This is a genomic window from Streptomyces sp. NBC_00727 (genome assembly GCF_045161745.1).
Taxonomy (GTDB): domain Bacteria; phylum Actinomycetota; class Actinomycetes; order Streptomycetales; family Streptomycetaceae; genus Streptomyces.
Genome location: NZ_CP108981.1, coordinates 2,460,788 through 2,576,130, shown reverse-complemented (window position 1 = coordinate 2,576,130; position 115,343 = coordinate 2,460,788). Strand labels below are relative to the sequence as shown.

Below are 115,343 nucleotides of genomic sequence, written 5' to 3'. Positions count from 1 at the left end.
TTGAGGGTAGTGGTGGAGCCGATGAACCAGACTTGTAGTAGGTAAGCGATGGGGTGACGCAGGAAGGTAGTCCAGCCCGGGCGGTGGTTGTCCCGGGGTAAGGGTGTAGGCCGTGTGGTAGGCAAATCCGTCACACATTAAGGCTGAGACCTGATGCCGAGCCGATTGTGGTGAAGTGGATGATCCTATGCTGTCGAGAAAAGCCTCTAGCGAGTTTCATGGCGGCCCGTACCCTAAACCGACTCAGGTGGTCAGGTAGAGAATACCGAGGCGTTCGGGTGAACTATGGTTAAGGAACTCGGCAAAATGCCCCCGTAACTTCGGGAGAAGGGGGGCCATCACTGGTGAGGGAACTTGCTTCCTGAGCTGGGGGTGGCCGCAGAGACCAGCGAGAAGCGACTGTTTACTAAAAACACAGGTCCGTGCGAAGCCGTAAGGCGATGTATACGGACTGACGCCTGCCCGGTGCTGGAACGTTAAGGGGACCGGTTAGCTGCTCTTCGGGGTGGCGAAGCTGAGAACTTAAGCGCCAGTAAACGGCGGTGGTAACTATAACCATCCTAAGGTAGCGAAATTCCTTGTCGGGTAAGTTCCGACCTGCACGAATGGCGTAACGACTTCTCGACTGTCTCAACCATAGGCCCGGTGAAATTGCACTACGAGTAAAGATGCTCGTTTCGCGCAGCAGGACGGAAAGACCCCGGGACCTTTACTATAGTTTGATATTGGTGTTCGGTTCGGCTTGTGTAGGATAGGTGGGAGACTTTGAAGCGGCCACGCCAGTGGTTGTGGAGTCGTCGTTGAAATACCACTCTGGTCGTGCTGGATGTCTAACCTGGGTCCGTGATCCGGATCAGGGACAGTGTCTGATGGGTAGTTTAACTGGGGCGGTTGCCTCCTAAAGAGTAACGGAGGCGCCCAAAGGTTCCCTCAGCCTGGTTGGCAATCAGGTGTTGAGTGTAAGTGCACAAGGGAGCTTGACTGTGAGACCGACGGGTCGAGCAGGGACGAAAGTCGGGACTAGTGATCCGGCAGTGGCTTGTGGAAGCGCTGTCGCTCAACGGATAAAAGGTACCCCGGGGATAACAGGCTGATCTTCCCCAAGAGTCCATATCGACGGGATGGTTTGGCACCTCGATGTCGGCTCGTCGCATCCTGGGGCTGGAGTCGGTCCCAAGGGTTGGGCTGTTCGCCCATTAAAGCGGTACGCGAGCTGGGTTTAGAACGTCGTGAGACAGTTCGGTCCCTATCCGCTGTGCGCGTAGGAATATTGAGAAGGGCTGTCCCTAGTACGAGAGGACCGGGACGGACGAACCTCTGGTGTGCCAGTTGTTCTGCCAAGGGCATGGCTGGTTGGCTACGTTCGGAAAGGATAACCGCTGAAAGCATCTAAGCGGGAAGCCTGCTTCGAGATGAGTATTCCCACCAACTTGATTGGTTAAGGCTCCCAGTAGACGACTGGGTTGATAGGCCAGATGTGGAAGCCCGGTAACGGGTGGAGCTGACTGGTACTAATAGGCCGAGGGCTTGTCCTCAGTTGCTCGCGTCCACTGTGTTAGTTCTGAAATAACGAACAGCCGTGTCAATATCCGGTTGGTTCAATTTCATAGTGTTTCGGTGGTCATTGCGTTAGGGAAACGCCCGGTTACATTCCGAACCCGGAAGCTAAGCCTTTCAGCGCCGATGGTACTGCAGGGGGGACCCTGTGGGAGAGTAGGACGCCGCCGAACTCCTTTTAGGAAGAGCCCCGTGCCCTTGTGGCACGGGGCTTTTTCGCGTTTCCGAAGCCTTTCTGCTGAGTCGGCGCCCAGCAGCTCCGTCCCTACAGACGCCCTGCTGCTTTGAGGGCCAGGTAGGCGTCGGCAAGGACGGGCGCGAGAGTGTCCGGTGGCGCGTCGACGACGACCACGCCGTACCTCCTGAGTTGATCCGCAGTCCGGCGTCGCTGGGCCTCGGCTTCAGCGCCGGCGGCCGCCTCATAAATCGCGTCCACTGTGCCCCGTGCGCCGGCCATGTCCGCGACGTGCGGGTCACTCACCGCCGCCAGCAACACCGTGTGTCGCTGGGTGAGCTGGGTGAGCTGGGGAAGTACGGGGAGCAAGCCCTCCTCGACGGGGGCTGCGTCGAGACTTGCCAGAAGGACGATCAGCGAACGTCGGGGTGCGTGCGCGAGCGCTGCGGCGACGAGTCCTCGTGCGTCGGTCTCCACGAGTTCGGGTTCGAGAGGGGCGAGCGCGTCGACCATGGCGGGCAGGATTTCGCCGGCTGCCCGGCCCTGGACCCGTGCTCTGACGCGACGGCTGTACGCGAGCAGGTCAACGCGGTCACCGGCGCGAGCGGCGAGTGTGGTGAGGAGCAAGGTCGCGTCCATCGCCGCGTCGAGGCGGGGGACATCGCCGACCCGGCCCGCCGATGTACGGCCGGAATCAAGGACGACGAGGACATGCCGGTCGCGTTCGGGGCGCCAAGTCCGCACGGCAACTGAGGACTGGCGGGCGGTCGCCCGCCAGTCGATCGAGCGGACGTCGTCCCCGGGGACGTAGGCGCGCAGACTGTCGAACTCAGTGCCCTCGCCGCGCGTAAGCGCGCTGGTGCGGCCGTCGAGCTCGCGCAGCCTCGCGAGACGCGACGGGAGGTGCTTGCGGCTCGTGAAGGGCGGGAGAACCCGGACCGTCCACGGCACCCGGTGGCTGCCCTGGCGTGCGGCCAGGCCCAGAGGCCCGTACGAACGGACGGTGACTTGCTCTGCCCGGCGGTCACCGCGGCGGGTGGGGCGAAGGACGGTGCTGAGACGCCTTCGTTCGCCGGGCGGGACGGTCAATTCGTGGCGCGATGCGGCGGGTTCCGTTCCAGGCAGCCAACTGCTCGGAGGCCAGGCGTCGCGGAGGTGTGCCCGCAGACGTCTACGAGAAGGATTGACTACGCTGAGTTGCACTTCTGCCCGGTCGCCGAGTCGAACGGTTGTATCACCGGATCGAGTGAACTGGAGCGAACGCACTGGCGCTGCCAGGGCATAGTCGCACAGAATGGCCAGTGAGAGCGGGGCGTTGACCGCGAGCATTCCCGTCCAGCTCGGGGCCATGATGCCTACGGGGAGTGATCCCAGGGCGGCCAGCAAGGCGGTACGTCCGGTGAGGGCCATGGTTCAACGCCTCACCGTGGTACGGGGACATGGGCGAGTACAGCGGAGATGACGGAGTCGGGGGTGACCCCTTCCATCTGTGCCTCGGGGCGTAGATGGATGCGGTGCCGGAGCGTCGGTAGGGCCAGGGCCTTCACATCGTCCGGGGTGACGTAGTCGCGGCCGGTGAGCCAAGCCCAGGCCCGGGCCGTTGACAGCAGGGCGGTGGCTCCACGGGGGGAGACACCGAGAGAGACCGAGGGGGAATCACGCGTGGCACGACAGATATCCACTACGTAGCCGGTTATCTCGGGGTGGACGGCCGTCCCGGCGACCGCGGTACGCGCGGCTTCGAGATCGGCGGGCCCGGCGACCGGGCGGACGCCGGCGGCCTTCAGATCGCGAGGATCGAATCCGTCGGCATGGCGGGTCAGGACATTGATCTCGTCGTCCCGAGTGGGCAGGGGGACAGTCAGCTTCAGCAGGAAACGGTCCAGTTGGGCTTCGGGGAGGGGGTACGTGCCCTCGTACTCGACCGGGTTCTGCGTCGCGGCGACGAGGAAGGGGTCAGGCAGGGGGCGTGGTGTGCCGTCGACGGTGACCGTACGTTCTTCCATCGCCTCCAGGAGAGACGACTGCGTCTTGGGGGGCGTCCGGTTGATCTCGTCGGCGAGGAGGAGGTTGGTGAAGGCAGGGCCCGGCTGGAAGGAGAACTGGGCAGTGCGCGCGTCGTAGACGAGCGAGCCGGTCACATCGCTCGGCATCAGGTCAGGGGTGAACTGAACGCGCTTGGTGTCCAGTTCGAGTGACGCGGCGAGGGCCCGGACCAAGAGGGTCTTGGCCACGCCCGGGACGCCTTCGAGCAGGACATGACCCCGGCAGAGCAGTGCCACCACAAGCCCGGTGACGGCCGGGTCCTGGCCGACCACCGCTTTGGCGATCTCGGAGCGCAGTGCTTCCAGGGAGGCACGGGCCGCGTCGGCGGTGACGGGCTCGGTTGATCCTGCTTTCCCGGTGGGCGCAGGGGGCGGGGCGCTCATGAGGTTCGGACCTCTCTTTCGAGGGAGTCGAGTCGGTCTGCCAGAAGTACGAGGGCGCTGTCCTCGGAGGGGGCCGGGCCGAAGAGCAGGACGTTGAGGTCGCCGTGGGCCGGGCCGGTACGTGCGGACAGGGCGGGGAGGAGGACTGCGGGGAGGTGTGCTTCCCGGGGGGAAACACCGACGAGCGATGCCATCCGGGTGCGGGTGGCATGGCGGAGTGAGGCGGCGGCCCTGTCGCGGGCATTGGCCTTGCGGTTGAGCCGGGCCCGTCCCTCGGTGGACTCGGAGGCACGGATGGCCACAGGCAGCCGTTCGGCGACGAGGGGGCCGAGGCGCCGGGCGCGCCAGACCGCTGCGAGCACTGCGGCGAGGGCGAGTTGCAGGGTGCCCCATAGCCAGCCGGACGGGATCAGGTCGATGAAGCTGCTCTCGCCGTTCGCGGTGTTGTTTTCCGCGCTGCCGTCATCGGCGGGGCCGGTGGCAGAGGGATCAGTGGGCGAGGGGAGGTACCAGATCAGATGAGGGCGGGAGCCGAGGAGTTGAAGCGCAAGGGACGCGTTCCCCTGGCGGTCGAGGTGCTCGTTGTACAGGAAGTCGGCGGAGCCCAGCAGGACGGTGTCGCCCGCTGTGGGCTGCCGCAGGAGGAGCACGGAGGGCAGGCCTGCCGCGGGGTAGCAGGCAATGGCGTCGAGGCCGTTCGCGTCGTATCGGACGCCGCCCGTCTCGACGGAGCCGGCTCTGCGGGCCGCGGGAAGGAGGCAGTCCGGTGGGCGTGCGACCACGGAGGTGGGGGTTTTGGCCTGTACACCAGGGGCCAGCCTGCTCACGGAGGTGGGGTCCGCGCCGAGGAGGACGGTGCGGCCGGCCGTGCCGGCGGTCGCTGTGCGAAGGGTGTTCTGCTGGTGGGGAGTCAGCAGGCCGGGAGTGGCGACGAGAAGCGTCGTGTCGGGGCCGGTCGCGGAGGTGGCGTCCCGGAGCGTGGTGACGACGCGGACCGATATGCCGTTGGCCTTGAGGAGTTCGGCGATGGCCCGGCTGCCGTAGCGGTCCGCCGAGCGGGGGTCGAGGCGGCCGTGCTGGTCCCCGGAACGGGTGGCCGCCAGGGCTATCGCGGCGACGACGAGCAGGAGAACGGCGAGCAACAGCCCGCGGGTGCGGAGCCAGACCTGGTGAGGCGTGACGGAGGTGGAGGTGGAAGGGGCGGAGGGAGCGGTTTCCGCGGTCATCCGTCAGCCCCCTCGCGGTCGCGGGTCAGCTGTGGTCTGGCGGACTCGACGGCCAGGTCGAGGTCGTTCAGCGTCACGTACGACGTCCGGTCGGCGACGCGGCCCCCGTACGTGACGTCGTCGAAGACCCGGGCCGCGGCCCGCAGGCGTGCGGCGTGCGGTGGAAGGGACAGTCCCGCCTCCGCGGCGGCCTCGTCGGCGGTCCGCCCGGGGCGGGGGTCCAGCAGGGCGCGTTCCTCCAGGACGCGGACGATCGCGCGCATCCGTTCCTGGACGGCCTGGTTCCAGCGGCCGGCTGCCGCGTGGGCCTCGGCGGCGGCTCGGTGGTCGGCGGTGCTGCGGGGGCCGTCGGGGAAGAGCGCGTCGGCCGGCCGTGAGCCGGTCTGCGGGGCGCCCAGCCGCCACCGGAGCGCGGCGGCCAGGGCGATGACGATCAGGAGGAGAACGGTCAGGCCGGCCACTCCGCCCGGTGTGGCGCCGGAGGCCGCTGCGAGGACATCACCGAACCAGGTCCACAGGTGGTCCAGTGCGCGTTGCAGGAGGTTCGGATCGTTCTCGTGGTACGCGCCCTTGGACAGCTCGCGTCTCGCTGCGTCCCGGGCCGGGAGGCGGCCGGTGTCCACGGGAGCGTCGCTGCTCGCTCGTATCAGCAGTCTCGCTGCCGCCCCGCCCGCCCCCGGCATGTTGTCAGCTTCTGTCGTCGAAGCCGGGGAGCCCCGCTGCTTTGGCGAGGTCGAGGTCGAGTGCCTCGCGGCGGATGCGCTGGTCCACGTAGAGCAGGGCCATGACGCCGGCGGAGAGGGGGTACGTGATCGTGGCGACGACCACATCGCCGATGGCGGAGACGATCAGGTACGGCCAGCCGAATCCCGAGGTCCCCTCGGTGAGGAAGGAGCTCAGGCTGCCGTCGTCCAGGCCCACCGCGACGATGCCGAACGGGATGCCGACCACCAAGGCCACGATGACTGTCAGCACCCAGGTCAGGGCGAGAATGCCGAACGTCCGCCACCAGGCGCCGCGGACCAGCTTCGCGGAGCGTCGCATGGAGGCGATGATCGACTGCCGCTCCAGCATCAGCGCGGGAGCGGCCAGGACGAAGCGGACCGTCAGCCAGGCGAAGACTGCGACCGCCGCGAGCAGGCCGAGGAAGGCGAGTCCGACCCCGGCGGTGTCGCCGATCAGGAATCCGGGGAGGATACCGGCGGTCATGATCGCTGCGGCCATGACGGCCAGCAGGAGGGTCAGTCCCAGCAGGGGCAGCAGCCTGGGGCGGGCCTCGGCCCAGGCGTCGGACAGGGTGACCGGGCGGCCCAGTACCGAGCGGCTGATCACCACGGTCAGCACCGCTGTGGTGAAGATCGTGGCGAGCATCGAGACGAGCAGAGGCGGGGCGTTGTCGAGCAGGCTGTAGCGGAGGGACTCGCTGAGCTGGCGCAAGGCCTCCGAGCCGGTGGCATTGGCGTCGACCGACGGGGGGTCGGGCAGCAGGTAGCGCCGAATGAGGAGGATGGCTGTCTGGGCGATCACGGAGACCGTGAGCGTGATGCCGAGGACCGTGCGCCAGTGGGCGCGCATGGTGGAAACGGCGCCGTCCAGGATCTCGCCGACGCCGAGCGGCCGGAGCGGGATGACACCGGGCTTCGCCGCGGGCGGCGGGCCGCCCCGGCCCGGTCCCTGGGGCTGGGTGTTCCAGCCCGGGCGGGGAGGTGGTGCGGTGGGGCCGGCTCCGGTGGGGCTGGGCGGGGTCCACTGGCCGGCGGGCGGCTGTTCGGAGGCCCAGGTCCCCGAGGGGGCGGTGTCGTCGGCCGGTGCGGAAGGCCGGGGGACTCCCGTTTCCTTGCCGTCGGAGGGGGCGGATCCGGGCGAGGCCCAGCCCGGAGTGTCGTTCATTCTCGCTCCTTAACGGTCCTGTCCGCGCATCAGGGCGTCAGGTTGGCAGCCATCGTGCCACGCGTTGCGGACGTCCGGGTCTGGCCTTGTATCCCGTTCATGCCTTCATGTCCCGGCGAGTCACCGGGCAGACTGGACGGATGGCTGATCAGGACGCGCAATCGCCGGTGGGCAGCAAGCCCGCCGGGCTATCCGTACTTCGCTGGGACGAACCTCCGGAAGGCCCCGTGCTGGTGCTCCTCGACCAGAGGCGGTTGCCGGCCGAGGAGACGGAGCTGGTCTGCACGGACGTGCCGGCTCTGGTGGACGCGATCAGGACGCTCGCGGTGCGGGGAGCGCCTCTGCTGGGAATCGCCGGTGCCTATGGGGTGGCGCTGGCCGCGGTGCGGGGCTACGACGTGGCGGAGGCCATGGGGCTCCTGGAGCAGGCGCGGCCCACCGCGGTGAACCTCGGGTACGGCGTCCGGCGGGCCGCCGCGGCGTACTGGGCGGCGCTCGACAAGGGGGCCGGTCAGGAGCGGGCGGCGGCGGCCGCGCTGGCGGAGGCCAGGGCGCTGCACCGGGAGGACGCCGAGGCCAGCGGGCGGATGGCCCGGTACGGGATAGCCCTGCTGGACGAGCTGGTCCCGGGCGGGGGGCATCGGCTGCTGACCCACTGCAACACCGGGGCTCTCGTCTCGGGAGGCGAGGGCACCGCCTTCGCCGTGGCGCTCGGTGCGCACCGGGAGGGCAGGCTGCGGCGGCTGTGGGTGGACGAGACCCGCCCGCTGCTGCAGGGCGCCCGGCTCACCGCGTACGAGGCGGCGCGCAACGGTATGCCGTACAGCCTGCTCACGGACAACGCGGCGGGTTCGCTGTTCGCCGCGGGGGAGGTGGATGCCGTGCTGATCGGGGCGGATCGCATCGCCGCGGACGGGTCGGTGGCGAACAAGGTGGGGAGCTATCCGCTGGCGGTGCTCGCCAAGTACCACCACGTACCGTTCATCGTGGTGGCGCCGACGACGACCGTGGATCTGCTCACCGCGGACGGGGCGTCCATCGCCGTAGAGCAGCGTTCCGGGCGGGAAGTGACTGAGCTCACAGTCCCACCGCGCGGGGTGGGGGACGAGGAGACGGGCGGGGTGCTCGTGGCCCCCGTGGGGACCCAGTCGTACAACCCCGCCTTCGATATCACGCCGCCGGAGCTGGTCACGGCGATTGTCACGGAGGAGGGCGTAATCTCGCCGGTCACGGGGGCCGGACTGGCAGAGCTGTGTGCCAGATCATCGCAGGTAACGATTAGCTAATGGGATGATGTCGTTTATGAAGGGACGCGTCCTTGTCGTCGACGACGACACCGCACTGGCCGAGATGCTCGGGATTGTGCTGCGTGGTGAGGGTTTCGAGCCGTCGTTCGTAGCGGACGGCGACAAGGCACTTGCTGCATTTCGAGAGGCGAAGCCGGACCTGGTCCTGCTCGACCTCATGCTGCCCGGCAGGGACGGCATCGAGGTCTGCAGGCTGATCAGGGCCGAGTCGGGTGTGCCGATCGTCATGCTCACTGCCAAGAGCGACACGGTTGACGTAGTGGTGGGCCTGGAGTCCGGGGCCGACGACTACATCGTCAAGCCGTTCAAACCGAAGGAGTTGGTGGCCCGGATCAGGGCACGTCTGCGCAGGTCCGAAGAGCCGGCCCCGGAGCAGTTGACCATCGGGGACCTGGTCATAGACGTCGCGGGGCACTCGGTGAAGCGGGACGGGCAGTCCATCGCCCTGACGCCGCTGGAGTTCGACCTGCTGGTCGCGCTCGCCCGCAAGCCGTGGCAGGTCTTCACCCGTGAGGTCCTGCTGGAGCAGGTGTGGGGTTACCGGCACGCGGCGGACACCCGTCTGGTCAACGTGCATGTGCAGCGGCTCCGCTCCAAGGTCGAGAAGGACCCGGAGCGGCCGGAGATCGTGGTGACCGTCCGTGGTGTCGGTTACAAGGCCGGACCGAGCTGATATGTCCCTGGGTAGCACTGCTCCGCAGCCCGGGGAGCCGGGAGTCCGTGCGGGGCGGGCTGCCGGTTCGGGGCACACGTCGTCCACCGTCGAGCGCTTCCTGCAGGGCGGCCGGTTGTTCCAGGACCGGGCGCCCGGCGGGCCGGTGCCGCGGTTGCTGATGCGGTGGGTGCGGCGTCCGCTGCTGCCCGCCGTACGGCTGTGGCGGCGCAACCTCCAGCTGCGGGTCGTCGCGGGCACGCTGCTGATGTCGCTCGGAGTGGTGCTGCTGCTCGGCCTCGTCGTGATCGGGCAGGTGCGCAACGGCCTGCTGGACGCGAAGGGCAAGGCCGCCCAGACCCAGGCCGCGGGCGGGTTCGCGGCCGCCCAGGAGAAGGCGAACGCGCCGCTCACCCCGGCCCCAGCCGGCCAGGGCGACGACGCCGCGGACGGCACGACCGCCAACAACTCCTGGCGCACCGAGCTCGTCGACCAGCTCGCCAGTGGCGGCAAGAACGCCTTCAACGTGGTGGCGCTCAGTGCCGACGAGGGGGCCCGTGCGCCCCGTGGTTCGGGGAACGTCGAGGCGGCGAGCATTCCGCAGAGCCTGCGGGACGCGGTGAACAAGGGCCCCGGCGCATTCCAGACGTACTCGCTGATCCGGTACGAGAACGGGCAGGAGTCCCAGCCCGGCCTCATCGTCGGCAAGCGCCTCTACGACATCGGCCGCGACCCGTACCAGCTGTACTACGTCTTCCCGCTCACGCAGGAGGAGAAGTCCCTGACGCTGGTCAAGGGCACGCTGGCGACCGCGGGCCTGTTCGTGGTCGTGCTGCTGGGCGCGATCGCCTGGTTCGTGGTGCGCCAGGTCGTCACCCCCGTACGCATGGCTGCGGGCATCGCCGAACGGCTCTCCGCCGGCCGATTGCAGGAACGGATGAAGGTCACCGGCGAGGACGACATCGCCCGGCTCGGTGAGGCCTTCAACAAGATGGCGCAGAACCTCCAGTTGAAGATCCAGCAGCTGGAGGAGCTCTCCCGGATGCAGCGGCGGTTCGTCTCGGACGTCTCGCACGAGCTGCGCACCCCCCTGACGACGGTGCGGATGGCCGCCGACGTCATCCACGAGGCGCGTGTCGACTTCGACCCCGTCACGGCCCGGTCCGCCGAGCTCCTGGGCGACCAGCTCGACCGGTTCGAGTCGCTGCTCTCCGACCTGCTGGAGATCAGCCGCTTCGACGCGGGCGCCGCCGCGCTGGAGGCGGAGCCGATAGACCTGCGGCAGGTCGTACGCCGGGTGATCGGCGGCGCCGAGCCGCTGGCGGAGCGCAAGGGCACCCGGATCCGGGTGGTCGGCGACGAACAGCCGGTGATCGCCGAGGCGGACGCGCGGCGCGTCGAGCGGGTGCTGCGCAACCTCGTCGTCAACGCGGTCGAGCACGGCGAAGGACGCGATGTCGTGGTGCGGATGGGTGCTGCGGGCGGAGCGGTCGCCGTCGCCGTCCGGGACTACGGCGTGGGGCTGAAGCCCGGCGAGGCGACCCGGGTCTTCAACCGCTTCTGGCGGGCTGACCCGGCCCGTGCCCGGACCACCGGCGGGACCGGCCTCGGCCTGTCCATCGCGGTGGAGGACGCGCGGCTGCACGGCGGCTGGCTGCAGGCCTGGGGTGAGCCCGGCGGTGGTTCCCAGTTCCGGCTGACGCTGCCGCGTACGGCGGACGAGCCGCTGCGGGGCTCGCCGATACCGCTGGAGCCCGAGGACTCGCGGCGCAACCGGGAGAGCCGGGAGCGCGCCGCGGACGCTTCCGTCACGGGCAGCGAGCACCGGCTGCTGGCCGTGCCCTCGCAGCACCCCGGTGCGGGCCGCGCCCCGCTGCCGGTACCGGGCCGGGCCCCGGTGGCGGCCAGGACCGCGCCCGCCTCCGTGCACCCGGCGGCCCTGCCGGGCAACGGGGCGCGGGTGGTGCCGCGCCCTGCCGATGAACGCCAGGCCGGGCACAACGACTCTCCGGGGCACGAACAGGGGCGGGAGGACGCGACTCGTGAGGACTGACCGTCGTGAGGGGGGCCTTGGACGGGCGGCGGGGGTGACCGTGCTGATCGTGTGCGGCGCCCTGGTGCTGTCCGCGTGCGGTTCGATGCCGGTCACGGGGGACGTCAAGGCCGTCGACGCCTCGCAGCCCGGGGACTCCCAGGTGCAGGTGTACGCGGTCGCCCCGCGTGACGGCGCGACGCCGAACGAGGTGGTCGACGGTTTCCTGGAGTCGATGACCAGCGACGACTCCGACTTCCGCACGACGCGTAAGTACCTCACCAAGGAGGCGTCGCGCCGGTGGAAGCCGAGTGCGGAGACCACCGTCCTGGCCAAGGCGCCGAACCGCAGCGACCGCCCGGTCCACGACAATGACCGCAGCACCACCGAGGTCACCTACACCCTGACCGGCGAGCAGGTGGCGACGGTCGACGAGCAGAACGCGTACCAGCCGCTCGTTCCGACGGACTTCTCCCGCACGCTCCGCCTGGTGAAGGAGAAGACGCCGGACGGCAGGGAATGGCGCATCGCCTCCGTCTCGGACGGCTTGGTGCTCGGGCAGTCCGACTTCAAGCGGCTGTACCGCTCGGTCAACAAGTTCTACTTCGCGGCCGGCCGGTCCGATGCGCAGGCAACCCTGGTCGCCGACCCCGTCTACCTCCGCAACCGCAGCGATCCGGCGACCGGCATGGACACGGTGACGCAGGCGGTCCGCAGCCTTCTGCGGGGCCCGACCGACTGGCTGCGGCCGGTGGTGACCTCGCGCTTCCCGACGGGAACGGACCTCAAGAAGGGTGTCGCCTCGCTGACGCCCGACGACCGCAACGTCCTGAAGGTCCCGCTCAACAAGAAGGCCGACGGGACCGGGCAGCGTTCCTGCCGGATGATGGCCTCGCAGGTACTTTTCACTCTCAGGGATCTGACCTCCGCGCGGGTCGAACAGGTGCAGTTGCAGCGCTCGGACGGTTCGCCGCTGTGCGTGCTCGACGCGGACCAGGCCGAGGAGTACGCCCCCGACGGTTCCTCGGGCGGCCCCGACAGCCAGTACTTCGTCGACGCCAAGGGCCGGGTGGAGCGCATACCGGGCAGCACCAGGGGGAGCGGTGAGCCGGAGCCGGTCTCCGGTCCGTTCGGCAACGGGGCGCTGAAGGTGAGCGCGGTCGGCGTGGCCCGCGACGAGCAGTCCGCGGCAGCGCTCTCCCAGCACAACGAATCGCTGTACGTGGCGTCCATCGCCACGGACGGCGAGCTGCCCCCACCGGCCCTGAGGAGCAAGGCGGCCGATCCCGAGGACCGGCTGACGGCGCCCAGCTGGGACGGCCGGGGCGACCTCTGGGTGGCCGACCGCGACCCGAAGAACTCCCGGCTCCTGAGACTGCCCCACGGTACGGACAAGCCGCAGGAGGTCACCGTGCCGAGCCTGAACGGCAGCCGTATCGCGGGGCTGCGGCTGTCCTCGGACGGGGTGCGCATAGCGCTGCTGGTGACGACGGACGGTCGTACGACGCTGAAGATCGGCCGGATCGAGCGGCTGGGTACGGGGGACGACGCCCAGGTGTCCGTGGTCGACCTGCGGCAGGCGGCGCCGCAGCTCGCGGACGTGACGGCGATGTCCTGGTCCGGCCGCAGCCGCCTCGTGGTGGTCGGCAAGGAGGAGGGCGGCGTGCAGCAGGTCCGGTACGTGCAGGCGGACGGCTCGACGCCCTCCTCGGGCGTGCTGCCGGGCGTGAACCAGGTGCTCGCCATCGCCGCCGCCGACGACGAGCAGCTGCCGCTGATGGCGGACACCTTCGGGGACGGGATAGTGAAGCTGCTCCCGGGGGACAACTGGCAGACGGTCCTCAAGGAGGGCTCGGCGCTGGTCTATCCCGGCTGACACCGGCGGCCCGGCGGCGGTTTTCCACAGGGGTGGTCCGCCGGCCGCGGGAGGGGCACAGTTGAAGTGTGCGCGGGTGGTGGCGGGAGATCAGCGGGCTCGTTCTGCCCGTGTCCTGCGGCGGGTGCGGCAGGGACCGGACGGAGCTGTGCGAGGCGTGCGGCGCGCAGCTGTACGGCGGCGTGCCGCGCCGGGTGCGGCCCTCGCCGGAGCCGCCCGGACTGCCCGTGGTGCATGCCGCGGCCGGATACGAGGGGGCGGTACGGGCGGTGCTGCTGGCCCACAAGGAGCGCGGCGTCCTCGGTATGGCGCGTCCGCTCGGCAGAGCGCTGGCGGGTGCGGTGAGGGCCGGTGCCGGGCCGGTGCCGGACGGTCGGCCGCTGCTGCTCGTACCCGTGCCTTCCGCGCGTCGGGCGGTGGCCGCGCGCGGGCATGACCCGGCCCGCCGGATCGCGCTGGCGGCGGTCGGCGAGCTGCGGCGTACGGGCGTTCCGGCGACGGTGGCCGCGGTGCTGCGGCAGCGGCGGGCGGTGGCCGACCAGTCGGGACTGACCGCGGCGGAGCGCCGGGCGAACCTGGCCGGTGCGCTGGACGTGGCGGCCGGGGGCGGGCGGTTGCTCACCGCCGGACGGGTGGTGCTGGTGGACGACCTGCTGACCACGGGGGCCACGCTGGCCGAGGCGGCACGCGCGATCGACGCGGTCCGCGGGGGCGCGTGCAGCAGCGCGATGGGGTGTGACGCGGCCGTGATCGCGGCGTCCCCCCTGGCCTTCGACGCAGCGTGTTCCGCCGTCCGCGAAATAAACCGGAACTGGAACTGAACTTTCATCGTTGCAGGTAGTGAGTGGGTAAAGAGACCTGAACGGAGGTACGTGCGAGTAGCGGGTGCCGACAACCGTCTGGGCAGGCTATGTTCGGTTGTGAGGAATGGTGAATGCCGGCCCTCGACGAATGCACCACCAGGTTTCGGGCAGGCGACCCACCAGTACTTGAGAAACCGGAAATCCGGTGGGGTGGAGACCTTGCCGGCTGGGGAGGAGGAGGTGGAAGTCACCGAGTCCGCGGCTCCGGCCATCACCGGAGCCTGGTGCAAAAGGGAGATGCTCCGCCGCTGAGCGGAGTGATCCGGGAACGGAGTTCTGCGTGGACATCGTCGTCAAGGGCCGCAAGACCGAGGTGCCCGAGCGGTTCCGCAAGCACGTGGCCGAGAAGCTGAAGCTGGACAAGATCCAGAAGTTCGACGGCAAGGTGATCAGCCTCGACGTGGAGGTGTCCAAGGAGCCGAACCCTCGTCAGGCGGACCGTTCTGACCGGGTGGAGATCACGCTCCGCTCGCGTGGACCGGTCATCAGGGCGGAAGCGGCCGCAGGCGACCCGTACGCAGCGCTGGACCTGGCCACCGGAAAGCTGGAGGCACGGCTGCGCAAGCAGCACGACAAGCGCTACAGCCGCCGGGGTTCAGGACGCATCCCCGCTGCCGAGGTCGGAGAAATGGTGCCGGACGCGGCATCGTTCAACGGTGACGGCGAGCTGATCGCCGACGAGACGGCACAGCCCGTACCCACCACCAGGGTCGGCTCGCTCGAGGTGCAGGGCGAGGGACCGCTGGTGATGCGTGAGAAGACGCACGTGGCGGCGCCCATGTCGCTGGACCAGGCGCTCTACGAGATGGAGCTGGTCGGACACGACTTCTATCTGTTCGTGGACAACGAGACGAAGGAACCCAGTGTCGTCTACCGGCGGCATGCCTACGACTACGGTGTCATTCACCTGAGGACCGACCCGCTGGCCGCCGATGAGGCGGGCGGCGCGGGCGGCGCGCTCGGCGGCTGACGCCCACCACCCGGTTGTGCCCCTGTGAGCGTCTGTGCGCCCCCAGGGGCACCCGTGTGTCACCGAGAGATCACCGCATTGACGTTCCGGCATGGAATCATGGCGGCCCAAGCCAATCGGTGTTCTGTTGACTGCCGTTGGCGGAGAATGCGTGAACTTCAGGCCGTGGCCTTCAGGGGGAGGAACGATGGCGGACACCTTCGGGCCCGTGCGCGACGCGAGTGATGCCGGCGACGCCGTGCGCGTCCTCGACGCGGACCGGGACGGCGGCTACCGCAAGGAGCCGATCCGCGTCCTGGTGGTCGACGACCACGCCCTCTTCCGCAGGGGCCTGGAGATCGTCCTCGCGCACGAGGAGGACATCGAGGTCGTCGGCGAGGCCGGGGACGGTGCGGAGGCGGTCGACAAGGCGGCCGATCTGCTGCCCGACATCGTGCTGATGGATGTCCGGATGCCCAGGCGAGGGGGCATCGAGGCATGTACGGCCATCAAGGAGGTGGCCCCCAGCGCGAAGATCATCATGCTGACGATCAGCGACGAGGAGGCCGACCTCTACGACGCCATCAAGGCCGGCGCAACGGGCTATCTCCTCAAGGAGATCTCCACCGACGAGGTGTCCACCGCGATTCGCGCGGTCGCCGACGGGCAGTCCCAGATCAGCCCGTCCATGGCGTCCAAACTGCTCACCGAGTTCAAGTCGATGATCCAGCGGACCGACGAACGCAGGCTGGTGCCGGCGCCCCGGCTCACCGACCGTGAACTCGAAGTCCTCAAACTGGTCGCCACCGGCATGAACAATCGCGATATCGCGAAGGAACTGTTCATTTCCGAGAACACCGTGAAGAACCACGTCCGCAACATTCTGGAGAAGCTCCAGCTGCACTCCCGGATGGAAGCGGTCGTCTACGCGATGCGGGAGAAGATCCTCGAGATCCGCTGAACCGGTGGACCGGGGCGACGACCGGCGTAACCCCGCCCGTCAGGTCAGGAGACGGCCGACTTCCGCCGCGAGCGGCCCGCGCAGCTCCGGCGCCTCCACCCGCTCCAGCCGGACCTCCGTGCAGCCGACCCAGGAAGCCGCCTCCACCAGGGCCTGCGCCATCGGCACCACGGCCTTCGCGCCCGCCAGGGACACCTGCCGGGCGATCAGCGTGGTCCCCTCGCGGGCCGGGTCGACCCGGCCCTGAAGCCTTCCGCCGGCGAGCAGCGGCATCGCGAAGTAGCCGTGGATCCGCTTCTGCTTGGGCACGTACGCCTCCAGGCGGTGTGTGAAGCCGAAGATCCGCTCGGTGCGTGCCCGCTCCCAGACCAGCGAGTCGAAGGGCGAGAGCAGCGTGGTGCGGTGCCGTCCGCGCGGTTCGGACGCCAGCGCCGCCGGGTCCGCCCAGGCCGGCTTCGTCCAGCCCTCCACGGTCACCGGCACCAGTCCGGAATCAGCCACCACGGCGTCGAACTGCTCGGCCTTGAGCCGGTGGTAGTCCGCGATGTCCGCCCGCGTGCCCACCCCCAGCGACTGCCCGGCGAGCGCGACCAGCCGGCGCAGGCACTCCGCGTCGTCCAGGCCGTCGTGCAGCACGGCGTCGGGCAGGGCGCGCTCCGCCAGGTCGTAGACCCGCTTCCAGCCGCGCCGCTCCGTGCACACCACCTCGCCGTACATCAGGGCCCGTTCGACGGCGACCTTCGAGGCCGACCAGTCCCACCACTCCCCGCCGTTCTTCGCACCGCCCAGCTCCGTCGCCGTCAGCGGGCCCTCGGCGGTCAGCTGCTTGATCACGGTCTCGTACGCGCCGTCCGGCAGGTCGTGAGACCACTGCGGCCGGGAGCGGTAGGCGCGGCGGCGGAACGCGAAGTGCGGCCACTCCTCGACGGGCAGGACGCACGCCGCGTGCGACCAGTACTCGAAAGCGCGGCCGCCCGACCAGTACGCGTCCTCGACCGGGCGCCGGCCGATCGCGCCCAGGCGCGCGTACGGGATCAGCTCGTGGGAACGGGCCAGCACCGAGATCGTGTCCAGCTGTACGGCGCCGAGGTGCCGCAGCACGCCGGGCACGCCCGCCCGGCGGTCCGGGGCGCCCAGGAAGCCCTGCGCGCGCAGGGCGATCCTGCGGGCCTGGTCGGCGGAGAGTTCGACTGCGGGTGGCTGCACAGACGTCATGCTCCGCACTTTAGGGGGCGGCACTGACACCGCCCGCCGGTACGTAGGCGGCGGTGCCGGGAAGCCCGAGGTCGGAGGGGATCAGCGCGCCCGCCCACGTATCGCGGCGCACGCCCTTGTTGAGCAGGGCCGAGCGCTGCTCGCCCTCCATGCGGAAGCCCGCGCGCAGCGCGACGGCCCGCGACGGGACGTTGCCGACCTCCGCACGCCACTCCAGCCGGTCGCAGCCCAGCGAGGTGAAGGCCCAGCGGGCGGCGCACAGGACGGCCTCGGTCATGAAGCCGCGACCGCGCCGCTCCTTCGCGGTCCAGAAGCCGATCTCGTACGTGCCCGAAAGGGTCCGGCGGTTGACGCCGAGCGCGCCTGCCAGGGCCCCGTCCTCGCGGGTCCGCACGGCGAAGTTGTACATGGAGCCGTCCCGCCAGCCCTCGGGGCACATCCGTTCGGTGAAGAACTCCGCGTCACCGCGTCCGTACGGCGAGGGGACGACCGTCCAGCGCTGGATGTCCGGGTCCTGGCATTCCTCGTACACCGCGTCGGTGTCGTCCGGGGCGAAGGGGCGCAGTAGCAGGCGTTCGGTGGTGAGGGTGATCGGTGCAATCGCTTCCATGAAGGGATTCTGGTGAGGGACCGGCGGGGAAGCGAGCACTTTTCGCGCTCCCCGGCACCTTCGGCGGCCTTCGTCCGTTGACTCGGAAGGGCACCGCGGGGACAACGCGGTGGCAGCCCTCCCGGCGCGGCGGGGTCCTCGCTTACGATGACCGTTGCGGTGGGGCCCACCTGCCGTGCCCGTGCCCGAGTCCATTACGACCCAGTGCCCAGGCCCGACCGGCAAGGAGACCAGCCTCAGTGTCCGTCTTCAACAAGCTCATGCGTGCAGGCGAAGGCAAGATCCTGCGCAAACTGCACCGCATCGCGGACCAGGTCAGCTCCATCGAAGAGGACTTCGTCAACCTCTCCGACGCCGAGCTGCGGGCGCTCACCGACGAGTACAAGGAACGGTACGCGGACGGCGAGAGCCTGGACGACCTGCTTCCCGAGGCGTTCGCGACCGTCCGCGAGGCGGCCAAGCGCGTCCTCGGCCAGCGCCACTACGACGTCCAGATCATGGGCGGCGCCGCGCTGCACCTCGGATACGTCGCCGAGATGAAGACCGGTGAGGGCAAGACCCTCGTCGGCACCCTGCCCGCGTATCTGAACGCCCTGTCCGGTGACGGCGTGCACCTGATCACGGTGAACGACTACCTCGCCTCGCGCGACTCCGAGATGATGGGCCGGGTCCACAAGTTCCTCGGCCTCTCCGTCGGCTGCATCATCGCCAACATGACGCCGGCCCAGCGCCGCGAGCAGTACGGCTTCGACATCACGTACGGCACGAACAACGAGTTCGGCTTCGACTACCTCCGCGACAACATGGCGTGGTCGAAGGAGGAGCTGGTCCAGCGCGGCCACAACTTCGCGATCGTCGACGAGGTCGACTCGATCCTGGTCGACGAGGCCCGTACGCCGCTGATCATCTCCGGCCCGGCCGACCAGGCCACCAAGTGGTACGGGGACTTCGCCAAGCTGGTCACGCGCCTGGCCAAGGGCGAGGCGGGCAACCCGCTCAAGGGCATCGAGGAGACCGGCGACTACGAGGTCGACGAGAAGAAGCGGACCGTGGCGATCCATGAGCCCGGCGTCTCCAAGGTCGAGGACTGGCTCGGCATCGACAACCTGTACGAGTCGGTGAACACCCCCCTCGTCGGGTACCTCAACAACGCCATCAAGGCCAAGGAACTCTTCAAGAAGGACAAGGACTACGTCGTCATCGACGGCGAAGTCATGATCGTCGACGAGCACACCGGCCGTATCCTCGCCGGCCGCCGCTACAACGAGGGCATGCACCAGGCGATCGAGGCGAAGGAAGGGGTGGACATCAAGGACGAGAACCAGACGCTCGCCACGATCACCCTCCAGAACTTCTTCCGCCTCTACGGCAAGCTCTCCGGCATGACCGGTACGGCGATGACCGAGGCCGCCGAGTTCCACCAGATCTACAAGCTGGGCGTCGTGCCGATCCCGACGAACCGGCCGATGCAGCGTGCCGACCAGTCGGACCTGATCTACCGCACCGAGGTCGCGAAGTTCGCCGCGGTCGTCGACGACATCGCCGAGAAGCACGAGAAGGGCCAGCCGATCCTGGTCGGCACGACTTCCGTCGAGAAGTCGGAGTACCTCTCGCAGCAGCTCTCCAAGCGCGGTGTCCAGCACGAGGTGCTCAACGCCAAGCAGCACGACCGGGAGGCGACGATCGTCGCCCAGGCCGGCCGCAAGGGCGCGGTGACCGTCGCGACGAACATGGCCGGGCGAGGCACCGACATCAAGCTCGGCGGCAATCCGGACGACCTCGCCGAGGCGGAGCTGCGCCAGCGCGGTCTCGACCCCGTCGAGCACGTCGAGGAGTGGGCGGCCGCGCTGCCCGCCGCGCTGGAGAAGGCCGAGGAGGCCGTGCGGGCGGAGTTCGAGGAGGTCAAGGACCTGGGCGGGCTGTACGTCCTGGGCACCGAGCGGCACGAGTCGCGCCGTATCGACAATCAGCTGCGCGGTCGTTCCGGCCGTCAGGGCGACCCCGGCGAGTCCCGCTTCTACCTGTCGCTCGGTGACGACCTGATGCGGCTCTTCAAGGCGCAGATGGTCGAACGCGTCATGTCGATGGCCAACGTGCCGGACGACGTGCCGATCGAGAACAAGATGGTCACGCGGGCGATCGCGTCGGCGCAGTCGCAGGTCGAGCAGCAGAACTTCGAGACGCGCAAGAACGTCCTGAAGTACGACGAGGTGCTCAACCGGCAGCGCGAGGTCATCTACGGCGAGCGGCGCCGGGTCCTGGAGGGCGAGGACCTCCAGGAGCAGATCCGCCACTTCATGGACGACACGATCGACGACTACATCCGCCAGGAGACGGCGGAGGGCTTCGCCGAGGAGTGGGACCTCGACCGGCTGTGGGGCGCGTTCAAGCAGCTCTACCCGGTGAAGGTCACGGTCGCCGAGCTGGAGGAGGCCGCGGGGGACCTGGCCGGGGTCACCGCGGAGTTCATCGCCGAGTCGGTCAAGGACGACATCCACGAGCAGTACGACGAGCGGGAGAAGACGCTCGGCTCCGAGATCATGCGTGAGCTGGAGCGGCGCGTGGTGCTGTCCGTCCTGGACCGCAAGTGGCGTGAGCACCTCTACGAGATGGACTACCTCCAGGAGGGCATCGGCCTGCGGGCCATGGCGCAGAAGGACCCGCTGGTCGAGTACCAGCGCGAGGGCTTCGACATGTTCAACGCCATGATGGAGGGCATCAAGGAGGAGTCCGTCGGCTACCTGTTCAACCTGGAGGTCCAGGTCGAGCAGCAGGTCGAGGAGGTGCCGGTGCAGGACGCGGCGACCTCGCTGACCAAGGAGGACGCGGTGCCGGCCGCGCGGCCGGAGATCCGGGCGAAGGGGCTGGACGCACCGCAGCGGCCGGACCGGCTGCACTTCTCCGCTCCCACGGTTGACGGGGAGGGCGGGGTCGTCGAGGGCGACTTCGCGAACGGGGAGGGTTCCGGGGCCGGGGTTGGTGCCGGGGCGGACTCGGATGGGCTTACTCGGGCGGAGCGGCGTAAGGCGCAGAAGTCCGGGGGTGGGCGGCGGCGTAAGAAGTAGCCGTTCGCGGGTTTTGGCCGGCCGGGGCCGGGGCCGGGTGCCGTTGGTGCCTGGGTCCGGCCGGCTGTGTTGTGGGGGTGCGGGTGGGGCGCCTGCGGCGGGCCTTGTCCCCTGCTCTTCCCCAAGCTCTCAACTTCGTTCGAGCAGGGGAGACCCCATTCTTCCCGAAACCGGGGCTCCGCCCCGGACCCCGCGCCTCAAGTGCCGGCGTGGCTGGGGTGGGGTGGGGGGCGTGTGGCCTGGGTCCGCGCCTTGAGCGCCGGCGGGGTTTCGGGGCTTTGCCTCGGCCCGATCCGCCGGCGTCGGAGGGGCTCGGTGGTGCCCTGGTGTCCAGAGGGGCTGCGATGGCCCTGGGTGGGCCTGTGAGTCTGCTGGCGGGCTCCCGGGCCTTCGCCCGCCTCCGCCCGTGCCTCACGGACGTCAGAGGGTGCTGTAAGGGCCCCTGGGCCCCCGCCCCGGGCGGACTCCGGGCCGCCGTGTCTCGGGGCTTCACCGCGTCCGCATCGGGGTGTTGCCCAGTTCCACCGCTGCGCAGCGCCAGCGGAGGTCCGGGCCCTGTTCGAGGCGGAAGGCCATGGCTCGGACTTCCTCGCCTGCGGCGATGCTCGCGCAGGCTTCGACCACGCCGGGGGCCGGCTGGGCGCCTCGGCACATGCGGATGACCGGGCGGGTGCCGCGGGTCCTCAGAGGGGTGGTGGGGGCCAGCTCGGCCAGTTGGTCGTAGGCCTCGCCGATGGTGTGGCCGAGCATCCAGTGGACCGGGCGCTGGCCGCTCAGGACCGCGAGCAGACGTTCCGCGAACCAGTGGTGGGGGCGCAGGCGCCTGGGAGTGCGGTGGCGTTGGGCGGGTACGGCTTCGGGCCTGCGGGCGTCGTGCCGTCCTGCGGGTCGGGTCCTGTTCGTGGTCATCTGTCGCCCCCGTGCTCCAGAGGCCCGGCGTACCGGGCAGTAACTTCCGTTGGGGATCTTCTACGGGGGAGTCGGATTTGTCGCAACTGTCGGGGAGGGGGTGTGGGGCGGGGCGGGATTCACCTGTCCGGGTGGTGGGCGGCCGGGGGAGCGGGGCGGGGGCGGGCCGGGGAGGGTGAGTGGGCGGCGCGACGTGGACGGGGGACGAGCCGTGGGCGTAACCCCAAAGGGGGATGCCGCACGTATCCTGAGGGCGTCCCCGACTACGAAAGCGGCCGAGCCCATGCGCGTGTACGTACCCCTGACCCTCGCCGGTCTCGCAGCCGCGCACCGGGCCGGTGAACTGGGCCCCGGCCCGCTCACCGCCTACGCCGTCACCCCGGCGCTGCGCGAGTGGTACGTCTCCGACGACATCGAGGAGCTGGAGTACGCGGCGCTCAACCGGGCCGCGTCCGCCTCGCTGCGGCTGATCGCCGGGGACCCGCGGGCGGCCCGGCGGCGGGTCGTCGTCGCCGTGGACGTCGCGGACGGTGCCGCGGTCGCCGACCCGGACCACATCCTGGACGCCTCCTCGCTCGGCGAGGTCACGATCGCCTCCGCCGTCCCGCTGGCCAAGGCCGCCGCGGTGCACGTCGACTCCGACGACGCGGACGAGGACGTCACCGCGGCGGCGGCCGCGCTCGGGGCCGCGGACCTGGGGGACGACGACGCGCAGTTCACCGTCGACGGCGCCGAGGACCACGAGCTGCTGTGGTTCGGGGTGCAGGAGATCCCCGGCCTGATCGGGTAGGGGGACCGGTTGTCAGTGGGGGCTAGTACGTTCTTGGGCATGGGGATCGCACCGGGAAACCACCGCACGCATCTGGTCTGGGACTGGAACGGCACGCTGCTCGACGACAACACCGCCGTCGTCGGGGCGACCAACGCCGCGTTCGGCGAGGTCGGCCTGGCCCCGATCACGGTGGAGCAGTACCGGGAGATGTACTGCATCCCGATACCCCGCTTCTACGAGCGGCTGATGGGCCGGCTCCCCACCGACGCCGAGTGGGAGCGGATGGACGGCGTCTTCCACCGCCACTACACCCAGCAACGTGGCGGCTGCGGGCTGACCGCGGGCGCCGCCGAGCTGCTCGCCCAGTGGCAGCTGACGGGGCGGAGCCAGTCGATCATGAGCATGTACCGGCACGAGGAGCTGCTCCCCGTCGTCCGCGGGTTCGGCATCGAGCGGCACTTCGTGCGTGTCGACGGGCGCACCGGCCCCTCCGGCGGCAGCAAGGCGGAGTACATGGCGCGGCATCTCGCGGCCATGGAGGCGATATCCCCGCACCGCACGGTCGTCATAGGTGACGCGGTGGACGATGCCGTGGCCGCCGCCCACGTCGGCGCCAAGGCAGTCCTCTATACGGGCGGCTCGCACAGCCGTGCCAGTCTGGAGAAGGCCGGTGTGCCCGTGGTGGACACCCTGACCGAGGCCATCGGCCTCGCCGAGCAGCTCACCCGGTAGTCGAGGGAGGCTCGGTCCGCCGTCTGCAGGCTGTCCAGAGTGTCAAATTTCGCGGCCTTCTTTTGTACACATCCGGATCGTGACGGTCACCGGTGCGGGCGAGATAGCCTGGACCCCGTGATCAGCGCGATATGCCTCGGGGGCAGCGAAGCCCTCGGCCCGCGCCCGGAGCGCCACCGCGCCCGGGCCGCCTCGGCTGATCCCTCCCGCCCGGACCGGCCGCTGAAGTTGGCCGATACGGTCCCGGCGATCTCTCATCACGGCATAGCGTCGACCCAGACCGGAAACCCCGCGTCGTGGCGTTACGCCGACCTTTTCACCTACGTCACGCAACGGCGCGCGACAGGAGCCAGAGGACATGCAGACCAAGCTGGACGAAGCCAAGGCCGAGCTGCTCGCACGGGCCGCCAAGGTAGCTGACAACAGCCCGGGCGGTGGTGTCGGCGGGCCGGGCGGTGCCCCCCGGGTGCACGTCGCGGCCGCCGGGGCCGACGGCTCGACGGGGGCCGGGCAGGAGCGCTCGCACCAGGACGTCCTGCTCTCCTACCTCCAGCGCTACTACCTGCACACCGCCCCCGAGGACATCGTGAGCCGGGACCCGATCGACGTCTTCGGCGCCGCCTCCTCGCACTACCGGCTGGCCGAGGAGCGCCCCCAGGGCAAGGCGAACGTCCGGGTGCACACCCCGACCGTCGAGGAGAACGGCTGGACGTGCAGTCACTCCGTCGTCGAGGTCGTCACCGATGACATGCCGTTCCTGGTCGACTCCGTCACCAACGAGCTCTCCCGCCAGGGCCGCGGCATCCACGTCGTGATCCACCCGCAGGTCGTCGTCCGCCGCGACGTGACCGGCAGGCTGGTCGAGGTCCTCACCGACGGGACCGGCCGGGACGGCGGCAAGGGGCCCAAGGCCGCCAAGCCGGGTCTGCCGCACGACGCGCTCGTCGAGTCCTGGATCCACGTCGAGATCGACCGCGAGACCGACCGCGCCGACCTCAAGCAGATCCAGAGCGACCTGCTGCGCGTCCTGTCCGACGTACGGGAGACCGTCGAGGACTGGGAGAAGATGCGGGACGCGGCCCTGCGCATCGCCGACGACCTGCCCGGCGAACCGCTCGACGACCTCGCCGACGACGAGGTCAACGAGGCCAGGGAGCTGCTCCGCTGGCTCGCCGCCGACCACTTCACCTTCCTCGGCTACCGCGAGTACGAGCTGCGGGACACCGACTCGCTGGCCGCCGTCCCCGGCACCGGCCTCGGCATCCTGCGCTCCGACCCGCACCACACCGAGGACGAGGCGCACCCGGTCAGCCCCTCCTTCGACCGACTGCCCGCCGACGCCCGTGCCAAGGCCCGCGAGCACAAGCTCCTCGTGCTCACCAAGGCCAACAGCCGGGCCACCGTGCACCGCCCCAGCTACCTCGACTACGTCGGCGTGAAGAAGTTCGACGCCGAGGGCAACGTCATCGGTGAGCGCCGCTTCCTCGGCCTGTTCTCCTCCGCCGCGTACACCGAGTCCGTGCGCCGGGTCCCCGTCATCCGCCGCAAGGTCGCCGAGGTGCTGGAGGGCGCCGGGTTCACGCCCAACAGCCACGACGGCCGCGATCTGCTCCAGATCCTGGAGACCTACCCCCGCGACGAGCTGTTCCAGACGCCCGTCGACCAGCTGCGCCCCGTCGTCACCTCGGTGCTCTACCTCCAGGAGCGCCGCCGGCTGCGGCTCTACCTGCGCCAGGACGAGTACGGCCGCTACTACTCCGCGATCGTCTACCTGCCGCGCGACCGCTACACCACCGGCGTGCGGCTGCGGCTGATCGACATCCTCAAGGAGGAACTGAACGGCACCAGCGTCGACTTCACCGCCTGGAACACCGAGTCGATCCTCTCCCGGCTGCACTTCGTCGTCCGTGTCGCGCCCGGCAGCGAGCTGCCCAGCCTCACCGACGCCGAGGCCGACCGCATCGAGGCCCGCCTCGTCGAGGCCGCCCGCTCCTGGGCCGACGGCTTCCAGGAGGCGCTGAACGCCGAGTGCGGCGAGGAGCGCGCCGCCGAACTGCTGCGCAAGTACGGCCACTCCTTCCCCGAGGGCTACAAGGCCGACCACTCGGCGCGCGCCGCCGTGGCCGACCTCGTCCACCTCGAAGCGCTCAAGCAGGACGAACGGGACTTCTCGCTCAGCCTGTACGAACCGGTCGGCGCAGCCCCCGGTGAGCGCCGCTTCAAGATCTACCGCACCGGCGAGCAGGTCTCCCTGTCCGCCGTGCTGCCCGCCCTCCAGCGGCTCGGCGTCGAGGTCGTCGACGAGCGCCCGTACGAGCTGCGCTGCGCCGACCGTACGCACGCCTGGATCTACGACTTCGGGCTCCGGATGCCGCAGACCACCGCCAGCGGCGGCTACCTGGCCGACGGCGCGCGCGAGCGCTTCCAGGACGCCTTCGCCGCCGTGTGGACCGGCGAGGCGGAGAACGACGGCTTCAACGCGCTGGTGCTGAGCGCCGGGCTCGACTGGCGCCAGGCGATGGTGCTGCGCGCCTACGCGAAGTACCTGCGCCAGGCCGGTTCGACGTTCAGCCAGGACTACATGGAGTCCACCCTCCAGAACAACGTCCACACCACCCGGCTGCTCGTCTCGCTGTTCGAGGCCCGGATGTCGCCGGGCCGCCAGAACGCGGGCACCGAGCTGACCGACGGGCTCCTCGAAGAGCTCGACGGGGCCCTCGACCAGGTCGCCTCGCTGGACGAGGACCGCATCCTGCGCTCCTTCCTCACCGTCATCAAGGCCACCCTGCGCACCAACTTCTTCCAGAGCGCAAGCGAGGGAAGCGGCAAGCGGGGCCAGAGCGCAAGCGAGGGAAGCGGCAAGCGGGGCCAGAGCGCAAGCGAGGGAAGCGGCAACAGTGGCCGGCACGCGGGCGACGGCGAGCCGCACGCGTACGTCTCGATGAAGTTCGACCCGCAGTCCATCCCGGACCTGCCCGCGCCCCGGCCCGCGTTCGAGATCTGGGTCTACTCGCCGCGTGTGGAGGGCGTCCACCTGCGGTTCGGCAAGGTCGCCCGCGGCGGCCTGCGCTGGTCGGACCGGCGCGAGGACTTCCGTACCGAGATCCTCGGCCTGGTCAAGGCGCAGATGGTGAAGAACACCGTCATCGTGCCGGTCGGCGCCAAGGGCGGTTTCGTCGCCAAGCAGCTGCCCGACCCCTCCGTGGACCGGGACGCGTGGATGGCCGAGGGCATCGCCGCGTACCGCACCTTCATCTCGGCGCTGCTCGACATCACGGACAACATGGTGGCCGGCGAGGTCGTGCCGCCCAAGGACGTGGTCCGGCACGACGAGGACGACACGTACCTCGTCGTCGCCGCCGACAAGGGCACCGCGAAGTTCTCCGACATCGCCAACGAGGTCGCCGTCGCGTACGGCTTCTGGCTCGGGGACGCGTTCGCCTCCGGCGGTTCGGCGGGCTACGACCACAAGGGCATGGGCATCACCGCCCGCGGCGCCTGGGAGTCCGTCAAGCGGCACTTCCGCGAGCTGGGACACGACACCCAGACCGAGGACTTCACCGTCGTCGGCGTCGGCGACATGTCCGGCGACGTCTTCGGCAACGGCATGCTGCTCTCCGAGCACATCCGGCTCGTCGCCGCGTTCGACCACCGGCACATCTTCATCGACCCGAACCCGGACGCCGCCACCTCGTACGCCGAGCGGCGCCGCCTGTTCGACCTGCCGCGCAGCTCCTGGGCCGACTACGACAAGGAGCTGATCTCCGCGGGCGGCGGTGTCCACCCCCGCAGCGCCAAGTCGATCCCGGTCAACGCCCACATGCGTGAGGCGCTGGGCATCGAGGCCGGGGTCAGCAAGATGACGCCCGCCGAGCTGATGCAGGCCATTCTCCAGGCCCCCGTCGACCTCGTGTGGAACGGCGGCATCGGCACGTACATCAAGTCCACCGCCGAGTCGAACGCGGACGTCGGCGACAAGGCCAACGACGCGATCCGCGTCAACGGAGCCGACCTGCGCGCCAAGGTCGTCGGCGAGGGCGGCAACCTCGGTGCCACCCAGCTCGGCCGGATCGAGTTCGCCCGGGACGGCGGCCGGATCAACACCGACGCGATCGACAACAGCGCCGGTGTGGACACCTCCGACCACGAGGTGAACATCAAGATCCTGCTCAACGGCCTCGTGCGGGACGGCGACATGACGGTCAAGCAGCGCAACAAGCTGCTCGCCGAGATGACCGACGAGATCGGCCACCTCGTGCTGCGCAACAACTACGCGCAGAACACGGCCCTGGCCAACTCGGTCGCGCAGGCGCCCTCCCTGCTCCACGCCCAGCAGCGCTTCATGCGCCGGCTCGGCCGCGACGGGTACCTCGACCGGGCGCTTGAGTTCCTGCCCGCCGACCGGCAGATCCGCGAGCTGCTGAGCGCCGGCAAGGGGCTCACCCAGCCCGAGCTGGCCGTGCTGCTCGCCTACACGAAGATCACGGCGGCCCAGGAACTGATCGGGACCAGCCTGCCGGACGACCCGCACCTGCAGAAGCTGCTCCACGCCTACTTCCCGGAGCAGCTGCGCACGCGCTACGCCGAGGCCGTCGACGGGCACGCCCTGCGACGCGAGATCATCACCACGGTGCTGGTCAACGACACGGTCAACAGCGGTGGTTCGACCTTCCTGCACCGGCTGCGGGAGGAGACCGGCGCCTCCATCGAGGAGATCGTGCGGGCGCAGTTGGCGGCCCGCGAGATCTTCGGGCTCAGCGAGGTGTGGGACGCGGTGGAGGCCCTCGACAACGAGGTCGCCGCCGATGTGCAGACCCGGATCCGGCTGCACTCGCGCCGGCTCGTCGAGCGGGGCGCGCGCTGGCTGCTGGGCAACCGGCCGCAGCCGCTGGCGATCTCCGAGACGGTCGACTTCTTCCGCGAAGGCGTCGAGCAGGTCTGGGACGCGCTGCCCAAGATGCTGAAGGGTGCCGAGCAGGAGTGGTACCAGGGCATCCTGGACGAGCTGACCGAGGCGGGTGTCCCGGACGAGCTGGCGCAGCGCGTCGCCGGCTTCTCCTCCGTCTTCCCCGCGCTCGACGTCGTGGCGATCGCGGACCGCACGGGCAAGGAGCCGCTGGCCGTCGCCGAGGTGTACTACGACCTCGGGGACCGGCTGGGGATCACGCAGATGATGGACCGGATCATCGAGCTGCCGCGGGCCGACCGGTGGCAGTCCATGGCCCGGGCGTCCATCCGCGAGGACCTGTACGCGGCGCATGCGGCGCTGACGGCCGACGTGCTGAGTGTGGGCAACGGGTCGTCCTCTCCGCAGGAGCGGTTCGGGGCGTGGGAGGAGAAGAACGCGGCGATTCTGGCTCGGTCGCGGTCGACGCTGGAGGAGATCCAGGGGTCGGACGCGTTTGATCTGGCGAATCTGTCTGTGGCTATGCGGACGATGCGGACGTTGTTGCGTACGCACGTTTAGGCTGCGCCGCGGGTGGGGTGGGCGGCTGCGGGTGCGTTTCCGTGGCCGCCCTTGTCCTCAATCGCCGGACGGGCTTGAACTTGCCGTTCGGGCGTCCTCAAGTGCCGGACGGGCTGAAAGGATGCCCTCAATCGCCGGGCGGGCTGAGGGTGGCCGTTCGGGCGTCCTCAAGCGCCGGACGGGCTGAAAGGATGCCCTCAATCGCCGGGCGGGCTGGGGGGTGCCGCGTCGGCGGGGAGGAGGCTCTCCAGTGCCGGGGTGTTGTCACCGCTTCTTCGTGAAGCGTTCGTATTCCGCCATTACCTCTTTTGCCGGGCCGTCCATGCGGAGCCTTCCCGCTTCGAGCCAGAGGGCTCGGTCGCAGGTTTCGGTGATCGACTTGTTGTGGTGGCTGACCAGGAAGACCGTGCCGGCCTGTTGGCGGAGTTCGAGGATGCGGGCCTTGCTGCGTTGCTGGAAGCGGGCGTCGCCCGTGGAGAGGGCCTCGTCGATCAGCAGGACGTCGTGGTTCTTCGCGGCGGCGATCGAGAAGCGGAGGCGGGCGCCCATGCCGGAGGAGTACGTGCGCATGGGCAGGGTGATGAAGTCGCCCTTCTCGTTGATGCCGGAGAAGTCGACGATCTCGTCGTAGCGTTCGCGGATCTCGGCGCGGGTCATGCCCATCGCGAGGCCGCCGAGCACGACGTTGCGCTCGCCGGTCAGGTCGCTCATCAGCGCGGCGTTGACGCCGAGCAGCGAGGGCTGGCCGTGGGTGTGGACGCGGCCCTTCGATGCCGGGAGCAGTCCGGCGATGGCCTTCAGCAGGGTTGATTTCCCCGAGCCGTTGGAGCCGATCAGCCCGATCGCCTCCCCCTTGTACGCGGCGAAGCTGACGCCCTTGACGGCGTGCACCTCGCGCACGCCCGGGGCCTGCCGGCGCGAGGCGATCCGGCTCAGCGCCGAGGTGGCGCTGCCGCGCCCGGTGCGGGCGCCGTTGACCTTGTACGTGATGTGGACGTCGTCGACGACGACCGTGGGGATCCGGGATTCAGCCACGTCCGTAACTCTCCTCGGCCTTCCAGAAGTAGATGAAGCCGCCCGCGCCGCACACCAGCGCCCAGCCCGCGGCGACGGCCCAGACATGCGGGGGCAGCTGGTCGCCGCCGAAGCTGTCGATGAGGGCGAAGCGCATCAGGTCGATGAAGACGGCCGCCGGGTTGACCTCCAGGGCGAGCTTCACCCAGTGCGGGACCCGGTCGCCCCGCAGCATCGTGTCCATGCTCCACATCACGCCCGACGCGTACATCCAGGTGCGCAGTACGAACGGGGTGAGCTGCGCGATGTCCGGGGTGCGCGAGGCGAGGCGGGCCATGGCCATCGAGACACCGGTGTTGAAGACGGCCTGCAGGGCCAGCGCGGGCACCGCGAGCAGCCAGGACGGCTGCGGGTACTGGCCGAAGGCCAGCAGGATGAGGACCAGCGCGCCCAGGGAGAAGAGCAGCTGCTGGAGCTGTTGCAGGGCGAGCGCGATCGGCAGTGAGGCGCGCGGGAAGTGCAGCGCCCGTACGAGGCCGATGTTGCCGCTGACGGCACGGGTGCCGGCGGTGATCGACGAGCTGGTGAAGGTCCAGACGAAGACGCCGGTGACCAGGAACGGGACGAAGTCCGTCACCCCGTGCTTCGTCTTCATCAGGATGCCGAAGATGAAGTAGTAGACCGTCGCGTTGAGCAGCGGGGTCATGATCTGCCAGATCTGGCCGAGCTTCGCCTGGCTGTACTGGGCGGTGAGCTTGGCGGTGGCGAAGGCGGTGATGAAGTGCCGCCGCCCCCACAGCTGCCGCACGTACGCGGACAGGGAGGGGCGCGCCCCGCTCACGGTCAGGCCGTGCCGCGCGGCGAGTGCGGCGAGCTCACCGGATGCGTACACGGGCGGGGAGAGGGGTGGCGGGGTCTCCACCGGGGCCGGGGCTGTTGTCTGGCTCACCACGATCGCTTTCGACGGAAGGCGGGCAGGCGGGGGCACGGCATGCGGGCGGAAGGACGCGCCCGGCGACGGGACGGGACCGTATCGTCGCAACGCCGAGGGTAGGACGTGCCGACGTCGGAACGCAACCGTTTCGTCGTCGCCGACTATGATTCGGACCATGACCACCGACCCCGGAAGCCGCCGCCGAGCCCCGGCGGGAGCCGCCGTCCTGCGCGAGGACGTGACCGACGCCATCCGCAGCGCCGTGTTCGCGGAGCTGGCCGCGGTCGGGTTCGCCCGGATGTCCATCGAGGGCATCGCCCGCCGGGCCGGCGTCGGCAAGACCGCCGTCTACCGGCGCTGGAAGTCCAAGCTGCACCTGGTCCTGGACCTGGTCTCGGCCGTCGCCGCGCAGGGCATGCCCGCCCCCGCCACCGGCTCGCTGTACGGGGACGTGCGCGCGGTGCTCGAACTGGCCGCGTACGCCCTGCGCCACCCGCTGGCCTCCCAGGTCATCCCGGACCTGCTGGTCGAGTCGGCCCGCAATCCGGAGATCTCCGACGCCATCAAGGCCGCCCTGTTCGACCCGCAGCAGGGCGTCGCCGCCGTGGTCGTCCGGGACGCCGTCGCACGCGGCGAGCTGCCGGCCGGCAGTGACCCCGACCGCGCCCTCGACCTCATCGTCGGACCCCTCTACTGGCGGCTCGCGGTGGTCCGGGGCGAGCTGCCCCCGGGGTACCTGGACGACCTCGCGGCCTCGGCCGTGGCGGCGCTCACACAGGGCTCGACCCCCGTCTGATGGGGCCTCGCACAGGTGTGCAGGCGCGTTTTTAGGGGTCACTCTTCAATCGGTTAATGTGGTGGGCGGGCAGCCCACCAGGCCTCCGGAGCGTGCGTGCGGGGCGAGCACGGTGCAGGCGTGGTCACTCGTTCGGGACCGTAACCGGTGACCCGCGACCACCCTCGCGGTTGAGCCCTACGGATAGCCAGGCCCTTGATGAACGGACGTGCTCAACATGCCGCCACGGCTCAGTGTCGTTGTCCCCGTCTACAACGTGGAACTCTTCCTGACGGACTGTCTGAAGTCCCTCGCGGAGCAGACCTTGACCGACCTCGAGGTGGTGATGGTCGACGACGGGTCCACCGACGGCAGTGCCGCACTGGCCGCCGAGTTCGCGGCGGGCGACGACCGCTTCAAGCTGGTCAGGCAGAAGAACGGCGGCCTCGGTCACGCCCGTAACACCGGCTTCCGCAACTGCGACCCGGAGAGCCGCTACCTGGCCTTCTGCGACAGCGACGACATCATCCCGCCGAACGCCTACGAGCTGCTCGTCGAGACGCTGGAGGAGACCGGCTCGGACCTGGCGTCCGGCAACGTGCTGCGACTGCGCGCCGGCGGCAAGCTCGTGCAGTCGCCGATGTTCCGCAAGCCGATGGCCACCACGCGTCAGCGTACCCACGTTTCGCGCGACCTGGACCTCCTCGGCGACCGCATCGCCTGCAACAAGGTCTTCCGCCGCTCCTTCTGGGACAAGCACGAGTTCGCCTTCCCCGTCGGCGCGCTGTACGAGGACATCCCCGTCGTACTGCCCGCCCACTTCCTGGCCGGCTCCGTCGACATCGTCAAGGACCCCGTCTACCACTGGCGCGACCGCCCCGGCTCCATCACCACCAGCCGGGCCGTCGTCCGCGGCATCCACGACCGCGTCGCGCACGTCCAGGGCGTCTCCGACTTCCTGGCGGAGAAGCGCACCGCCGCCGACAAGAACCACTACGAGGCCCACGCGCTCGCCAACGACCTCTGGTACTTCATGGAGGTCCTGCCGGACGGCGACCAGGAGTACCGGGACGCGTTCCTCACGTACACCAACAAGTTCCTCGACCAGGTCGACCCCTCCGTGCTCGACGGGCTGCCGCTGCGCCTGCGCGTGATGTGGTACCTGGTACGCGAACACCGCATGGACGAGCTGCTGGCGCTACTCCTCCAGGACAAGCGCGAGCCCGGCGCCTTCGAGGTCAGCGGCATGCGCCGCCGCCAGGCCCACTACCCCGTCCTCACCCGGCCCGTGCCCGCCCCGGTGCTGCGCGTCGCCGACCGCGACCTGCCGCTCGCCGCCCGGCTGCGCGACGCCGAGTGGCGCGACGGCAAGCTCTTCCTCAAGGGCTACGCGTACGTCCGCAACCTCCCGGTCACCTCCGGGGCCGGCGAGTTCCGCATCGGCTGGCTGCGGGCCGGCCGGCGCAACGTCGTGCCGCTCCGGCTGCGCCGCGTCGAGGAGCCCGAGGCCACCGCCCGCGCCCGCCAGAGCCTGCACGACTACCACCGATCCGGCTTCGAGACCTCCGTGGACGCCTCCAAGCTCCGCATCCGGGCCGACGGCGGGCCCAAGCAGCTCACCTGGAAGTTCGAGGTCGGCATCGCCCGGGGCGGCCTGCTGCGCCGCGCCTTCCCGTCGGTCCGCGAGGCCTCCGTCGCGCCGCCCGTCCACCGCCCCGACGGCGACCACCGCATCGTCCCCGCCTTCGAAGGCGACAAGCTCGTCCTGCACGCCGAGCGCGTCGACGCCCGCTTCGAGACCCACGGCCCCGGCGAGAAGCCCGGCACCGTCAAGATCACCGGCGTGGTCCGCGCCCGCCTCGTCAAGGGCGAGCTGACGCTGTCCCTGACGCACGGCGCCACCCAGGCCACGTACGAGGTCCCCGCCACCGTGGGCACCGGCGCCGGTGCCGGCTGGAGCCGCTTCACCGCCGAGCTGCCGCTCGCCGCGATCGAGGAGACCCGCCCCACCGGCGAGGACGTCCCGAAGAGCGTGGCGTACAGCGTCCACCTCGCCGGCCAGGGCCTGAAGGCGTCGCTCGACGTGCCCGGCTCCGTGCACCCCGGCCGCTGCCCGCTCGCCGACGGGGCGGACGGCGTCCGCCGCGAACTGGCCCTCGTCGCCAGCGTGCGCGGCAACCTGGTGATCAGCGACCGGCCCGTGCAGCCCGCCGTCGAGCTGGCCAGCTGGACCGACGACGGCAGGCTCTTCCTGGAGGGCACCTTCCCCGAGGACCCGGAGCACCCGGTCGAGCTGGTCGTGCAGAACAGCGGCCACCGTGAGGAGCAGGTCTTCCCGGTCGAGTTCACCGGACCCGGGAACGCCCGCCGCTTCCGCGCCGAGCTGCGGCCGGACGCCGTCGAGGGCCCGGGCGGCGCGGTGCCGCTAGGCGAGGGCAACTGGTACTTCTTCTTCCGGGACAGGGGCGCCGCCGACGAGGGCGACGACCGCGCGCTGCGCATCCCCGCCTCCGCGTTCCACACGCTGCCCGCCACCCGCAACCTCGCCGGCCGCGACTACACCCTGGAGCGCCGCTTCGGCGACCAGCTCCTCGTCGTCTCCGGCCCCGTGCTCGGCGCCGCCGAGCGCGGCCCGCGCGCCCAGCGCCTGCTGAGCGAGATGTACGCCGCGCAGCGCTCCGCACCGGTGCGCGCCGCGGCCCTGTACAGCACCTTCGACGGCCGCCAGTACTCCGACTCGCCGCGCGCGGTCTACGAGGAGCTGGTGCGCCGGGGCACCGAGGTGGAGCACCTGTGGGTCGTCCGCGACCAGCAGGCGATCATCCCCGAGGGCGCCACCGCCGTCGAGCACGGCTCGGCCGCCTGGCACGAGGCGCTGGCCCGCAGCCGCTACATCGTCACCAACACGCAGCTGCCCGAGTGGTTCGCGCGCCGCGAGGACCAGACGGTCGTCCAGACCTGGCACGGCACCCCGCTCAAGCGCATCGGCATGGAACTCGCGGGCACGGCCCAGGCGAACGCCGCGTACATCGCGACCCTCGCCGGGCGCGCCGAGCAGTGGAGCTTCCTGGTCTCGCCCAACACGTACTCCACGCCCGTCCTGCGCCGCTCGTTCGGCTTCGAGGGCGAGGTGCTGGAGTGCGGCTACCCGCGCAACGACATCTTCCACGCCCCGGACCGCGCCAAGGTCGCCGCGGCGGTACGGGAGAAGCTCGGCATCCCGGCCGGCAAGCGCGTCGTCCTGTACGCCCCGACGTGGCGCGAGGACCAGCGTCTGGGCGGCGGGCGCTACTCGCTGGGCCTCCAGCTCGACCTGGCCGCCGCCGAACGCGAACTGGGCGACGACACCGTGCTCCTGGTGCGCCGTCACTACATGGTCACCGACCGGCTCCCGGACAGCGGCACCGGCTTCGTCCGCGACGTCTCGCGCTACCCGGACGTCGGCGAACTCATGCTCATCAGCGACGCCCTGGTCACCGACTACTCCTCGCTGATGTTCGACTTCGCCCAGACCGGGCGCCCGATGCTCTTCCACACCTACGACCTGGAGCACTACCGCGACACGCTGCGCGGCTTCAGCTTCGACTTCGAGTCGCGGGCACCCGGTCCCCTGATCCCGGAGTCCGACGACCTGATCGCGGCGCTGCGCGACCCGGAGCGTGCCATCGCCGGACATGCCGAGGCGTACGAGCAGTTCCGGCACGACTTCTGCGACCTCGACGACGGCCGGGCCACCGCCCGCGTGGTCGACCGCATGCTGTAGCCGACGGCGGGGAACCGCTCCGTGCCCGGCCGGTGTCCGCACCGGCCGGGCATCGGCGTTCTACGGGTGGGGCACCGGCCAGGGTTTACGCCACGGTGACGATTCGCTGCGTCGCATAGCGTCGCCGCCTTGCTACGTTCTGCTTTCATGGGTATCCGAATGTGGGGCGAAACGGACGCACGGCGGGCCAGGGCCGCCGTGCTTGTCGCGGCGACCGCGGGTCTGATCACTCGTATGATCATCGCGGCCAACTCGCCCGGTCCCGCCGACGTACGCATCTTCGCGGGGTTCGCCAAGGCCATCACCGGGTATGGCCCGGTCCGCATCTACGCGCACCCGCTTCCCGGTCTGCCCGTCTACAACCACCCGCCGCTGGCCGGGTGGATGCTGCTGGGCCTCGACCGCCTCACCGAACTCGGGTTCTCCTTCGCCACGCTGATCCGCGTCCCCGCGTCGGCCGCCGACTTCGCCTGCGCGCTCCTCGTGTTCGAGATCGTCCGCCGCCGCGCCACCGCGCGCACGGCGATGCTCTGCGGCATCGGCATCGCGGTCAGCCCGGTCCTCATCGCCACCTCCGGCTACCACGGCAACACCGACGCCGTCGCCGTCGCGTTCGCCCTGGCCGCCGCCCACCTCCTGGCCGACCGCAAGGCACCGCTCGCGGCGGGCGTGGCCGCGGCGCTGTCCATCAGCGTCAAGTTCATCCCGGTCGTGGTGATCCCGGCCCTGCTCGTGGCCGCGCTGCGCGGCGGGCGGCCGGCCCTCGCCCGCTTCGCCGCCGGGTTCGCGGGCGTCACCGCGCTCGTGTGGGGTCCGGCCCTGCTGACCGTGCCGCTGGACCTCACGCACAACGTCCTGGAGTACGCGGGCGGCAGCTACCGGCTGTGGGGCCTGGTGCGGTTCGCCGACGTCCTCGGCCTGCCCGAGCCGGCCATCGCCTTCATGCAGGGCGGCGGCCACTTCCTCTTCGTCCTGGCCTGTGTGGCCGCCGGCGCCCGGCTCGCCTGGCTGCGGCCCGCCCAGGCCCCCGGAGTCGTCGCCGCCACGCTGGGGCTGCTGCTGCTCCTGTCCACCGCGTCCGGACTCCAGTACCTGACCTGGGCGGCCGCCGGGATGTTCGTCCTCGGCCCGGTCGAAGGGTTCGCGTACAGCGTGGTCGTCGGCCTGGTCGCCGTGCTCGGCTACAGCGGCCGCTCCGCCGTGCGCTGGAGCGAGCCCGTGCTGTACCTGGGTGCGGCCGGCTGGTTCGTCCTGGCGGCCGGCCTGTTCACCGGTGTACGCCGCATCCTCGCCACGCCCCCGGACGCGCCCCCGCGCGCCGTCCCCGCCGAGCGGGCGCCCGCACCCCGTACCGAATTCCGCTCCTGCTCCACCGTCGACTGATCCCGCAACGCCCCCGTCCCCGACCCCGGCACCGCACCCCGAGCGCAACTGGAGAACGCCCCGTGAAGGAAAGCCCGAGCCCCAGGATCGGCATCCTGGTGGTCGCGTACAACGCGGAGACAACGCTGGAGAAGACCCTCGACCGGATCCCGGAGGACTTCCGGTCGCGGATCGACGAGATCCTCATCCTCGACGACGCGAGCCACGACGCCACCTTCACCGCCGGCTGCCGCTGGTCGCAGGCCGACGGCATGCCGCGCACCGTGGTGATGCGGCACACCAAGAACCTCGGCTACGGCGGCAACCAGAAGGCCGGTTACGCGCTGGCCGCCGAGCACGGGCTCGACATCATCGTGCTGCTGCACGGCGACGGGCAGTACGCCCCCGAACTGCTCCCCGAGATGGTCGCGCCCATCGAACGCGGCGAGTGCGAAGCGGTGTTCGGGTCGCGGATGATGACGACCGGCAGCGCGCTCAAGGGCGGCATGCCGATGTACAAGTGGCTCGGCAACCGCATCCTGACCCGGCTGGAGAACGGCCTGCTCGGCTCGGACCTCACCGAATTCCACTCCGGCTACCGCGCGTACAGCGTCGCGGCCCTCAAGCGGCTGCCGATCGACCGGAACACCGACGCCTTCGACTTCGACACCCAGATCATCGTGCAGCTGCTGAACGCGGGCATGCGGATCAAGGAGATCCCCGTCCCCACGTACTACGGCGACGAGATCTGCTACGTCAACGGCATGAAGTACGCCAGGGACGTGGTCAAGGACGTCCTCGAATACCGGCTGGCGGTCAAGGGGTTCGGGACCTGCCCCTGGATCCCCAAGCCCGTCGAGTACGCCTTCAAGGAGGGCGACGGCTCCTCGCACGCGGTCATCCTGGAGAAGATGCGGACGCTGCCGCCGGGCCGGGTCCTGGACCTCGGCTGTTCCGGCGGGCTGTTCGCCGAACGGCTGGAGGACCTGGGCCACGAGGTGACCGGCGTGGACTACGTCGAGGTGCCCGGCGTCCGCGAGAAGTGCAGCCACTTCCACCTCGCCAACCTGGAGGAGGGACTGCCCGCCGAGGCCGGCACCGGCTTCGACTACGTCGTCGCCGGGGACGTCATCGAGCACCTTTCCCGCCCCGAACGCATCCTCGCCGAAGCGGCCGGGGCGCTGCGGCCCGGCGGCCGGATGCTGCTGTCCGTTCCCAACTTCAGCCACTGGTACTCCCGGCTGCGGGTCGCCGTCGGCGCCTTCGGCTACGACCGCCGGGGCATCCTCGACGAGACGCATCTGCGCTTCTTCACCCGGGCCAGCCTGCGCCGGACGGTGCGCGCCGCCGGTTACGACGTACTGGAACTCTCCTCCACCGGGGCGCCGTTCTGGTCGCTGCTCGGCCGGGGGCCGCTCTCCGCGGCGCTCGGCGGGGCGTCGAAACTGCTGACCCGGGCCCGGCCGACGCTGTTCGGCTATCAACACGTCGCCCTGCTCACCCCGCACGCGGCCGACACGATCATCGCTGGAGAGCACGTCGATGTACAGGACATCCTCAACCGACAGTACGTCCCCGCCGACCGGGTCGGTGTCTGAGGCCCCCCGCCCCGGACCCGCGCCCGCCCGGGCGCCGGAGCCCCCCGCCCCCGCAGTCAGGAGCAAGGCCTTGACCCTCCCCAGCGTGCTGCTGCTCCTGTTCGCCGTGTTCTCGTCGGCGGGCGGCCAGATCATGCTCAAGCACGGGATGAAGGGCGCCGCGGCGGCCGCGGGCCGGGACGGCGGCTCCATCGCGCTGCGCGCCGCGGGCAGCCCGTGGGTCGTGCTCGGGCTGCTGGTCTTCGCGGTCTCCGCGCTCGCCTGGATGACCACGCTGGCCAAGGTGCCGCTGTCCGTCGCGTACCCGTTCAACGCGCTCGGCTACCTGCTGATCGTGCTGGCCGGGGCGACCGTGCTGCACGAGCGGACCTCGCTGTGGACCTGGGGCGGCTCGCTGCTCGTGGTGATCGGCCTGATCACGGTGATGGCCGGCCAGCAGAGCTAGTGCCCCTCCCGGCAAGCTTTGCCCCGTCGCGCCGCCCAGCACGCACGCTCGCCGCGTTGGCCGAAAGCCCTGGTAGCTCCTTCCCCAAGCTCTTGACGAGCAGGGGAGACCCCATCCAAGGACTCTCGGCCGCCTTGCGATCGCACGCACTGGACGACGCTCCTTACGGGGCAAACATTGCCGGTCGCGGCACTAGGAAGCGCTACGCCGAGGGGCCCCGCACCGGAACGTGCCGGTGCGGGGCCCCTCGGCGTCGTACCGCTAGGACTCCTCGCCCAGCAGGACGCGGCGCACCACGCGCTCGGAGGCGCGGCCGTCGTCGTACGGGCAGAACCGCTCCTTGAACGCCTTCAGCAGCGCCTCGTTCTCCGGGCTGTTCCAGCCGCCGTCGGTGAAGACCGCCGCCAGCTCGTCCGTGTCCGTGGCCACGGCGCCCGGCGTCTCGCCCGGCTGCCCGGACAGCAGGTCGAAGACGACACCGCGGACCGTGCGGTACGTGTCCCAGTCCGGGGCGAGGATGACGATCGGGCGGTTCAGGTGGGCGTAGTCGAACATCACCGAGGAGTAGTCGGTGACCAGCGCGTCCGCCGCCAGGCACAGGTCCTCGACGCGCGGGTACGTGGAGACGTCGATGACCGACGCGTTCTCCGGCAGCCCCGACCCGCCGTAGAAGTAGTGGGCGCGCATGAGGACCACGGTGTCCGGGCCGACGGCCGCGCAGAACCGGTCCAGGTCCAGGCGGTTGGTGAAGCCGGCCTCGTAGTCGCGGTGCGTCGGCGCGTAGAGCACCGCGCGCTGACCGGGGCGGATGCCCAGGTCCTCGCGGATCTTGGCGATCTGCTCCTCGGTCGCCGTCGCGAAGACGTCGTTGCGCGGGTAGCCCGTCTCCAGCGGGCGTGCCGCGCTCGGGTAGGCGCGGGACCACACCTCGGTGGAGTGCGGGTTGGCGGAGACGCTCCAGTCCCAGCGGTCCACGCGCTTGAGCAGCCGGTCGAAGTTGAGCCCCTGGGCGGCCGCCGGGTAGTTCTGCTGGTCCATGCCCATGATCTTCAGCGGGGTGCCGTGGTGGGTCATGACATGGATCTGGCCGGGGCGCTTGACCAGGTGGTCCGGGAAGTTGACGTTGTTGAAGAAGTACGTGGCACGGGCCAGGACCGACCAGTAGCGGCGGGTACCGGGCACCACGTAGTCGATGCCCTTGGGCACCGAGTCCACGTTGTTCTTCGACACCACCCAGACGCCGTGGACGTCCGGCGCCAGTTCCTTGGCCTTGCGGTAGATCGCCTCGGGGTTGCAGCTCACGCCGCGGTTCCAGTAGGCGGCGTACACGGCCAGCTTGGGGTCGAGCGGGAGCTTGCGCTGCGCCTTGTAGTAGCGCTTGGTGAACTGCTTCTTCGCCTTCGCCCGGGCCGTGGTGGGCGCGGAACGCAGGCTGCGCCGGGTGGCGAGCGCGGTGTCCAGCGCGCCGAGCGCGGTGTACTTGCCGCCGCCCATCAGCTGCGGGCGCAGGCCCTTGGCGCCGCCGGGGAACTTGAAGCCCTCCGGGCGGTGCGCGCCGTGGAAGGAGGCGACCGCGCTCACGTACTGGCGGCGGCGCTTGGTCACCGTCGGGTACGTGGACAGCAGCTCCTGGACGGCCCGGTCGAAGAGGAGACCGCGGACGTCCTTCAGGGCGGGGCGGGCCTCGACGAAGGCCATCAGGGAGTCGTACGCCTCGACCAGCTCCAGCGGCGTCGAACCCCCCGAGGGCTCGACGTCGTCCACGAGGCCGGGCAGGTAGCGCTGCTGGCGGTGCTCGACGCAGGCCGTGTCCAGCGTGGCCACGGAGGCCGCGACGGCGACGGTCGCCAGCGCGTACATCCGCTCGCCGTGCGGCCCCGGGCCGAAGGTCACGCTCTCGCGCTCCAGGACGGCGCGGCGCACGGCGCGGTTCCAGGAGACCTGGGCGACGTCCAGGAGGTCGGGGCGCTCCGCGAGGGTGAGCGGACCCGCGGGCATGGAGGCCAGCTTCTCCAGCGAGCGCGTCGAGCGGGTCTTGCCGCGGAAGGGGCGCTTGCGGTGGCCGAACAGCAGCACGTCCGGGTCACCGGTGGAGTCCAGCCGGTCCACGACGGCCTGCAGCGCGCCGGGCAGGTGGATGTAGTAGCCCTCCAGGAACAGGACGTAGTCCCCGGACGCCTCCTCGATCCCGGCGTTGCGGCGGCCGTGCGCGCCGGCGCCCGGGTCCAGGTGCACGGCCCGGACGCGGCTGTCGCGCGCGGCGAACTCGTCCAGAACCAGGCCCGAGCCGTCCGGTGCGCCGTCGTCGACCCCGATGACCTCGATGTCCGTGAACGACTGGGAGAGCACCGACTCCAGGCACTCGCGCAGACTGCCTCGGGCGCGACGGACGGGGATGATGACACTCAGCCGGGGCATACAGACTCTTTCTCGGACTGTGCGTACTGGGAAGGCACCCAGCGTACTGGGGCGGGCTCCGCAGGACGGGTCGGGGGGCGGGCAGGCGTACGAGGGTCGAGGGGCGGGCGCGTCGGGCCCCCGAGTGGTCGACCGCGCGGCTGATGAAGGCCCCTCTTATCATACTACCCGGGACAGTAAGTGAACCTTGGGTAATTCGGGGCGGGACGGCGCAATCCGGGCGCCCCCCGAAGCCGGTGAACGGAGGCTTCGCACGAGTGCGGGGCGCCCCGCCCGTAGGCCGGAACGCCCCGCACTGTTACGCGCTGCTACTTGACGGCGCCCGCCATCACGCCGGAGACGAACTGGCGCTGGAAGGCGAAGAACACCGCGAGCGGAATGACCATCGAGACGAAGGCGCCGGGCGCCAGCACGTCGATGTTGTTGCCGAACTGGCGTACCTGCTGCTGGAGCGCCACCGTGATGGGCGGCGATCCGGAGTCCGCGAAGATCAGCGCGACCAGCATGTCGTTCCAGACCCAGAGGAACTGGAAGATGCCGAGCGAGGCGATCGCCGGACCGCCCAGCGGCATCACGACCCGGGTGAAGAGACGGATCTCGCCCGCCCCGTCCAGCCGCGCCGCCTCCAGGAGCTCCCGGGGGATCTCCGCGAAGAAGTTCCGCAGCAGGAAGATCGCGAAGGGCAGCCCGAACGCCGTGTGGAAGAGGATCACGCCGAGCGTCGTCTCGAAGATCCCGATCTCGCCGAACAGCTTCGACACGGGGATCAGCGCGACCTGCACCGGGACCACCAGCAGCCCCACGACCAGCAGGAACCACCAGTCGCGGCCGGGGAAGTCCATCCACGCGAACGCGTATCCCGCGAGCGAGCCGATCACCACCACCAGCACCGTGGACGGCACGGTGATCATCACCGTGCTGAACAGCGAGCCCGTGATCGTGGAATTGTCCAGCAGTCGCGAGTAGTTGTCGAAGGTCAGCTCGGAGGGCGCGGTGAAGATGTTCCACCAGCCGGTCGCCGCGATCCTGTCCGGGCTGCGCAGCGAGGACAGCAGCAGCCCGATGGTCGGCATCAGCCAGAACAGGCCGACCAGGACCAGGACGACGCGCATCACGCCGCCGCCGGCCCGTGCCGCGATCCGTGCGCCCAGCGACCGCCGGGTCTTCACCGCGCCGGCGTCCGAGGCGGTGGTGGCCGAGGGCGTCGTCATCGGCGCCCCTCCTTCCGTATCCGCCTGATGTTGAAGAGCATCACCGGGATCACCAGCAGCAGCAGGAGTACGGCGATGGCGCTGCCGACCCCGAGATCCGCGTCCGTGCCGAACGAGGACCGGTACAGCTGGAGTGCCAGCACGTTCGCGTCGTCCTGGGACGAGCCCGGCGCGATGATGAACACCAGGTCGAAGACCTTCAGTACGTTGATCATCAGCGTGACCAGCACCACCGCGAGGACCGGGGCGAGCATCGGAACGGTGATCCGGCGGAACACCTGCCACTCGTTGGCCCCGTCCACCCGGGCCGCTTCGAGGAGTTCACGCGGCAGACCGGCGAGGCCCGCGGCGATCAGCACCATCGCGAAGCCCGCCCACATCCACACGTAGCTCCCGATGATGCCGGGCGTCACGAGCGTCGGGCCGAGCCAGTCGACGCCGTTGTACGGCTCCTTGAAGTTGCCGGCCGGCAGCCGCAGTTCGGCGCCGTCCGCCGAGGCGGGCAGCGTGAACGTGCCGTCCGCCGCGGCCTTGGCGGTCGCGACCACCTCGCCGTTCCTGACGGCCTCCACCTTCAGGCCCTTGAGCCCGAGTTCCCGGGCGTCGATGACATTGGGTTTGCCGCCGCCGCCCTTGGTGAAGTCCAGCCACGCGGTGCCGGTGACCGCACCGTCCTCGCCGGCCTCCGGGGCCCTCGCCGGTTTCGCGTCGCCCGGCATCTTCGCCGGGAGCACCCCGACCAGGGGGAGCTGGACCGGCTGCCCGGCGTGCACCACGGTCTTCGTCACGAACGCCCCGCCGCCGGCCGCCTTCAGCGGGTGCACGGGCAGCGGATGCGCCTTCGGGAAGCCCGACGACTCGGCGAACGTGTCGTGCACGCCCACCCAGACCGCGTTGGCCACCCCGCGCTCCGGCGCCTGGTCGTACACCAGCCGGAAGATGATGCCCGCGGCGAGCATGGAGATCGCCATCGGCATGAAGACGATCAGCTTGAAGGCCGTGCCCCAGCGGACGCGTTCCGTCAGCACCGCGAAGATCAGCCCGAGCGCGGTGGCGACCGTCGGCGCGAACACCACCCAGATCGCGTTGTTCTTGACCGCCGTACGGATGGTGTCGTCCGAGAACAGCGTCTTGTAGTTGTCGATGCCGGCGAAGCCCGTACCCGCCTGGTCGAGGAACGACCGGTAGACGGAGTACACGATCGGGTACACCACGAGCGCCCCGAGCAGCACCAGCGCGGGCAGTATGAAGAGCGCCGCGATGAGCCTGCGGGTGCCGGTGACGCTCCGTCCGCGTGCGCCGGGGGAGCCGGAGGGGGCGGGCCCGCCCTTCCTGGGGGCGGGTACCGAAGTCCCGCCGGACCGTTTCCTGTCGGCGGGGAGCGCCTCGTCGGCGCCCCCCGCTGCCGCTGTCGTCATGCCGTCAGCTCTTGTAAGCCTTGGCCGCGTCGGACTCCATCTCGGCTTGAGTCCCCGCGATGTCCTTCGGGTTCTTCAGGAAGTCCTGAAGGGTCTTCCACTCGCCCTTGCCGGGCGTCCCGCCGAACGACTGCGGCGCCTGGTCGGACATGTCGAACCGGACGGAGTCACCGGCCGCGATCAGCGCCTTAGCCATCGTCCGCTGCACGTCGTTGGGGTACGCGGACGGGTCCAGGCTCTTGTTCGGCGAGATGAACCCGCCCTGCTCGGCGGCGATCTTCGCGGCGTCCGCGGAGGCCAGCCAGGTCAGCAGCGCCTGGGCGCCCTTGCCGTCCTTCAGCGCCACCGCCGCGTCGCCACCGGTCACCACGGGCGCCTCGGCGCCGACCGCGGGGAACGGGAAGACCTTGGCATCCGTGCCGATCTTCGCCTTAGTCTGTGCGATGTTGACGCCGACGAAGTCGCCCTCGTAGACCATGGCGGCCTTGGGCTGGTCACCGCCGGTGAAGGTCTGCGTGACCGACGCCGGGAACTCGGTCTGCAGCGCGCCGTCGGCGCCGCCCGCGATCAGGGACGGCTTGCCGAACAGCTGGGCCAGCGTGGTCAGCGCGTCCTTGACGGACGGGTCCGTCCACTTGATCTTGTGCTGGGCGAGCTGGTCGTACTTCTCCGGGCCCGCCTGGGAGAGGTACACGTTCTCGAACCAGTCGGTGAGCGTCCAGCCGTCCGCGCCGCCGACCGAGACCGGCGTGACACCCGAGGCGGACACCGTCTCGGCGGTGGCCAGGAAGTCCTTCCAGGTCTTCGGCTCGCTCGCGCCCGCGTTCTCGAACGCCTTGGTGTTGTACCAGATCAGCGACTTGTTGGCGGCCTTGTAGTAGACGCCGTACTGGGTGCCGTCCACCGCGCCGAGGCCCTGCCAGACCTGCGCGTAGTTCTTGCTCAGCTGGGCCTTCGCCTCGTCGCCGACCGGCTTGGCCCACTTCTTCGCCACGGCCTGCTGGACCGCCCCGACCTGCGGGATCATCGCGACGTCCGGCGGCTGCCCGCCCGCGATCTTCGTACCGAGGAAGTTCACGATCGGGTCCTGCGCCGGGACGAACGTCACCTCGGCGCCGGTCCGCTTCTCGAACTCCTTGAGGACCTTGACGAAGTTGGCCTGTTCGGCACCCGTCCAGACCGCGGCGACGGAAAGCTTCTCACCGTCCAGTTTCGGTAAGGCGACGCTCGGCGTCGAGCCCTTGCCCGTCGTGGAGCCGCCTTCGTCCGTCTTCTTGCCTCCGCCGTCACCGTCGTCGCCGCAACCGGTGAGGGCCAGTGCGCCGATGGCGGTGAACACCACGGCCGCTCTGCGAATCCGAAGGGTTGTGCGCATCCCTGCCCCGTCTCTCTGTGCGCGTGCGCAGGGCCGGCACCGGTCCTGAAAGCCGGTGCTCCCGGTCGTGCGGCACGTCGTCGTGTGCGCACAGTCCTATGCCCGGCGTCCGGGCGCCGCAATACCGCCCTCGCCCCCAATTTCTTGATCGTGATGGCCTCGTGACGTCAAGTCAGTGCAGGTATCCGGCCATTGGGGGACGATCGGGCCGCCCGGCTCCGGTGCCGCGCCAGAGAGGCTCAGGGGTGGCTCAGGGGCGGCTCCGGCGCGGCCCGGGGTCCGGCAGGGGGCCCCTCAGACGGATAGGGGTGCGAGGGGCTGTGCGTTGACCGAGCGCGCCGCCCGTTCCAGCGCGCTGGCGAGCAGCGCGAGGTCCGTGGGGCCGTTGCCGAGCTCGCGGACCGGGCGGCGGGTGGGCGGGTCGCCCATCCGCTCCCACTCCAGCGGGACGACCGTCGGCCGCAGCGTCGCCGTGCGCGGGATGCGGCCCGTCACCCGGCCCCCCTGGAACGGCGTCACCCGTCCGTCCGGATGCCCCAGCCGGCCCCGGCCCGGCGCCGGTTCGTCCGGCGAGGGCGGGACCGCGGGCGGATCGAGCACGATGCGCAGCCGCGCGCCGCGGGCCAGCTCCGTGTCCTCCGTGCGGTCCGGGCGGGCGGAGGTCGCGACCAGGTGGATGCCAAGCCGGCCGCCGTCCCGGGCCACCGCCTCCAGCGCCCGCACCACCGAACCGGCGGCGGGCCGGCCCGGGCTCCCGAGCGCCGGGGCCATCAGCGCGTCGAAGTCGTCCACGAGCACGACCAGCCGGGGCAGCGGTGAGGGGCCCGGGTCCACGGGGCGGCCCGCGGCCGGGCGCAGGCGGAGGGTGCCGGTGGAGGACGACTCGATGTCGCCGCGCTGTTCGGGGATCGGCGCGGTCGTGGCCCCGGCCTCGTGGCGGCTGTGCCACTCGGCGAAGTCCAGCTCGCCGAGCAGCTCGGCCCGCCGCTTCACCTCGCCGCCCAGCGCCTGGGCGAACTCCCGCATCCGGACCGGGTCCGAGGCCACCAGGTGCGTGAACGCGTGCGGCAGCTCCGTACACGGGCGCAGGGACTCGCCGCGCTCGCCGCCCGCCCCGTCGACCAGCACGATGCCCAGCCGGTCCGGCCGGGCGGCGGCGGCCAGCGATGCCGCGACGGCCCGCAGCAGCTCGGTCCGCCCGCTGCCACCGGGCCCCTCGATGAGCAGGTGCGGCCCCTCGTCCGCGAGATCCACGCTCACCGGCCCCCGGGGCCCGGCGCCGAGCACGACGACGGGACGTCCGGCGTAGACGGCGGGGCGCGGGACGGTACGCGTGGCGGTCTGCGTACCGGCGCCGGCCTCCGTTCCGCGGGCGCCGGAGGAGCCGGGGTACGGGGTGCGGCCCGAGTCCCCCGTACCGGCGGCCGGGTACGGCGTGCGGCCGGAGCCGTCGGTGGTTGCGCGGGGGTACGGGGTGCGGCCGGAGTGCCCCGTCATGGCGTCCGGATACGGGGTGCGGCCGGAGTCGCCGGCGTCGGGGTACGGCGTGCGGCCCGAGTCGTCCGTGCGGGGATACGGCGTGCGGCCCGAGTCGCCGGTACCGGGATACGGCGTGCGGCCGGAGTCGCCGGCGCCTGGGTGCGGGGTCCGCCCCGAACCGCTCGCGGCGGCGCGGGGGTACGCCGTCCGGCCCGAGCCCGACGCCGTCGCACCCGGGTACGGCGTCCGCCCCGAGCCCGCCGCGTCCGGCGCGTCGGCCGCGGTGCGCTGTGCTCCCACGCGCGGGGGCGCCGCGCCCGGCTGGTCGTCGGCCGTCGAGGCCCAGCGGGCCATCAGGGAGGCCGGTGTGGCGCGGGCCAGGCCCAGTTCGTCCAGGAGGCGGGCGGACGGCGGCAGCGCCACCGGCACCTGGCGGCCCGGCAGCGCGGCCGAGCCCTCCGCCCGCAGGGGGGCCAGCGCCCGGCCGAACCGCTGCGCCCAGTGCGCCGACACCGCGTCCACCGCGGCCACCGTGCCGTGGCCCGCCGCGCGGCCGCCCGCCGTGCGCAGCACCCGCAGGGCCGTCGCCACGTCGCCGCTCAGCATCCCCACGGCCCCGCACTCGCGGAAGGCGATCGACGCGTGGCACGCCGCCTCGTACGTCGCGGCGACGGGCGAGGTGGGCGTCGCGGCCGGGGTCTCGGCCAGGCAGATCAGATGGATGCCCGCCGCCGCACCCGCCGCCGCCAGCCGGGCCGTGTTCTCGCGGAGCACCGCCGCGCCCGGGTCGCCGTCGAGGATCACCACGGTGAACGGACCCTCGTAGAGCTTCGCGGCCTCGGCGACCGCGGCCGGGTCCTGGCTCGCCCAGCCGGGGCCGAGCGGCCCGTCGTCCAGCCGGCGGACCAGCTCGGCCGTCCTGGCGAGAGCCTGGTCACGGTCGTACGCGAGGAGCAGCCGGCAGTCCTGGCCGTGCATCGGGCGCAGATGGGGCAGCCAGCCCAGCCAGGCCCACTCGCGCCGCCGCTCCTCGACGGTGCGCGCCCGGTCCGTGCTGATCAGCACGATTTCCAGATCGGCGGGGGAGTGCAGCGCGGCCAGCTGCGCCACGGCGGACCGGGCGAGTCCGGACAGCCGCTCGCGGGGCCCGGCGAGCCCCAGCGAACCGGCCTCGCGCAGGCTCACGGTCACCGGCACGGCCGGCAGCTCGGCCCGCTCGGTCGTGCCCAGCCGGACCACCAGCGCCTCCGGGTGCGCGGGGTCGCGCTCCCACAACCGGGGGCCCGGGCCGAGCGCGGTCAGCAGGACGGCCGCCGGGTCGGGCCAGGTGCCCTCCGGGGCGGTGGGCAGCGCGGTGAACGTGGCAGGGGCGGGCGGCTCCGGCTGCGCGGGGGCACCCGGGGGCTCGGGCTCGGGCCTGGCGCCCTTGAAGCGGCGGGCCCAGGCGCCTATGCCGCCGCGCCGGGGCGCCTCCTGTTCCGGGAAGCGGCCGGGGTGCCCGGCGGAGGAGCCCGGCCGGGCCGCGGCCTCGGGGCCGGCGGGGGCGGGGAGGTCGTGGTCGTGCCGGTCGGTCGCGGGGGCGGGGGCGGCCGGCGCGGCCGGGACCCTGGCCACCCGCAGATGACCCTCGCCGTCCGGGGTGGTCGCCAGCGCCGGCGTACGCGCGCCGGAGGCGAGCCGGAGCGTCGATTCGCCGAGCCGCAGCAGCGCGCCCGGGGCGAGGCGGACCGGGCGGTCGTGGACCTCGGCCCCGTCCAGCGAGGTGCCGTTGGTGGAGCCCAGGTCGGCCACCGCGACGCGGCCGTCGTCGTAGACGGTCACCTCGCAGTGCAGCCGGGACACATCGGGGTCGTCGAGCGGGACGTCGGCCTCGGCCGAGCGGCCGATCCGGATCGTGCCCCCGTGCAGCAGATGGACACCGCCCGCGTCGGGCCCGGCGATCACCTGGAGGCGGGCCGGGACCGCGTCGTCCATGGTCTCGACCTCGCCCGGCGCCTGGAGCGAGAGCACCGCGCCGTCCACGAGGGGCGGTTCACCGAGCGCGCAGCGCTGCGCGTCGAGCCGCTCCCGGCCCGCGAAGAGCACCACCGCACCGCTGCCGAGGGAGCCGTCGGGACCCGCGACGGCCATCGCCAGGCCGGACGCGACGGTGGCCAGCGCCGTCCCGGCGGGGGCGGTGACCAGCACATCGCAGGCGCGCGCCGGGGTCTGGCCGCTGGGCGGCGCGAGGACGGTCAGCCGGATCTGCATCGCCGTCAGCGGTCCCTTCTGCGCGCGGTGCCGGCCGGAGGGACGCCCTGTGATTCCCCCCACCCGGCACGGACGCGTCGTCCGGTACAGGTTCGTCACGCACCGCGGGGCTCCCGACCCCGCAGTCGTGCTCCAGGCATCCTCGCATCCGCCACCGACAACACGCCCGGCAGTGACCAGTAAGTGATCTTGGAAGGTCTGCTGTGGCCCCAAAAGTGCGGCATGACCGGTTCCCGTACCCGCCCCGGCAACCATCCGCCCGGCGACGGCGTCTTCCCGGGCGGCCCGTGTGCGCGGGAAACCGCGACCGCCGGGCGAGGGAAGCGGAGAGCGCACAGCGAGGAGTCAATGCGGTGCAGAGGGTGTACATCCGGGGATTGCGGACAAACGGGTAACCTTCCCGACCCGGCCGGCCTCTCTCGTACACCCTCTAGAGTGGGCCGGAAACTCCGGGGGTATCCGGGCACCACGACCAGCAGGGAGCGCATGACGTGCGGCCGGTAGGCAGCAAGTACCTGCTCGAGGAGCCGCTGGGACGCGGCGCCACGGGCACCGTCTGGCGCGCCAGCCAGCGCGAGGCGGCGGGCGCCGAGGCGGCCGTGGCCGGCCGGCCCGGCGAGACCGTGGCGATCAAGGTCCTCAAGGAGGAGCTGGCCAACGACGCGGACGTGGTGATGCGGTTCCTGCGGGAACGCTCCGTCCTGTTGCGGCTGACCCACCCCAACATCGTGCGCACCCGCGACCTCGTCGTCGAGGGCGACCTCCTCGCCCTCGTGATGGACCTGATCGACGGTCCCGACCTGCACCGCTACCTGCGCGACAACGGCCCGCTCACCCCGGTCGCCGCCGCCCTGCTCACCGCGCAGATCGCCGACGCGCTCGCCGCCAGCCACGCCGACGGGGTGGTCCACCGCGACCTCAAGCCCGCCAACGTGCTGCTCGCCGACCCCGACGGCGAGATGCGCCCGATGCTCACCGACTTCGGGATCGCGCGCCTCGCCGACTCGCCGGGTCTGACCAGGACCCACGAGTTCGTCGGCACCCCCGCGTACGTCGCACCGGAGTCCGCCGAGGGCCGCCCGCAGACCTCCGCCGTCGACATCTACGGCGCCGGCATCCTGCTGTACGAGCTGGTCACCGGCCGCCCGCCGTTCGCCGGCGGCACCGCGCTCGAAGTCCTGCACCGCCACCTCAGCGAGGAGCCCCGTCGCCCCAGCACCGTCCCCGAGCCCCTGTGGACGGTCATAGAGCGCTGCCTGAGCAAGGACCCCGACCGGCGGCCCAGCGCGGAGAACCTGGCGCGCGGGCTGCGTACCGTCGCCGCCGGCATCGGCGTCCACGCGAACGCCGCGCAGATCGCCGCTGCCGACGGGGTCGCCGCCCTGCTCGCGCCCGACCCGGCGCCCACCGCGGTGCCCGAGGTCCCCGGCGCGGCCGACCCGACCCAGGTGCTGCCGAGCAACGCGGGCTCGTACGACCCGAACGGGGCCACCAGCGTCCTGCCGCACAGCGGGGGCCCCGGCGCCGGACAGGCCGACCCGACCGCCGTCCTGCCGCCCGTGCCGCCGCGCCCCGGCAGCGACCCGCTCCCCGAGGAACCGCACCCCTGGCAGTCCCAGCTCCGGGCCGCCCGCGACCGCAACGAGCAGACGCAGGTGCAGTACCTCGACCCGAGTCAGGACCCCCTGCGCCGCCGCCCGCAGCGCCGCCAGCAGCCCCCGCAGCAGCCGCGCGACGGGCAGCAGTACCAGCAGCCGCAGCAGCAGTACCAGCAGCCGCAGCAGCAGCAGTACCAACGGCAGCAGCAGTACCAGCCGCAACCGCAGCAGCAGTACCAGCCCCAGCCGCAGCAGCAGGCGTACGCGCCGCCCCAGCAGCCGCAGCAGCCCCAGCAGCCGGCGCAGCGCGCGCCCCGCGAGCCGAGGCGGCGCAGCTCCAACCCGATGAAGATCCCGGGGCTCGGCTGTCTCAAGGGCTGCCTGTTCACGCTGGTGCTGCTCTTCGTGGCGAGCTGGCTGATCTGGGAACTCACCCCGCTGAAGGACTGGATCGGTACGGGCCAGAGCTACTGGCACGCGATCACCGACGCCTTCTCCACCGTGAAGGACTGGATGTCGAAGCTCGGCAGCGGCAACTGACCGAGGCGTCCGCCGCGGCCGGCCGGGACCGCCGGCCGGCCGGGCAACTCTGTAGCTATATCGACTTCCGCGGACCAATTCCGAGGCATTTCGCCCACAGAAGCGAAGGTTGGTGCCAACCACGGCACGCGGGCCCCCGATCGCCGCGTAACTTTGTCGACCGGGGGTTGTTGGGGTCCATCGCCAGCCGCTGAGGGAGCAGTCTTGGCACGGAAAATCGGCAGCCGGTACACCGCCCACCAGATACTGGGGCGCGGCAGCGCCGGCACGGTGTGGCTCGGGGACGGCCCCGAGGGCCCCGTGGCCATCAAACTGCTCCGCGAGGACCTGGCGTCCGACCAGGAGCTCGTCGGCCGGTTCGTCCAGGAGCGCACCGCACTGCTCGGGCTCGACCATCCGCACGTCGTCGCCGTCCGCGACCTCGTGGTGGACGGCAACGACCTCGCCCTCGTCATGGACCTGGTCCGGGGCACCGACCTGCGCACCCGGCTCGACCGCGAACGCCGGCTGGCCCCCGAGGCCGCCGTCGCCGTCGTCGCGGACGTCGCCGACGGACTCGCCGCCGCGCACGCCGCCGGGATCGTCCACCGGGACGTCAAGCCCGAGAACATCCTGCTCGACATGGAGGGGCCGCTCGGCCCCGGCAACGCCCACCCCGCGCTGCTCACCGACTTCGGCGTCGCCAAGCTCATCGACACCCCGCGCCGGACCCGCACCACCAAGATCATCGGTACGCCGGACTACCTGGCCCCCGAGATCGTCGAGGGCCTGCCGCCCCGCGCCGCCGTCGACATCTACGCCCTGGCCACGGTCCTCTACGAGCTCCTCGCGGGCTTCACGCCCTTCGGCGGCGGGCACCCCGGCGCCGTCCTGCGCCGCCATGTCACCGAGACCGTGGTCCCGCTCCCCGGCATCCCCGACGAGCTCTGGCAGCTGCTCGTCCAGTGCCTGGCCAAGGCCCCCGCCTCCCGGCTGCGCGCCTCGGAGCTCGCCGCCCGGCTGCGCGAGCAGCTGCCGCACCTGGCCGGCATCCCGCCCCTGGACGTGGACGAGCCGGACGAGGAGCCGGAGCCCCCGCAGGGCTACGACGAGCAGCAGTACACCCCGGCCGGCGACGAGCCCCGCAGGCGCGGCGCGGTCCCGCTGGTGCCCGGCTCGTCCCCGGACTCCAACCGGGACACCCACACGAGCATGCGCGTCCCGGCCCCCGACGAGCTGTCCGGCGGCCCCCGCGGCACCGCCCGCGCCCCGCGCGCACCCGGCCGCCCGCGCCCCGGCTCGGCCCGCAACAAGTCGGCGGCCGTCCGCAAGCGCCGGCTGACGCTGGGGGCCGCGGCCCTCGTGCTGGTCGCCGGGCTCGGCGTGGGCGGCTGGTTCGCGCTCGGCGGCGACGACGCGGACCCCGGGCCCCAGGACACGAAGAACTCGGCCCCGGCACAGCCGTAAGCAGAGGCGATCCGGCGGCCCGAGGAACGTACGCGCCGACAGCCGTTACGCTGGACCCGTGGCAGTCGTCGATATTTCCGAAGAGCTGAAGTCCCTCTCCTCGACCATGGGGTCGATCGAGGCCGTCCTGGACCTGGATGCGCTGAGGGGGGACATCGCCGTGCTCGAGGAGCAGGCGGCCGCCCCGTCCCTGTGGGACGACCCGGAGGCGGCGCAGAAGATCACCAGCAAGCTTTCCCACCTCCAGGCCGAGGTCCGCAAGGCCGAGGCCCTGCGCAGCCGGATCGACGACCTCGAAGTCCTCTTCGAGCTCGCCGAGGCCGAGGGTGACGCCGACGCGCTCGCCGAGGCCGAGGCCGAGCTGGAGTCCGTCCGCAAGGCGCTGGACGAGATGGAGGTCCGCACGCTCCTCTCCGGCGAGTACGACGCCCGTGAGGCGCTGGTCACCATCCGCGCCGAGGCCGGCGGCGTCGACGCGGCGGACTTCGCCGAGCGGCTCCAGCGGATGTACCTGCGCTGGGCCGAGCGGCACAACTACAAGACCGAGGTCTACGAGACCGCGTACGCGGAAGAGGCCGGCATCAAGTCGACCACCTTCGCCGTCGAGGTGCCGTACGCCTACGGCACGCTCTCCGTCGAGCAGGGCACCCACCGCCTGGTGCGCGTCTCCCCGTTCGACAACCAGGGCCGCCGCCAGACCTCCTTCGCGGGTGTCGAGGTGCTGCCCGTGGTCGAGCAGACCGACCACGTCGAGATCGACGAGTCGGACCTGCGCGTCGACGTGTACCGCTCCTCCGGCCCCGGCGGCCAGGGCGTCAACACCACGGACTCCGCGGTGCGCCTGACCCACCTGCCGACCGGCATCGTCGTCTCCTGCCAGAACGAGCGCTCGCAGATCCAGAACAAGGCGTCCGCGATGAACGTCCTCCAGGCGAAGCTGCTCGAGCGCCGCCGCCAGGAGGAGCAGGCCAAGATGAACGCCCTGAAGGGCGACGGCGGCAACTCCTGGGGCAACCAGATGCGCTCCTACGTCCTGCACCCGTACCAGATGGTCAAGGACCTGCGTACGGAGTTCGAGATGGGCAACCCGGAAGCGGTCTTCAACGGCGAGATCGACGGCTTCATCGAGGCCGGCATCCGCTGGCGCAAGCAGAGCGAGAAGTAGTCCGACACACCACATCCACGCGCGACTCGGGTGAACGACTCGCGCGTGGATGTGGTGGATGCGTCACAGTCGCGGCCCTGAATGGCCGTCAAAACCCCCTGGAAGCGGGCACATCGCCCCACAACGGCCTTGACGTTCTCCTCAACCCCGGCAAGGGTGCTGGGGCAGCGTGTGTCTCTGGGGCGGTTGTGAGTGGGGGCGGGCCGTTCGGCCGCGGTACGACGACGCGGGCCGGGGCCCGGAGCGAACTCCGCCGGACGATCACCCCGTGGGCCGCTGCTCCATCGACGAGAACGGCTACTGGGGGTAGCAGTACATGACGAAGAAGACGCGCGTACGCGTCGCGCGGATAGCGGCGGGCGCGGTCATCGCCGCGGGTGCCTCCCTGACTGCGGCCGGGGTCGCACAGGCGGTCGGCGGTGTCCAGGTCGCAGGTGTGGAGATCGGCGCGCAGACCGCCGGCGAGCAGGGTGACGACGACGGCGGCGAGCCGTGCAGCCCGCTGGACCCGCGCTGCGAAGGCGCGGGCGGTACCGAGTCGGGTGGCTCGGGTGACACGGGTGGTTCGGGTGACACGGGTGGTTCGGGTGACACCGGTGGTTCGGGTGACACGGGTGGTTCGGGTGACACGGGTGGTTCGGGTGACACGGGTGGTTCGGGTGACACGGGTGGTTCGGGTGACACGGGTGGTTCGGGTGACACCGGCGGTTCCGGTGACACGGGTGGCTCGGGTGACACCGGCGGTTCCGGTGACACGGGTGGCTCGGGTGACACCGGCGGTTCGGGTGACACGGGTGGTTCCGGTGACACCGGCGGTTCCGGTGACACCGGTGGCTCGGGTGACACGGGTGGTTCCGGTGACACCGGCGGCTCGGGTGACACGGGTGGTTCCGGTGACACCGGCGGCTCGGGTGACACGGGCGGCTCCGGTGACACGGGCGGCTCCGGTGACACGGGCGGCTCGGGCGACACCGGCGGCTCGGGTGACACGGGTGGCTCCGGCGACACGGGCGGCTCGGGCGACACCGGCGGCTCGGGCGACACCGGGAGCGAGTCGGGCGGCGGTGACGACAGCACCCCCGCGGGCCAGTTCGGCGCGTCGAGTGGCGGCAACTCCGGCACCGACACCGACTCGGTCGGCAACCAGCCGGTCGAGCAGGGCAAGGGCAAGGACGAGCTGGCCGAGACCGGTGCGGCCGAGACCACCTTCCTGCTGGTCGGCGCCGCGACGATGATCGCCGGAGGCATCGGCTTCCGCATCCTGCCCCGCCTGGTGGGCAACCGCACGGCCGTCTGAGGCCGCTGCGCAGAGTGACGAGAGGGGCCCGGACCGCGATCGGCGGTCCGGGCCCCTCCCTGTTCCGTTCTCCCGTACGGGCGCTACACGGTCTGGTGGGCCAGCAGGGCCAGGGCACCCAGGAGCACCACCAGCAGGGCGGCCAGCATGGCCGGGCTCAGCCCGGCGAAAGAGCCCTGCTCCTGCTCCCGCATCCGCTCGCGGCTCGCCCGGCACACGGGGCAGCGGCCCTCGGTGACGGGTGCCGCGCAGTTCGCGCACACCAGTCGGTCGTAGGTCATGCGCCTTCCTCCTCCCGCGCGGCGGAGCCGCACAAGCCATCTCTCCGCACAACGCTCACGGAAACGCGACCGTTCCACCTACCACTGTGCCAGCTCGCCGTCCGTTCGGCCCGCCCCCCCCCGGCCACAGCGCGGCCCCTTCCCCGCCGCACCGCCCTTTAACCGGGGCCGTTTCACCGTAAATCACCCATCCCGGTACGCGTGCCTGCACGGCTCAGCCCGGTTCGCGTATGGTCACGCTCACCTACTCCCGGCCGACCGTGGTGCATCCGTGATTCGATTCGACAACGTCTCCAAGACCTACCCGAAGCAGAGCCGTCCCGCTCTCCGGGATGTGTCGCTCGACATCGAGAAGGGCGAGTTCGTCTTCCTGGTGGGCTCCTCAGGCTCCGGCAAGTCCACCTTCATGCGGCTCATCCTGCGCGAGGAGCGCGCCAGCACCGGGGCCGTCCACGTCCTGGGCAAGGACCTCGCGCGCATGTCCAACTGGAAGGTGCCGCACATGCGCCGCCAGCTGGGAACCGTCTTCCAGGACTTCCGTCTGCTGCCCAACAAGACCGTCGCCCAGAACGTGGCGTTCGCCCAGGAAGTGATCGGCAAGCCGCGCGGCGAGATCCGCAAGGCCGTGCCCCAGGTCCTCGACCTCGTCGGACTCGGCGGCAAGGAGGACCGGATGCCGGGCGAGCTCTCCGGTGGTGAGCAGCAGCGCGTGGCGATCGCGCGGGCCTTCGTCAACCGGCCCATGCTGCTGATCGCGGACGAGCCGACCGGCAACCTCGACCCGCAGACCTCCGTCGGCATCATGAAGCTGCTGGACCGGATCAACCGGACCGGCACCACCGTGATCATGGCGACCCACGACCAGAACATCGTCGACCAGATGCGCAAGCGCGTCATCGAGCTCGAGAAGGGCCGTCTCGTACGCGACCAGGCGCGCGGCGTCTACGGCTACCAGCACTGAGCACTGAGCACCCAGCACTGAAAGGACGCCATGCGCGCCCAGTTCGTCCTGTCGGAGATCGGCGTCGGCCTCCGTCGCAACCTCACGATGACCTTCGCCGTCGTCGTCTCCGTCGCCCTCTCGCTCGCCCTGTTCGGCGGCGCGCTGCTCATGCGCGAGCAGGTCAGCACGATGAAGGACTACTGGTACGACAAGGTCAACGTCTCCATCTACCTCTGCGGCAAGGGCGACGCGGAGACGGTGGTCCAGTGCGCCAAGGGTGCGGTCACCAAGCAGCAGAAGGACGAGATCGAGAGCGATCTCGGCAAGATGGACGTCGTGGAGAAGGTGATCTACGAGTCCTCCGACCAGGCGTACAAGCACTACCAGGAGGAGTTCGGCGACTCCCCGATGGCCGGCAACATCACGCCGGACCAGATGCCCGAGTCCTTCCGGGTCAAGCTCAAGGACCCCACCAAGTACAAGGTCGTCGCCACCGCCTTCGCGGGGCGGGACGGGGTCCAGTCGGTCCAGGACCAGAGAAGCATCCTGGACAACCTCTTCGGCCTGATGAACGGCATGAACGTCGCCGCGCTCTTCGTGATGGCGCTGATGCTGATCATCGCGCTGATGCTGATCGTCAACACCGTGCGCGTGTCCGCGTTCTCCCGGCGCCGTGAGACCGGGATCATGCGGCTTGTCGGTGCCTCCGGCTTCTACATCCAGGCGCCGTTCATCATGGAGGCCGCCTTCGCCGGGCTCATCGGCGGTGTGCTCGCCTGCGTCATGCTGCTGGCCGGGCGCTACTTCCTGATCGACGGCGGCCTCGCCCTCAAGGACAAGCTGAACCTGATCGACTTCATCGGCTGGGACGCGGTCCTCACCAAGCTGCCGCTGGTGCTGGCAATCGGCCTGCTGATGCCCGCCGTTGCCGCTCTCTTCGCGCTGCGCAAGTACCTGAAGGTGTGATGTGCGCCCTGTGAGGCGCACACCCAACGTCCCGTACGCCCCCGGGGCGTTGTCCTAGAATCGGCGCCATGTCGGACCCCGGATGTCGCGTCGGTCCCCGCGGTCTGCGCCGCGGGGCGGCCCTGTCGCTGGTCTTCGCCGGCGTCCTCGCCACCGGGGCCGCGACGGGCGCGCTGCCCCACGGGCAGAAGCAGCCACCGGTGCACGCCCGGTCCGTCGCCGCCACCGCCGACGGCGACGAGGTGGCCGAGGCCGCCGCCGACGCGGTGGCGGACGGCAAGTCCGGTACGGAGGCGGCCGAGGAGGTCGTCAGCCGCAGCGGCGACCGCTGGGGCGCCGTGTACGACGAGCGGGAGTACCAGGAGTTCGAGCAGGCCCTCGACGGCACGTACACCGGTGTCGGCCTCGCCGCCCGGCGCTCCGCCGACGGCCAGGTCGCCGTCTCCCGTGTCCAGCCCGGCAGCCCGGCCGACCGCGCGGGCATCCGCTCCGGCGACCTCCTCCGTACCGTGGACGGCCGCCGCGTGGACCGGCTGCCGGTCTCCGACGTGGTGGCCCTGCTCCGCGGCGACCGCACCGGCGCCAAGGCGGGCAGCACGGTCAGCCTCGGCGTACGGCGGGGCGCCACGACCCGGACCGAGACGCTGCGCCGGGCCCGGCTCGCCGTCGAGTCGGTGACCGTGCGGCGGATCGGGGCGGAGCGCTCGGGCCCGTCCGGCGCGGTGCTGATCGAGGTCGGCTCGTTCACCAAGGGCTCCGGGGCCGCCGTGCGCGACGCGGTCGAGGACGCGCCGCCGGGCGCCGGGGTGCTCCTGGACCTGCGCGGCAACGCGGGCGGCCTGGTCACCGAGGCGGTCACCGCGGCCTCGGCCTTCCTGGACGGCGGCCTGGTCGCCACGTACGACGTGCACGGCGAGCAGCACGCCCTGTACGCGCGTTCCGGCGGTGACACCGAGCGCCCCGTCGTCGTCCTCGTCGACGGGGGCACGATGAGCGCGGCCGAGCTGGTGACGGGGGCGCTGCAGGACCGGGGCCGGGCGGTCACGGTCGGCTCGCGGACCTTCGGCAAGGGCTCCGTGCAGATGCCGAGCAAGCTCGCGGGCGGTTCGGTGGCCGAGCTCACCGTGGGCCACTACCGCACACCGGCGGGCCACGGGGTCGACGGCAGGGGCATCACACCGGATCTCGCGGTGAGCTCCCGGGCCGAGGAACGGGCCGAGACGGTATTGAGTGGCCTCGGGGGTGGGTCGTAGTGCGAAAATGGCCGCACTATGGCTAAGGAAAAGGACACCGGGCGCAAGCTCATCGCGCAGAACAAGAAGGCGCGCCACGACTACACCATCCTCGACACCTACGAGTGCGGGCTCGTGCTCATGGGGACCGAGGTCAAATCGCTGCGCATGGGCCGGGCGTCCCTGGTCGACGGCTTCGTCCAGATCGACGGCGGCGAGGCGTGGCTGCACAACATCCACGTCCCGGAGTACGTCCAGGGCACCTGGACCAACCACTCCGCCAAGCGCAAGCGCAAGCTGCTGATGCACCGGGCGGAGATCGACAAGCTGGAGTCGAAGTCCCAGGAGACCGGACACACCATCGTGCCGCTCTCGCTGTACTTCCTGAACGGCCGGGTCAAGGCCGAGATCGCGCTCGCGAAGGGCAAGAAGGAGTACGACAAGCGCCAGACGCTGCGCGAGAAGCAGGACACGCGGGAGACGAACCGCGCCGTCGCGGCGGCCCGCCGCCGCCAGCGGAGCGCCTGAGCCGGACCCGGCACCCGCCGCCGGCCCCTCCGGCGGGAATACGCTGGCATCGTCGGGCGTTGGTCACGTACGATGGCAACGCACCCCACGGAGGGTGTGGCACCACCTTGAAAAAACAACATGGGGATGATCGGTTTCGACAGCGGATGTCGAAGCAGGGGAAGCGAGTCGAGGAAGCGGCAATGATCTCGTAAACCATATGTCGCAACCAATAATCGCCAATTCCAAGCGCGATTCCTCCGCCTTCGCCCTCGCTGCCTAATTAGCAGCTAAGCGAAGACTCTGCGGAGTGTCAGCCCGGGGGTGATCCCGACCCGGATCCTGGCATCATCAAGGGATCTAAACTTCTGAGTCCGGTCACGGGTCTCAGAAGGAAATCAAACAGTGACTGGGCCTGTCGGAGGCTTGTCCGCGTGACCTCCGAGGCCGAGAAAAGCGCAGCGGACTGCACTCGGAGAAGCCCTGGTTCCGCACCGTTGGACGCGGGTTCGATTCCCGCCATCTCCACAATTCCCATGTGAGCGAGGACCCCGCTGCCACCGGCAGCGGGGTCCTCGCTTTTGTGCGTCCGGTGGCCGGTGGCCCGAGAGGAAGGGCGCGGGGGAGTGCGCGCCCGGCGTGCGCGCCCCGGCCGCGCTCCCGGAGCTCACCCGCAGGGGCCAGTAACCGCAGCACCGGCCAGAAACAGATGTATCCCTCATGATGAACAACACCTCCCGACGGGTTCCGGGCGTCCCGGCGTGCGCTACATTCATGGCCCGGGTGCACTGTGGTAGGGGGCGCGCGGACAGGGTGGGGACCCGTCCGGCGACGTACGACGGGGCAGTTGCGCGCACCCGTTCCTGAGTGGGGGAAGTGCGTACAACAGTGGAAACTTGGCGTGAAGGTGCCCATGCGGGGCACACCCACGAGCCGAACGAAGTCACCATCCAACTGGACGGAATCGGACGGCAGCTCTCCGAGCTGCTACCGGAACCAACCACTCCGGACGGCTCCGACGGCCCCGTCTTCGTCGACGAGAGCGGCCGGCGCGGCAAGACGCTGCGACGGTTCGGCTGGGTCCTCGCCGCGGTCTTCGTCTGCTACGCGGTGACCCTGGTCGTCGCCGTGCTGGGCGGCAACTCCAGCGCCCCCTTCCTCCCGCTCTCCGGTCAGGAGCAGCAGGACACGGGCACCGTCGGGAACGACGGCGGTGCGACACCGGCCGGTGAGGCGACCGCCTCCGTACCGGCGGCCGGCACGGGAGCTCCGGGCGACGGCACCGAACCGACGGCTCCGGACGCCGGGCTTCCCACCGGCGGCTCCCCGGGCCCCGCGCAAGAACAAGAAGGCGCCAACTAGATGACTTCCCCTGCCCCCCGGGGCAGGCGCAACTCGCACAGGAAGAAGCAGACCCGCCGGCGCAGACTTCCCATGCGCTACATGCTGCCGCTCCTGTTTCTCGTTGCCCTGCTCGCCATGCTGATGCTGCGTGGCTACGTGCACAGCGAAATCCTCGCCGACCACCGCATCCGGCCCCCCGTCGCCACCGACCGGGTGCCCGAGCAGGTGCTGGAGGGCGGGCCGGTCATCGACGCCCGGTCCACCACCGAGCCCGCGAAGACCCTGCGCATTCCGGACCACCGGATCGTGCTGACCTTCGACGACGGCCCGGACCCGGAGTGGACGCCGAAGGTGCTGGACGAGCTGAAGGAGTACGACGCCCACGGCGTCTTCTTCGTCACCGGCACCATGGCCTCGCGCTACCCGGACCTCGTGGAGCGCATGGTCGAGGAGGGGCACGAGGTCGGGCTGCACACCTTCAACCACCCCGACCTCTCCTACCAGTCCACCAGCCGCATCGACTGGGAGCTGTCCCAGAACCAGCTGGTGCTGGCCGGTGCGGCGGGCATCCGCACCTCACTGTTCCGGCCGCCCTACTCGTCGTTCGCCGACGCCATGGACGACAAGTCGTGGCCGGTCACGCAGTACATCGGCAGCCGCGGCTACCTCACCGTCGTCAACAACACCGACAGCGAGGACTGGAAGCGGCCGGGCGTCAAGGCGATCATCGACCGGGCCACGCCCGAGCACGGCAAGGGCGCGGTCATCCTGATGCACGACTCCGGAGGCGACCGGTCCCAGACCGTCACCGCCCTCGGGAAGTTCCTGCCGAAGATGCAGGAGCGGGGCTACGAGTTCACCAACCTCACCGACGCCCTCGGCGCCGCCAGCGCGCACACCCCGGTCACCGGATTCGACCTGTGGAAGGGCAAGGCGTTCGTCTACGCCGTCGGCGTCTCGGAGCACATCACCGATGTGATGGTCGCCGGCCTCGCAGTCATCGGTGTGCTGGTCTTCGCCCGCTTCGGGCTGATGCTGGTGCTGTCCTTCGTGCACGCCCGCCGGGTCCGGGGGCGCGGCTTCCGCTGGGGCGAACCCGTCACCCGCACGGTGACCGTTCTGGTGCCCGCGTACAACGAGAAGAAGTGCATCGCGAACACGGTGCGTTCGCTGCTGGCAAGTGACTATCCGGTCGAAGTCATCGTGATCGACGACGGCTCCACGGACGGCACCGCGGACATCGTCCAGCGGATGCGGCTGCCCAACGTCCGGGTCGTGCGCCAGCGCAACGCGGGCAAGCCCGCCGCCCTGAACAACGGCATCGCGCACGCCCGCAACGACATCATCGTCATGATGGACGGCGACACGGTCTTCGAACCGTCCACCGTCCGCGAGCTGGTGCAGCCCTTCGGCGACCCGCGCGTCGGGGCCGTCGCCGGCAACGCCAAGGTCGGCAACCGCGATTCGCTCATCGGCGCCTGGCAGCACATCGAGTACGTGATGGGCTTCAACCTCGACCGCCGCATGTACGACGTGCTGCGCTGCATGCCTACCATCCCCGGCGCGGTCGGGGCCTTCCGGCGCGAGGCGCTGGAGCGGGTCGGCGGCATCAGCGAGGACACCCTCGCCGAGGACACCGACGTCACGATGGCCCTGCACCGGGACGGCTGGCGCGTCGTCTACGCGGAGAACGCCCGCGCCTGGACCGAGGCGCCGGAGACCGTGCAGCAGCTCTGGTCGCAGCGCTACCGATGGTCGTACGGCACCATGCAGGCCATCTGGAAGCACCGCCGGGCGGTCATCGAGGGCGGGGCGTCGGGCCGGTTCGGGCGCGTCGGGCTGCCGTTCGTCTCGCTGTTCATGGTCGTCGCCCCGCTGCTCGCCCCGCTCATCGACGTCTTCCTGCTCTACGGGCTCGTGTTCGGGCCCACCGAGAAGACCGTCGGCGCGTGGCTCGGCGTCCTCGCGGTGCAACTCGTGTGTGCCGCGTACGCCTTCCGGCTCGACCGGGAACGCATGACCCACCTGTTCTCGCTGCCCCTCCAGCAGGTCCTGTACCGGCAGCTCATGTACGTGGTGCTGCTCCAGTCCTGGATCACCGCTCTCACCGGCGGCCGGCTGCGCTGGCAGAAGCTGCGCCGCACCGGGGTCGTGGAGGCGCCCGGCTCGATGCCCACCCAGCGCGGGCGCACCCAGGACCGGAGGCCCGTCGCATGACGCACCCACAGCAGTCTTACAGGGAGCCGCACGCGGACGAGCGGACCATGGCGCTGCGCGTGGTGCTGCCCGCCCCCGCCGGGCCCGCCCCGGCCGACGAGCCGGCGCCAGCCCCGGCCAAGGCGGGCCGGGACCGCTATCTCGACCTGCTGCGCGCGATCGCGCTGGTCCGGGTCGTCGTCTTCCACCTCTTCGGCTGGGCCTGGCTGACCGTCGTGTTCCCGTCCATGGGCGTCATGTTCGCCCTGGCCGGATCGCTGATGGCCCGGTCGCTGGCCCGGCCCGCGTGGAGCGTCATCCGCTCCCGGGTACGCAGACTGCTGCCGCCCATGTGGGCGTTCGCCGCTGTCGTCGTCCCCATGGTCTTCCTGCTCGGCTGGAAGCCGGTGCGCGAGGAGGGCGTCTGGTGGTTCCTCAAGCTGGGCTGCTACATCCTGCCGATCGGCACCCCGCCCTTCCCCTGGGAGAACGGCTCCGAGGGCGGCTGGCTGGAAACCTCCTGGGCCGAGCAGGGCATAGGGCCGCTCTGGTACATCCGCGCCTACCTGTGGTTCGTGCTGGCCTCCCCGCTGCTGCTGAAGGCGTTCCGGAAGCTGCCGTGGGCGACCCTGCTCGCCCCGATCGGGCTCACCGCAGTCATCGGCACCGGTCTGGTCACCGTGCCGGGCACGGCCGGTGAGGGCCTGGTCGACTTCGCGGTGTTCGGCTCCTGCTGGATCCTCGGCTTCGCCCACAACGACGGCCTGCTGAAGACCGTCCCGCGCTACCTCGCGGTCTCGCTCGCCGCGATGCTGATGGCCTTCGCGCTGTGGTGGGGCGCCCACCACCTCACCGAGGAGGGCTGGAACCTCGACGAGATCCCGCTCGCCCAGGCCACCTGGTCGCTGGGGTTCTGCATGATCCTGCTCCAGTACGCCCCCTCCTGGCGGGAGCTGCCGGGCCGGCTGGCGGGCTGGGACACCCTGGTCACCCTCGCCAACAACCGGGCGGTGACGATCTATCTGTGGCACAACATGCTGCTGATGGCCACGTTCCCGATCATCGACCTGCTGTGGGACGTGCCCTGGGTCGGCGACCACCTCGGTACGTACATCGACCGGGCGGACAACGCCCTCGCGCTGATCGTCGTCTGGCCGCTGATCGGGCTGATGATCCTCGCCGTCGGCTGGGTCGAGGACCTCGCCGCGAAGCGGCGCCCGAGGCTCTGGCCCAACGGCACCGCCCGCACCAGGGGCTGACCGCGCTGCTCACCGGGCCGGCCCCGGCCCGGTGAGAGCAAGGTTGCCCACAGGTCACCTCGCGGCACGGCACCGAAACGCGCGCTTCCTAGGGTCTGTATTGAGTTGTGGCGCGGCGTCGCGACGCCGCGCCACAACTCAATACAGACCCTAGGTCTCGGGACAACACCCCGACCCACCCGTGGAGGCGCGTGATGGCAGGCCGTTGGATCGAGCACTGGGACCCCGAGGACGAGACCTTCTGGCGGGAGACCGGCGAGCGGACCGCACGCCGCAACCTGTGGTTCTCCGTCCTCTGCGAGCACATCGGCTTCTCCATCTGGACCCTGTGGTCGGTGATGGTGCTCTTCATGGGGCCCGAGTACGGGGTCGACCCGGCCGGGAAGTTCTTCCTGATCTCCACCGCGACCCTCGTCGGGGCCGTCGTGCGGGTGCCGTACACCTTCGCGGTGGCCCGGTTCGGTGGCCGGAACTGGACGGTGTTCAGCGCGCTCACCCTGCTCGTGCCGACCGTCGCCGCCCTCCTGGTGATGGAGCCGGGCACCTCGTACACCACCTTCCTCGCCGTGTCCGCGCTGACCGGCATCGGGGGCGGGAACTTCGCCTCGTCCATGACGAACATCAACGCCTTCTTCCCGCTGCGCAGGAAGGGCTGGGCGCTCGGGCTCAACGCGGGCGGCGGCAACATCGGCGTGCCCGTCGTGCAGCTGGCCGGGCTCCTGGTGATCGGGACGGCCGGGGCCTCGCACCCCCGGATCGTGCTCGCCGCGTACCTCCCGCTGATCCTGCTCGCCGCCGGATGCGCGGCCCTCTTCATGGACAACCTGGCGCCCGTGCGCAACGACACCGGGGCGGCGAAGGAGGCCGTGCGCGACCGGCACACCTGGATCATGGCCGTCCTCTACGTCGGCACCTTCGGCTCCTTCATCGGCTACAGCTTCGCCTTCGGGCTCGTCCTGCAGACCCAGTTCGGCCGCACCCCGCTCCAGGCCGCCTCGCTCACCTTCATCGGCCCGCTGCTCGGCTCGCTGATCCGGCCGGCCGGCGGATGGCTCGCCGACCGGTACGGCGGTGCGCGCATCACCCTCGTCAACTTCGCCGCCATGGCCGCCGCGACCGGTGTCGTCGTGTACGCCTCCCGGAGCGCCTCGCTGAGCGTGTTCCTCGTCGGCTTCACCGCCCTGTTCGTCCTGTCGGGGCTCGGCAACGGATCGACGTACAAGATGATCCCGGGCATCTTCCACACCCAGGCCGTCGCCCGGGGGCTGCGCGGCGAGGAGGCGGCGGCCAGGGGACGGCGGATCTCCGGGGCGGCCATGGGGCTGATCGGCGCGGTCGGGGCGCTCGGCGGGCTCGCGATCAACCTCGCCTTCCGGCAGTCCTTCCAGACGTCGGGCACGGGAACGGCGGCCTTCTGGTCCTTTCTCGCCTTCTACGCCGTGTGCTCCGTGCTCACCTGGGCGGTATACCTTCGTCGTGCCGCGGCCGTCCCGGCGAAGCCGCAGCTCAGCTATGCGGAGGTGTGAGGGGTCCGCGGCACGGGCGGGTGACGTAACGAGCGGGAAATACGGCTGAACCGGGTCTGTCACGCGGCGTTGGCAGGCTCGGTCCTCCGCACCAACGAGCAGCAGCGGGACGAGAGCCGGGTAGACCATATGCACGACGACGCACAGCACGGGCCCCTCGCGGGCTTCACGGTCGGTGTCACCGCCGCGCGCCGGGCGGAGGAGCTGGGCACACTGCTGCGGCGCCGGGGCGCCACCGTGGTGCACGCCCCCGCCCTGCGGATCGTGCCGCTCGCCGACGACGGCGAACTGCTCGCCGCGACCGAGCAGCTGATCGCCGACCCGCCCGACGTGGTCGTCGCCACCACCGCGATCGGCTTCCGCGGCTGGATCGAGGCGGCCGACGGCTGGGGCATCGGCGACCGGCTCCTGGCCACCCTGCGCGGGGTCGAACTCCTGGCGCGCGGCCCCAAGGTGAAGGGAGCCGTTCGCGCCGCCGGTCTTTCCGAGGCATGGTCCCCGGCATCCGAGTCCATGGCCGAGGTGCTGGAACGGCTCCTGGAGGAAGGCGTACGGGGCCGCCGCGTCGCGCTCCAGCTGCACGGCGAACCCCTCCCCGGCTTCGTGGAGTCGCTGCGCGAGGCCGGCGCCGAGGTGGTCGCCGTCCCCGTCTACCGCTGGATGCCGCCGGAGGACATCGCCCCCCTCGACCGGCTCCTCGACCTGACCGCCGCCCGCGCCCTGGACGCGCTCACCTTCACCAGCGCCCCGGCGGCGGCCTCGCTGCTCGGCCGCGCCGAGGAACGCGGGCTGCTCACCGAGATCGTCACGGCGCTGCGCGGTGACGTCGTACCGGCCTGCGTCGGCCCGGTCACCGCCGTGCCGTTGCAGGCGCGCGGGATCGACACCGTACAGCCGGAACGCTTCCGGCTCGGCCCGCTCGTCCAGCTCATCTGCCGCGAACTGCCCGCCCGCGCCCGTACGCTGCCCGTCGCCGGACACCGCGTCGAGATCCGGGGCCACGCCGTCCTGGTCGACGACGAGCTGCGCGCGGTTCCGCCCGCCGGGATGGCCCTGCTGCACAGCCTGGCCCGGCGCCCCGGCTGGGTCGTCTCCCGCGCCGACCTGCTGCGCGCCCTGCCCGGCAGCGGTACGGACGAGCACGCGGTCGAGACGGCCATGGCCCGGCTCCGCACCGCCCTCGGGGCGCCCCGGCTCATCCAGACGGTGGTCAAGCGCGGCTACCGGCTGGCGCTGGACCCGTCGGCGGGCGCGAAGTAGGGGGGCTGCTGAGGGGCCGCCGGGTACGCGCCGGGTCCCGTACGCCGGCGCGCAACGGCGTAGGGGGCGCGCAGCAGCAGTGCGAGGGCGGCGGTGCACAGGACGGCGCGCACCGTGTTCCACACGTTCCAGGCGTCCTCGAACCGGTCCCGCACGGCGGCCGGGTCGGCGAGGTGCGCGGGATCACCGGCGTCCGCGAGCGCGTTGTTCAGGGGCACGTTGACGCCCGAGGTGAGCAGGAACGCCAGGGCGTACGCGACGAGCGCGGCGACTATCCAGCCGCGCGGTCCCGGCGAGCGGCGGTGCTGCCAGGCGGCGACGGCGGTCAGCACCAGGGCACCGAAGAAGCCGGCGAAGAAGACCGGGTTCTCTATGACGTCGTTGATGTTCTGCATGACCTCGACGAAGGTCCGGTCGTCGCTGCGCCCGAGCGCGGGCATCACCGCGCACGAGAAGACGAAGAAGGTGCCGGCCATCAGTCCCGTGGTGACGGCGGCGGCGCCGAGAACGAGACGGTGGGAGGCGGGAGTCGGCCGGTCGGCCCGGTTGGTGGTCATGGATCCAGTGAAGCGGCGCGGCCGGAGCGGCTCCATCGTTCAGGCGCGCATCCGCCTACGCGAGCGTCCAGGGGCGCGACGGGCCGGATAGCGTGCGGGCGTGATCGATGACGTCCACCCGCTCGGCGCGGGGATACGGCTCCGCCCCGCCGTCCTGGCCGACGCGGCCTCCCTCGCCGCCGCGCTGACCCGCAGCCGTACGTACATGAAGCCCTGGGAGCCCGTACGGCCCGACTTCTTCTACACCGAGGAGGGGCAGCGCGCCCGCCTAGCCGGGCTGCTGGCGGACCGGGACGCGGGCCGTTCGATGCCGTGGGTGCTGAGCGATGCCGAGGACCGTGCGGTCGGAGCGTTCACCCTCGACGCCATCGTGCTCGGCGCCTGCCACAGCGCGGTCCTCGGCTACTGGGTGGACGTGGAACTCGCCGGCCGCGGGCTGGCCACGACCGCGGTGCGCGCGATCTGCGAGGTGGCGCGGAACGACCTGCGGCTGCACCGGGTCGAGGCGTGCACGGTCCTGCACAACGTGGCCTCGCAGCGGGTCCTCGCCAAGTGCGGGTTCGAGGAGTTCGGGGTCGCCCCGCGCTATATGCACATCGACGGCGAGTGGCGCGACCACCGCCTCTTCCATCGCATCCTGCACGACGGCCCGATGACCGGCGCCGAGGACTGAGGACCGGGGCCTTTCGTAGGGTTCGCGCGGACCGGGGTCGCGCACCGCCGTCACGCAATCGATACCCCCGCACACGCCGAGGAGGGGTGTGGCAGGTGCGCGCGGGCCCCCCGTCGCATAAGGTTGACGGCTGCCCAGTGCACGTCAGAAGGGGGCCTCGGTGGCCGCGCAGGATGCCGCTGTCGATTCGCTGCGGGACCGGGAAATCGGTGTCGAGCAGAGACATCTCGACCGGGTGTACCACCGCCTTGAGGAGAAGATCCACGAGGCGGAATTTCTCATGGACGACGCCGTGAAACGCGGCCAGGTCGGAACCCCGGGGGCGCTCGCCGAGCGCGACGCCCAGGTGTTCCGCGCCGGAATCCACCTCAACCGGCTGAACAGCGAGTTCGAGGACTTCCTCTTCGGGAGGATCGACCTCCTGCTCGGCAAGGACGGCGAACGCGGCCCGGACGGCGCGTACACCTCCGTCGAGCCCGCCGACGACGTCGTGCGCGAGGACAACACCGCGGACATCGCCGAGACGCTGCACATCGGCCGGATCGGGGTCCTCGACTCCGACTACGCGCCGCTCGTCATCGACTGGCGGGCCCCGGCCGCGGCGCCGTTCTACCGCTCGACGCCCAAGGAGCCGGGCCGGGTCGTCCGCCGCCGCGTCATCCGCTCCAAGGGCCGCCGCGTCCTCGGCGTCGAGGACGACCTGATGCGCCCCGAGCTGACCGCCTCCCTGGACGGCGACGAGCTCCCGGTCGTCGGCGACGGCGCCCTGATGGCCGCGCTCGGACAGGCCCGCAGCCACACCATGCGGGACATCGTCTCGTCCATCCAGGCCGAGCAGGACCTCGTCATCCGGGCGCCCGCCGCCTCCGTCACCGAGGTCTCCGGCGGCCCCGGCACCGGCAAGACCGCGGTCGCCCTGCACCGCGCCGCGTACCTGCTCTACCAGGACCGGCGGCGGTACGCGGGCGGCATCCTCGTCGTCTCGCCGACGCCGCTGCTGGTCGCGTACACCGAGGGCGTGCTGCCCTCGCTCGGCGAGGAGGGCCAGGTCGCGATCCGCGCGGTCGGCTCGCTCTCCGACGACGCGGCGGGGCCCGAGGGCGCCACGGTGTACGACGAGCCTGCGGTCGCCCGGATCAAGGGCTCCTCGCGGATGCTCCCGGTGCTCCGCAAGGCGGCGCGCGGCGCGCTGGAACAGCCCGTGCCCCGGACCGCCTCCGCCGCCGGCGGGCAGCTGGAGTTCGGTGAGGCCGAGGAGGCCCCGCAGCCCGCCGGCACGCCCACCCGGCTCCGCGTGGTCGCCTTCGGCGCCCGGGTGGAGCTCCAGGAGGACGAGCTGCGGCGCATCCGCAACAACGTCCTCAGCGGGACCGCCCCGGTCAACCTGCTGCGCCCGCGCGCCCGCCGGCTGCTGCTCGACGCGCTGTGGAACCGGTCCTCGGGCCGGGGCCGCTACACCGATCCGGAGCTGGCGGCCGAGCTGCGTTCGTCGTTCGACGAGGACGTGTCGACGGAGACCCCCTTCATCGAGTTCCTGGACGCCTGGTGGCCCGAGCTGACCCCGCGCGGGGTGCTCGCCGCGATGGCCGACGAGAAGCGGCTCGCCCGGTGGGCGCGGCGCACGCTCAACCAGGGCGAGGTGCGCCGGCTCGCGCGCTCCCTCAAGCGCCTGGACGCCGCCGGACAGGGGCCGCTCTCCGTGCACGACGTGGCGATCCTGGACGAGCTGCAGACGCTGCTCGGCACCCCGAGCCGCCCCAGGCGCAAGCGCGAGGCGGACCCGCTGGACCAGCTCACCGGCCTGGAGGAGCTGATGCCCCGCCGCGAGGAGACCCAGTGGGAGCGGGCCGAGCGGCTCGCCGCCGAGCGCACCGAGTACGCCCACGTCATCGTCGACGAGGCGCAGGACCTCACGCCCATGCAGTGGCGGATGGTCGGCCGCCGCGGCCGGCACGCCACCTGGACGATCGTCGGGGACCCGGCGCAGTCCTCCTGGTCCGACCCGGACGAGGCGGCCGCCGCCCGCGACGAGGCGCTGGGCAGCCGTCCGCGCCGGAACTTCACGCTGACCGTCAACTACCGCAACCCGGCCGAGATCGCGGAGCTGGCCGCGAAGGTGCTGGCCCTCGCGATGCCCGGCATGGAGTCCCCGGCCGCCGTCCGCTCCACGGGCGTGGTCCCGCGCTTCGAGACCGTACGGGACGGCGACCTGGCCGGGACCGTGCGCGAGGAGGCGCGGCGGCTGCTCGCCGAGGTAGACGGCACGGTCGGCGTCGTCGTGGCGATGAACCGGCGCGAACGGGCCCGCGAGTGGCTCGCGGAGCTGGGGGACCGGGTGGTGGCGCTGGGCAGCCTGGAGGCGAAGGGCCTGGAGTACGACGCCACGGTGGTCGTCTCGCCGGCGGAGATCGCGGACGAGTCCCCGGCCGGGCTGCGGGTGCTGTACGTGGCGCTGACCCGGGCGACCCAGCAGCTCACGGTGGTCTCGGGGGACCGGGACCTGCCGGACGAGGACGGCGTGCCGGACCTGCTCAGGGACTGAGCGGGAGGGGGCGCGGGGGGCCGTTTTCGGTTAATCCGCGCTGCGGGAATCGCTTTTCCAGGTGGTTTGTTAGCCTGGTATCGGCACCGGCTCGATCCAAGCCCCCGGGCCCAACCTTAGTCGCTTCGAGCGACCACTTGCCGCGAGGCGAGCATGGCGGGCCGGTGTCGTGAACTGAAGAAGAGGCCCGCGTCACCCCTGGTGGCGCGGGCCTCTTCGCGTTCCCGGACAGCGGTTGGGGGTTCCGCTGCGCCCCTCCCTCTCGTATGGTGGAAAACAGTTTCCGCGCTGCGACAGTCATTAACGGCTACTCGTCGGTAGGTGCGAATATCGGAAGGCGTGTCCGCTGCCGGGTCTGCTCGGGTTTCGGACGCGCGTAGCAATGAAGCTAGGGCCGACCGTCACGCGGGGGGCGGGTGGAGGAGCGGGACTGGGCGCGTGCAGCTGCAAGGCGGAGGATTGAGCCAACGCGGAGCGTTGGTGATTGACGACAACGCCGCAGATGCGCGTGCCCAGCCCCGTGACGCCGCCCCCCGCGTGACGGTCGGCCCCAAGAAAGCGAAGGACTCGGCCATGGCAACGGCGCCCAGCGTCTCGTACTCGATGACGGTCAGGCTGGAGGTGCCCGCGAGCGGCACCGCGGTCTCCCAGCTCACCACGGCCGTGGAGTCCTCCGGTGGTTCGGTCACCGGCCTCGACGTGACCGCGTCCGGTCACGAGAAGCTGCGGATCGACGTCACGATCGCCGCCTCCTCCACCGCGCACGCCGACGAGATCGTCGAGGGTCTGCGCTCCATCGACGGCGTCGTGCTCGGCAAGGTCTCCGACCGTACGTTCCTCATGCACCTCGGCGGCAAGATCGAGATGGCGTCCAAGCACCCCATCCGCAACCGCGACGACCTCTCGATGATCTACACCCCCGGCGTGGCCCGCGTCTGCATGGCGATCGCCGAGAATCCCGAGGACGCCCGCCGCCTCACCATCAAGCGCAACTCCGTCGCAGTCGTGACGGACGGCTCCGCGGTGCTCGGCCTCGGCAACATCGGCCCGAAGGCCGCGCTGCCCGTCATGGAGGGCAAGGCGGCCCTCTTCAAGCGCTTCGCCGGCATCGACGCCTGGCCGATCTGCCTGGACACCCAGGACACCGACGCCATCGTCGAGATCGTCAAGGCGATCGCGCCGGGCTTCGCCGGGATCAACCTGGAGGACATCTCCGCGCCGCGCTGCTTCGAGATCGAGGCCCGGCTGCGCGAGGCCCTGGACATCCCCGTCTTCCACGACGACCAGCACGGCACGGCCATCGTCGTCCTGGCCTCACTGACCAACGCCCTGCGCGTGGTGGGCAAGGCCATCGGCGACGTGCGGGTCGTCATGTCCGGCGCCGGCGCGGCCGGTACGGCCATCCTGAAGCTCCTCATCGCCGCGGGCGTCAAGCACGCAGTCGTCGCCGACATCCACGGCGTCGTGCACTCCGGCCGCGAGGACCTGCGCTCGGCCGACCCGGACTCGCCGCTGTGCTGGATCGCGGACAACACCAACCCGGAGAACATCACCGGCACCCTCAAGGAGGCCGTGGTCGGCGCCGACGTCTTCATCGGCGTCTCCGCCCCCAACGTGCTGGACGGAAACGACGTGGCGGCCATGGCGGACGGCGCGATCGTGTTCGCGCTCGCGAATCCGGACCCCGAGGTGGACCCGGCGATCGCCCGCCGCACCGCCGCGGTCGTCGCCACCGGCCGCTCGGACTTCCCGAACCAGATCAACAACGTGCTGGTCTTCCCCGGTGTGTTCCGCGGCCTGCTCGACGCCCAGTCGCGGACCGTCAACACGGACATGATGCTCGCCGCCGCCCGCGCCCTGGCCGACGTCGTCGCCGAGGACGAGGTGAACGCGAACTACATCATCCCCTCGGTCTTCAACGACAAGGTCGCCGGTGCGGTCGCCGGAGCCGTCCGGGACGCCGCGCGCGCCGCCGGCGCCGCTGTGACGGGGCCCACGTCCGTCTGACGTACGGCGCGTCGCGGGTCGCGGCGCCCCAAACGCCCCTTTAGGGTGGGCGGGCGACGCGTCCCGCAGAGCCCCGCACCCGCTGCGGACCGCTCTGGGGGAGCCGACGGGACGTCACCACGAAGAGGCAGTGGTGCTTTTCGCACGGCTCCCGGAGGGTGCCGGATTGGCTTTACCGCCGCAGGTGGGGGCAGGATGCTTCCTCAAGGACTACGTCCAGGGGAGACCCCACAGGGCGCGAGGTCTACCGGACCCTCTCAAGGGCAGACCCGGGTACGGGCACTGTCCGAGGGCCCTGGCAGCATCTGCTTCGATCTCACGCCTCACAGGCAAGAAGAACACGGGAGTAACAACATGAACCGCAGTGAGCTGGTGGCCGCCCTGGCCGACCGTGCCGAGGTGACCCGCAAGGACGCCGACGCCGTGCTGGCCGCTCTCGCCGAGACCGTCGGTGAGATCGTCGCCAAGGGCGACGAGAAGGTCACCATTCCCGGTTTCCTGACCTTCGAGCGCACCCACCGTGCCGCTCGCACCGCTCGTAACCCGCAGACCGGCGACCCGATCAACATCCCGGCCGGCTACAGCGTGAAGGTCTCCGCGGGCTCCAAGCTCAAGGAAGCCGCCAAGGGCAAGTAAGACCCCTGGGCACGACGAAGGGCGGTCACCCCGACCAAGGGTGACCGCCCTTCGGCATTCGGCCCGCCAGAAGCCCTCTGCGGGCTCTGTGGCGGGCTCCGGCGGTGTCCCGGGGCCCCGAAGGACCCGGCGCCCCGGGACGACGCCGCTCAGACCAGCGAGCCGCCCGGCAGCTCCACCTTCGCCCCGAGCTTCTCCAGCTTGTCCATGAAGTTCTCGTAGCCCCGGTTGATCAGGTCGATGCCGTGCACCCGGGAGGTGCCCTGGGCCGCGAGGGCGGCGATCAGGTACGAGAAGCCGCCGCGCAGGTCCGGGATGACCAGGTCCGCGCCCTGGAGCTTCGTGGGCCCGGAGACGACCGCGGAGTGCAGGAAGTTGCGCTGGCCGAAGCGGCAGTCCGAGCCGCCCAGGCACTCGCGGTACAGCTGGATGTGCGCGCCCATCTGGTTCAGCGCGGAGGTGAAGCCGAGCCGGGACTCGTACACCGTCTCGTGGACGATGGAGAGGCCCGCGGCCTGCGTCAGCGCCACCACCAGCGGCTGCTGCCAGTCCGTCTGGAAGCCGGGATGCACGTCCGTCTCCAGCGCGATCGCGTTGAGCGCGCCGCCCGGGTGCCAGAAGCGGATGCCCTCGTCGTCGATCTCGAACGCGCCGCCGACCTTGCGGTAGGTGTTCAGGAACGTCATCATCGAGCGCTGCTGGGCGCCCCGGACGTAGATGTTGCCCTCGGTGGCCAGCGCGGCGGACGCCCAGGAGGCGGCCTCCAAGCGGTCCGGGAGGGCGCGGTGGGTGTAGCCGTCGAGGCGGTCGACACCGGTGATCCGGATGGTCCGGTCGGTGTCCATCGAGATGATCGCGCCCATTTTCTGCAGGACGCAGATCAGGTCCTCGATCTCCGGCTCCACGGCCGCGTTGGACAGCTCCGTGACGCCCTCGGCGAGCACCGCGGTCAGCAGCACCTGCTCGGTCGAGCCCACCGACGGGTACGGCAGCCGGATCTTGGTGCCGCGCAGCCGCTGCGGGGCCTCCAGGTACTGTCCGTCCGCCCGCTTCTCGATCGTCGCGCCGAACTGGCGGAGCACGTCGAAGTGGAAGTCGATCGGCCGGCCGCCGATGTCGCAGCCGCCGAGGCCGGGGATGAACGCGTGGCCCAGTCGGTGCAGCAGCGGGCCGCAGAACAGGATCGGGATGCGCGAGGAGCCGGCGTGGGCGTCGATGTCGGCGACGTTGGCGCTCTCGACGTGCGTGGGGTCCAGGACCAGCTCGCCCGGCTCGTCGCCGGGGCGGACCGTCACACCGTGCAGCTGGAGCAGCCCGCGCACGACCCGGACGTCACGGATGTCGGGCACGTTGCGCAGCCGGCTGGGCCCGCTTCCGAGCAGCGCGGCGACCATCGCCTTGGGCACCAGGTTCTTGGCGCCTCGGACGCGGATCTCGCCCTCCAGCGGGGTTCCGCCGTGGACAAGCAGGACATCGTCTGTGCCGGTCATGAATCTCGCGTTCCGGAGTGGTCGGGCAGGGGGCCAAGACGAAAGGGTAATGGGCCCGCACCCCCCTTCCGTAAGGGAACGGGCGGTGTACGAACGTCATGAATCCGCCACAACACGCTCTGCTGCGCGGGACTCGCGGAGGGTCACCGTCCGGATGGCCGGACCGGGTGTGCGCTCCTCATGCACCCGTGCGCCCTGAGCTGCGCTCGGGCACCGAGCGCGACGACCACGTCACTTGGCCCCCGTACCGGGCGAAGATGCGGGATCATTTCTGCCATGACCGAGGTGTCCTCGCTCACAGGGCGGCTGCTCGTGGCCGCGCCCGCCCTGGCGGACCCGAACTTCGACCGCGCGGTCGTGCTGCTCCTCGACCACGACGAGGAGGGCTCCCTCGGCGTGGTCCTCAACCGCCCGACCCCGGTGGGCGTCGTGGACATCCTGGCGACCTGGGCCGGGCTGACCGGTGAGCCGGAGGTCGTCTTCCAGGGCGGCCCCGTCTCGCTGGACTCGGCCCTCGGCGTCGCGGTGATCCCGGGCGGCGAGGGGCCCCTCGGCTGGCGGCGGGTGTACGGGGCGATCGGCCTGGTGGACCTGGAGGCGCCGCCCGAGCTGCTGGCGGCGGCCGTGGGCTCGCTGCGGATCTTCGCGGGGTACGCGGGCTGGGGGCCCGGACAGCTGGAGCGCGAGTTGTCCGAAGGCGCCTGGTACGTCGTGGAATCGGAACCTGGCGATGTGTCCTCGCCGCGCCCGGAGGGTCTGTGGCGTGCGGTCCTGCGCCGGCAGCGCAGCGAACTGGCCATGATCGCCACGTATCCGGACGACCCTTCGCTGAACTGATGTCCCGTCTTTCAGTACGCTTGGCGGTTATGAGCACTCTTGAGCCCGAGCGCGGGGCAGGTACCGGGACCCTCGTGGAGCCGACGCCGCAGGTGTCGAACGGCGACGGCGACCACGAGCGCTACGCCCATTACGTCCAGAAGGACAAGATCATGGCGAGTGCCCTGGAGGGCACCCCCGTGGTCGCACTGTGCGGCAAGGTCTGGGTACCGGGGCGCGACCCCAAGAAGTACCCGGTCTGCCCGATGTGCAAGGAGATCTACGAGTCCATGGGCGCCGGCGGCGGCGACAAGGACAAGGGCGGCAAGGACAAGAAGTAGTGGCGACCGGTACCACCCACAGCTAGGGCTTGATCCGCTGGACAGGCCTGAGGCCCGGGAGACCCCCGGGACACGCGCTCGCGTGCCCGGGGGTTTTTCGCGTGCCGTTGCACGGACTGCTGCGTCGGCTGGCAGAGGCACTGAACCGCTAGGGGCCCGGTGCGCATGGGCGTGGTACCCGGGAGCGGGGGCGGTGGTGGGATCGGGATGTGAGTTCTGGGGTCGAATGGGTGACCTTGTTGGTGGTTGCTCGTTGTGCTGGGTGACAGGGGCGGGCTGGTGTGGGGGAGTGCGGGGTGCGGGAGTTGGCGGCGCCGTTCGTGGTACCCGGGCCGTCCGGTGTAGCGGTGAGGGACCGTCTCAAGCACCTCACTTCCGAGGACGAGCGGGTGTTGCGGGCCGTTGGCGCGTATCAGGGTGGGTTGGCGTCGCGGGATCTGAAGGTGCGGTGTGCGGACGGCCTGGATCACCGTGCGGAAATGTGGGCTGCGCGAAAGCGGGGATTGACAGCAGCGTCTTCGTCGCGGATTGCGGGGGCGATCACGAAGGCGTCGCATGATCAGTGGGCACTGGCCCGGCGGTCCTTGGCCGCACATATCCGCACACTTGAGGCGGGAATCAGAACACTTCGGTACCGGCTGTCGTTGCCGATCGGGGCGAAGGGTACGAAGCGTGCGGCGGGTGGCTATCGGTCGAGGGGTGAGTGGTTCCAGAAGTCCCGCCGTCTGAAGTGCATGGAGGACCGGCTCGCGGCTGCTGTCGCTGACTGGCGGTCGGGGCGGGTCCGGGTCGTGCGCGGTGGGAAGCGCCTGTTGAACACCCGCCATCATCTCGCGGAGGCGGGGCTGACGGAGGAAGGGAGAAGCACGGCCGCAGGAAGCGTTTTCGGCAGCGTGGGGTGCTCAGCACTGGCAGAAGCCACTGACCACCCCGCACCGGAAGATGTCCCGTCACGATGCCGCCGGTATCGCGATCGGGCGACGCGCCCTCGGACACCCGATCCGGCGTCGGACGACACCGCCCCGTGCACACCAGAGTGATGCGCACGGGCATCGGACCGTCCAGGCCGCACCGGGTTCCCCGGGGCGTGAGGGACCCCGCCCCCGCATCTCCGGACCACGGACGCGATCCGCGCCACCGGATGCGGCGAGAACGCGGGCAACCAGGGCATCCAACACCGTTCGGGGTGTCCGCAGCGAACAGGAATGGGTCCAAGACACACTCCTGCTCGGTGACTAGGAACGGTTCCCGGATGAAGTTTTCTTTCCTGAAACGTCGCCCCGGACGCAGCTCTCCCTGCCGAGCCTCACGGCCACGCCATGCGCGTCGCAGACCTCCAATACAGGCGCCAGGAAAGGAAGAAGGAGCATGTCGCGGGTCTGCCTGTTCGGAGAAGACCACCCAGCAGCCAGGCTTGTGTCGTCTCCCAGCCCGGCCTTTTGCAGACGGGTAGTTGGCACCCGACGAGAACGACTGGGGCGGGATCATGGCAGCCTCGACGGTGATGACCGTGCCCGTGCTGGTCTTCTTCGTACTCGTACAGCGACGCCTGGTCTCCGGACTCGGCGGAGCGGTTAAGGACTGACGTCATGGCCATGGAACTGATCCCGGCGCCCCTGCGCGCCGACGACCGGGGGCGCTGCGGATTCCTCCTCGACGCGTCCACCACCATCGCGGCGGCCCCCGGCACCGCGACCACCGAACGCTGGCTGCGCACCACCCTGGGCGCCGCCTTCGGCCTGCCCCTCGCACCCGGCACCGAGGACGCCCCGCGCGCCATCGTGCTGCGCACCGACGACACCCTGCCGCCCGAGGGCTACCGGCTCACCACCCGGCCCGACGAGGGCGTCGTCCTCACCGGCGGCAGCCCCGCCGGGGTGTTCTGGGGCGCCCAGACCCTGCGCCAGCTGCTGGGCCCCGAGGCGTTCCGCCGGGCGCCCGTGGGCGAGGCCGCCGTCCACGGCTTCGGGTTCACCGACATCGAGGACGCACCCCGCTTCGGCTGGCGCGGCCTGATGCTCGACGTGGCACGGCACTTCATGCCCAAGGACGACGTCCTGCGCTACCTCGACCTGCTCGCCGCCCACAAGCTGAACGTCTTCCACTTCCACCTCAGCGACGACCAGGGCTGGCGCGTCGAGATCAAGCGCCACCCCCGCCTCACCGAGGTCGGCGCCTGGCGTCCCCGTACCAAGTACGGACACCGGGCCTCCGAGCTCTGGGACGAGACCCCGCACGGCGGTTACTACACCCAGGACGACATCCGCGAGATCGTCGCCTACGCCGCCGCCCGGCACATCCGGGTCGTCCCCGAGATCGACATCCCCGGCCACTCGCAGGCCGCGATCAGCGCCTACCCGGAGCTCGGCAACACCGACGTCGTCGACACCTCGGCGCTCGGCGTGTGGGACAACTGGGGCGTCACGCCGAACGTCCTGGCCCCCACCGACCACGTCCTGCGGTTCTACGAGGGCGTCTTCGAGGAGCTCCTCGAACTCTTCCCGCCGGAGACCTCGCCGTTCGTCCACATCGGCGGCGACGAGTGCCCCAAGGACCAGTGGAGGCAGTCGCCCACCGCGCAGGCCCGCATCAAGGAACTCGGCCTGGCCGACGAGGACGAGCTGCAGTCCTGGTTCATCCGCCACTTCGACACCTGGCTCACCGGGCGCGGCCGCCGCCTCATCGGCTGGGACGAGATCCTGGAGGGCGGCCTCGCGCCCGGCGCCGCCGTCTCCTCCTGGCGCGGTTACGCGGGCGGCATCGCGGCCGCCGAGGCCGGGCACGACGTCGTCATGTGCCCCGAGCAGCAGGTGTATCTGGACCACCGTCAGCACGGCGGCCCCGACGAGCCGATGCCCATCGGGTACGTCCGCACCCTGGAGGACGTCTACCGCTTCGAGCCCGTCCCGCCGGCGCTGAGCGAGGAGGCCGCCCGGCACGTACTCGGCGCCCAGGCCAACGCCTGGTCCGAGGTCATGCAGAACCGGGCCCGCGTCGACTACCAGGTCTTCCCGCGCCTCGCCGCCTTCGCCGAGGTCGCCTGGTCGGCCCTGCCCGCCCCGGACGAGCGGGACTTCGCCGATTTCGAGCGCCGCATGACCGCGCACTACGCCCGGCTCGACGCACTCGGCGTCGGCTACCGGCCGCCGTCCGGTCCGCTGCCCTGGCAGCAGCGCCCCGGCATCCTCGGACGCCCGATCGAGGGGGCACCCCCGAACGTGTGAGCCCGGCAGCAACCCGCCCTCCCGCCACCACGGTCCCTGCGACCGTGGTGGCGGCGGCGCTTCCGCCGGGCGCCGCCCGTACAACGGAGAAAGCCGTACGGACATACGGAAGACCGGCAAAGGGGGCTCACCGCCGAACCAGCGCGAAAACGGGACCATTACCCTTACCGGGGACGGATGCTCCCTTCGCGGACCTGCGCGTCGGGCCGGTCGGAAGATGTGCCAGAGTTGCCACGTCCGGGCTTCGAGCACGTACCGTACGGCGAAACAGGCGGGAGCGCCGGGACACCGGGAAGGGGCAGCTGGGTTGACCACGCACGCACCGCAGGCGACGCAGTCCGTGACGCTGCCTGCCTCGCTGGACGAGGCGGTGGCGGCACTCGGCGCCATGCCGGCCGCCGTCCCCGTGGCAGGCGGCACGGACCTGATGTCGGCCGTCAACAAGGGGCTCCTGCGCCCCTCCGGTCTGGTCGGACTCGGCCGGATCAGCGAGCTGCGCGGCTGGCACTACCAGGACGGACACGCCCTGCTGGGCGCCGGTCTGACCCACGCCCGCATGGGGCGGCCCGACTTCGCCGCCCTCATCCCCGCGCTCGCCGCCTCCGCCCGCGCCGCGGGCCCCCCGCAGATCCGCAACGCCGGCACGCTCGGCGGCAACATCGCGTCCGCCGCCCCGACCGGTGACGCGCTGCCCGTGCTCGCCGCGCTGGAGGCCGAACTCGTCGTCGCGGGCCCCGGCGGCGCCCGCCGCGAGATCCCCGTCTCCCACCTGCTGGCCGGCCGCGAGATGCTGGAGCCCGCCGAGCTGATCGGCTTCGTCCGCGTCCCGCTGCTGCACGCCCCCCAGGTCTTCCTCAAGGCCACCGGCCGCACCGGGCCCGGCCGCGCCACCGCCTCCGTCGCGATCGTCCTCGACCCGGCCAGGCGCGGGGTGCGCTGCGCGGTCGGCGCCATCGCCCCGATGCCGCTGCGCCCGCTGGAGGCCGAGCGCTGGATCGCCTCGCTGATCGACTGGGACGGGGCGCGCGGTCTCGCCCCCGACGCGCTGGCCGCCTTCGGCGAGTACGTGGCCGCCGCCTGCATCCCGGACCAGGAACCACCCGCCGACGGGGGAGAGGCACCACCGCTGCCCCCCGCCGTACTGCACCTGCGGCGCACCGTCGCCGCGCTCGCCCGACGCGCGCTGGGGAGGGCACTGTCGTGAGCAAGGAGAACCCCGCCGAACAGCACGGCGGCTGGCAGCCGACCCCGCAGGGCGGCGACTATGACGGCGAGGCGACCGCCTTCGTCCACCTGTCGCCGGAGGACCTGGCGGACATTCCGCTGGCCGCGCCCGGCCACGGCTACACGCCGCCGATGATCCTGCCGCTGACCCCGGCCGCCGGCCTCGACCCGGCGGCCACCGGCAACTGGGTCGTCCAGACGCCGGAACAGCAGCGGGAGCAGCAGCCGGAACAGCAGACCGGGCAGCCCGAGCACTCGGTGCCGTCCGCTCCGCCCGCGCCGTCCGTACCGTCCGCTCCGTCCGCGCCGGATGAGGTGCACTGGCCCGACCCGAACCAGCAGTCCGGCTACGGCTACCCGCACCCCGGGACGCAGCCGTACCAGGATCCGTACGCCGGTGACCCGGCCGCCACGGGCCAGTGGTCCACCGACACCACGGCGACCTGGCCGGCCGCGGCCGCCCCGCTCTCGGACGACTCCGGCGAGCTGTACACCGCCCCGCCCGTGACCGACTGGTACGCGGACCGCCCGGCCACGCTTCCCGGCGGGGCGGCCGCGCCGTGGACGGTGACCGAGCCCGCCCCGGAGCCGCCCGCCGAGGCGGACGCGGGCGCGGAGGCGCCGGCGGGCGTCCCCGCCGAGAGCGCTCCCGAGCCGGTACGGCACGACGACGAGCAGCCCGCCCCGGCCGGCGCCGGGTCCGACGCGGAGGCCCCCCGGACGGAGGCGGCCGAGCCCGCGGCGGAGTCGCCCGAGGACGCCGAGCCCGTGGCGGAGTCGCCCGAGGACGCGGAGCCCGTGGCCGAGACGGGCGAGGCGGCGGCCCCCGGTACGGAGGGGCCCGAGGCGTCCGACGCACCCCTCGCCGTCATCCCCGCGGGACCCAGCGAGCACCCCGCCGCCTCCTACGTACTGCACGTCAACGGCGTCGACCGACCCGTCACCGACGCGTGGATCGGCGAGTCCCTGCTCTACGTGCTGCGCGAGCGCCTCGGTCTCGCCGGGGCCAAGGACGGCTGCTCGCAGGGCGAGTGCGGAGCGTGCAACGTCCAGGTGGACGGGCGGCTCGTCGCCTCCTGCCTGGTGCCCGCGGCCACGACCGCCGGCAGCGAGGTCCGTACGGTCGAGGGCCTGGCCGTCGACGGGGAACCGTCCGACGTGCAGCGGGCGCTGGCGGACTGCGGTGCCGTCCAGTGCGGCTTCTGCATCCCCGGCATGGCGATGACCGTCCACGACCTCCTGGAGGGCAACCACCGCCCCAGCGAGCTGGAGACCCGCCGGGCCCTGTGCGGCAACCTCTGCCGCTGCTCCGGCTACCGGGGCGTGCTGGACGCCGTCAACGAGGTCATCGCGGGCCGCGAGGCAGCCGCCGAAGCCGCCGCCGAGACGACCGGTTCCGAGGAGCCGGAGGAGGCCCGCATCCCGCACCAGGCGGCCCCGGGCGCCGGTAGTGTGCAGGCCCACCAGCAGGACGGAGGCATGGCGTGAGCAACGACGCGGCCGGCGCCACCCCCACGACGATCAGCATCCCGTCGCCGGCCGGCCCGGGCGGACCCGAGGCCGAGCAGCCGCGGCTCGGCATCGGCGCCTCGCTCCCGCCGGCCGACGCCCGCGCCAAGACCGAGGGCACCTTCCCGTACGCCGCCGACCTGTGGGCCGAGGGCCTGCTCTGGGCGGCTGTCCTGCGCTCCCCGCACGCGCACGCCCGCATCGTCTCCATCGACACCTCGGCCGCCGCCGAGATGCCAGGGGTGCGCGCGGTCGTCACCCACGAGGACGTCCCCGGCGAGGCCCTGTACGGCCGCAGGGTCGTCGACCGCCCCGTCTTCGCCTCCGACCTGGTCCGCCACCACGGCGAGCCGATCGCCGCCGTCGCCGCCGACCACCCGGACACCGCGCGGCTGGCCGCCGCCGCCATCGCCGTCGAGTACGAGGTCCTGGACCCGGTCACCGACCCGGAGAAGGCGTTCGCCGCCGAGCCGCTCCACCCCGACGGCAACCTCATCCGCCACATCCCGCTGCGCTACGGCGACCCGGAGGCGGCCGGCGAGGTCGTCGTCGATGGCCTGTACCGCATCGGCCGCCAGGACCCGGCCCCGATCGGTGCCGAGGCCGGGCTCGCCGTGCCCCGGCCGGACGGCGGCGTCGAGCTGTACACCGCCTCCACGGACCCGCACACCGACCGCGACCTGGCCGCCGCCTGCTTCGGCCTCGAACCGGAGCGGGTCAAGGTCGTCGTCACCGGTGTGCCCGGCGCGACCGGCGACCGCGAGGACCCCGCCTTCCAGCTGCCGCTGGGCCTGCTCGCCCTGCGCACCGGCTGCCCGGTGAAGCTGGCCGCCACCCGCGAGGAGTCCTTCCTCGGTCACGCCCACCGCCACCCCTCCCTGCTGCGCTACCGCCACCACGCGGACGCGGAGGGCCGTCTGGTCAAGGTGGAGGCCCAGATCCTGCTGGACGCGGGCGCCTACGCGGACGCCTCGTCGGAGTCGCTGGCCGCCGCTGTCGCCTTCGCCTGCGGCCCGTACGTCGTCCCGCACGCCTTCATCGAGGGCTGGGCCGTCCGTACGAACAACCCGCCGTCCGGCCATGTCCGGGGCGAGGGCGCGATGCAGGTCTGCGCCGCCTACGAGGGCCAGATGGACAAGCTGGCCGCGAAGCTCGGCATCGACCCGGCCGAGCTGCGCATGCGCAACGTGCTGGCCACCGGCGACATCCTGCCCACCGGCCAGACGGTGACCTGCCCCGCGCCCGTCGCCGAACTGCTGACCGCCGTACGGGACTTCCCGCTGCCCGCGCTGCCCAAGGACGCCCCCGAGGACGACTGGCTGCTGCCGGGCGGCCCCGAGGGCGCGGGCGAACCGGGCGCGGTGCGCCGGGGCGTCGGCTACGCGCTCGGCATGGTCCACATGCTCGGCGCGGAGGGCGCCGACGAGGTGTCCACGGCCACGGTCCGGGTCCACGACTCGGTCGCCACCGTCATCTGCGCGGCCGTCGAGACGGGCCAGGGCTTCACCACGCTGGCCCGCCAGGTCGTCCAGGAGACCCTGGGCATCGAGGAGGTGCACGTCGCCTCCGTCGACACCGACCAGCCCCCGGCGGGCCCGGCCACCCACGGCCGCCACACCTGGGTCTCCGCCGGCGCCGTCGAACGCGCCGCGAAAATGGTCCGCACCCAGCTCCTCCAGCCCCTGGCGCACAAGTTCGGGATGTCCACGGAGCTGCTCCAGATCACCGACGGCAAGATCACCTCGTACGACGGGGTGCTCTCGACGACCGTGTCGGAGGCGCTGGACGGCAAGGAGCTGTGGGCCACCGCCCAGTGCCGCCCGCACCCCACCGAACCGCTGGACGAGTCCGGGCAGGGCGACGCCTTCGTGGGCATGGCGTTCTGCGCGGTCCGCGCGGTCGTGGACGTCGACATCGAGCTGGGCTCGGTCCGCGTCGTCGAGATGGCCGTCGCCCAGGACGTCGGCCGCGTCCTCAACCCCTCCCAGCTGGCGACCCGTATCGAGGCGGGCGTCACCCAGGGCATCGGCGCCGCCCTCACCGAGAACCTCCGCACCGCCCGCGGCCTGGTCCGCCACCCCGACCTCACCGGTTACGCCCTGCCGACCTCGCTGGACGCGCCGGAGATCCGCATCGTCACGCTGGTCGAGGAGCGCGACGTGGTGGCCCCGTTCGGCGCGAAGCCCGCCTCCGCGGTCCCGGTCGTCACCTCCCCGGCCGCGGTCGCCGCAGCGGTCCGCGCGGCGACGGGCCGCCCGGTCAACCGCCTCCCGATCCGCCCCCAGGCGGCGGTCGCGGCCCCGAAGGGCTGAGCGGGCGGCCCCGTGCAGCCGACGGCCGGTGGCCGGTGGTGCTCTGAGTACGCGTACTCAAGTCACCGTCGGCCACCGGTCGTTACCGTGTGCGGACCTGCGACCGAGGGGGGAAGCATGACCACGCCGATCAACGGCGGCACGCAAGGACTCTGGATCGACCCGCACCAGGTGGGGAAGGCGGCGGCCGCCGCCGACAAGGTCGCCGAGGACATACCCGGCGACATCAAGGGCCTTTTCGAAACGACGGACGCGGCGGTGGCTGGGCTGGCGGGCTTCGAGTCCGCCCACGCGCTGGACGAGTGCCTGGAGGCGTGGACGAAGGCGTTGCGCGCGCTGGCGGGCCTGGTGGGGGGCGCCGCGGACGCGGTACGCGACTCGAACAACAGCTTCGCGGACGAGGACCGGCAGCGACGGAACGCGTTCCTCGGCCCCTACGCGCCGGGCGCCGAGCCGCTGTACTACACGCCGCACACCCCGGACCTCACCACGCCGCCGTCGGCGAACGGGGGGCGCTGAGATGCTGCTCCCGGAACTCCGTGACGCGGAGCCCCTGCTGATGACCGGCGCGGGCGACTCCTGGGCCGCGCTGGCGGACAAGATCACCACGCGGGCCGGCGAGTTCGGCACGTATCTGCACCGTCCCCTCGTGAAGGAACAGGTGTGGGGCGGGCTCACCGCCGAGACCGCCGCCGAACGGCTCGGCCGGATCCGGTGGTACATGGACATCGCCAAGACGGAGCTCGACAGCGTGTGCACCGTGCTGCGGGCCTGCGGCGAGGAGCTGCTGAAGCAGCAGGATCTGCTCAAGACCGCGCTCGCCGACGCGTCGGGGGCCGGCTACAAGGTCGCCGACGACGGCTCGGTCACGGCTCCGACCGTCGACACCGCTCACATGGCACCGGGCGACGTCGGGATGATGCACCGGGACCAGGCCGCCCGCGCACAGGAGTACGCCGACCGGATCGCCGAGGCGTGGCACGGGGCGCAGGCGGCGGACAAGGACTACGCGGCGAAGATCAAGCTCTTCACGGACGCGGCCAACCGGTGTGCCAAGGGCGACTGGTCCCACCTCGCGATCGAGCTGGCGACGGTCGGCAGCATCGAGAACGAAGTGCTGACGCACCTCGGTATGCCGGACGCGAAGGCCCCGGCCGACGCCGTCCAGTCCTGGTGGGCCTCGCTCTCACCGACGCTCCGCGCCGAGCTGATCGAGGACTACCCGCAAGTGCTCGGCAACCGCGACGGCATCCCGGCGGTCGACCGGGACCGGGCCAACCGCTTGTACCTGCCGACCCTGCTGGACAGCCTGGAGACCCGGTACACGGCGGCCTCGGGGGACGAGGCGGCGGCGCTGAAGGACAAGATCGAGGGGGTGAAGGGGATCCAGAAGCAGCTCAGCCTGGACCGTGCGTACCCCCTGTATCTGCTGGGCCTCGGAGACGAGGGCAACGGCCGGGCCATCGTGTCGTTCGGCAACCCGGACACGTCGCAGAACGTGTCCGCGTACGTGCCGGGGCTGAACACGAAGCTGAGCGGCCACTTCGCCTCGGCGGACGTGGAGCGCGCCTGGAACGTGGCGAGGGTCGCGAACGGGAACTACCCGGGTGCCTCGACCGCCTCCCTTGTCTGGCTCGGCTACGATGCGCCCCAGCTGGACGGCTTCACGTGGTCGTCCACCGATGTCATGCGTGCCGACGACGCCAAGGCGGGTGCTTCGGCCTACAACGGCTTCCTGAACGGCATCCACGCCACGCACGAGTCCGGGTCACCGCATGTGACGGCTGTCGGCCACTCGTACGGGTCTCTGACCGTGGGCCAGGCCACCCAGTTGCCCGGCGGCATCCCCGCCGACGACGTGGTCCTTGTGGGCAGTCCGGGCACCGGCGTCGACCACGCCAGGGATCTGGGCGTGGGCGCCGATCACGTCTACGTCGGCGCGGCAAAGAACGATCAGGTCACCCATCTTCCTTCGCAGGAAGATGTGATGTTCTCCGGACCCTTGAACAAGGAGGCCGGATCCGGTTCCAACTGGTTCGGCACCGACCCGGCCGGAAGAGACTTCGGAGGGCACCACTTCAGCGTCGCCGACGGCAGGGACACTGGAATCGTGGGGCTCGTGACCGGAAATATTCCGGCTCATTCCCTCTATTTCAGTGACACGGAGGGAGGCGATTCCTTGTACAACATCGCGAGTGTCGTGACCGGTCATGGCAACGCGATCACGACGACGGAGCCGAGGTGACGTGTACGAGCAGCCCGGTGCGGCTGCTGTTGTGCGTGCTGTTGGTCACGGTGCTCACTGCTTGTGAGGGCGGCGAGGAAAGGGAAGAACCCAAGATGGATATGCAGCAGGCGGGGGAACGTGCGGAGGAAATCCTGGACGGCACGATGGCGGCGATCCAGCCATCAGTGAAGTGGGCTCGCGGCCTCACGGGGGAAACGGCGTGCGATACAGGTTTCAGTGAGCCGACCGGCACGACGAGCATTACCCGGAGCAGGAACGTACTCACCGTGGTTTCCCGGCAGCGGCGCGGAGAGCTGTTCAAAATGATCCGGCGGTACTGGGAGCAGCAGGGCTTCAGGGAATTCGACATCAATTCTGCCGAGGACATGCCGCGTACCCGGGCCAAGTCCCCCGACGGGCTTGTCGTCATCCTCTCCGCCGGAAATATCGGAAACGTTTCCGTCACCGCCGGCTTCGCTTGCGCGAAGGATTCGCCGATGACCTACCCGAAGGGGACACCGAGTCACCCCGGGGGGCCGGTCAAGTCGGAGCGGATTCCCCGCGAACACTCGCCCTACTGGTCCGCCACCGGCTCGTGAGGAGGCCGGTTCGGCTGCTGGGCTGTGTGCTTCTGGCTGTACTGCTCACCGCCTGCCAGGGCGCCAAGGAGCGGGAAGAACCCAAGATGGACATGCAGCAGGCGGGGGAGCGTGCGGAGGGAATCCTGGACGGCACGATGGCGGCGATGCGGCCGCCGGTGGCGTGGTCCTACGGGAACCCTTCGGACACGGCGTGCAGCAGTGGTGTCAACGAGCCGAGCGGCACCACGACCGTCTTCCGTAGCCGGAACATCACCACCGTGGTTTCCGAGCAGCGGCGGGACGAGCTGTTGAAACAGGTCCGGGAGTACTGGGAGCAGCAGGGCGTACAGGACTTCACCGTTCACTCCGGCAAGGGAATGCCGCGTATACGGGCCACGACAGCTGACGGATTCACCGTCATCCTGCAGGTCGGCAGCATCGGCAACGTTTTCGTCGAAGCGGGTATCAGCTGTGTCGAGGACTCCGCGATGACCTACCCGACGGGAACCCCCGGCCTCCCCGGTGGCCCCGACGAGCCGGATCTCAGGCCCCACGAACACTCGCCCCACTGGTCCGCCACCGGCGCACCGCGCTGAGCCGGAACGCCCAACCGCCCGTCCCCCGGCCGGGGGACGGGCGGTGCGTGGAGACCGTGACCGGATTCGAACCGGTGTAACTCGAGTTGCAGTCGAGCCCCTGAGCCTCTCGGGCACACGGTCCTGCGTGGTGTCGCTGAACCGACCGTAGGGCCGGGCGTGCGCGCCGCTCAAGGGTTCCGGCGGGCGTGCAACGCGACTGCCATACGCCGTTCACGTTCGGCGCGGGGACGTAGGACCAACGGCCGAGGGCGGGGGCGACCACGGACAGGGTTCACCAGGCATTTCGCCCCTTACTCTTGGCTCATGACCGCCCTGGAACCGCGCGACGCCGATGTCCCGCGCCTCATCGAAGACGTCGACGCCCCCGCCCCGGCGGGGCCCGTGCTGCCGGAGGGCATCCTCGGGCGGACGTACCGGGCGCTCAGCATCGGCATCGTCTCCGTGGTGTTCCTGATCGCCTTCGAGGCCACCGCCGTGGGGACCGCGATGCCGGTCGCCGCGCGTGAGCTGCACGGCATCCCGCTGTACGCGTTCGCGTTCTCCGCGTACTTCACCACCAGCCTCTTCGCGATGGTGCTGTCCGGGCAGTGGGCCGACCGGCGCGGGCCGCTCGCGCCGCTGGCCGCCGGGATCAGCGCCTTCGGGGCGGGGCTGCTGCTGTCCGGGACCGCGGGCTCCATGTGGATGTTCATCGCGGGCCGGGCCGTGCAGGGACTCGGCGGCGGGCTGGTGATCGTCGCGCTGTACGTGGTGATCAGCCGCGCCTACCCGGAGCACCTGCGGCCGGGAATCCTGGCCGCGTTCGCCGCGAGCTGGGTCATCCCCTCGGTCGTCGGTCCGCTGGCCGCCGGGAGCGTGACCGAGCACCTGGGCTGGCGCTGGGTCTTCATCGGCATCCCGGCCCTGATCGTCTTCCCGCTGGCGCTCGCGCTGCCCGAGATCCGGCGCATGGCGTCCGGCCCGGCGGACCCGGCGGCGCCCGTGGAGGCGTACGACCGCCGCCGCATCGTGCTCGCGCTCGGCATCTCGCTGGGCGCCGGGCTCCTCCAGTACGCCGGGCAGGAGCGGAACTGGCTCTCCCTGCTGCCGGCCGCCGCCGGGGCCGCGCTGCTCGTCCCGGCGGTCCGGGGCCTGCTGCCCCCGGGCACGGCGCGCGCGGGGCGGGGGCTGCCGGCGGTGGTGCTGCTGCGCGGGGTCGCGGCCGGGTCCTTCATCGCCGCCGAATCGTTCGTCCCGCTGATGCTGGTCACCCAGCGCGGCCTGTCCCCGACCCTGGCGGGGCTCTCCCTGGCGGCGGGCGGCGGTACGTGGGCGCTCGGCTCCTACGTACAGTCCCGGTCCCGCCTCGAACCGCACCGCGAGCCGCTGATGGTCGGCGCCATGGTCCTGGTCGCCCTCTCCATCGCGGCGGCCCCGGCCGTGCTGATCACCTCCGTGCCGGTGTGGACCGTGGCGGTCGCCTGGGCGTTCGGCTGCTTCGGGATGGGTGTGGTGATCGCCTCCACCAGCGTGCTGCTCCTGAAGCTGTCCGCCCCCGAGGAGGCCGGCGCCAACTCGGCCGCCCTCCAGATCTCCGACGGCCTCTCCAACGTCCTCCTGCTGGCCGCGGGCGGCGCCGCCTTCGCGGCCCTGGGCGGCGGCACGGTGGACGCCACGGAGACGGCCGCCTCCACCTCCCACCCGGCCGCCTTCGCGGTCGTCTTCTTCCCGATGGCGGCGGTGGCCCTGGCGGGCGCGTGGGTGGCGGGGCGGGTGCGGACACATGCGTAGTACTGCGTAGTACCATGTAGTACCATGGGTTCATGGCTGGTCTGAATCTGCGGTTCACCGATGAAGAGCTGGACGCGTTGCGTGCACGGGCCGAGGCGGAGGGGCGGAGCATGCAGTCGTTCGCCCACGATGCGGTGATCACCGCCATAAACGAGCACTCACGCCTCTTCAACGAGGCGGCGGAGCACGTGCTGAGGGCAAGCGAGGAGCTCAACCGGAGGCTCGCCTGATGCAGTACCTGACCATGCCCGAGCTGCTCAACCTGGCGCATCGGCTCGGCGCGGCAGAGGTGCGCGACTACGGTCTGCTCGACTCCGCGCTGGTCCGCCCGCAGGCGAGCGTGTTCGGTCAGGACGCATACCCCGACGTTTGGCAGAAGGCTGCCGCGTTGATGGAGTCGCTGGCCCGCAATCACGCGCTCGTTGATGGCAACAAGCGCACTGCTTGGTATGCGACCTGGGTCTTCCTGCACATGAACGGGCATCCGCTGGACGTCGACTTCGATGTGGATGAGGCCGAGCGGTTCGTGCTGGACGTCTCCCAGGGATTGCTGGACGTGCCCAAGATCGCGGAGCAGCTGCCCGGTTTCACCAAGTAGAGAGCCTTGTGAAGCGGGTCTCAGAGGCGCCGAACCAGGGTCGGTTCGTAAGGGGTCCCGCCACGCCCACCGGTAGGGTGGCCCGGTTGTCGTATCGCGTGCGGAGCCGGTCCGGCCCGCGCGGACAGCGCCCACGTACCCGAGAGACCTTGAACCGGAGACCGTGACTACTACCGCCTCCCACCACCTCTCACCCGCCTTCCCCGGCCGCGCCCCCTGGGGCACGGCCGGCAAGCTGCGAGCCTGGCAGCAGGGGGCCATGGAGAAGTACATCCAGGAGCAGCCGCGCGACTTCCTCGCCGTCGCCACCCCCGGCGCCGGGAAGACCACCTTCGCGCTGACCCTCGCGTCCTGGCTGCTGCACCACCACGTCGTGCAGCAGGTCACCGTCGTCGCGCCCACCGAGCACCTGAAGAAGCAGTGGGCCGAGGCGGCCGCCCGGATAGGGATCAAGCTCGACCCCGACTACAGCGCCGGTCCGCTGAGCAAGGAGTACCACGGGGTCGCCGTCACCTACGCGGGCGTCGGCGTACGCCCGATGCTGCACCGCAACCGCTGCGAGCAGCGCAAGACCCTCGTCATCCTCGACGAGATCCACCACGCCGGCGACTCCAAGTCCTGGGGCGAGGCCTGCCAGGAGGCGTTCGACCCGGCCACCCGGCGGCTCGCCCTCACCGGTACGCCGTTCCGGTCGGACACCAACCCGATCCCGTTCGTCGTGTACGAGGAGGGCAACGACGGCATCCGCCGCTCCTCCGCCGACTACACCTACGGCTACGGCAACGCCCTGGCCGACGGCGTCGTGCGCCCGGTGATATTCCTCAGCTACAGCGGCAACATGCGCTGGCGCACCAAGGCGGGCGACGAGATCGCGGCCCGGCTCGGCGAGCCGATGACCAAGGACGCCATCGGCCAGGCCTGGCGCACCGCCCTGTCGCCCACCGGCGACTGGATCCCCAACGTCCTCAGCGCCGCCGACAAGCGGCTCACCGAGGTCCGCAAGGGCATCCCGGACGCGGGCGGGCTCGTCATCGCCACGGACCAGGAGTCGGCACGCGCGTACGCCAAGATCCTGAAGAAGGTCACCGGCGAATCGGCCGCCGTCGTCCTGTCCGACGAGAAGGCCGCCTCGAAGAAGATCGACAAGTTCAGTGAGGACGACTCGCGCTGGATGGTCGCGGTCCGCATGGTGTCCGAGGGCGTCGACGTGCCGCGCCTGGCCGTCGGGGTGTACGCCACCACCATCTCGACCCCGCTGTTCTTCGCCCAGGCCGTCGGCCGCTTCGTCCGCTCCCGCAGGCGCGGCGAGACCGCGTCCGTCTTCGTGCCCACCATCCCGATGCTCCTCGACTTCGCCAACGAGATGGAGGTCGAGCGGGACCACGTCCTCGACAAGCCCAAGAAGGGCAGCGACGAGGAGAACCCGTTCGCCGAGGAGGACAAGCTCCTCGCCGACGCCGAGAAGCTGGAGGACGAGGAGACCGAGGAGCAGCTGCCCTTCGAGGCGCTCGAGTCCGACGCCGTCTTCGACCGGGTGCTCTACGACGGCGCCGAGTTCGGCATGCAGGCCCACCCCGGCAGCGAGGAGGAGCAGGACTACCTCGGCATCCCCGGGCTCCTCGAACCCGACCAGGTGCAGCTGCTGCTCCAGAAGCGGCAGACCCGGCAGATCGCGCACAGCAGGCAGAAGCCCGCCTCGGAGGCCGACCTGCTGGAGAAGCCGGCCCAGGACCGGCCGGTCGTCACCCACAAGCAGCTGCTCGGCCTGCGCAAGCAGCTGAACACCATGGTCTCCGCCTACACCCACCAGAGCGGTAAGCCGCACGGCGTCATCCACACCGAGCTGCGCCGGGTCTGCGGCGGGCCGCCGAGCGCGGAGGCCACCGCCGGACAGATCGAGCAGCGGATCAAGAAGGTCCAGGAGTGGGCCACCCGGATGCGGTGACCCGCGTACGGCGCAACAGGCCCCGGCACCCTCCTCGCGAGGGTGCCGGGGCTTCGTCGATCCGGGAATCGGCGAAAAAGTTTTCACGGTGAGTTAACCGTGGTTCACGTACGGACTACGGAGCGTCGCGGACGAGTCGGCCGACATGGACGCGCGTAGATGCGCCGCAAACCGTCCGCGCGCCGCTGACCGGCACTTATGCTCGCCCGGCGCAACCCGGTTTCCGGAGGCGACCGGATTCTGGACGAGGCCTTCCGCTGAGCGGACTCGCTCGCTACTGTCCCAAAAATGTGAACGCCCCGTGGCAATGTGGCCGCGGAGCGCAGCCGGTGCCTTGGCCAGGCCGGCGGCCTCTCCGTGCGTCGCCGCTGGGACCGGTGGCCGCACATCCCGTGGGAACCAGCCGCCGCCGCTCACCCACGGAGGAGAGGGCGTCGTGACCGCGGAGACCTCCCAGACGCTCGACCGAGGACTGCGTGTCCTCAAGCTGCTCGCCGACACCGACCACGGTCTGACGGTCACCGAGTTGTCCAACAAACTCGGCGTCAACCGCACCGTGGTCTACCGTCTGCTCGCCACGCTGGAACAACACACCCTGATCCGCCGCGACCTGGGCGGCCGGGCGAGGGTCGGCCTCGGCGTGCTGCGCCTGGGCCGCCAGGTCCATCCGCTCGTGCGGGAGGCCGCGCTGCCGGCGCTGCGCTCGCTGGCCGAGGACATCGGGGCCACCGCCCACCTCACGCTGGTCGACGGCTCCGACGCGCTGGCGGTCGCGGTCGTCGAACCGACCTGGACCGACTACCACGTGGCCTACCGGGCGGGCTTCCGCCACCCGCTCGACCGGGGCGCCGCAGGCCGGGCGATCCTCGCCGCCCGCCAGAAGCCGGTCGGCGAGACCGCCTTCACCCTCACCCACGGCGAACTCGAAGCGGGTGCGAGCGGCGCGGCGGCGGCCCTGATGGGCGTGACCGGCGTGGAGGGCAGCGTCGGCGTGGTCATGCTCGCGGACTCCGTCCCGGAACGCGTGGGGCCGCGGGTGGTCGATGCGGCCCGGGAGGTGGCGGACGCGCTTCGCTGACGCGGTGCGCGAACCCTGCCCGGGCTGGATTGCCCGGCGGACCCGGTCCGGGGCGCCGGACGTTAGATTGGGCGCGTGTTCACACCGCCCCGCGCCCTCGCCCTCGCCGCTCTCCCCGTCGTCGCCCTCCTCGGCGTAGCCGCCTTCGCACCGTTGCCGTTCACGCTCGCGCAGCCGGGGACGACCGCGAACGTGCTGGGGGACGACCACGGCACCCCCGTGATCAGCATCAAGGGCACCCCCACCCGCTCCACCGAGGGCGAGCTGCGGATGACGACGATCGTGGCGACCGGGCCCAAGGAGGATGTGGGCATCGGTGACGTCGTCGACAGCTGGTTCCGTACGGACCGGGCCGTGCTGCCCCGCGACTCCGTCTACCCGACGGGCGGCTCCGTGAAGGAGATCGAGCAGCACAACCTGGACGACATGGCGGAGTCCCAGGACGCCGCTGTCGACGCCGCGCTGAACTATCTGGGCCGCAAGCCCGGCTCCGTCGACGTCACCCTGCACCTGGCGGACGTGGGCGGTCCCAGCGCCGGCCTGTTCTTCGCGCTCGGGATCGTCGACAAGCTGGACGGGGACGGTTCGGGCGGTGGCCTCACCGGTGGCCGTACCGTCGCGGGCACGGGCACGATCGACGTGAAGGGCGGGGTCGGCGCGGTCGGCGGGGTCTCGCTCAAGACGCAGGCGGCCCGGCGGGACGGGGCGACCGTCTTCCTCGTACCGAAGGCAGAGTGCTCGGAGGCGAAGTCCGAGCTTCCCAAGGGCCTGCACCTGATCCCGGTCACGACGCTGAAGGACGCGGTGAACTCGCTGCGCGCCCTGGACCGGGGCGGCAAGATCCCGAGCTGCTGAGCTCCGGGCTGAGCTCCGGGACGTTACGCCGTCCGAGGGGCGCGGGCCGGGCGGCCGGTGCCGGCCGGGAGCACGCGCAGGCCCATCCCGACGATGGTCCAGCCCAGCCTGTTCCGCAGCGTCCTGCGCAGGGCGGTGCGGCGGGCGAGGCGGAGGTCGCGGACGTGGAGGCGCATCTCGGGGGAGTGGACGCGGTACGGGGCGAGGTAGGTCTCGGGGTTCATGGCGGTCGGTCCCTTCAGTCGGTGCGGCGTGGGAAGACGTGCAGGTGGGTGCGGACGACGGCGGAGCCCTCGGTGCCCTCGGGCACGCGTCCGCGGTAGGTGTCGATCAGCTCGTGGACCTTCTCGGCGAGTTCGCGGGAGAGCTCGGGCGTGAGCCGGATCTTGAAGTCGCTGAGGCTCGAGCCCTCGTACCACTCGCGGGACCACTCGTGCATCGTGCCGAGCCAGGTGCTCAGCTCCTGGGCGTGGATCGTCGCCACCTCGTGGAGGACGACGCCCATGGCGCCGCGTACCTCGGGGTCGGCGTCGTGCATCAGCTCGGAGTCGAAGGCGGTGCCGGCGTGGGACGCCCGCCACCAGCGCTCGCGGCCCTTGCCGAGCGTCGGGTCGTCCTCGACGAAGCCGTACGAGGCGAGTTGCCGCAGGTGGTAGCTGGTGGCACCGCTGGACTCGCCGAGCCGCTCGGCGACGCCGGACGCGGTGGCGGGGCCGTGCTCCCGCAGGGCGTTGAGCAGGCGGATCCGCATCGGGTGGGCGAGGCCGCGCAGGGCGCGGGAGTCGATGCGCAGGAAATCGAGCTCGGCCGCCGTCGCGCTGTGGTCGTCGTTCGGTTCGGTGGGTGCCATGGCTCCACCGTAGAGTTGCAAAGAGACTTTTGCAACGGGTCTTTGCAAAGAACCTTTGTAACCCCTCGGTCCCCTGATCTCACCCCTCCTTGATGAACCCCTCCTCGATCAGCCAGTCCTTCGCCACCTCGTGCGGGTCCTGGCCGTCCACGTCCACCCGGGCGTTCAGGTCCTGGGCGACCTCCGTGTTCAGGCGCTTGCTGAGCGGGTCCAGGAGGCCGGCGATCTCCGGGTACTTCTCCAGCGTCGGGGTGTGGACCACGGGCGCCGCGTTGTAGTTGGGGAAGAAGTGCTTGTCGTCCTCCAGAACCTCCAGGTTCATCGCCTTGATGCGGCCGTCCGTGGTGAAGACCTCGCCGAGCAGGCAGGAGTCGGACTTGGAGACCTGGGTGTAGATGATCCCGGCGTCCATCTTGCGGATGCTGGAGGCCGGCAGGGACATCCCGTACGCCTTCTCCATGCCGGGCAGCCCGTCGTCGCGCGAGGCGAACTCGTTCTCGACGCACACCGTGACCGCCGACGGGTTCTTCTTCGCCAGGGCGGCGACGTCGGACAGCGTCTGCAGGTGGTACTTGGCGTTGTTCCTGCGGCTGATGGCCAGCGCGTACGTGTTGTTGAGGGTGGACGGCCGCAGCCACGTCACCCCGTTCTTCAGGTCGGCGTCGCGCACCGCCTTCCACTGCTCCATCGGGTCGACGATGGGCTTGGCGTGCCCGAGGTACGTGATCCAGCCGGTGCCCGTGTACTCGTACTCGGCGTCCGCGTCGCCCTGGATGACCGCCTCGCGGGCGCTGATCGAGCTCGGCAGGTTCGTCCGGTCGAGGACCTCCGCACCGGCCGCCTTGAAGATCAGCCCGATCATCTGGCCCAGGATGATGTTCTCGCTGAAGTTCTTCGAGGTGACGGTCAGCGACGCGCCGTCCAGCGGCTGCCCCTGCCCGACCGACCCGGGCACCACGTCGTCCACCATCGGGGACCCGCTCTTCAGCCCGCACCCCGCCAGCACCAGGGACAGCGCGGCCCCCGCCGCGAGGGCCCCGCGCACCCTCCGCGTCCTCATCGACCCACCTCCAGGCCGCGCGGGGTGAGCGCCACCTCGGCCAGCGAGGCCAGCCAGTCCACCAGGAGCGCCAGCACCACCGTCAGGACCGAGCCCAGCACCAGGACCGGCATGCGCTGGGTCTGGATGCCCGAGGTGATCAGGTCGCCGAGCCCGCCGCCGCCTCCGAAGGTCGCCAGGGTCGCCGTGCCCACGTTCAGCACGAGCGCGGTCCTGACCCCGGCCAGGATCAGCGGGACGGCGAGGGGGAGTTCGACCCGGGTCAGGGTGCCCATGGCCGACATCCCGATGCCGCGCGCGGCCTCCACCATGCTCGGCTCGATCGCCTTGAGACCGGCGACCGTGTTGGAGAGCACCGGCAGCACCGCGTAGATCACCATGCCGGTGATCGCCGTGGACGGGCCGATGCCGAGCCAGATCACCAGCAGCGCCAGCAGGCCGATCGCCGGGGTCGCCTGCCCGATGTTGGCGATCGCCGTCACCACCGGGGCGGCCTTGGTCAGGCCGCGCCGGGTCAGCGCGATGCCCAGCGGAATGGCGATGATCAGCACCCAGAACGTGGAGATCGCGGTCAGCCTCACGTGCTGCCACCAGCGCACCTCGACCGTGTCGCCGGCCAGCGAGTTCTCCGCGATCGAGTCCAGGTGGACGTTGTTGATCCAGACGTACGTGAGGACCAGCACCACCGCGAGCGTCGCCGGGAGCACCACCAGCTTGCGCCAGGTGATCCGGCGCGGCGGCTTCGCCGGCCGCGGGGTGGGCTGCTGCTCCTCTTCCGCCTCCTCGTCGCGGAAGGCGTGCCCCTTCACGTCGTGCTCGCCCGGCGGCCGCGCGCCGGAGGACCCGGAGGAGGGGGAGTCGGGGGTCATGCGCCCGCACCGCCCTCCAGCTCCTCGGAGGTCTGGTGGACGCGCAGCTCCTCCAGGTCGTGCTGGTGCTCGATGGCGGTCAGCCGGTCCGCCTCCAGGAGCTCGTGCACCGAGTTCATCAGGGTGTGCATGTCGACGACCCCGGTGAACTCCCCGCGCCGCCCGGTCACCGCGACCCGCCCGCCGCTGTCCGTGAGCACCGCCTCCAGCGCGTCGTGCAGCGTCGCGTCCCGGGTCACCGTGTCGTGGACCAGCTGCCCGGCCCGCGCCAGGGAGCCCCGGGCCCGCATCAGGTCGCCGCGCCGCAGCCACTTGTAGGGGCGGCCCCGGCGGTCCAGCATCAGCAGCTCGTTGTGCGAACCGCTGCGCAGCTTGTTGAAGATCTCCTGGAGCGGGTCGTCCACCGTCACGGTCGGGAAGTCCGCGATCTCCACCTCCCGCACCCGGGTCAGGTTGAGCCGCTTCAGCGCCGCGCCCGCGCCGACGAACCCGGAGACGAAGTCGTCCGTCGGGTTGGTGAGGATGGCCTCCGGGGTGTCGAACTGCGCGATGTGCGACCGCTCCCGCAGCACCGCGATCCGGTCGCCCAGCTTGATCGCCTCGTCGAAGTCGTGGGTGACGAAGACGATCGTCTTGTGCAGTTCGTGCTGGAGCCGGATCAGCTCGTCCTGGAGGTGGTCGCGGGTGATCGGGTCGACCGCGCCGAACGGCTCGTCCATCAGCAGCACCGGCGGGTCGGCGGCCAGCGCCCGGGCCACGCCCACGCGCTGCTGCTGGCCGCCGGAGAGGGCGCGCGGATAGCGGCCGTGGAACTCGCGCGGGTCCAGGCCGACCAGGTCGAGCATCTCCTCCACCCGGTCCTTCACCCGAGACTTGGACCAGCCGGTCATCTTCGGTACGAGGGCGATGTTCTCGGCGACCGTCATGTGCGGGAAGAGCCCCGACGACTGGATCGCGTACCCGATCTTCCGGCGCAGCTTCACCGGGTCGATGTCGGTGACGTCCTCGTCGTCGATCCTGATCCGGCCGGACGTCGGCTCGATCAGCCGGTTGATCATCTTCAGCGTGGTGGACTTCCCGCAGCCGGACGGACCCACGAAGATCACCGTCTCGCCGGCCTTGATCTCCATCGAGACGTTCTCCACCGCCGGGTTCGGGTTGCCCGGATAGCGCTTGGACAGGTTCTCCAGCTGGATGGTGGCGCCGGAGGTGGCCATCGGCTCCGGCGCGGTCTCGGTCGCGGTCTCAGACACGGATCCCCCTGGGGATGGTGAGCCGGCCCAGCAGGACGTACGCGGCGTCGAAGAGCAGGGCGAGGACGACGATGCCGAGCGTGCCCGCGAGCACCTGGTTGATCGCGTTGGCGCTGCCCAGTGAGGCGATGCCGCGGAAGATCTCGTTGCCGAGGCCGGGCCCGGAGGCGTACGCGGCGATGGCGGCGATGCCCATCAGCATCTGGGTGGAGACCCGGATGCCGGTGAGGATCGGCGGCCAGGCCAGCGGCAGCTCCACCTTGAACAGCCGCGCGGTCCGCGACATCCCGATGCCCTTGGCGGCGTCGACCAGGGCGGGGTCGACGCCGCGCAGGCCCACGATGGAGTTGCGGACGACGGGCAGCAGCCCGTACAGCGTCAGGGTGATCACCGTGGGGGCGACCCCGAGGCCGACCAGCGGGATCAGCAGACCGATGGCGGCGAGGGACGGGATGGTTAGCACGGTCGCCGTCGAGGTGATCGCGACCGACGAGCCCCAGCCGCTGCGGTAGCTGACGACCCCGATCAGGACACCGAGCACGGTCGCGAGGACCATGCACTGGAAGACCGCGCTGACGTGCTGGAAGGCGTCGGTGAGCAGCTGCTGGTGGCGGTTGGCCACGTACTCCCAGAAGCTCACCCGTCACTCCTCGGCTCAGTCGGTGTCCCGCGCCGCCTGTTCCACGAGCGGGATGACGCGCAGCGGCACGGGGTTCTCCATGACGATCGCCGTGGAGGCCCGGACGATGCCATCAAATCCGACAACCCGGTCGATCACCCGCTGGAGATCCGCGTTGGACCGGGCCACCAGCCGGCACAGCATGTCCCCGTGCCCGGTGGTGGTGTGCAGTTCGAGCACCTCCGGTACGCCGCTCAAGTGCGCCCGTACGTCGGCGCCTTGGCCCTGTTTGATCTCCAGCGTCGCGAACGCGGTGACCGGGTAGCCGAGAGCCGCCGGATCGACGTCCGGGCCGAATCCGCGGATGGCGCCATTCGACTGAAGGCGGTCCAGACGGGCCTGGACCGTCCCGCGTGCCACGCCCAGCCTGCGCGACGCCTCCAGAACGCCGATCCTGGGTTCACGCGCGAGCAGCACGATGAGCCGTCCGTCGAGTCGGTCGATCGCCATGCCGGCCTCCGGGGGCGGTGTGATGGGCATCATGTACAGATAGTCCGGCCATCATGGGCAGCTTCTGTACAGGTTGACCAGTGATTATGGGAACTGTTGCGCACCTTGCGGAGCGGCGGGAACCTCTGGGCATGACAGAGACGATGCACAGCACCCCCGAGACGTCCCGGCAGGCCGACCCCTTCCCCGTCAAGGGGATGGACGCCGTCGTCTTCGCCGTGGGCAACGCCAAGCAGGCCGCGCACTACTACTCGACCGCCTTCGGCATGAAGCTGGTCGCCTACTCGGGCCCGGAGACCGGCAGCCGCGAGACCGCCAGTTACGTGCTCACCAGCGGCTCCGCCCGCTTCGTCCTCACCTCCGTCGTCAAGGCGTCCTCCGACTGGGGCCACTTCCTGGAGGACCACGTCACGGCCCACGGCGACGGCGTCATCGACCTCGCCATCGAGGTCCCGGACGCCCGCGCGGCGTACGCGTACGCCGTCGAGCACGGCGCCACCGGCATCGAGGAGCCCTACGAGACGAAGGACGAGCACGGCACCGTCGTGCGCGCCGCCATCGCCACGTACGGCAAGACCCGCCACACCCTCGTCGAGCGCACCGGCTACTCCGGCCCGTACCTGCCGGGTTACGTCGCCGCCAACCCGATCGTCGAGCCGCCGGCCAAGCGCTTCTTCCAGGCCATCGACCACTGCGTCGGCAACGTCGAGCTCGGCCGGATGAACGAGTGGGTCACGTTCTACAACAAGGTCATGGGCTTCACGAACATGAAGGAGTTCGTGGGCGACGACATCGCGACCGAGTACAGCGCCCTGATGTCGAAGGTCGTCGCGGACGGCACGCTCAAGGTCAAGTTCCCGATCAACGAGCCGGCCGTCGCCAAGAAGAAGTCCCAGATCGACGAGTACCTGGAGTTCTACGGCGCCGCCGGCGTCCAGCACATGGCGCTCGCCACGAACGACATCGTCGCCTCGGTGAAGGCGATGCGCGCCGCCGGTGTGCAGTTCCTCGACACCCCCGACTCGTACTACGACACCCTCGGCGAGTGGGCCGGCGAGACCCGCGTGCCGGTCGAGACCCTGCGCGAGCTGAAGATCCTCGTCGACCGCGACGAGGACGGCTACCTGCTGCAGATCTTCACCAAGCCGGTCCAGGACCGCCCGACCGTCTTCTTCGAGATGATCGAGCGCCACGGCTCGATGGGCTTCGGCAAGGGCAACTTCAAGGCCCTGTTCGAGGCGATCGAGCGCGAGCAGGAGAAGCGCGGCAACCTGTGACGCGTCAGGCGTGAATGAGGGGCGGGCCGGATCTCCGGCCCGCCCCTTTGTCCTCTGCCGCCGTACGTCAGCGCCCGGCCGCCGACGGCGCGGCGGACGGCTGTACGGGGGCCTGCGGGGCGGCCGACGGGGGCGCCGGGACCGCCTGGCGCCCCTGCGGACCCGCCGGCGCGGGCTGCTGCTGAGGCGCCGGAGCCTGCGGTGCCGGGGGTTCCGGGGCCGGGGGCGGCCGCATGTCCGCCGGGCCGCCCGCCGGCGGCTCGCCCAGGTCGTCCAGCGCCTCCCGCGCGAGCGGCGCGTCCAGCGGGGAGAACTTCGGGTTGGTGCGCAGCGCCGCCTCCAACTGGCGCCGCGCCGAGCCGTAGTCGTTCACCGCGCGCTGCACCATGCCCAGGTGGTACGCGTACGAGGCGTTCTGCCCGCCCGAGTCCACCGCCCGCTGCGCGTACTCCACCGCCGCGTCCGAGTCGCCCGACCGGTGCAGCGCCCAGCCCAGCGCGTCGGCCACCGCCGCGCTGCGGTGCCCCCGTTCCCACTCCGCCCGCAGCAGCTCCACCGCCGCGTCCGCGTCCCCGTGCGCGGCCTCGAAACGGCCCAGCGTCAGCGACTCGTCCACCCCGCGCGCCGTGCCCCGCTCCAGCGCCGCGCGGAGCTTCTCGTACTGGCCCACCGAGTCCCCGTCGAGCCCCAGCGACTCGTACAGCTCGCCCAGCTCCAGCAGGTACGCCGGGCGCGGCGACTTCGCCAGGGCGGCCTGGTAGTCCCGCACGGCCTCGTCGGTGCGCCCGAGGGCCGCGAGCGCGCGGGCCCGCCCGGCGAGGGCGGAGTGGTGACCCTTCTCGACGCGCAGCGCCGCCCCGTACTGGGCCACGGCCTCCTTCGGCTCGCCCCGCTCCCAGGCCAGCTCGCCCAGCCTGGTCAGGCAGGCGGCCTTCTCGGCGGGCGTCCTCGCCCGGTTCGCCGCGTCCTGCGCGGTGGCCAGCGCGTCCTCGCGCCAGCCCCGGTCCCGGTACATCTCGGCGGCCCGGCCCAGCGCCGGCACCCCGGCCCGCAGCTCGGTGAACTTCTCCACCGCGGTGATCGCCGACTTCCGGTCGCCGAGGCCGTTGTAGGCGTCGATCAGCTCGGGGTAGACCGTCCACTCCTTCGGCTGCCGCGACCGGACCGTCTCGCCCCACTTCTTCGCCGTCACGAAGTCGTGCCGGGCGTTGGCGAGCGAGGCGAGACCGACCCAGGCCGCCGTGTTGCCCTTCTCGCCCGGCCGCACGTCCAGCGAGCGCTTCAGCGCCTGCTCGGCCCGGGCGTAGTACGCCGGATCGGCGGCCCGCCGCCCCCACTCCACGTACGCCGACCCCAGCACCGCCCAGGCGGGCGCGTCCGAGGGGTGCGTGCCCACCCACTTCTGCCGGTCCCCGATGAGCGCCGTGAGATCGGGGAGCGAGGCGGGGGAGCCGGCGGCCGTCGCGGTCATCGCGCGCGAGACCGGGCCCGGGAGGGGCGGCGCCGCGTCCGTGTCGTCGTCGGGCACGGCGACCACCGCGCCCGTCACCAGGACCGCCCCCGCCACCATGCCGAAGGCGGCCCGGCGCAGGGTCGTGCGCATCGTGGGGGGCGGGGGCTCGGCCAGGGACGCGGGGTCCGGCGGGGGAGCGTCGGGGGCGGGCCAGCCGGTGTCGGAGGAGTTCTCGGGCCCGGGGGCCCCCGGGGGCTGCTGAGGCGTGAGTTCCATGCCGCTCACTGTGCGTCAGTATGAAGATCGCACCGCGTCTTGGGATCGCCACCGCAGACGGGTTCACACCAATGGGCCCGGGTGCCACGCTTGGATCATGGACGATCTCCTCGAACTCCTGCGAGCGGGCCTCCCGGCCGAGGCCCTGATCACCGACCCGGACGTCACGGCCTCCTACGCCCACGACATGGCGAGCTTCTGCGAGGCGGGCACCCCCGCGGTCGTCGCGCTCCCGCGCACCGTCGAGCAGGTCCAGCACGTCATGCGCACCGCCACCGCGCTGCGCGTCCCGGTCGTCCCCCAGGGCGCCCGCACGGGCCTGTCGGGCGCGGCCAACGCCACCGACGGCTGCATCGTGCTCTCCCTGGTGAAGATGGACCGCATCCTGGAGATCAGCCCCGTCGACCGCATCGCCGTCGTCGAGCCCGGAGTGATCAACGCCGTGCTCTCCCGTGCCGTCGACGAACACGGCCTCTCCTACCCGCCGGACCCCTCCAGCTGGGAGATGTGCACCATCGGCGGCAACATCGCCACCGCGTCCGGCGGCCTGTGCTGCGTGAAGTACGGGGTCACCGCCGAATACGTCCTCGGTCTCGACGTCGTCCTCGCGGACGGGCGCCTGCTCACCACCGGCCGCCGCACCGCCAAGGGCGTCGCCGGCTACGACCTCACCCGCCTCTTCACCGGCTCCGAGGGCAGCCTCGGGATCGTCGTGAAGGCCGTCCTCGCCCTGAGGCCCCGGCCGCCCCGGCAGCTCGTCCTCGCCGCCGAGTTCGCCGACGCGTCGAGCGCCTGCGACGCGGTCTGCCGGATCATGGAGAGCGGCCACACCCCGTCACTCCTCGAACTGATGGACCGTACGACCGTCCAGGCGGTCAACCGCATGGCGAACATGGGCCTCCCCGAGACCACGGAGGCCCTGCTGCTCGCCGCCTTCGACACCCCGGACCCGGCCGCCGACCTCGCCGCCGTCGCCGCCCTGTGCACCGCAGCCGGCGCCACCGACGTCGTGCCCGCCGAGGACGCGGCCGAGTCCGAGATGCTCCTCCGGGCCCGGCGGATGTCGCTGACCGCACTGGAGACCGTCAAGCCGGCGACGATGATCGACGACGTGTGCGTACCGCGCTCGCGGCTCGGCGCCATGCTGCGGGGCACGGCGGAGGTCGCCGAGAAGTACGGCCTCACCATCGGCGTCTGCGCCCACGCGGGCGACGGCAACACCCACCCCGTCGTCTGCTTCGACCCCGCCGACGCCGACGAGTCCCGGCGGGCCCGCGAGTCCTTCGACGAGATCATGGCGCTCGGCCTCGCCCTCGGCGGCACGATCACCGGCGAGCACGGCGTGGGCGTCCTGAAGAAGGAGTGGCTGGCGCGCGAACTCGGCGAGGTGAGCGTGGAACTGCACCGGGGCATCAAGCAGGCATTCGACCCGCTCGGGCTGCTCAACCCGGGCAAGGTCTTCTGACCCGGCCCGGCCCACGCCTCTCACCCCTCCCCGTCCTGCGACTCGTCCGACGGCCACGGGTCGCTCATCCACAGGTCGTCGGCCGGCAGTGGCGCCAGGAGTTCGGCCAGCCCCTCGTCGATGCCGAGCCGCCCGGTCTCCGTACCCGGCGGGACCACCCGCAGCGTCCGCTCCACCCAGACCGCGACCGCCGCGGACTCCACCTCCAGCAGGGCGTTGCCGTCCGGGGACGTCAGCGCCACGCAGATGACGCTGTTCCCGTCCACCTTGGTCGGCCAGATCCGCACATCGCCCTGCCCGCACGGCCGGAACACCCCCTCCACCAGCAGATCGCGGGCGAACGTCCAGTACACCGGCGAGTCGGAGGTGATGTGGAAGGTGATGTGCACGGCGTACGGGTCCTCCGTGCGGTACGTCAGCCTGGCCGGTACGGCGATGCTGCGCTCGGGCGACAGGACCAGCTTGAGCTCCAGCTCGCGTTCCACGACGGTGTGCATGAGGGCGTCCTTCCGTTGTCCGGAGCCGGTCCCACGACCGGCCCGCACGAGTGAGAGCGCCCTCGGCGCCATCCATTACGCGACTTCGGGAAAATAATTCCGGCGTGACCGGAAAGTGGGCCAAACCCCCGGACACGCCCGGGGATACGCGCCTGTCTGATAGATGTGGACTCCTGTATTGAGGCCTCGAAGAGATACGGGACCACGGTGATGAGCGCCCCAACCCCGGCACCCGGTGACGAAAGCCCCCGCGAGGGGTACTACCCCGACCCGTCCATCCCCGGCTACGTCCGCTACTGGAACGGCGCCTCCTGGGTCCCCGGTACCAGCCGCCCGGCCCCGCGGCAGGACGAGACGGCCGCGGCCGAGGAGACCGGTCCGGTGTTCCTCGACGACCGGCCGGACGGGGCGGCGGGCCCCGAACCCGCGACCGCCTGGCAGGCCGACGCCTCCCGCCAGGCGGGCTTCGGCGGCGACCGCGACCGCCGGGTGTCATGGGGCGGTCCGGGTCCGGAGGCCCCGGCCCCGGAAGACGCGGCGCCGGCCCCCGACCCGAGGGTTCCGTCCTCAAACGCCGGACGGGCTGGGGCCGGCGAGCTGGTCCGGCCGCCTCAAGCCCGTCCGGCGCTCGGGGGCGGAACCGGTGCGCCGGAGCCTGCCGCGCCCGCGCCCGCGTCGGCCCCCGTCCCGAGGGTTCCGTCCTCAAACGCCGGACGGGCTGGGGCTGACGGGCTGGTCCGGCCGCCTCAAGCCCGTCCGGCGCTCGGGGGCGGAACCGGTGCGCCGGAGTCCGCCGCGCCCGCGCCCGCGTCGGCCCCCGTCCCGAGGGTTCCGTCCTCAAACGCCGGACGGGCTGGGGCTGACGGGCTGGTCCGGCCACCTCAAGCCCGTCCGGCGCTTGAGGACGGAACCGGTGCGCCGGAGTCCGCCGCACCCGAGAACACCGTCGCGATCCGCGCCCTGCGCCGGCCGGGCGGCGAACAGCCCGCCACCGAGGGCACCCTGACCATCCGCGCCCTGGACGCGGCCCCGCGCCCGCCAGCCGCCCCCACCCCCGGCGCCCCCTGGGACCGGCAGGGCCCCGTCAGCCAGCCGGCCCCCGCGCCGCAGGCGCACCCCGCGCCGCAGGCGCAACCCGCGCAAGCCGCCCCCTGGAAGCCCCCCGTCGACGACCACTTCCAGCGGCTCGCCGCGGCCCGGGCCTCCGGCCGCCCCGCCCCGCTCGGCAAGCGGTTCGCCGCCCGGCTCATCGACAGCGTGCTGCTCGGCGCGCTCACCGCGGCGGCCGCCGTGCCGCTGGCCGCCCGGGCCGCCGACCACATCGACGACAAGATCGACGCGGCCAAGCTGTCCGGCGAGACGGTCACCGTCTGGCTGCTGGACTCCACCACGGCCGCGCTGGGCGGTGCGGTGCTCGGGGTGTTCCTGGTGCTGGGCGTATTGCTCGACGCGCTGCCCACCGCGAAGTGGGGCCGTACGCTCGGCAAGAAGCTGTGCGGGATCGACGTACGGGACATGGAGTCCCACGAGGCGCCCGGCTTCGGGGCCGCGCTGCGCCGGTGGCTGGTGTACGCGGTGCCGGGCATCCTGGCCGTCGGGTTGGCCGGTGTGCTGTGGTGCCTGGTCGACCGGCCGTGGCGCCAGTGCTGGCACGACAAGGCGGCGCGCACCTTCGTCGCGGGCTGACACCATCCGCCCAGGGGTGTCCCCCGAACGCACCTGAGCCGTTGCGCGGGCCCGGGTGGCGGGATGCACTGCCCCCATGAGCAACGATCAGCCGCCGCCCGGTCAGCCGCCCGAGGACGACCCCTTCAGGAAGCGGCCGCCCGGGGACCAGCCGCCGCCGTCGTCCGGCTCGCCCTACGACGGCGCACCGCCGCCTCCGCCGCCGTACGACCCGGGGCCCTACGGGGGCGGCGGAGCGTACGGCGGGGCGGACCCGCTCGCGGGGATGCCGCCGCTCGCCGAACCGGGCAAGCGCATCCTGGCCCGGCTGATCGACTTCCTGATCATCTCGATCCCGCTGTACCTGATCTCGCTGCCCTGGGGCGGCGCGGTCGGGGCGACGGACAGCGGCAACGACGACGACGTCGGCGACATCTTCGCCCAGACCTACAGCGGGCATCAGCTGCTCTGGTCGCTGATCGCCCTCGTCGTCTACGTCGCGTACGACACGTACTTCACGCACAAGGACGGCCGCACGCTGGGCAAGCGGCTGCTGAAGATGCGGGTCGCGATGCTCAACGACGGCCGGGTGCCGGACACCGGGGCGGCCTTCATGCGGGCCGTGGTGCTGTGGCTGCCGGCGCTGCTGTGCTGCCCGTGCCTGTGGTGGCTGATCAACATCGTGCTCATGTTCACGGACAAGCCCTACCGCCAGGGCCTCCAGGACAAGGCGGCCAAGACGGTGGTCGTGGCGGTCAACTGAGCCTCGAAGCGGGCCCGGCGCGGGCCCGGCGCGGGCTCAGCGCGAACTCTGTGCGGAGACGGGGGCGCGTTCCTCGTCGCGGGCGGCCGGGGCGGTGCCACGGTGCGCGGACACCGGGGTGCCCGTACCCGCCGCCTTCGCCGTGTGCCGGCGGGGCTTCGGGGGTACGGTCACGGACACCACGAGCCCGAGTACGAGCGCGGCCGTGCAGACGGCGGCGATTCCGATGCCCGAGCTGGTGCGGAACAGCAGCAACATCGCCAGGGTCGAGAAGACGACGGTGACCGAACCGTAGGAGAGCTGTGCGGCAGTGGGTCGCGGCATGGCTTCTTTTCCGTCCTCGGGACGTCGGATGGGCGGTCTCTCGACACGGTCGCACTGTCGAGCGACTCTACGACGGTGGATGCCCGCGAGGAACGGCTAGTAAGCGTAACCTAACCCACAGTGCGGATGCATGGGGGGCGCACGGAGTCATCTCGCGCGCCCCGGAAGGGGTCTGACGCGCCGGTGGGTTGGAAACACTTCGTCCGGATACCGGAACGGTGCTCCTGCATAGTGCACTTGCTCTGTCCAAGTCAAGGTCTGTCTTTTCTTCCGTAACTCCGGTCGAATGTCGTCACTTGTGACGCGTTTCCGCGCGCGGCCTCTCCACACTCCCGGGCCGTCGCCGCGGACGCCGGGGAGGACTGCATCAAGTGATCATTAAGAGACGGGCGCTTCGGACCGGAGCGGTTGTCGTGGCCATGGCCGCAACCGCCGCCACCGCATCCGCCTTCGCCACCGCTCAGGCAGATGACCGGGCGTCAGGCACCGCTGCCTCCATCGACCGCCGGGACCCGGGGTCGGCCAAGGGCAACGAGCACGACCTGGAAGGCCCGTACAGCAAGCAGCAGGCGGATCAGCGCCAGGCTGCCCTGGAACAGGTCATATCCGGCGACAAGAAGGTGACGTCGCGCGGAGGCTCCAAGGTCGTCAAACTCGACAACAAGAAGTACGTCGAGCTCGGCCGCGAGAAGACCGACAAGATCTTCACCGTGCTGGTGGAGTTCGGCGGCCAGGTCGACGACACGACCATGTACGACCCGGACGGCGCGGGCCCCAAGCCCGCCGTCAAGAAGTACGGCGGCACGCCGGGTCCGCTGCACAACACGATAGCCAAGCCCGACCCGAAGAAGGACAACAGCACCGCCTGGCAGGCCGATTACAACCAGGCCCACTTCCAGGAGCTGTACTTCGGCACGGGCGCGGGCAAGCACTCGCTGAAGACGTACTACGAGAAGACCTCCTCCGGCCGCTACTCGGTCGACGGAGAGGTCTCCGACTGGGTCAAGGTCCCCTACAACGAGGCGCGCTACGGCTCGAACTACTGCGGTTCGACCAACTGCGCCAACGCCTGGGACATGATCAAGGACGGCGTCAACGCCTGGGCCGCCGGCCAGAAGGCCAAGGGCCGTACGCCGGAGCAGATCAAGACGGACCTCGCCCAGTACGACCAGTGGGACCGTTACGACTACGACAACGACGGCAACTTCAACGAGCCCGACGGCTACATCGATCACTTCCAGATCGTGCACGCCGGCGAGGACGAGTCGGCCGGCGGCGGCGTCGAGGGCACCGACGCCATCTGGGCGCACCGCTGGTACGCGTACGGCACCAACGCCGGCGCCACCGGCCCGGCCGAGAACAAGGCCGGCGGCACCCAGATCGGTGACACCGGCATCTGGGTCGGCGACTACACCGCGCAGCCCGAGAACGGCGGCCTGGGCGTCTTCGCCCACGAGTACGGCCACGACCTCGGCCTCCCGGACCTCTACGACACGACCAACACCGCCGAGAACTCGGTCGGCTTCTGGTCGCTGATGTCGGCGGGCTCCTGGCTCGGCACCGGCAAGAACAGCATTGGCGACATGCCCGGTGACATGACCGCCTGGGACAAGCTCCAGCTGGGCTGGCTGAACTACGCCGAGGCCAAGGCCGCGACGAAGTCCACCCACAAGCTGGGCGTGTCCGAGTACAACACCAAGGACAAGCAGGCGCTCGTCGTCACGCTGCCCGCGAAGCCCGTCACCACCGCCGTCACGACGCCCGCCGAGGGCGCCACGCAGTGGTGGAGCGACATGGGCGACAACCTCAGCAACACGCTGTCCCGCCCGGTCGACCTGACCGGCAAGTCCAAGGCGTCCCTGGACCTCCAGGGCTGGTGGGACATCGAAGCCGACTACGACTACCTCTACACCGAGGTGTCCACCGACGGCGGCAGCAACTGGACCGCGATCGACGGCACCGCCGACGGTCAGCCGATCCTGCGCGACGCCAGCGACAAGCCGGCCCTGACCGACGTCTCCGGCAAGTACAAGAAGCTCTCGTACCCGCTGGACGCCTACGCGGGCAAGAAGATCGACATCCGCTTCCGCTACGCCACCGACGGCGGCGCGGGCGGCGTGGGCTTCGCGGCCGACACCATCTCGGTGACCGCCGACGGCGCCGCGCTCTTCACGGACAACGCCGAGAGCGGCGACAACGGCTGGACCGTCAAGGGCTTCTCGCGGGTCGGCAAGTCCTTCACCAAGGACTACCCCCAGTACTACATCGCGGAGAACCGCCAGTACGTCAGCTACGACGAGACGCTGAAGACCGGTCCGTACAACTTCGGCTTCTCCAAGACCCGTCCGGACTGGGTCGAGCACTTCCCGTACCAGAACGGCCTGCTCGTCTGGCTGTGGGACACCTCCCAGACCGACAACAACGTCTCGCAGCACAACGGCGAGGGTCTGATCCTGCCGGTCGACGCGCACGCCAAGCCGCTGAAGTGGGCGAACGGCACGGTCATCCGCAACAAGATCCAGCCCTTCGACGCCCCGTTCAGCTGGTACCCGACGGACGGCTTCACGCTGCACCTGGCCGACCAGGCCGTCAAGATCAAGCCGCAGCTCGGCGTCCCGTCCTTCGACGACCACAAGGGCACCTACTGGTACAAGGAGAACCCGACCGGGAGCGTCAAGGTCCCGGACACCAACACCAGGATCACGATCATCAGCGAGCCGCGCAGCGGCGACACGATGACCGTCCGGGTGAGCTCCTCCTCGCGCAAGTAGAACCACATCACCGCAGGTCATAGCGTGATCGGCCGTCGCCCTCTAGCGGGCGGCGGCCGATCGTGTTTAGGTGCCCCTGTTCACTTTCCGAGACCGACCGGGGTGTGGAGGGCGGGTGGAGGAGCGGGGTTGGGTGCGTGCAGCTGCAAGGCGGAGGACTGAGGCAACGCGGAGCGTTGTTGATTGACGACAACGCCGCAGATGTGCGTGCCCAGCCCCACGACGCCGCCCTCCACACCCCGGTCGGTCTACCGACACGATGTCTCACGGGGGAGCTCGTACGCATGGCAGGCGGAGGATTCAGCAAGTTGCCGAACGGCAGTGTGGTCGTCGCGATCACCCTGCCGAGCCCGGCGGAAGGCCCCGGACCGGGCTCCCCGGTCCGGGTCCTGGTGCACGCGGCCAACCGGCCCCGCGCCCTGACCAGGCTGCGCAACCTGGGCCTGCGCTCCGTCTACCTGCGCGGCAACGCCGAGCCGCCCACCCCCGACGAGATCACCGCCGTCCTGCACCACCCCGACGGCGTCCTGTGGCGCGCGAGACCCGGGTACGCGCAGGAGCTCTGGCACCCCATCCGCGCCCTGCTCAGGCCCTCCGCACCGGCCGCAACCCCGTAGGGGGCGTTCAGACGACCGGCTTGCCCGTCAGCACCACACCCGCGCCGCGCAGCTCGGCCAGCGCCCGCTCCGTCGTCGCCTCGGCGACGCCCGCGGTCAGGTCGAGCAGCACATGCGTGGCGAAGCCCTCACGGGCGGCGTCCAGCGCGGTCGCCCGCACGCAGTGGTCGGTCGCGATGCCGACCACGTCGACCTCGGTCACGTCGTGCTCGCGCAGCCAGGCGGCGAGTCCCGTGCCGTTCTCGTCGAGGCCCTCGAAGCCGCTGTACGCGGCCGCGTAGGCCCCCTTGTCGAACACGGTGTCGATCGCCCCCGAGGCGACGGCCGGCGCGAAATTGGGGTGGAAGCCCACACCCTCCGTACCGGCCACGCAGTGCGGCGGCCACGAGTGCTCGAAGTCCGGGGCCGGCGAGAAGTGGTCCCCGGGATCGATGTGGTGGTCCCGGGTGGCCACCACGTACCGGTAGGCGGGCCGGCTCTCGCCGATCAGGTCCGTGATGGCGGCGGCGACATCGGCGCCTCCCGCCACGGCGAGGCTCCCGCCCTCACAGAAGTCGTTCTGAACGTCCACGACGATCAAGGCGCGGTGCATGCGGGTTTCCTTCGGGGAGTGGGGGAGCGGTACGGGGACGGCCCCGAGCCTAGAGATTCCGCGCAGGCAATCAAGCGCGCCCGCGCAAAATCGGGCCCGCCGGGCATTCCGGCACGGCGCGCAGGATCAAGCCCGTCCGGCGATTGAGGACAAAGCGGCACTCCGGAGCGCCCGGACCCCGCGCAGCCCCGTCACACGTACTCGGTAGGAATCACCGCCTCGCCGCGCGACAACTGCATGGCCGACAACGGCAGCCCCGCCCGCGCCGCGATGTGCCGCTCGCGCGCCGCGTCCAGCGGCTCCCGCGCGACCACCTCGCCGCCCCGGACCAGCTCCACCAGCAGCTGCCGGCCGGCCAGCTCCTCGGGCACCGGGCCGGTGCCGATCACCTCGGCCTCGGCCACGCCGTCCTCGTCAAGCCGGCGCGCGGCCCACTTGCGGCCGCCCTTCGAGGACTTCGCGCCCATCGACTTCTTCGCGACCGGCCGCAACTCGTCCGCCGGGTCCGCGGACCCCGCGCGGGCGACGAGCTTGTAGACCATCGAGCACGTGGGGTGCCCGCTGCCGGTCACCAGCTGCGTGCCCACCCCGTACGCGTCCACCGGGGCGGCGGCCAGCGAGGCGATGGCGTACTCGTCCAGGTCCGAGGTCACCACGATCCTCGTCTCCGTGGCACCCAGCTCGTCCAGCTGCTGGCGCACCCGGTGGGCGACCAGCAGCAGGTCCCCGGAGTCGATCCGTACCGCGCCCAGCTCGGGCCCGGCGATCTCGACCGCCGTACGGACCGCCGTCGCCACGTCGTACGTGTCCACCAGCAGCGTCGTGCCACGGCCCAGCGAGTCCACCTGTGCCCGGAAGGCGTCGCGCTCCGAGTCGTGCAGCAGGGTGAACGCGTGGGCGCTCGTCCCGACCGTCGGGATGTTGTAGCGGAAACCGGCCGCCAGGTCGGACGTGGTGTCGAAGCCGCCGATGTACGCCGCCCGGGCCGAGGCGACCGCCGACAGCTCGTGGGTGCGCCGCGCACCCATCTCGATCAGCCCGCGCCCGCCCGCCGCGGCCGACATCCGGGAGGCCGCCGCGGCGATCGCCGAGTCGTGGTTGAGGATCGACAGGATCACCGTCTCCAGCAGCACGCACTCGGCGAAGGACCCCTCGACCCGCAGGATCGGCGAGCCCGGGAAGTACACCTCGCCCTCCGGGTAGCCCCAGATGTCCCCGCTGAACCGGTAGTCCGCCAGGTAGTCCAGCGTCGGCCCGTCCACGACGGACTGGTCGCGCAGGAAGCCGAGCATCTCCTCGTCGAAGTGGAAGTTCTCCACCGCGTCCAGGACCCGCCCGATGCCCGCGACGACGCCGTAGCGCCGCCCCTCGGGCAGCCGGCGGGTGAACGCCTCGAAGACCGAGCACCGGTCGGCGGTGCCGGCCTTCAGCGCGGCCTGCACCATCGTGAGCTCGTACTGGTCGGTGAAGAGCGCTGTCGACGGCACACCGACCCGTCGCCCAAGGTCCGCAGATTTCATGCCGGGGATGCTACCCCTATTTCGTCAAAGTGACGAGATGGGGGTCCGGGAGGCGGCGCGGCGAGGGGGCCGTTTGTGCGATGGGCCACTACGAGTGGCAGCATGGGGTAGGTGAGCGTCGCCCCTACAGAGATCGAACGTCCCGAATCGGCCGAGGACCACCTCGTCGTGCCCGAGCCCGACGTCCCCTGGGTGACGCTGGTCCACAACGACCCGGTCAACCTCATGAGCTATGTGACCTACGTGTTCCAGGCGTACTTCGGCTACTCCAAGGACAAGGCGCACAAGCTGATGCTCGACGTCCACCAGAAGGGCCGCGCCGTCGTCTCCAGCGGCAGCCGCGAGGAGATGGAACGCGACGTCCAGGCCATGCACGGCTACGGGCTGTGGGCCACGCTCACCCAGGACCGCAACTAGCACCGCACGGCCCCACGCACCGCCCGCCCGACCATCATCGGAGAGAACCCATGGCCGGCCACTTCGAGGCCACCCCCGGCGGCGGCGCGGCCGTCGCGCTCGACGAGGTGGAGATCGCGATCCTGCGCTCCCTCGCCGTCCAGCTCCTCGAGCTCATCGGCCCCGGCGACGAGCCCGCCGCGGGCGAGGACCCGCTCGCCGCCCTGTTCGCCGAAGGCCCCAGCGAACCGCCCACCGACCCGGCCCTGGCCCGCCTCTTCCCCGAGGCTTACGGCGACGGCGACGACGAACTGCGCGCCGCGTCCTCCGAGTTCCGCCGCTTCACCGAGAACGACCTGCGCACCCGCAAGCGCGACGACGCGCTCGTCGTCGTACGCACACTCGATGCGCTGACGCCCGCGGGTGAGGGCGCCGCCGTGCTCACGCTCACCGCCGACGAGTGCCGGAACTGGCTCGGCTCGCTCAACGACCTCCGGCTCACCATCGGCACCCGGCTCGACGTCAGCGACGAGGACGAGGGCGAGGAGGGCTCGCTCTACCGGCTCCCCGACAGCGACCCCCGAAAGCCCATGGTCATGGCCTACCTCTGGCTCGGCGCCCTCCAGGAAACCCTGGTCGAGACGCTGATGCCGTGACACCGGACGCGCGCCCCGTCACCGCGTTCGCTCAACGGACACTCAAATCCGAATAACGATCGCGTCACCTGAACGGTCTTTTTTGCAGCGCCCGTTCCACCTTGTCCGCTTTTACTTGAGGTGTGCGCCACAGAACGTCCGCCGGACCACCGTTGTGCCCGTGATAAATCTTCACGACCGCCCGGGAACGCCACCCATGTTCCCGGGTAGGCGCTATCAGCCGGTAACCACCGGCGGCACTCCATCCGTATCCGGGGGGGATCAGGACCTGATCCGCGGCCGTAAGGCGCGGATCGGCGTGGAGAAAGGCGCAACCACATGACATCGGCGCAGATCGACGACAAAGGGCAGGACGGCCCGCACGCCGCAGCCGCGGATGCCACCACCTCCGCCGAGGGCTACCAGAGAGCACTCGGCGCCCGCCAGATCCAGATGATCGCGATCGGCGGGGCCATCGGCACCGGGCTCTTCCTCGGCGCCGGCAAGGCCATCGCGAAAGCCGGACCCAGTCTCATCCTGGCCTACGCCATAGCCGGCCTGGTCATCTTCTTCATCATGCGCGCCCTGGGCGAACTCCTCATGTACCGCCCGGTCTCGGGCTCCTTCTCGGAGTACGCACGCGAATTCATCGGCCCCTTCGCGGGCTTCGTCACCGGCTGGACGTACTGGCTGTTCTGGGTCGTCACCGGAATCACCGAGGTCACCGCGGCCGCCCAGTACATGACCTTCTGGTTCTCCATTCCGCAATGGGTCTCGGCCCTGGTCTTCACGATCATTCTCTACGGCGTGAACCTCATCTCCGTAAAGCTCTTCGGAGAGCTGGAGTTCTGGTTCTCCATGGTCAAGGTCACCGCCATCGTCGGCATGATCCTCATCTGCGCCGGAATCCTCACCCTCGGCTTCTCCGACGCCGGGGACACCGCGAGCGTCAGCCACCTCTGGTCCGACGGCGGCTTCTTCCCGCACGGCATCAAGGGCACCCTGATGACCCTGCAGATCGTGATGTTCGCCTTCCTCGCCGTCGAACTCGTCGGCGTCACCGCCGGCGAGTCCAAGGACCCCAAGACCGTCCTGCCCAAGGCCATCAACACCGTGCCCTGGCGCATCGCCGTCTTCTACATCGGCGCCCTGATCATGATCCTCTCGGTGGTGCCCTGGACCGAGTTCACACCGGACGTCTCCCCGTTCGTCGAAGCCTTCAAGAAGATGGGCCTCGGCGTCGGCGCCGGCATCGTCAACTTCGTCGTCCTGACCGCCGCGCTCTCCTCCTGCAACTCCGGCATGTACTCCACCGGCCGCATGCTGCGCGACCTCGCGCTCAACGGCCAGGGCCCGAAGTTCTTCACCCGCCTCACCCGCAGCGGCACCCCGCTCGTCGGCACCACCTTCTCCGCGGCGCTCATGCTCGTCGGCGTCTGGATCAACTACCAGTGGCCCGGCGACGCCTTCACCTACGTCGTCTCCTTCGCCACCATCTCCGGCATGTGGGCCTGGATCATGATCCTCGTCAGCCAGATCCGCTACCGCCGCCTGGCCGAGCGCGGACTGCTCCCGCAGTCCACGTTCCGCGCCCCCGGAGCCCCGTACACCAGCGGCTTCGCCCTGGCGTTCATCGCCGTGGTCATCGTGATGATGGGCATCGACAAGGACGCCAGGATCTCGCTGTACTGCGCCCCGCTGTGGGCCCTGATCCTCGGCGTCTCCTACCTGGTCCTGAAGTCCAGGAACCCGGAGGGCAGGGCCTTCGCCGAACGCGTGAAGCGCTGACGCGTACGCCCGAGACGTACGCCCCCACCAGCGACGTTCCACGATGCGGGCCCCCGCGTACCACCCCTCGGTACGCGGGGGCCCGTCGTCCTATCCTGGGCGCCATGCTGACCATCACCCAGACGCTGTACGACCAGATCGTCGCGCACGCCCGCGCCGACCACCCCGACGAGGCGTGCGGCGTCGTCGCCGGACCCGCCGGCAGCGGCCGCCCCGAACGCTTCATCCCCATGCTCAACGCCGCCCGCTCGCCCACGTTCTACGAGTTCGACTCGGCCGACCTGCTCAAGCTCTACCGCGAGATGGACGACCGCGACGAGGAGCCCGTGATCGTCTACCACTCGCACACCGCCACCGAGGCCTACCCCTCGCGCACCGACGTCACGTACGCAAACGAGCCCGGCGCCCACTACGTGCTCGTCTCCACCGCGGACACCGACGACGCCGGCCCCTTCCAGTTCCGCTCGTACCGCATCGTGGACGGCGAGATCACCGAGGAGGAGGTCGCGGTCGTCGAGGCGTACCCGGCGGCCTGACCACACCGGCAGCGGCGGGACAGGGCCGCGCACCCCGGCCCTGTCCACCCACCGAACGCCAAGCATCCACCAGGTGAGATCACACTCCGAATCCCCGGCCGGGAATCGATACGATGACCGCATGGTTCCCCATGACGTGAGTGACAAGACGCCGGGCTCGCTGCTCGTGGCGCGCCTGCACGTCGACCTGTGCCGCCTCTCCAGCGCGATCTGTACGAACCACCGGCCCGCCGCCGGCCGCGAGGCCTGAGCCGGGCCACCCCCGGCGCCGCCGACCGCCCGGGCGCCACCGCACCACGTACCGACCCCCGCGCGAGGGCCAAGCAGCACGCCC

General features: G+C 71.1%; 90 protein-coding genes, 1 tRNA gene, 2 rRNA genes, 1 other RNA gene and 2 pseudogenes (1 of these 96 cut by a window edge). 65 read left to right on the top strand and 31 right to left on the bottom strand.

Going from position 1 to position 115,343, the window contains the following annotated elements; genetic code table 11:
- Together OG242_RS11440 and rrf are read left to right on the top strand one after the other, a co-directional pair.
- A 23S ribosomal RNA gene (locus OG242_RS11440) occupies positions 1-1,535 on the top strand; it begins 1,590 nt to the left of the window's first position.
- 78 nt (positions 1,536-1,613) lie between these two features.
- Positions 1,614-1,730: ribosomal RNA gene (gene rrf / locus OG242_RS11435) — 5S ribosomal RNA — on the top strand.
- A gap of 92 nt (positions 1,731-1,822) precedes the next feature.
- Here the strand turns inward: rrf and OG242_RS11430 are convergent.
- Genes OG242_RS11430 through OG242_RS11410 form a run of 5 tightly spaced genes read right to left on the bottom strand, consistent with a single transcriptional unit; the run spans position 1,823 to position 7,277 of the window.
- Positions 1,823-3,142, bottom strand: coding sequence for a DUF58 domain-containing protein (locus tag OG242_RS11430; RefSeq protein WP_405898048.1), 1,320 nt, complete (start codon positions 3,140-3,142; stop codon positions 1,823-1,825).
- An 11-nt stretch (positions 3,143-3,153) separates the two neighbouring features.
- On the bottom strand, positions 3,154-4,161 hold the full coding sequence (locus OG242_RS11425) for an AAA family ATPase (protein ID WP_405898047.1): 1,008 nt from the start codon (positions 4,159-4,161) through the stop codon (positions 3,154-3,156).
- Entirely contained in the window at positions 4,158-5,387 is a 1,230-nt protein-coding gene (locus OG242_RS11420; RefSeq protein ID WP_405898046.1) for a DUF4350 domain-containing protein, read from the bottom strand. Before OG242_RS11420 ends, OG242_RS11425 begins: the two co-directional genes overlap by 4 nt.
- Positions 5,384-6,070, bottom strand: coding sequence for a DUF4129 domain-containing protein (locus OG242_RS11415; protein ID WP_405898045.1), 687 nt, complete (start codon positions 6,068-6,070; stop codon positions 5,384-5,386). Before OG242_RS11415 ends, OG242_RS11420 begins: the two co-directional genes overlap by 4 nt.
- Before the next feature lie 4 nt (positions 6,071-6,074).
- Positions 6,075-7,277: a glycerophosphoryl diester phosphodiesterase membrane domain-containing protein gene (locus tag OG242_RS11410; RefSeq protein WP_405898044.1), complete on the bottom strand. Its 1,203-nt coding sequence runs from the start codon at positions 7,275-7,277 to the stop codon at positions 6,075-6,077.
- A gap of 140 nt (positions 7,278-7,417) precedes the next feature.
- Between OG242_RS11410 and mtnA the strand changes: the two genes are divergently transcribed.
- The 7 genes from mtnA (at position 7,418) to OG242_RS11375 (ending at position 15,917) form a co-directional block, all read left to right on the top strand.
- Positions 7,418-8,563 carry an S-methyl-5-thioribose-1-phosphate isomerase gene (mtnA, locus tag OG242_RS11405; protein ID WP_405898043.1) on the top strand — a complete coding sequence of 382 codons (1,146 nt, stop codon included), beginning with the start codon at positions 7,418-7,420 and terminating at the stop codon, positions 8,561-8,563.
- A gap of 4 nt (positions 8,564-8,567) precedes the next feature.
- A complete protein-coding gene (gene mtrA / locus OG242_RS11400) occupies positions 8,568-9,257 on the top strand; it encodes a two-component system response regulator MtrA (RefSeq protein ID WP_005316841.1) in 690 nt (229 codons plus the stop codon).
- Between the two features lies 1 nt (position 9,258).
- Positions 9,259-11,289, top strand: coding sequence for an MtrAB system histidine kinase MtrB (gene mtrB / locus OG242_RS11395; protein WP_405898042.1), 2,031 nt, complete (start codon positions 9,259-9,261; stop codon positions 11,287-11,289).
- 34 nt (positions 11,290-11,323) lie between these two features.
- Positions 11,324-13,144 carry an LpqB family beta-propeller domain-containing protein gene (locus tag OG242_RS11390; RefSeq protein WP_405898041.1) on the top strand — a complete coding sequence of 607 codons (1,821 nt, stop codon included), beginning with the start codon at positions 11,324-11,326 and terminating at the stop codon, positions 13,142-13,144.
- Between the two features lie 68 nt (positions 13,145-13,212).
- Positions 13,213-13,965: a ComF family protein gene (locus OG242_RS11385; protein WP_405898040.1), complete on the top strand. Its 753-nt coding sequence runs from the start codon at positions 13,213-13,215 to the stop codon at positions 13,963-13,965.
- A 322-nt stretch (positions 13,966-14,287) separates the two neighbouring features.
- A complete protein-coding gene (gene hpf, locus OG242_RS11380) occupies positions 14,288-14,977 on the top strand; it encodes a ribosome hibernation-promoting factor, HPF/YfiA family (protein WP_164643459.1) in 690 nt (229 codons plus the stop codon).
- A 187-nt stretch (positions 14,978-15,164) separates the two neighbouring features.
- Positions 15,165-15,917: a response regulator gene (locus OG242_RS11375; protein ID WP_405898039.1), complete on the top strand. Its 753-nt coding sequence runs from the start codon at positions 15,165-15,167 to the stop codon at positions 15,915-15,917.
- 39 nt (positions 15,918-15,956) lie between these two features.
- Here the strand turns inward: OG242_RS11375 and OG242_RS11370 are convergent, their stop codons facing one another.
- Together OG242_RS11370 and OG242_RS11365 are read right to left on the bottom strand one after the other, a co-directional pair.
- Positions 15,957-17,132 carry a winged helix-turn-helix domain-containing protein gene (locus tag OG242_RS11370; RefSeq protein ID WP_405898038.1) on the bottom strand — a complete coding sequence of 392 codons (1,176 nt, stop codon included), beginning with the start codon at positions 17,130-17,132 and terminating at the stop codon, positions 15,957-15,959.
- 10 nt (positions 17,133-17,142) lie between these two features.
- Positions 17,143-17,733, bottom strand: coding sequence for a GNAT family N-acetyltransferase (locus OG242_RS11365; RefSeq protein ID WP_405901577.1), 591 nt, complete (start codon positions 17,731-17,733; stop codon positions 17,143-17,145).
- A gap of 248 nt (positions 17,734-17,981) precedes the next feature.
- Here OG242_RS11365 and secA point away from each other — a divergent pair, with 248 nt between their 5' ends.
- Positions 17,982-20,807, top strand: a complete 2,826-nt coding sequence (gene secA / locus OG242_RS11360; RefSeq protein ID WP_405898037.1) for a preprotein translocase subunit SecA — start codon at positions 17,982-17,984, stop codon at positions 20,805-20,807.
- 489 nt (positions 20,808-21,296) lie between these two features.
- Here the strand turns inward: secA and OG242_RS11355 are convergent, their stop codons facing one another.
- Entirely contained in the window at positions 21,297-21,716 is a 420-nt protein-coding gene (locus OG242_RS11355) for an Rv3235 family protein (RefSeq protein ID WP_361337312.1), read from the bottom strand.
- A 283-nt stretch (positions 21,717-21,999) separates the two neighbouring features.
- Here OG242_RS11355 and OG242_RS11350 point away from each other — a divergent pair, with 283 nt between their 5' ends.
- The 3 genes from OG242_RS11350 (at position 22,000) to OG242_RS11340 (ending at position 28,687) form a co-directional block, all read left to right on the top strand.
- Positions 22,000-22,506 (top strand): DUF6912 family protein, encoded by a 507-nt coding sequence (locus tag OG242_RS11350; RefSeq protein ID WP_405898036.1) that lies wholly within the window; start codon positions 22,000-22,002, stop codon positions 22,504-22,506.
- A 39-nt stretch (positions 22,507-22,545) separates the two neighbouring features.
- The gene (locus OG242_RS11345; RefSeq protein WP_405898035.1) at positions 22,546-23,220 is read left to right on the top strand and encodes an HAD family hydrolase; all 675 of its coding nucleotides are present in this window, start codon (positions 22,546-22,548) and stop codon (positions 23,218-23,220) included.
- A 358-nt stretch (positions 23,221-23,578) separates the two neighbouring features.
- Entirely contained in the window at positions 23,579-28,687 is a 5,109-nt protein-coding gene (locus tag OG242_RS11340) for an NAD-glutamate dehydrogenase (protein WP_405898034.1), read from the top strand.
- Positions 28,688-28,951: 264 nt separating this feature from the next.
- Here the strand turns inward: OG242_RS11340 and OG242_RS11335 are convergent, their stop codons facing one another.
- Both OG242_RS11335 and OG242_RS11330 read right to left on the bottom strand, forming a co-directional pair.
- Positions 28,952-29,722, bottom strand: a complete 771-nt coding sequence (locus OG242_RS11335; RefSeq protein WP_405898033.1) for an ABC transporter ATP-binding protein — start codon at positions 29,720-29,722, stop codon at positions 28,952-28,954.
- Entirely contained in the window at positions 29,715-30,653 is a 939-nt protein-coding gene (locus OG242_RS11330; protein WP_405898032.1) for an ABC transporter permease, read from the bottom strand. Before OG242_RS11330 ends, OG242_RS11335 begins: the two co-directional genes overlap by 8 nt.
- Positions 30,654-30,798: 145 nt before the next feature.
- Between OG242_RS11330 and OG242_RS11325 the strand changes: the two genes are divergently transcribed.
- From OG242_RS11325 to OG242_RS11305, 5 genes are all read left to right on the top strand, one after another.
- On the top strand, positions 30,799-31,431 hold the full coding sequence (locus OG242_RS11325; protein ID WP_405898031.1) for a TetR/AcrR family transcriptional regulator: 633 nt from the start codon (positions 30,799-30,801) through the stop codon (positions 31,429-31,431).
- A gap of 208 nt (positions 31,432-31,639) precedes the next feature.
- On the top strand, positions 31,640-35,173 hold the full coding sequence (locus OG242_RS11320; RefSeq protein WP_405898030.1) for a CDP-glycerol glycerophosphotransferase family protein: 3,534 nt from the start codon (positions 31,640-31,642) through the stop codon (positions 35,171-35,173).
- A 159-nt stretch (positions 35,174-35,332) separates the two neighbouring features.
- The gene (locus tag OG242_RS11315; protein ID WP_405901576.1) at positions 35,333-36,556 is read left to right on the top strand and encodes a glycosyltransferase family 39 protein; all 1,224 of its coding nucleotides are present in this window, start codon (positions 35,333-35,335) and stop codon (positions 36,554-36,556) included.
- 62 nt (positions 36,557-36,618) lie between these two features.
- On the top strand, positions 36,619-38,133 hold the full coding sequence (locus OG242_RS11310; RefSeq protein ID WP_405898029.1) for a methyltransferase domain-containing protein: 1,515 nt from the start codon (positions 36,619-36,621) through the stop codon (positions 38,131-38,133).
- Between the two features lie 70 nt (positions 38,134-38,203).
- A complete protein-coding gene (locus tag OG242_RS11305; protein WP_405898028.1) occupies positions 38,204-38,578 on the top strand; it encodes an EamA family transporter in 375 nt (124 codons plus the stop codon).
- 261 nt (positions 38,579-38,839) lie between these two features.
- Here the strand turns inward: OG242_RS11305 and OG242_RS11300 are convergent, their stop codons facing one another.
- The 5 genes from OG242_RS11300 to OG242_RS11280 all read right to left on the bottom strand — a co-directional run bounded on the left by OG242_RS11300 (position 38,840) and on the right by OG242_RS11280 (position 48,729).
- Positions 38,840-40,996 carry a CDP-glycerol glycerophosphotransferase family protein gene (locus tag OG242_RS11300; protein ID WP_405898027.1) on the bottom strand — a complete coding sequence of 719 codons (2,157 nt, stop codon included), beginning with the start codon at positions 40,994-40,996 and terminating at the stop codon, positions 38,840-38,842.
- Between the two features lie 308 nt (positions 40,997-41,304).
- The gene (locus OG242_RS11295) at positions 41,305-42,207 is read right to left on the bottom strand and encodes a carbohydrate ABC transporter permease (protein ID WP_405898026.1); all 903 of its coding nucleotides are present in this window, start codon (positions 42,205-42,207) and stop codon (positions 41,305-41,307) included.
- Positions 42,204-43,625, bottom strand: coding sequence for a carbohydrate ABC transporter permease (locus OG242_RS11290; RefSeq protein WP_405898025.1), 1,422 nt, complete (start codon positions 43,623-43,625; stop codon positions 42,204-42,206). The genes OG242_RS11295 and OG242_RS11290 overlap by 4 nt, the downstream gene beginning before the upstream one ends.
- 4 nt (positions 43,626-43,629) lie before the next feature.
- Positions 43,630-45,000 (bottom strand): ABC transporter substrate-binding protein, encoded by a 1,371-nt coding sequence (locus OG242_RS11285; RefSeq protein WP_405898024.1) that lies wholly within the window; start codon positions 44,998-45,000, stop codon positions 43,630-43,632.
- 294 nt (positions 45,001-45,294) lie between these two features.
- Complete coding sequence (locus OG242_RS11280) at positions 45,295-48,729, bottom strand: FtsK/SpoIIIE domain-containing protein (protein WP_405898023.1); 3,435 nt, start codon at positions 48,727-48,729, stop codon at positions 45,295-45,297.
- A gap of 491 nt (positions 48,730-49,220) precedes the next feature.
- Between OG242_RS11280 and OG242_RS11275 the strand changes: the two genes are divergently transcribed.
- The 4 genes from OG242_RS11275 (at position 49,221) to OG242_RS11260 (ending at position 54,775) form a co-directional block, all read left to right on the top strand.
- Positions 49,221-50,867 carry a protein kinase domain-containing protein gene (locus OG242_RS11275; protein WP_405898022.1) on the top strand — a complete coding sequence of 549 codons (1,647 nt, stop codon included), beginning with the start codon at positions 49,221-49,223 and terminating at the stop codon, positions 50,865-50,867.
- Positions 50,868-51,071: 204 nt separating this feature from the next.
- Positions 51,072-52,313: a protein kinase domain-containing protein gene (locus tag OG242_RS11270; protein ID WP_405898021.1), complete on the top strand. Its 1,242-nt coding sequence runs from the start codon at positions 51,072-51,074 to the stop codon at positions 52,311-52,313.
- A gap of 58 nt (positions 52,314-52,371) precedes the next feature.
- Positions 52,372-53,478 (top strand): peptide chain release factor 2, encoded by a 1,107-nt coding sequence (prfB, locus tag OG242_RS11265; RefSeq protein WP_018517885.1) that lies wholly within the window; start codon positions 52,372-52,374, stop codon positions 53,476-53,478.
- Positions 53,479-53,794: 316 nt separating this feature from the next.
- A complete protein-coding gene (locus tag OG242_RS11260; protein ID WP_405898020.1) occupies positions 53,795-54,775 on the top strand; it encodes an LPXTG cell wall anchor domain-containing protein in 981 nt (326 codons plus the stop codon).
- 83 nt (positions 54,776-54,858) lie between these two features.
- Here the strand turns inward: OG242_RS11260 and OG242_RS11255 are convergent, their stop codons facing one another.
- The gene (locus OG242_RS11255; protein ID WP_405898019.1) at positions 54,859-55,056 is read right to left on the bottom strand and encodes a hypothetical protein; all 198 of its coding nucleotides are present in this window, start codon (positions 55,054-55,056) and stop codon (positions 54,859-54,861) included.
- Positions 55,057-55,327: 271 nt separating this feature from the next.
- Here OG242_RS11255 and ftsE point away from each other — a divergent pair, with 271 nt between their 5' ends.
- The 10 genes from ftsE (at position 55,328) to OG242_RS11205 (ending at position 66,289) form a co-directional block, all read left to right on the top strand.
- On the top strand, positions 55,328-56,017 hold the full coding sequence (gene ftsE, locus OG242_RS11250; protein ID WP_026242629.1) for a cell division ATP-binding protein FtsE: 690 nt from the start codon (positions 55,328-55,330) through the stop codon (positions 56,015-56,017).
- A gap of 30 nt (positions 56,018-56,047) precedes the next feature.
- A complete protein-coding gene (gene ftsX / locus OG242_RS11245) occupies positions 56,048-56,965 on the top strand; it encodes a permease-like cell division protein FtsX (RefSeq protein WP_405898018.1) in 918 nt (305 codons plus the stop codon).
- A gap of 68 nt (positions 56,966-57,033) precedes the next feature.
- Positions 57,034-58,218, top strand: coding sequence for a S41 family peptidase (locus OG242_RS11240; protein ID WP_405898017.1), 1,185 nt, complete (start codon positions 57,034-57,036; stop codon positions 58,216-58,218).
- Positions 58,219-58,236: 18 nt separating this feature from the next.
- Entirely contained in the window at positions 58,237-58,725 is a 489-nt protein-coding gene (gene smpB, locus OG242_RS11235; RefSeq protein ID WP_093708601.1) for an SsrA-binding protein SmpB, read from the top strand.
- A gap of 122 nt (positions 58,726-58,847) precedes the next feature.
- Positions 58,848-59,235: a transfer-messenger RNA gene (gene ssrA, locus OG242_RS11230) on the top strand.
- 357 nt (positions 59,236-59,592) lie between these two features.
- Positions 59,593-60,066 carry a hypothetical protein gene (locus OG242_RS11225; protein ID WP_405898016.1) on the top strand — a complete coding sequence of 158 codons (474 nt, stop codon included), beginning with the start codon at positions 59,593-59,595 and terminating at the stop codon, positions 60,064-60,066.
- Positions 60,067-62,265, top strand: a complete 2,199-nt coding sequence (locus OG242_RS11220; protein WP_405898015.1) for a glycosyltransferase — start codon at positions 60,067-60,069, stop codon at positions 62,263-62,265.
- The gene (locus OG242_RS11215) at positions 62,262-63,503 is read left to right on the top strand and encodes an acyltransferase (RefSeq protein ID WP_405898014.1); all 1,242 of its coding nucleotides are present in this window, start codon (positions 62,262-62,264) and stop codon (positions 63,501-63,503) included. Before OG242_RS11220 ends, OG242_RS11215 begins: the two co-directional genes overlap by 4 nt.
- Positions 63,504-63,697: 194 nt before the next feature.
- Positions 63,698-65,029 carry a nitrate/nitrite transporter gene (locus OG242_RS11210; RefSeq protein WP_405898013.1) on the top strand — a complete coding sequence of 444 codons (1,332 nt, stop codon included), beginning with the start codon at positions 63,698-63,700 and terminating at the stop codon, positions 65,027-65,029.
- 129 nt (positions 65,030-65,158) lie between these two features.
- Entirely contained in the window at positions 65,159-66,289 is a 1,131-nt protein-coding gene (locus OG242_RS11205) for a uroporphyrinogen-III synthase (protein WP_405898012.1), read from the top strand.
- On the opposite strand, the gene OG242_RS11200 is transcribed toward OG242_RS11205, so the two are convergent.
- Positions 66,250-66,846 (bottom strand): DUF1772 domain-containing protein, encoded by a 597-nt coding sequence (locus OG242_RS11200; protein WP_405898011.1) that lies wholly within the window; start codon positions 66,844-66,846, stop codon positions 66,250-66,252. The two genes, OG242_RS11205 and OG242_RS11200, sit on opposite strands and share 40 nt — an antisense overlap.
- Positions 66,847-66,946: 100 nt before the next feature.
- Between OG242_RS11200 and OG242_RS11195 the strand changes: the two genes are divergently transcribed.
- From OG242_RS11195 to OG242_RS11180, 4 genes are all read left to right on the top strand, one after another.
- Positions 66,947-67,519 carry a GNAT family N-acetyltransferase gene (locus OG242_RS11195; protein WP_405898010.1) on the top strand — a complete coding sequence of 191 codons (573 nt, stop codon included), beginning with the start codon at positions 66,947-66,949 and terminating at the stop codon, positions 67,517-67,519.
- A gap of 160 nt (positions 67,520-67,679) precedes the next feature.
- On the top strand, positions 67,680-70,061 hold the full coding sequence (locus OG242_RS11190; RefSeq protein WP_405898009.1) for a HelD family protein: 2,382 nt from the start codon (positions 67,680-67,682) through the stop codon (positions 70,059-70,061).
- Positions 70,062-70,634: 573 nt separating this feature from the next.
- A complete protein-coding gene (locus tag OG242_RS11185) occupies positions 70,635-72,068 on the top strand; it encodes an NAD-dependent malic enzyme (protein WP_405898008.1) in 1,434 nt (477 codons plus the stop codon).
- A gap of 354 nt (positions 72,069-72,422) precedes the next feature.
- Positions 72,423-72,704 (top strand): HU family DNA-binding protein, encoded by a 282-nt coding sequence (locus tag OG242_RS11180; protein WP_003968811.1) that lies wholly within the window; start codon positions 72,423-72,425, stop codon positions 72,702-72,704.
- A gap of 149 nt (positions 72,705-72,853) precedes the next feature.
- Here the strand turns inward: OG242_RS11180 and murA are convergent, their stop codons facing one another.
- Entirely contained in the window at positions 72,854-74,194 is a 1,341-nt protein-coding gene (gene murA, locus OG242_RS11175; protein WP_018517901.1) for a UDP-N-acetylglucosamine 1-carboxyvinyltransferase, read from the bottom strand.
- A gap of 276 nt (positions 74,195-74,470) precedes the next feature.
- Between murA and OG242_RS11170 the strand changes: the two genes are divergently transcribed.
- From OG242_RS11170 to OG242_RS11115, 12 genes and pseudogenes are all read left to right on the top strand, one after another.
- Positions 74,471-75,031 carry a YqgE/AlgH family protein gene (locus OG242_RS11170; RefSeq protein ID WP_405898007.1) on the top strand — a complete coding sequence of 187 codons (561 nt, stop codon included), beginning with the start codon at positions 74,471-74,473 and terminating at the stop codon, positions 75,029-75,031.
- Between the two features lie 29 nt (positions 75,032-75,060).
- Complete coding sequence (locus OG242_RS11165; protein ID WP_026242631.1) at positions 75,061-75,351, top strand: DUF3039 domain-containing protein; 291 nt, start codon at positions 75,061-75,063, stop codon at positions 75,349-75,351.
- A gap of 281 nt (positions 75,352-75,632) precedes the next feature.
- A pseudogene (locus tag OG242_RS11160) lies at positions 75,633-76,590 on the top strand (hypothetical protein).
- A gap of 220 nt (positions 76,591-76,810) precedes the next feature.
- Positions 76,811-76,936, top strand: a pseudogene (locus OG242_RS11155) (carbohydrate ABC transporter permease); the annotation flags it as partial.
- Between the two features lie 4 nt (positions 76,937-76,940).
- On the top strand, positions 76,941-78,575 hold the full coding sequence (locus OG242_RS11150) for a beta-N-acetylhexosaminidase (RefSeq protein WP_405898006.1): 1,635 nt from the start codon (positions 76,941-76,943) through the stop codon (positions 78,573-78,575).
- Positions 78,576-78,882: 307 nt separating this feature from the next.
- Positions 78,883-79,779, top strand: a complete 897-nt coding sequence (locus tag OG242_RS11145) for an FAD binding domain-containing protein (protein WP_405898005.1) — start codon at positions 78,883-78,885, stop codon at positions 79,777-79,779.
- Positions 79,776-81,287: a 2Fe-2S iron-sulfur cluster-binding protein gene (locus OG242_RS11140; RefSeq protein ID WP_405898004.1), complete on the top strand. Its 1,512-nt coding sequence runs from the start codon at positions 79,776-79,778 to the stop codon at positions 81,285-81,287. The genes OG242_RS11145 and OG242_RS11140 overlap by 4 nt, the downstream gene beginning before the upstream one ends.
- Positions 81,284-83,620 carry a xanthine dehydrogenase family protein molybdopterin-binding subunit gene (locus OG242_RS11135; protein ID WP_405898003.1) on the top strand — a complete coding sequence of 779 codons (2,337 nt, stop codon included), beginning with the start codon at positions 81,284-81,286 and terminating at the stop codon, positions 83,618-83,620. The genes OG242_RS11140 and OG242_RS11135 overlap by 4 nt, the downstream gene beginning before the upstream one ends.
- A 117-nt stretch (positions 83,621-83,737) precedes the next feature.
- Positions 83,738-84,139: a hypothetical protein gene (locus OG242_RS11130; RefSeq protein ID WP_405898002.1), complete on the top strand. Its 402-nt coding sequence runs from the start codon at positions 83,738-83,740 to the stop codon at positions 84,137-84,139.
- A 1-nt stretch (position 84,140) separates the two neighbouring features.
- Positions 84,141-85,865, top strand: coding sequence for an alpha/beta hydrolase (locus tag OG242_RS11125; protein ID WP_405898001.1), 1,725 nt, complete (start codon positions 84,141-84,143; stop codon positions 85,863-85,865).
- A 17-nt stretch (positions 85,866-85,882) separates the two neighbouring features.
- Positions 85,883-86,446, top strand: coding sequence for a hypothetical protein (locus OG242_RS11120; RefSeq protein ID WP_405898000.1), 564 nt, complete (start codon positions 85,883-85,885; stop codon positions 86,444-86,446).
- Positions 86,447-86,472: 26 nt separating this feature from the next.
- The gene (locus tag OG242_RS11115) at positions 86,473-87,024 is read left to right on the top strand and encodes a hypothetical protein (protein WP_405897999.1); all 552 of its coding nucleotides are present in this window, start codon (positions 86,473-86,475) and stop codon (positions 87,022-87,024) included.
- Between the two features lie 48 nt (positions 87,025-87,072).
- On the opposite strand, the gene OG242_RS11110 is transcribed toward OG242_RS11115, so the two are convergent.
- Positions 87,073-87,147, bottom strand: a tRNA-Cys gene (locus OG242_RS11110).
- Between the two features lie 183 nt (positions 87,148-87,330).
- On the opposite strand from OG242_RS11110, the gene OG242_RS11105 reads away from it, so the two are divergent.
- From OG242_RS11105 to OG242_RS11080, 6 genes are all read left to right on the top strand, one after another.
- Complete coding sequence (locus OG242_RS11105; protein WP_405897998.1) at positions 87,331-88,797, top strand: MFS transporter; 1,467 nt, start codon at positions 87,331-87,333, stop codon at positions 88,795-88,797.
- Positions 88,798-88,829: 32 nt separating this feature from the next.
- On the top strand, positions 88,830-89,027 hold the full coding sequence (locus tag OG242_RS11100) for an Arc family DNA-binding protein (protein ID WP_405897997.1): 198 nt from the start codon (positions 88,830-88,832) through the stop codon (positions 89,025-89,027).
- Entirely contained in the window at positions 89,027-89,395 is a 369-nt protein-coding gene (locus OG242_RS11095; RefSeq protein WP_405897996.1) for a type II toxin-antitoxin system death-on-curing family toxin, read from the top strand. Before OG242_RS11100 ends, OG242_RS11095 begins: the two co-directional genes overlap by 1 nt.
- A 163-nt stretch (positions 89,396-89,558) precedes the next feature.
- Positions 89,559-91,340, top strand: coding sequence for a DEAD/DEAH box helicase (locus tag OG242_RS11090; RefSeq protein WP_405897995.1), 1,782 nt, complete (start codon positions 89,559-89,561; stop codon positions 91,338-91,340).
- Positions 91,341-91,776: 436 nt separating this feature from the next.
- Positions 91,777-92,418, top strand: coding sequence for an IclR family transcriptional regulator (locus OG242_RS11085; protein ID WP_136201975.1), 642 nt, complete (start codon positions 91,777-91,779; stop codon positions 92,416-92,418).
- Between the two features lie 75 nt (positions 92,419-92,493).
- Positions 92,494-93,273, top strand: coding sequence for a S16 family serine protease (locus OG242_RS11080; protein WP_405897994.1), 780 nt, complete (start codon positions 92,494-92,496; stop codon positions 93,271-93,273).
- Positions 93,274-93,296: 23 nt separating this feature from the next.
- Here OG242_RS11080 and OG242_RS11075 read toward each other — a convergent pair whose 3' ends face one another.
- From OG242_RS11075 to OG242_RS11045, 7 genes are all read right to left on the bottom strand, one after another.
- The gene (locus OG242_RS11075; RefSeq protein WP_405897993.1) at positions 93,297-93,497 is read right to left on the bottom strand and encodes a hypothetical protein; all 201 of its coding nucleotides are present in this window, start codon (positions 93,495-93,497) and stop codon (positions 93,297-93,299) included.
- A gap of 14 nt (positions 93,498-93,511) precedes the next feature.
- Complete coding sequence (locus OG242_RS11070) at positions 93,512-94,123, bottom strand: helix-turn-helix domain-containing protein (protein ID WP_405897992.1); 612 nt, start codon at positions 94,121-94,123, stop codon at positions 93,512-93,514.
- Between the two features lie 79 nt (positions 94,124-94,202).
- On the bottom strand, positions 94,203-95,183 hold the full coding sequence (locus OG242_RS11065) for a glycine betaine ABC transporter substrate-binding protein (RefSeq protein WP_405897991.1): 981 nt from the start codon (positions 95,181-95,183) through the stop codon (positions 94,203-94,205).
- Entirely contained in the window at positions 95,180-96,052 is an 873-nt protein-coding gene (locus tag OG242_RS11060; protein WP_405897990.1) for an ABC transporter permease, read from the bottom strand. Before OG242_RS11060 ends, OG242_RS11065 begins: the two co-directional genes overlap by 4 nt.
- Complete coding sequence (locus OG242_RS11055) at positions 96,049-97,269, bottom strand: betaine/proline/choline family ABC transporter ATP-binding protein (protein ID WP_405901575.1); 1,221 nt, start codon at positions 97,267-97,269, stop codon at positions 96,049-96,051. The genes OG242_RS11060 and OG242_RS11055 overlap by 4 nt, the downstream gene beginning before the upstream one ends.
- Before the next feature lie 28 nt (positions 97,270-97,297).
- Complete coding sequence (locus OG242_RS11050) at positions 97,298-97,945, bottom strand: ABC transporter permease (RefSeq protein ID WP_405897989.1); 648 nt, start codon at positions 97,943-97,945, stop codon at positions 97,298-97,300.
- A gap of 15 nt (positions 97,946-97,960) precedes the next feature.
- Entirely contained in the window at positions 97,961-98,434 is a 474-nt protein-coding gene (locus OG242_RS11045) for an Lrp/AsnC family transcriptional regulator (RefSeq protein WP_018100765.1), read from the bottom strand.
- Positions 98,435-98,565: 131 nt separating this feature from the next.
- Here OG242_RS11045 and hppD point away from each other — a divergent pair, with 131 nt between their 5' ends.
- Complete coding sequence (hppD, locus tag OG242_RS11040) at positions 98,566-99,711, top strand: 4-hydroxyphenylpyruvate dioxygenase (RefSeq protein ID WP_405897988.1); 1,146 nt, start codon at positions 98,566-98,568, stop codon at positions 99,709-99,711.
- Between the two features lie 67 nt (positions 99,712-99,778).
- Here hppD and OG242_RS11035 read toward each other — a convergent pair whose 3' ends face one another.
- The gene (locus OG242_RS11035; RefSeq protein WP_405897987.1) at positions 99,779-101,440 is read right to left on the bottom strand and encodes a tetratricopeptide repeat protein; all 1,662 of its coding nucleotides are present in this window, start codon (positions 101,438-101,440) and stop codon (positions 99,779-99,781) included.
- 97 nt (positions 101,441-101,537) lie between these two features.
- On the opposite strand from OG242_RS11035, the gene OG242_RS11030 reads away from it, so the two are divergent.
- Positions 101,538-102,905 carry an FAD-binding oxidoreductase gene (locus tag OG242_RS11030; protein ID WP_405897986.1) on the top strand — a complete coding sequence of 456 codons (1,368 nt, stop codon included), beginning with the start codon at positions 101,538-101,540 and terminating at the stop codon, positions 102,903-102,905.
- A gap of 20 nt (positions 102,906-102,925) precedes the next feature.
- Here OG242_RS11030 and OG242_RS11025 read toward each other — a convergent pair whose 3' ends face one another.
- Positions 102,926-103,402: an SsgA family sporulation/cell division regulator gene (locus tag OG242_RS11025; RefSeq protein ID WP_405897985.1), complete on the bottom strand. Its 477-nt coding sequence runs from the start codon at positions 103,400-103,402 to the stop codon at positions 102,926-102,928.
- 210 nt (positions 103,403-103,612) lie between these two features.
- On the opposite strand from OG242_RS11025, the gene OG242_RS11020 reads away from it, so the two are divergent.
- Positions 103,613-105,088, top strand: a complete 1,476-nt coding sequence (locus OG242_RS11020; protein WP_405897984.1) for an RDD family protein — start codon at positions 103,613-103,615, stop codon at positions 105,086-105,088.
- A gap of 76 nt (positions 105,089-105,164) precedes the next feature.
- The gene (locus tag OG242_RS11015; protein ID WP_405897983.1) at positions 105,165-105,830 is read left to right on the top strand and encodes an RDD family protein; all 666 of its coding nucleotides are present in this window, start codon (positions 105,165-105,167) and stop codon (positions 105,828-105,830) included.
- 36 nt (positions 105,831-105,866) lie between these two features.
- Here OG242_RS11015 and OG242_RS11010 read toward each other — a convergent pair whose 3' ends face one another.
- On the bottom strand, positions 105,867-106,154 hold the full coding sequence (locus OG242_RS11010; RefSeq protein WP_405897982.1) for a hypothetical protein: 288 nt from the start codon (positions 106,152-106,154) through the stop codon (positions 105,867-105,869).
- Positions 106,155-106,525: 371 nt separating this feature from the next.
- Here OG242_RS11010 and OG242_RS11005 point away from each other — a divergent pair, with 371 nt between their 5' ends.
- A complete protein-coding gene (locus OG242_RS11005; protein WP_405897981.1) occupies positions 106,526-108,925 on the top strand; it encodes an immune inhibitor A domain-containing protein in 2,400 nt (799 codons plus the stop codon).
- Between the two features lie 284 nt (positions 108,926-109,209).
- Positions 109,210-109,542 (top strand): hypothetical protein, encoded by a 333-nt coding sequence (locus OG242_RS11000; RefSeq protein ID WP_405897980.1) that lies wholly within the window; start codon positions 109,210-109,212, stop codon positions 109,540-109,542.
- A gap of 7 nt (positions 109,543-109,549) precedes the next feature.
- Here OG242_RS11000 and OG242_RS10995 read toward each other — a convergent pair whose 3' ends face one another.
- The gene (locus tag OG242_RS10995; RefSeq protein ID WP_405897979.1) at positions 109,550-110,134 is read right to left on the bottom strand and encodes an isochorismatase family protein; all 585 of its coding nucleotides are present in this window, start codon (positions 110,132-110,134) and stop codon (positions 109,550-109,552) included.
- Positions 110,135-110,325: 191 nt separating this feature from the next.
- The gene (locus OG242_RS10990) at positions 110,326-111,654 is read right to left on the bottom strand and encodes a nicotinate phosphoribosyltransferase (RefSeq protein WP_405897978.1); all 1,329 of its coding nucleotides are present in this window, start codon (positions 111,652-111,654) and stop codon (positions 110,326-110,328) included.
- A gap of 111 nt (positions 111,655-111,765) precedes the next feature.
- Between OG242_RS10990 and clpS the strand changes: the two genes are divergently transcribed.
- The 5 genes from clpS to OG242_RS10965 all read left to right on the top strand — a co-directional run bounded on the left by clpS (position 111,766) and on the right by OG242_RS10965 (position 115,259).
- Entirely contained in the window at positions 111,766-112,071 is a 306-nt protein-coding gene (gene clpS / locus OG242_RS10985) for an ATP-dependent Clp protease adapter ClpS (protein ID WP_018517937.1), read from the top strand.
- A gap of 50 nt (positions 112,072-112,121) precedes the next feature.
- A complete protein-coding gene (locus OG242_RS10980) occupies positions 112,122-112,706 on the top strand; it encodes a DUF2017 domain-containing protein (protein WP_405897977.1) in 585 nt (194 codons plus the stop codon).
- A gap of 318 nt (positions 112,707-113,024) precedes the next feature.
- Positions 113,025-114,473 carry an amino acid permease gene (locus tag OG242_RS10975; protein ID WP_405897976.1) on the top strand — a complete coding sequence of 483 codons (1,449 nt, stop codon included), beginning with the start codon at positions 113,025-113,027 and terminating at the stop codon, positions 114,471-114,473.
- A 104-nt stretch (positions 114,474-114,577) separates the two neighbouring features.
- On the top strand, positions 114,578-115,009 hold the full coding sequence (locus OG242_RS10970) for a Mov34/MPN/PAD-1 family protein (RefSeq protein ID WP_132902030.1): 432 nt from the start codon (positions 114,578-114,580) through the stop codon (positions 115,007-115,009).
- A 121-nt stretch (positions 115,010-115,130) separates the two neighbouring features.
- Entirely contained in the window at positions 115,131-115,259 is a 129-nt protein-coding gene (locus OG242_RS10965; protein ID WP_256333043.1) for a putative leader peptide, read from the top strand.
- The last annotated feature ends 84 nt before the right edge of the window (positions 115,260-115,343 follow it).

Coding starts and splice junctions, on each gene's coding strand:
- OG242_RS11430 (WP_405898048.1), bottom strand. CDS start 3,142: ATGGCCCTCACCGGACGTACCGCCTTGCTGGCCGCCCTGGGATCACTC.
- OG242_RS11425 (WP_405898047.1), bottom strand. CDS start 4,161: ATGAGCGCCCCGCCCCCTGCGCCCACCGGGAAAGCAGGATCAACCGAG.
- OG242_RS11420 (WP_405898046.1), bottom strand. CDS start 5,387: ATGACCGCGGAAACCGCTCCCTCCGCCCCTTCCACCTCCACCTCCGTC.
- OG242_RS11415 (WP_405898045.1), bottom strand. CDS start 6,070: ATGCCGGGGGCGGGCGGGGCGGCAGCGAGACTGCTGATACGAGCGAGC.
- OG242_RS11410 (WP_405898044.1), bottom strand. CDS start 7,277: ATGAACGACACTCCGGGCTGGGCCTCGCCCGGATCCGCCCCCTCCGAC.
- mtnA (WP_405898043.1), top strand. CDS start 7,418: ATGGCTGATCAGGACGCGCAATCGCCGGTGGGCAGCAAGCCCGCCGGG.
- mtrA (WP_005316841.1), top strand. CDS start 8,568: ATGATGTCGTTTATGAAGGGACGCGTCCTTGTCGTCGACGACGACACC.
- mtrB (WP_405898042.1), top strand. CDS start 9,259: ATGTCCCTGGGTAGCACTGCTCCGCAGCCCGGGGAGCCGGGAGTCCGT.
- OG242_RS11375 (WP_405898039.1), top strand. CDS start 15,165: ATGGCGGACACCTTCGGGCCCGTGCGCGACGCGAGTGATGCCGGCGAC.
- OG242_RS11370 (WP_405898038.1), bottom strand. CDS start 17,132: ATGACGTCTGTGCAGCCACCCGCAGTCGAACTCTCCGCCGACCAGGCC.
- OG242_RS11355 (WP_361337312.1), bottom strand. CDS start 21,716: ATGACCACGAACAGGACCCGACCCGCAGGACGGCACGACGCCCGCAGG.
- OG242_RS11350 (WP_405898036.1), top strand. CDS start 22,000: ATGCGCGTGTACGTACCCCTGACCCTCGCCGGTCTCGCAGCCGCGCAC.
- OG242_RS11345 (WP_405898035.1), top strand. CDS start 22,546: ATGGGGATCGCACCGGGAAACCACCGCACGCATCTGGTCTGGGACTGG.
- OG242_RS11340 (WP_405898034.1), top strand. CDS start 23,579: ATGCAGACCAAGCTGGACGAAGCCAAGGCCGAGCTGCTCGCACGGGCC.
- OG242_RS11325 (WP_405898031.1), top strand. CDS start 30,799: ATGATTCGGACCATGACCACCGACCCCGGAAGCCGCCGCCGAGCCCCG.
- OG242_RS11315 (WP_405901576.1), top strand. CDS start 35,333: ATGTGGGGCGAAACGGACGCACGGCGGGCCAGGGCCGCCGTGCTTGTC.
- OG242_RS11300 (WP_405898027.1), bottom strand. CDS start 40,996: ATGCCCCGGCTGAGTGTCATCATCCCCGTCCGTCGCGCCCGAGGCAGT.
- OG242_RS11295 (WP_405898026.1), bottom strand. CDS start 42,207: ATGACGACGCCCTCGGCCACCACCGCCTCGGACGCCGGCGCGGTGAAG.
- OG242_RS11290 (WP_405898025.1), bottom strand. CDS start 43,625: ATGACGACAGCGGCAGCGGGGGGCGCCGACGAGGCGCTCCCCGCCGAC.
- OG242_RS11285 (WP_405898024.1), bottom strand. CDS start 45,000: ATGCGCACAACCCTTCGGATTCGCAGAGCGGCCGTGGTGTTCACCGCC.
- OG242_RS11280 (WP_405898023.1), bottom strand. CDS start 48,729: ATGCAGATCCGGCTGACCGTCCTCGCGCCGCCCAGCGGCCAGACCCCG.
- OG242_RS11260 (WP_405898020.1), top strand. CDS start 53,795: ATGACGAAGAAGACGCGCGTACGCGTCGCGCGGATAGCGGCGGGCGCG.
- OG242_RS11255 (WP_405898019.1), bottom strand. CDS start 55,056: ATGACCTACGACCGACTGGTGTGCGCGAACTGCGCGGCACCCGTCACC.
- ftsX (WP_405898018.1), top strand. CDS start 56,048: ATGCGCGCCCAGTTCGTCCTGTCGGAGATCGGCGTCGGCCTCCGTCGC.
- OG242_RS11240 (WP_405898017.1), top strand. CDS start 57,034: ATGTCGGACCCCGGATGTCGCGTCGGTCCCCGCGGTCTGCGCCGCGGG.
- smpB (WP_093708601.1), top strand. CDS start 58,237: ATGGCTAAGGAAAAGGACACCGGGCGCAAGCTCATCGCGCAGAACAAG.
- OG242_RS11220 (WP_405898015.1), top strand. CDS start 60,067: ATGACTTCCCCTGCCCCCCGGGGCAGGCGCAACTCGCACAGGAAGAAG.
- OG242_RS11215 (WP_405898014.1), top strand. CDS start 62,262: ATGACGCACCCACAGCAGTCTTACAGGGAGCCGCACGCGGACGAGCGG.
- OG242_RS11210 (WP_405898013.1), top strand. CDS start 63,698: ATGGCAGGCCGTTGGATCGAGCACTGGGACCCCGAGGACGAGACCTTC.
- OG242_RS11205 (WP_405898012.1), top strand. CDS start 65,159: ATGCACGACGACGCACAGCACGGGCCCCTCGCGGGCTTCACGGTCGGT.
- OG242_RS11200 (WP_405898011.1), bottom strand. CDS start 66,846: ATGACCACCAACCGGGCCGACCGGCCGACTCCCGCCTCCCACCGTCTC.
- OG242_RS11185 (WP_405898008.1), top strand. CDS start 70,635: ATGGCAACGGCGCCCAGCGTCTCGTACTCGATGACGGTCAGGCTGGAG.
- OG242_RS11180 (WP_003968811.1), top strand. CDS start 72,423: ATGAACCGCAGTGAGCTGGTGGCCGCCCTGGCCGACCGTGCCGAGGTG.
- murA (WP_018517901.1), bottom strand. CDS start 74,194: ATGACCGGCACAGACGATGTCCTGCTTGTCCACGGCGGAACCCCGCTG.
- OG242_RS11170 (WP_405898007.1), top strand. CDS start 74,471: ATGACCGAGGTGTCCTCGCTCACAGGGCGGCTGCTCGTGGCCGCGCCC.
- OG242_RS11165 (WP_026242631.1), top strand. CDS start 75,061: ATGAGCACTCTTGAGCCCGAGCGCGGGGCAGGTACCGGGACCCTCGTG.
- OG242_RS11150 (WP_405898006.1), top strand. CDS start 76,941: ATGGCCATGGAACTGATCCCGGCGCCCCTGCGCGCCGACGACCGGGGG.
- OG242_RS11130 (WP_405898002.1), top strand. CDS start 83,738: ATGACCACGCCGATCAACGGCGGCACGCAAGGACTCTGGATCGACCCG.
- OG242_RS11125 (WP_405898001.1), top strand. CDS start 84,141: ATGCTGCTCCCGGAACTCCGTGACGCGGAGCCCCTGCTGATGACCGGC.
- OG242_RS11105 (WP_405897998.1), top strand. CDS start 87,331: ATGACCGCCCTGGAACCGCGCGACGCCGATGTCCCGCGCCTCATCGAA.
- OG242_RS11100 (WP_405897997.1), top strand. CDS start 88,830: ATGGCTGGTCTGAATCTGCGGTTCACCGATGAAGAGCTGGACGCGTTG.
- OG242_RS11095 (WP_405897996.1), top strand. CDS start 89,027: ATGCAGTACCTGACCATGCCCGAGCTGCTCAACCTGGCGCATCGGCTC.
- OG242_RS11075 (WP_405897993.1), bottom strand. CDS start 93,497: ATGAACCCCGAGACCTACCTCGCCCCGTACCGCGTCCACTCCCCCGAG.
- OG242_RS11070 (WP_405897992.1), bottom strand. CDS start 94,123: ATGGCACCCACCGAACCGAACGACGACCACAGCGCGACGGCGGCCGAG.
- OG242_RS11065 (WP_405897991.1), bottom strand. CDS start 95,183: ATGAGGACGCGGAGGGTGCGCGGGGCCCTCGCGGCGGGGGCCGCGCTG.
- OG242_RS11060 (WP_405897990.1), bottom strand. CDS start 96,052: ATGACCCCCGACTCCCCCTCCTCCGGGTCCTCCGGCGCGCGGCCGCCG.
- OG242_RS11055 (WP_405901575.1), bottom strand. CDS start 97,269: ATGGCCACCTCCGGCGCCACCATCCAGCTGGAGAACCTGTCCAAGCGC.
- OG242_RS11045 (WP_018100765.1), bottom strand. CDS start 98,434: ATGGCGATCGACCGACTCGACGGACGGCTCATCGTGCTGCTCGCGCGT.
- hppD (WP_405897988.1), top strand. CDS start 98,566: ATGACAGAGACGATGCACAGCACCCCCGAGACGTCCCGGCAGGCCGAC.
- OG242_RS11035 (WP_405897987.1), bottom strand. CDS start 101,440: ATGGAACTCACGCCTCAGCAGCCCCCGGGGGCCCCCGGGCCCGAGAAC.
- OG242_RS11030 (WP_405897986.1), top strand. CDS start 101,538: ATGGACGATCTCCTCGAACTCCTGCGAGCGGGCCTCCCGGCCGAGGCC.
- OG242_RS11025 (WP_405897985.1), bottom strand. CDS start 103,402: ATGCACACCGTCGTGGAACGCGAGCTGGAGCTCAAGCTGGTCCTGTCG.
- OG242_RS11020 (WP_405897984.1), top strand. CDS start 103,613: ATGAGCGCCCCAACCCCGGCACCCGGTGACGAAAGCCCCCGCGAGGGG.
- OG242_RS11015 (WP_405897983.1), top strand. CDS start 105,165: ATGAGCAACGATCAGCCGCCGCCCGGTCAGCCGCCCGAGGACGACCCC.
- OG242_RS11010 (WP_405897982.1), bottom strand. CDS start 106,154: ATGCCGCGACCCACTGCCGCACAGCTCTCCTACGGTTCGGTCACCGTC.
- OG242_RS11000 (WP_405897980.1), top strand. CDS start 109,210: ATGGCAGGCGGAGGATTCAGCAAGTTGCCGAACGGCAGTGTGGTCGTC.
- OG242_RS10995 (WP_405897979.1), bottom strand. CDS start 110,134: ATGCACCGCGCCTTGATCGTCGTGGACGTTCAGAACGACTTCTGTGAG.
- OG242_RS10990 (WP_405897978.1), bottom strand. CDS start 111,654: ATGAAATCTGCGGACCTTGGGCGACGGGTCGGTGTGCCGTCGACAGCG.
- OG242_RS10980 (WP_405897977.1), top strand. CDS start 112,122: ATGGCCGGCCACTTCGAGGCCACCCCCGGCGGCGGCGCGGCCGTCGCG.
- OG242_RS10975 (WP_405897976.1), top strand. CDS start 113,025: ATGACATCGGCGCAGATCGACGACAAAGGGCAGGACGGCCCGCACGCC.
- OG242_RS10970 (WP_132902030.1), top strand. CDS start 114,578: ATGCTGACCATCACCCAGACGCTGTACGACCAGATCGTCGCGCACGCC.
- OG242_RS10965 (WP_256333043.1), top strand. CDS start 115,131: ATGGTTCCCCATGACGTGAGTGACAAGACGCCGGGCTCGCTGCTCGTG.